The 113,566-nt window shown below is 64.9% G+C and carries 106 protein-coding genes, 1 tRNA gene and 2 pseudogenes (2 of these 109 running past the window's edge); 43 read left to right on the top strand and 66 right to left on the bottom strand.

All coding sequences use genetic code 11. The features are described 5' to 3' along the window. The 7 genes from ACP59X_RS10565 to ACP59X_RS10535 form a co-directional block, all read right to left on the bottom strand. Window positions 1–60, bottom strand: partial view of a hemolysin family protein gene (locus tag ACP59X_RS10565; protein ID WP_428569118.1) — the 5' end (the start) only. It extends 1,005 nt beyond the left edge of the window; the window shows 60 of its 1,065 coding nt (coding positions 1–60); the start codon lies at window positions 58–60; the stop codon falls past the left edge of the window. A gap of 198 nt (window positions 61–258) precedes the next feature. Beyond that, a complete protein-coding gene (locus ACP59X_RS10560) occupies window positions 259–1,467 on the bottom strand; it encodes an alginate O-acetyltransferase AlgX-related protein (protein ID WP_428569115.1) in 1,209 nt (402 codons plus the stop codon). A 17-nt stretch (window positions 1,468–1,484) separates the two neighbouring features. After that, window positions 1,485–2,168: a nicotinate (nicotinamide) nucleotide adenylyltransferase gene (gene nadD / locus ACP59X_RS10555; protein WP_428569112.1), complete on the bottom strand. Its 684-nt coding sequence runs from the start codon at window positions 2,166–2,168 to the stop codon at window positions 1,485–1,487. Window positions 2,169–2,185: 17 nt separating this feature from the next. Beyond that, a complete protein-coding gene (locus tag ACP59X_RS10550; protein WP_428569109.1) occupies window positions 2,186–3,445 on the bottom strand; it encodes a glutamate-5-semialdehyde dehydrogenase in 1,260 nt (419 codons plus the stop codon). A 62-nt stretch (window positions 3,446–3,507) separates the two neighbouring features. Further along, the gene (locus tag ACP59X_RS10545) at window positions 3,508–4,131 is read right to left on the bottom strand and encodes a class I SAM-dependent methyltransferase (RefSeq protein WP_428569853.1); all 624 of its coding nucleotides are present in this window, start codon (window positions 4,129–4,131) and stop codon (window positions 3,508–3,510) included. Between the two features lie 81 nt (window positions 4,132–4,212). After that, window positions 4,213–4,959: an HAD family hydrolase gene (locus tag ACP59X_RS10540; protein WP_428569106.1), complete on the bottom strand. Its 747-nt coding sequence runs from the start codon at window positions 4,957–4,959 to the stop codon at window positions 4,213–4,215. Beyond that, on the bottom strand, window positions 4,956–5,969 hold the full coding sequence (locus ACP59X_RS10535; RefSeq protein WP_428569103.1) for an aminoglycoside phosphotransferase family protein: 1,014 nt from the start codon (window positions 5,967–5,969) through the stop codon (window positions 4,956–4,958). Before ACP59X_RS10535 ends, ACP59X_RS10540 begins: the two co-directional genes overlap by 4 nt. A 214-nt stretch (window positions 5,970–6,183) precedes the next feature. On the opposite strand from ACP59X_RS10535, the gene ACP59X_RS10530 reads away from it, so the two are divergent. Both ACP59X_RS10530 and ACP59X_RS10525 read left to right on the top strand, forming a co-directional pair. Next, a complete protein-coding gene (locus ACP59X_RS10530; RefSeq protein WP_428569099.1) occupies window positions 6,184–6,510 on the top strand; it encodes a cereblon family protein in 327 nt (108 codons plus the stop codon). A 173-nt stretch (window positions 6,511–6,683) separates the two neighbouring features. Next, a complete protein-coding gene (locus tag ACP59X_RS10525; RefSeq protein ID WP_428569096.1) occupies window positions 6,684–7,103 on the top strand; it encodes a cereblon family protein in 420 nt (139 codons plus the stop codon). A gap of 146 nt (window positions 7,104–7,249) precedes the next feature. Here ACP59X_RS10525 and ACP59X_RS10520 read toward each other — a convergent pair whose 3' ends face one another. The 21 genes from ACP59X_RS10520 to ACP59X_RS10420 form a co-directional block, all read right to left on the bottom strand. Further along, window positions 7,250–7,492 (bottom strand): hypothetical protein, encoded by a 243-nt coding sequence (locus ACP59X_RS10520; protein WP_428569093.1) that lies wholly within the window; start codon window positions 7,490–7,492, stop codon window positions 7,250–7,252. A gap of 131 nt (window positions 7,493–7,623) precedes the next feature. Continuing rightward, window positions 7,624–8,598 carry a deoxyhypusine synthase family protein gene (locus ACP59X_RS10515; protein WP_428569090.1) on the bottom strand — a complete coding sequence of 325 codons (975 nt, stop codon included), beginning with the start codon at window positions 8,596–8,598 and terminating at the stop codon, window positions 7,624–7,626. 185 nt (window positions 8,599–8,783) lie between these two features. Beyond that, a complete protein-coding gene (gene dxs, locus ACP59X_RS10510; protein WP_428569088.1) occupies window positions 8,784–10,685 on the bottom strand; it encodes a 1-deoxy-D-xylulose-5-phosphate synthase in 1,902 nt (633 codons plus the stop codon). Window positions 10,686–10,770: 85 nt separating this feature from the next. Beyond that, the gene (locus tag ACP59X_RS10505) at window positions 10,771–11,394 is read right to left on the bottom strand and encodes a nitroreductase family protein (protein WP_428569085.1); all 624 of its coding nucleotides are present in this window, start codon (window positions 11,392–11,394) and stop codon (window positions 10,771–10,773) included. A gap of 31 nt (window positions 11,395–11,425) precedes the next feature. Beyond that, entirely contained in the window at window positions 11,426–12,325 is a 900-nt protein-coding gene (locus tag ACP59X_RS10500) for a polyprenyl synthetase family protein (protein ID WP_428569081.1), read from the bottom strand. Then, window positions 12,322–12,585 (bottom strand): exodeoxyribonuclease VII small subunit, encoded by a 264-nt coding sequence (gene xseB / locus ACP59X_RS10495; protein ID WP_428569078.1) that lies wholly within the window; start codon window positions 12,583–12,585, stop codon window positions 12,322–12,324. The genes ACP59X_RS10500 and xseB overlap by 4 nt, the downstream gene beginning before the upstream one ends. Beyond that, window positions 12,582–13,997 carry an exodeoxyribonuclease VII large subunit gene (gene xseA, locus ACP59X_RS10490; protein WP_428569075.1) on the bottom strand — a complete coding sequence of 472 codons (1,416 nt, stop codon included), beginning with the start codon at window positions 13,995–13,997 and terminating at the stop codon, window positions 12,582–12,584. Before xseA ends, xseB begins: the two co-directional genes overlap by 4 nt. Window positions 13,998–14,393: 396 nt before the next feature. Then, window positions 14,394–16,121: a proline--tRNA ligase gene (locus ACP59X_RS10485; RefSeq protein WP_428569071.1), complete on the bottom strand. Its 1,728-nt coding sequence runs from the start codon at window positions 16,119–16,121 to the stop codon at window positions 14,394–14,396. After that, window positions 16,112–17,215, bottom strand: a complete 1,104-nt coding sequence (gene ispG / locus ACP59X_RS10480) for a flavodoxin-dependent (E)-4-hydroxy-3-methylbut-2-enyl-diphosphate synthase (RefSeq protein ID WP_428569068.1) — start codon at window positions 17,213–17,215, stop codon at window positions 16,112–16,114. Before ispG ends, ACP59X_RS10485 begins: the two co-directional genes overlap by 10 nt. A gap of 34 nt (window positions 17,216–17,249) precedes the next feature. Beyond that, entirely contained in the window at window positions 17,250–17,567 is a 318-nt protein-coding gene (locus ACP59X_RS10475; RefSeq protein WP_428569065.1) for a hypothetical protein, read from the bottom strand. Window positions 17,568–17,570: 3 nt separating this feature from the next. Beyond that, complete coding sequence (locus ACP59X_RS10470; protein ID WP_428569062.1) at window positions 17,571–17,918, bottom strand: hypothetical protein; 348 nt, start codon at window positions 17,916–17,918, stop codon at window positions 17,571–17,573. A gap of 110 nt (window positions 17,919–18,028) precedes the next feature. Further along, window positions 18,029–18,751, bottom strand: a complete 723-nt coding sequence (locus ACP59X_RS10465) for an STAS domain-containing protein (protein WP_428569059.1) — start codon at window positions 18,749–18,751, stop codon at window positions 18,029–18,031. Window positions 18,752–18,803: 52 nt separating this feature from the next. Next, window positions 18,804–20,810 carry an ATP-binding protein gene (locus ACP59X_RS10460; protein WP_428569055.1) on the bottom strand — a complete coding sequence of 669 codons (2,007 nt, stop codon included), beginning with the start codon at window positions 20,808–20,810 and terminating at the stop codon, window positions 18,804–18,806. 3 nt (window positions 20,811–20,813) lie between these two features. Next, window positions 20,814–22,073, bottom strand: a complete 1,260-nt coding sequence (locus tag ACP59X_RS10455; protein WP_428569050.1) for an ABC transporter substrate-binding protein — start codon at window positions 22,071–22,073, stop codon at window positions 20,814–20,816. Window positions 22,074–22,229: 156 nt separating this feature from the next. Continuing rightward, complete coding sequence (locus tag ACP59X_RS10450; protein WP_428569045.1) at window positions 22,230–22,952, bottom strand: 4Fe-4S dicluster domain-containing protein; 723 nt, start codon at window positions 22,950–22,952, stop codon at window positions 22,230–22,232. Between the two features lie 12 nt (window positions 22,953–22,964). Next, window positions 22,965–26,009, bottom strand: coding sequence for a formate dehydrogenase-N subunit alpha (gene fdnG, locus ACP59X_RS10445; RefSeq protein ID WP_428569042.1), 3,045 nt, complete (start codon window positions 26,007–26,009; stop codon window positions 22,965–22,967). Window positions 26,010–26,182: 173 nt separating this feature from the next. Further along, on the bottom strand, window positions 26,183–27,043 hold the full coding sequence (locus ACP59X_RS10440) for a transposase (protein WP_428569039.1): 861 nt from the start codon (window positions 27,041–27,043) through the stop codon (window positions 26,183–26,185). Window positions 27,044–27,055: 12 nt separating this feature from the next. Continuing rightward, a complete protein-coding gene (gene moaA, locus ACP59X_RS10435; RefSeq protein ID WP_428569036.1) occupies window positions 27,056–28,060 on the bottom strand; it encodes a GTP 3',8-cyclase MoaA in 1,005 nt (334 codons plus the stop codon). Next, on the bottom strand, window positions 28,057–28,668 hold the full coding sequence (gene mobA / locus ACP59X_RS10430) for a molybdenum cofactor guanylyltransferase (protein WP_428569031.1): 612 nt from the start codon (window positions 28,666–28,668) through the stop codon (window positions 28,057–28,059). Before mobA ends, moaA begins: the two co-directional genes overlap by 4 nt. Beyond that, window positions 28,665–29,375 carry a formate dehydrogenase accessory sulfurtransferase FdhD gene (locus tag ACP59X_RS10425; RefSeq protein ID WP_428569028.1) on the bottom strand — a complete coding sequence of 237 codons (711 nt, stop codon included), beginning with the start codon at window positions 29,373–29,375 and terminating at the stop codon, window positions 28,665–28,667. The genes mobA and ACP59X_RS10425 overlap by 4 nt, the downstream gene beginning before the upstream one ends. A gap of 1 nt (window position 29,376) precedes the next feature. Further along, the gene (locus ACP59X_RS10420) at window positions 29,377–30,261 is read right to left on the bottom strand and encodes a formate dehydrogenase accessory protein FdhE (protein WP_428569025.1); all 885 of its coding nucleotides are present in this window, start codon (window positions 30,259–30,261) and stop codon (window positions 29,377–29,379) included. Between the two features lie 207 nt (window positions 30,262–30,468). On the opposite strand from ACP59X_RS10420, the gene ACP59X_RS10415 reads away from it, so the two are divergent. Both ACP59X_RS10415 and ACP59X_RS10410 read left to right on the top strand, forming a co-directional pair. Then, window positions 30,469–31,293 carry a M48 family metallopeptidase gene (locus ACP59X_RS10415; RefSeq protein WP_428569021.1) on the top strand — a complete coding sequence of 275 codons (825 nt, stop codon included), beginning with the start codon at window positions 30,469–30,471 and terminating at the stop codon, window positions 31,291–31,293. Between the two features lie 162 nt (window positions 31,294–31,455). Beyond that, window positions 31,456–31,890: a hypothetical protein gene (locus tag ACP59X_RS10410; RefSeq protein ID WP_428569018.1), complete on the top strand. Its 435-nt coding sequence runs from the start codon at window positions 31,456–31,458 to the stop codon at window positions 31,888–31,890. A 74-nt stretch (window positions 31,891–31,964) separates the two neighbouring features. Here ACP59X_RS10410 and ACP59X_RS10405 read toward each other — a convergent pair whose 3' ends face one another. Continuing rightward, window positions 31,965–32,588, bottom strand: a complete 624-nt coding sequence (locus ACP59X_RS10405) for a DUF2238 domain-containing protein (RefSeq protein ID WP_428569850.1) — start codon at window positions 32,586–32,588, stop codon at window positions 31,965–31,967. Between the two features lie 1,233 nt (window positions 32,589–33,821). Further along, window positions 33,822–34,568: pseudogene (locus tag ACP59X_RS10400) on the bottom strand (replicative DNA helicase); the annotation flags it as partial. Here ACP59X_RS10400 and ACP59X_RS10395 point away from each other — a divergent pair. The 3 genes from ACP59X_RS10395 (at window position 34,538) to ACP59X_RS10385 (ending at window position 36,169) form a co-directional block, all read left to right on the top strand. Then, window positions 34,538–34,801 carry a type II toxin-antitoxin system HicA family toxin gene (locus tag ACP59X_RS10395; RefSeq protein WP_428569015.1) on the top strand — a complete coding sequence of 88 codons (264 nt, stop codon included), beginning with the start codon at window positions 34,538–34,540 and terminating at the stop codon, window positions 34,799–34,801. The pseudogene ACP59X_RS10400 and the gene ACP59X_RS10395 overlap by 31 nt on opposite strands. A 9-nt stretch (window positions 34,802–34,810) precedes the next feature. Next, window positions 34,811–35,197 carry a type II toxin-antitoxin system HicB family antitoxin gene (locus tag ACP59X_RS10390; protein ID WP_428569012.1) on the top strand — a complete coding sequence of 129 codons (387 nt, stop codon included), beginning with the start codon at window positions 34,811–34,813 and terminating at the stop codon, window positions 35,195–35,197. A gap of 585 nt (window positions 35,198–35,782) precedes the next feature. Next, window positions 35,783–36,169 (top strand): hypothetical protein, encoded by a 387-nt coding sequence (locus ACP59X_RS10385; RefSeq protein WP_428569009.1) that lies wholly within the window; start codon window positions 35,783–35,785, stop codon window positions 36,167–36,169. A 49-nt stretch (window positions 36,170–36,218) separates the two neighbouring features. Here ACP59X_RS10385 and ACP59X_RS10380 read toward each other — a convergent pair whose 3' ends face one another. Continuing rightward, on the bottom strand, window positions 36,219–36,821 hold the full coding sequence (locus ACP59X_RS10380; protein ID WP_428569006.1) for a PDDEXK family nuclease: 603 nt from the start codon (window positions 36,819–36,821) through the stop codon (window positions 36,219–36,221). A 107-nt stretch (window positions 36,822–36,928) separates the two neighbouring features. Continuing rightward, complete coding sequence (locus tag ACP59X_RS10375) at window positions 36,929–37,513, bottom strand: hypothetical protein (RefSeq protein ID WP_428569002.1); 585 nt, start codon at window positions 37,511–37,513, stop codon at window positions 36,929–36,931. 223 nt (window positions 37,514–37,736) lie between these two features. On the opposite strand from ACP59X_RS10375, the gene ACP59X_RS10370 reads away from it, so the two are divergent. From ACP59X_RS10370 to ACP59X_RS10340, 7 genes are all read left to right on the top strand, one after another. Next, window positions 37,737–38,558, top strand: a complete 822-nt coding sequence (locus ACP59X_RS10370) for a recombinase family protein (protein ID WP_428568999.1) — start codon at window positions 37,737–37,739, stop codon at window positions 38,556–38,558. 365 nt (window positions 38,559–38,923) lie between these two features. Then, window positions 38,924–39,676, top strand: a complete 753-nt coding sequence (locus ACP59X_RS10365; RefSeq protein ID WP_428568995.1) for a hypothetical protein — start codon at window positions 38,924–38,926, stop codon at window positions 39,674–39,676. An 11-nt stretch (window positions 39,677–39,687) separates the two neighbouring features. Then, the gene (locus tag ACP59X_RS10360) at window positions 39,688–39,987 is read left to right on the top strand and encodes a hypothetical protein (protein ID WP_428568992.1); all 300 of its coding nucleotides are present in this window, start codon (window positions 39,688–39,690) and stop codon (window positions 39,985–39,987) included. Further along, window positions 39,971–40,288, top strand: coding sequence for a hypothetical protein (locus ACP59X_RS10355; protein ID WP_428568989.1), 318 nt, complete (start codon window positions 39,971–39,973; stop codon window positions 40,286–40,288). The genes ACP59X_RS10360 and ACP59X_RS10355 overlap by 17 nt, the downstream gene beginning before the upstream one ends. Window positions 40,289–40,368: 80 nt before the next feature. After that, a complete protein-coding gene (locus ACP59X_RS10350) occupies window positions 40,369–41,286 on the top strand; it encodes a hypothetical protein (protein WP_428568986.1) in 918 nt (305 codons plus the stop codon). Window positions 41,287–41,408: 122 nt separating this feature from the next. Further along, entirely contained in the window at window positions 41,409–42,704 is a 1,296-nt protein-coding gene (locus ACP59X_RS10345) for a hypothetical protein (protein ID WP_428568983.1), read from the top strand. Window positions 42,705–42,735: 31 nt separating this feature from the next. Further along, window positions 42,736–42,891 (top strand): hypothetical protein, encoded by a 156-nt coding sequence (locus ACP59X_RS10340; RefSeq protein ID WP_428568980.1) that lies wholly within the window; start codon window positions 42,736–42,738, stop codon window positions 42,889–42,891. 122 nt (window positions 42,892–43,013) lie between these two features. Here the strand turns inward: ACP59X_RS10340 and ACP59X_RS10335 are convergent, their stop codons facing one another. The 3 genes and pseudogenes from ACP59X_RS10335 to ACP59X_RS10325 all read right to left on the bottom strand — a co-directional run bounded on the left by ACP59X_RS10335 (window position 43,014) and on the right by ACP59X_RS10325 (window position 44,988). Next, window positions 43,014–44,594 carry a site-specific integrase gene (locus ACP59X_RS10335; RefSeq protein ID WP_428570033.1) on the bottom strand — a complete coding sequence of 527 codons (1,581 nt, stop codon included), beginning with the start codon at window positions 44,592–44,594 and terminating at the stop codon, window positions 43,014–43,016. Window positions 44,595–44,606: 12 nt separating this feature from the next. Next, window positions 44,607–44,801, bottom strand: a pseudogene (locus ACP59X_RS10330) (DUF6538 domain-containing protein); the annotation flags it as partial. Window positions 44,802–44,901: 100 nt separating this feature from the next. After that, window positions 44,902–44,988: transfer RNA gene (locus ACP59X_RS10325), tRNA-Leu, on the bottom strand. A 112-nt stretch (window positions 44,989–45,100) separates the two neighbouring features. On the opposite strand from ACP59X_RS10325, the gene ACP59X_RS10320 reads away from it, so the two are divergent. The 10 genes from ACP59X_RS10320 (at window position 45,101) to ACP59X_RS10275 (ending at window position 54,711) form a co-directional block, all read left to right on the top strand. Further along, window positions 45,101–45,784 carry a DUF554 domain-containing protein gene (locus tag ACP59X_RS10320; protein ID WP_428568978.1) on the top strand — a complete coding sequence of 228 codons (684 nt, stop codon included), beginning with the start codon at window positions 45,101–45,103 and terminating at the stop codon, window positions 45,782–45,784. Window positions 45,785–45,844: 60 nt separating this feature from the next. Then, window positions 45,845–46,195: a hydrogenase maturation nickel metallochaperone HypA/HybF gene (locus ACP59X_RS10315; protein ID WP_428568973.1), complete on the top strand. Its 351-nt coding sequence runs from the start codon at window positions 45,845–45,847 to the stop codon at window positions 46,193–46,195. Between the two features lie 12 nt (window positions 46,196–46,207). Continuing rightward, window positions 46,208–46,870 carry a hydrogenase nickel incorporation protein HypB gene (hypB, locus tag ACP59X_RS10310; protein ID WP_428568970.1) on the top strand — a complete coding sequence of 221 codons (663 nt, stop codon included), beginning with the start codon at window positions 46,208–46,210 and terminating at the stop codon, window positions 46,868–46,870. Window positions 46,871–47,165: 295 nt separating this feature from the next. Then, window positions 47,166–47,747, top strand: a complete 582-nt coding sequence (locus ACP59X_RS10305; RefSeq protein ID WP_428568967.1) for a hypothetical protein — start codon at window positions 47,166–47,168, stop codon at window positions 47,745–47,747. Window positions 47,748–48,134: 387 nt separating this feature from the next. Further along, window positions 48,135–49,115: a flagellar motor switch protein FliM gene (gene fliM / locus ACP59X_RS10300; protein ID WP_428568963.1), complete on the top strand. Its 981-nt coding sequence runs from the start codon at window positions 48,135–48,137 to the stop codon at window positions 49,113–49,115. A gap of 205 nt (window positions 49,116–49,320) precedes the next feature. Next, a complete protein-coding gene (locus ACP59X_RS10295) occupies window positions 49,321–50,112 on the top strand; it encodes a cysteine peptidase family C39 domain-containing protein (RefSeq protein WP_428568960.1) in 792 nt (263 codons plus the stop codon). Further along, window positions 50,090–51,559 carry a RimK family protein gene (locus ACP59X_RS10290; protein WP_428568957.1) on the top strand — a complete coding sequence of 490 codons (1,470 nt, stop codon included), beginning with the start codon at window positions 50,090–50,092 and terminating at the stop codon, window positions 51,557–51,559. The genes ACP59X_RS10295 and ACP59X_RS10290 overlap by 23 nt, the downstream gene beginning before the upstream one ends. Beyond that, the gene (locus ACP59X_RS10285) at window positions 51,556–52,821 is read left to right on the top strand and encodes a carboxylate-amine ligase (protein ID WP_428568954.1); all 1,266 of its coding nucleotides are present in this window, start codon (window positions 51,556–51,558) and stop codon (window positions 52,819–52,821) included. The genes ACP59X_RS10290 and ACP59X_RS10285 overlap by 4 nt, the downstream gene beginning before the upstream one ends. Next, window positions 52,787–53,584: an N-formylglutamate amidohydrolase gene (locus ACP59X_RS10280; protein ID WP_428568951.1), complete on the top strand. Its 798-nt coding sequence runs from the start codon at window positions 52,787–52,789 to the stop codon at window positions 53,582–53,584. Before ACP59X_RS10285 ends, ACP59X_RS10280 begins: the two co-directional genes overlap by 35 nt. Before the next feature lie 125 nt (window positions 53,585–53,709). Further along, window positions 53,710–54,711 (top strand): hypothetical protein, encoded by a 1,002-nt coding sequence (locus ACP59X_RS10275; RefSeq protein ID WP_428568948.1) that lies wholly within the window; start codon window positions 53,710–53,712, stop codon window positions 54,709–54,711. 95 nt (window positions 54,712–54,806) lie between these two features. Here ACP59X_RS10275 and ACP59X_RS10270 read toward each other — a convergent pair whose 3' ends face one another. The 4 genes from ACP59X_RS10270 to ACP59X_RS10255 form a co-directional block, all read right to left on the bottom strand. Then, entirely contained in the window at window positions 54,807–59,249 is a 4,443-nt protein-coding gene (locus ACP59X_RS10270; RefSeq protein ID WP_428568945.1) for a DEAD/DEAH box helicase, read from the bottom strand. Window positions 59,250–59,911: 662 nt separating this feature from the next. Further along, window positions 59,912–60,199 (bottom strand): hypothetical protein, encoded by a 288-nt coding sequence (locus tag ACP59X_RS10265; RefSeq protein ID WP_428568942.1) that lies wholly within the window; start codon window positions 60,197–60,199, stop codon window positions 59,912–59,914. Between the two features lie 11 nt (window positions 60,200–60,210). Next, complete coding sequence (locus ACP59X_RS10260) at window positions 60,211–61,017, bottom strand: class I SAM-dependent methyltransferase (protein WP_428568940.1); 807 nt, start codon at window positions 61,015–61,017, stop codon at window positions 60,211–60,213. Window positions 61,018–61,716: 699 nt separating this feature from the next. Continuing rightward, window positions 61,717–62,307 (bottom strand): TrmH family RNA methyltransferase, encoded by a 591-nt coding sequence (locus ACP59X_RS10255; protein ID WP_428568937.1) that lies wholly within the window; start codon window positions 62,305–62,307, stop codon window positions 61,717–61,719. Between the two features lie 57 nt (window positions 62,308–62,364). Between ACP59X_RS10255 and panB the strand changes: the two genes are divergently transcribed. The 3 genes from panB to lgt all read left to right on the top strand — a co-directional run bounded on the left by panB (window position 62,365) and on the right by lgt (window position 65,499). Next, window positions 62,365–63,243 (top strand): 3-methyl-2-oxobutanoate hydroxymethyltransferase, encoded by an 879-nt coding sequence (gene panB, locus ACP59X_RS10250; protein ID WP_428568932.1) that lies wholly within the window; start codon window positions 62,365–62,367, stop codon window positions 63,241–63,243. A 45-nt stretch (window positions 63,244–63,288) separates the two neighbouring features. Continuing rightward, window positions 63,289–64,632, top strand: coding sequence for a tetratricopeptide repeat protein (locus tag ACP59X_RS10245; RefSeq protein WP_428568928.1), 1,344 nt, complete (start codon window positions 63,289–63,291; stop codon window positions 64,630–64,632). Between the two features lie 66 nt (window positions 64,633–64,698). Further along, window positions 64,699–65,499 carry a prolipoprotein diacylglyceryl transferase gene (gene lgt / locus ACP59X_RS10240; RefSeq protein WP_428568925.1) on the top strand — a complete coding sequence of 267 codons (801 nt, stop codon included), beginning with the start codon at window positions 64,699–64,701 and terminating at the stop codon, window positions 65,497–65,499. Here lgt and ACP59X_RS10235 read toward each other — a convergent pair. The 8 genes from ACP59X_RS10235 to ACP59X_RS10200 form a co-directional block, all read right to left on the bottom strand. Next, entirely contained in the window at window positions 65,477–65,716 is a 240-nt protein-coding gene (locus tag ACP59X_RS10235) for a hypothetical protein (protein ID WP_428568922.1), read from the bottom strand. The two genes, lgt and ACP59X_RS10235, sit on opposite strands and share 23 nt — an antisense overlap. 13 nt (window positions 65,717–65,729) lie before the next feature. Then, the gene (locus ACP59X_RS10230) at window positions 65,730–66,530 is read right to left on the bottom strand and encodes a glutaminyl-peptide cyclotransferase (protein ID WP_428568918.1); all 801 of its coding nucleotides are present in this window, start codon (window positions 66,528–66,530) and stop codon (window positions 65,730–65,732) included. Further along, window positions 66,514–67,890, bottom strand: coding sequence for a sigma-54 interaction domain-containing protein (locus ACP59X_RS10225; protein WP_428568915.1), 1,377 nt, complete (start codon window positions 67,888–67,890; stop codon window positions 66,514–66,516). Before ACP59X_RS10225 ends, ACP59X_RS10230 begins: the two co-directional genes overlap by 17 nt. 513 nt (window positions 67,891–68,403) lie before the next feature. Next, window positions 68,404–68,967 (bottom strand): hypothetical protein, encoded by a 564-nt coding sequence (locus tag ACP59X_RS10220; RefSeq protein WP_428568911.1) that lies wholly within the window; start codon window positions 68,965–68,967, stop codon window positions 68,404–68,406. A 37-nt stretch (window positions 68,968–69,004) separates the two neighbouring features. Then, a complete protein-coding gene (locus ACP59X_RS10215) occupies window positions 69,005–69,391 on the bottom strand; it encodes a hypothetical protein (protein WP_428568908.1) in 387 nt (128 codons plus the stop codon). Between the two features lie 433 nt (window positions 69,392–69,824). Further along, window positions 69,825–70,175: a hypothetical protein gene (locus ACP59X_RS10210; protein WP_428568906.1), complete on the bottom strand. Its 351-nt coding sequence runs from the start codon at window positions 70,173–70,175 to the stop codon at window positions 69,825–69,827. A gap of 4 nt (window positions 70,176–70,179) precedes the next feature. Beyond that, on the bottom strand, window positions 70,180–70,785 hold the full coding sequence (locus ACP59X_RS10205; protein ID WP_428568903.1) for a DUF8043 domain-containing protein: 606 nt from the start codon (window positions 70,783–70,785) through the stop codon (window positions 70,180–70,182). Between the two features lie 82 nt (window positions 70,786–70,867). Then, the gene (locus tag ACP59X_RS10200) at window positions 70,868–72,421 is read right to left on the bottom strand and encodes a glycosyltransferase family 9 protein (protein ID WP_428568901.1); all 1,554 of its coding nucleotides are present in this window, start codon (window positions 72,419–72,421) and stop codon (window positions 70,868–70,870) included. A gap of 128 nt (window positions 72,422–72,549) precedes the next feature. On the opposite strand from ACP59X_RS10200, the gene ACP59X_RS10195 reads away from it, so the two are divergent. From ACP59X_RS10195 to ACP59X_RS10185, 3 genes are all read left to right on the top strand, one after another. After that, entirely contained in the window at window positions 72,550–73,794 is a 1,245-nt protein-coding gene (locus ACP59X_RS10195) for a diguanylate cyclase domain-containing protein (protein WP_428568896.1), read from the top strand. A 19-nt stretch (window positions 73,795–73,813) separates the two neighbouring features. Then, a complete protein-coding gene (locus ACP59X_RS10190; protein WP_428568892.1) occupies window positions 73,814–75,532 on the top strand; it encodes a glycoside hydrolase family 3 protein in 1,719 nt (572 codons plus the stop codon). Between the two features lie 140 nt (window positions 75,533–75,672). Beyond that, window positions 75,673–77,784, top strand: a complete 2,112-nt coding sequence (locus ACP59X_RS10185) for a methyl-accepting chemotaxis protein (protein ID WP_428568889.1) — start codon at window positions 75,673–75,675, stop codon at window positions 77,782–77,784. Window positions 77,785–77,925: 141 nt separating this feature from the next. On the opposite strand, the gene ACP59X_RS10180 is transcribed toward ACP59X_RS10185, so the two are convergent. The 5 genes from ACP59X_RS10180 to fumC form a co-directional block, all read right to left on the bottom strand. Further along, window positions 77,926–78,798: a DUF1848 domain-containing protein gene (locus ACP59X_RS10180; protein ID WP_428568886.1), complete on the bottom strand. Its 873-nt coding sequence runs from the start codon at window positions 78,796–78,798 to the stop codon at window positions 77,926–77,928. After that, on the bottom strand, window positions 78,795–80,072 hold the full coding sequence (locus tag ACP59X_RS10175; protein WP_428568884.1) for a D-serine ammonia-lyase: 1,278 nt from the start codon (window positions 80,070–80,072) through the stop codon (window positions 78,795–78,797). The genes ACP59X_RS10180 and ACP59X_RS10175 overlap by 4 nt, the downstream gene beginning before the upstream one ends. Before the next feature lie 81 nt (window positions 80,073–80,153). Beyond that, window positions 80,154–80,543, bottom strand: a complete 390-nt coding sequence (locus ACP59X_RS10170; protein WP_428568882.1) for a hypothetical protein — start codon at window positions 80,541–80,543, stop codon at window positions 80,154–80,156. Between the two features lie 155 nt (window positions 80,544–80,698). Continuing rightward, the gene (locus tag ACP59X_RS10165) at window positions 80,699–82,330 is read right to left on the bottom strand and encodes an NAD-dependent malic enzyme (RefSeq protein ID WP_428568879.1); all 1,632 of its coding nucleotides are present in this window, start codon (window positions 82,328–82,330) and stop codon (window positions 80,699–80,701) included. A gap of 42 nt (window positions 82,331–82,372) precedes the next feature. Then, a complete protein-coding gene (gene fumC / locus ACP59X_RS10160) occupies window positions 82,373–83,773 on the bottom strand; it encodes a class II fumarate hydratase (RefSeq protein WP_428568875.1) in 1,401 nt (466 codons plus the stop codon). 225 nt (window positions 83,774–83,998) lie between these two features. Here fumC and miaB point away from each other — a divergent pair, with 225 nt between their 5' ends. The 4 genes from miaB to acs all read left to right on the top strand — a co-directional run bounded on the left by miaB (window position 83,999) and on the right by acs (window position 88,824). After that, on the top strand, window positions 83,999–85,339 hold the full coding sequence (gene miaB / locus ACP59X_RS10155) for a tRNA (N6-isopentenyl adenosine(37)-C2)-methylthiotransferase MiaB (RefSeq protein WP_428568872.1): 1,341 nt from the start codon (window positions 83,999–84,001) through the stop codon (window positions 85,337–85,339). Beyond that, entirely contained in the window at window positions 85,332–85,826 is a 495-nt protein-coding gene (locus ACP59X_RS10150; protein ID WP_428568868.1) for a bifunctional nuclease family protein, read from the top strand. The genes miaB and ACP59X_RS10150 overlap by 8 nt, the downstream gene beginning before the upstream one ends. 4 nt (window positions 85,827–85,830) lie before the next feature. Beyond that, window positions 85,831–86,496 carry a histidinol phosphate phosphatase domain-containing protein gene (locus ACP59X_RS10145; protein ID WP_428568865.1) on the top strand — a complete coding sequence of 222 codons (666 nt, stop codon included), beginning with the start codon at window positions 85,831–85,833 and terminating at the stop codon, window positions 86,494–86,496. 345 nt (window positions 86,497–86,841) lie between these two features. Continuing rightward, window positions 86,842–88,824, top strand: a complete 1,983-nt coding sequence (gene acs / locus ACP59X_RS10140) for an acetate--CoA ligase (protein WP_428568862.1) — start codon at window positions 86,842–86,844, stop codon at window positions 88,822–88,824. A 196-nt stretch (window positions 88,825–89,020) separates the two neighbouring features. Here acs and recQ read toward each other — a convergent pair whose 3' ends face one another. The 3 genes from recQ to ybaK form a co-directional block, all read right to left on the bottom strand. After that, a complete protein-coding gene (gene recQ / locus ACP59X_RS10135) occupies window positions 89,021–91,294 on the bottom strand; it encodes a DNA helicase RecQ (protein WP_428568859.1) in 2,274 nt (757 codons plus the stop codon). A gap of 21 nt (window positions 91,295–91,315) precedes the next feature. After that, a complete protein-coding gene (locus ACP59X_RS10130) occupies window positions 91,316–91,951 on the bottom strand; it encodes a hypothetical protein (RefSeq protein WP_428568856.1) in 636 nt (211 codons plus the stop codon). Between the two features lie 124 nt (window positions 91,952–92,075). Further along, a complete protein-coding gene (gene ybaK, locus ACP59X_RS10125; RefSeq protein ID WP_428568853.1) occupies window positions 92,076–92,549 on the bottom strand; it encodes a Cys-tRNA(Pro) deacylase in 474 nt (157 codons plus the stop codon). Window positions 92,550–92,776: 227 nt separating this feature from the next. Here ybaK and dapA point away from each other — a divergent pair, with 227 nt between their 5' ends. Beyond that, window positions 92,777–93,655, top strand: coding sequence for a 4-hydroxy-tetrahydrodipicolinate synthase (gene dapA / locus ACP59X_RS10120; protein ID WP_428568849.1), 879 nt, complete (start codon window positions 92,777–92,779; stop codon window positions 93,653–93,655). A gap of 62 nt (window positions 93,656–93,717) precedes the next feature. Beyond that, entirely contained in the window at window positions 93,718–95,232 is a 1,515-nt protein-coding gene (locus ACP59X_RS10115) for an ATP-binding cassette domain-containing protein (RefSeq protein WP_428568846.1), read from the top strand. Here ACP59X_RS10115 and ACP59X_RS10110 read toward each other — a convergent pair. The 6 genes from ACP59X_RS10110 to ACP59X_RS10085 form a co-directional block, all read right to left on the bottom strand. Further along, a complete protein-coding gene (locus ACP59X_RS10110) occupies window positions 95,229–96,425 on the bottom strand; it encodes a mechanosensitive ion channel domain-containing protein (protein WP_428568841.1) in 1,197 nt (398 codons plus the stop codon). The two genes, ACP59X_RS10115 and ACP59X_RS10110, sit on opposite strands and share 4 nt — an antisense overlap. 132 nt (window positions 96,426–96,557) lie before the next feature. Further along, window positions 96,558–97,151 (bottom strand): O-methyltransferase, encoded by a 594-nt coding sequence (locus ACP59X_RS10105; RefSeq protein ID WP_428568837.1) that lies wholly within the window; start codon window positions 97,149–97,151, stop codon window positions 96,558–96,560. Window positions 97,152–97,162: 11 nt separating this feature from the next. Further along, window positions 97,163–97,618, bottom strand: a complete 456-nt coding sequence (locus tag ACP59X_RS10100) for a flagellar basal body-associated FliL family protein (protein ID WP_428568834.1) — start codon at window positions 97,616–97,618, stop codon at window positions 97,163–97,165. A 32-nt stretch (window positions 97,619–97,650) separates the two neighbouring features. Continuing rightward, entirely contained in the window at window positions 97,651–99,822 is a 2,172-nt protein-coding gene (locus tag ACP59X_RS10095; RefSeq protein ID WP_428568832.1) for a malate synthase G, read from the bottom strand. A gap of 242 nt (window positions 99,823–100,064) precedes the next feature. After that, window positions 100,065–100,622: a hypothetical protein gene (locus ACP59X_RS10090; RefSeq protein WP_428568829.1), complete on the bottom strand. Its 558-nt coding sequence runs from the start codon at window positions 100,620–100,622 to the stop codon at window positions 100,065–100,067. 289 nt (window positions 100,623–100,911) lie between these two features. After that, window positions 100,912–101,481 carry a hypothetical protein gene (locus tag ACP59X_RS10085; protein ID WP_428568826.1) on the bottom strand — a complete coding sequence of 190 codons (570 nt, stop codon included), beginning with the start codon at window positions 101,479–101,481 and terminating at the stop codon, window positions 100,912–100,914. A gap of 206 nt (window positions 101,482–101,687) precedes the next feature. Between ACP59X_RS10085 and ACP59X_RS10080 the strand changes: the two genes are divergently transcribed. From ACP59X_RS10080 to ACP59X_RS10070, 3 genes are all read left to right on the top strand, one after another. Then, on the top strand, window positions 101,688–103,025 hold the full coding sequence (locus tag ACP59X_RS10080; protein ID WP_428568823.1) for a sigma-54 interaction domain-containing protein: 1,338 nt from the start codon (window positions 101,688–101,690) through the stop codon (window positions 103,023–103,025). Between the two features lie 272 nt (window positions 103,026–103,297). Then, window positions 103,298–103,729: a translesion error-prone DNA polymerase V autoproteolytic subunit gene (umuD, locus tag ACP59X_RS10075; RefSeq protein WP_428568820.1), complete on the top strand. Its 432-nt coding sequence runs from the start codon at window positions 103,298–103,300 to the stop codon at window positions 103,727–103,729. Then, window positions 103,726–105,006, top strand: a complete 1,281-nt coding sequence (locus ACP59X_RS10070; RefSeq protein WP_428568817.1) for a Y-family DNA polymerase — start codon at window positions 103,726–103,728, stop codon at window positions 105,004–105,006. Before umuD ends, ACP59X_RS10070 begins: the two co-directional genes overlap by 4 nt. Window positions 105,007–105,154: 148 nt before the next feature. Here the strand turns inward: ACP59X_RS10070 and ACP59X_RS10065 are convergent, their stop codons facing one another. After that, window positions 105,155–105,982, bottom strand: coding sequence for a class I SAM-dependent methyltransferase (locus ACP59X_RS10065; RefSeq protein WP_428568814.1), 828 nt, complete (start codon window positions 105,980–105,982; stop codon window positions 105,155–105,157). Between the two features lie 103 nt (window positions 105,983–106,085). Between ACP59X_RS10065 and ACP59X_RS10060 the strand changes: the two genes are divergently transcribed. Further along, entirely contained in the window at window positions 106,086–106,226 is a 141-nt protein-coding gene (locus tag ACP59X_RS10060) for a hypothetical protein (protein ID WP_428568811.1), read from the top strand. Then, window positions 106,223–107,371, top strand: coding sequence for a beta/alpha barrel domain-containing protein (locus tag ACP59X_RS10055; protein ID WP_428568808.1), 1,149 nt, complete (start codon window positions 106,223–106,225; stop codon window positions 107,369–107,371). Before ACP59X_RS10060 ends, ACP59X_RS10055 begins: the two co-directional genes overlap by 4 nt. Before the next feature lie 187 nt (window positions 107,372–107,558). Here ACP59X_RS10055 and ACP59X_RS10050 read toward each other — a convergent pair whose 3' ends face one another. The 3 genes from ACP59X_RS10050 to ACP59X_RS10040 all read right to left on the bottom strand — a co-directional run bounded on the left by ACP59X_RS10050 (window position 107,559) and on the right by ACP59X_RS10040 (window position 110,278). After that, window positions 107,559–107,690: a hypothetical protein gene (locus ACP59X_RS10050; protein ID WP_428568805.1), complete on the bottom strand. Its 132-nt coding sequence runs from the start codon at window positions 107,688–107,690 to the stop codon at window positions 107,559–107,561. 174 nt (window positions 107,691–107,864) lie between these two features. After that, a complete protein-coding gene (locus tag ACP59X_RS10045; protein ID WP_428568802.1) occupies window positions 107,865–109,517 on the bottom strand; it encodes an AMP-binding protein in 1,653 nt (550 codons plus the stop codon). 200 nt (window positions 109,518–109,717) lie between these two features. After that, window positions 109,718–110,278: a helix-turn-helix domain-containing protein gene (locus tag ACP59X_RS10040; RefSeq protein WP_428568799.1), complete on the bottom strand. Its 561-nt coding sequence runs from the start codon at window positions 110,276–110,278 to the stop codon at window positions 109,718–109,720. A 204-nt stretch (window positions 110,279–110,482) separates the two neighbouring features. Between ACP59X_RS10040 and ACP59X_RS10035 the strand changes: the two genes are divergently transcribed. Beyond that, on the top strand, window positions 110,483–111,061 hold the full coding sequence (locus ACP59X_RS10035) for a helix-turn-helix domain-containing protein (protein WP_428568795.1): 579 nt from the start codon (window positions 110,483–110,485) through the stop codon (window positions 111,059–111,061). Between the two features lie 15 nt (window positions 111,062–111,076). Beyond that, entirely contained in the window at window positions 111,077–112,750 is a 1,674-nt protein-coding gene (locus ACP59X_RS10030; RefSeq protein ID WP_428568792.1) for an AMP-binding protein, read from the top strand. 35 nt (window positions 112,751–112,785) lie between these two features. Here the strand turns inward: ACP59X_RS10030 and ACP59X_RS10025 are convergent, their stop codons facing one another. After that, window positions 112,786–113,566, bottom strand: partial view of an acyltransferase family protein gene (locus tag ACP59X_RS10025; RefSeq protein WP_428568789.1) — the 3' portion only. The gene runs 467 nt beyond the window's last position; 781 of the gene's 1,248 nt are visible here — the last part of the coding sequence; the start codon falls outside the window, past its right edge; the stop codon is at window positions 112,786–112,788.

Below are 113,566 nucleotides of genomic sequence, written 5' to 3'. Positions count from 1 at the left end.
CATGGAGCAGAAGGCGGACACCAGGATGGCCAGGCTCACGGAGACGATCAGGGTCACCATGGACGCATCCCCCTCGGCGAGGGCCGGCTCAGGACAGACAATTGCGGAGGTTCCGGGGCATCGGCCGGGGACGAGGCAGGCGTATCGTGTTCCATAAAAAGGGGGGGAACTCCTCGCGCGGGGCGCGGCGTAACCGTATTTCCTTTTTCCTTTTACGAATTCCCGAACCGGTTGTAAAGGCGCCGGCCGGTCGCGACACTATTTTCCAGGCGCGGCGGCCACGGCGTTTTTGATCTGGAACCGGCCGCGCAGGGGCGGCAGGATGTAACGCTCGGTGTATTCGTCGATGACGATGTCCGGCTTTTCCCGTTCGACGAGCGCCGTGTCGAAAAAGCGGAACTCGGACTCGCTTTGGGGCCGCAGCCAGACATAGAGGGCCTTGTTGAAGGATTCGGCGACAAAGGGCAGCAGTTCCCACCAAAACGAGTCGTGAAAGACGAGGGCGTTGGGCAGGGAGGCGTTGCCCGTGTAGGAGTACTGCGGCTCCTCGAAGTAATGCGGATCCATGCTGCCGGAATAGGACGCGCCCCGGGCGGTGTACCAGTCCTTGTTGACGTACATGATGCGGTCTTCCTTGAGATGATCGGACAGGCCGATCATGTTGGCCAGATCTCCCGGCAGCCAGTCGAACCGCTCCACTTCGAACTGGGACCGCGTCAGCGGCTTGACCTGCGGGAAATCCTTGACGATGTGCCGGATGATCTCCGTATAGGCCGCGAACGCGCCGTTGGCGTTCCAGTGGCTGTCCGTGATATAGAAGACCTGATCGTGTTTTTTTTGCTCCATGAGCGCCGCCGTCACGTCCACGATGTCGACCTGGGTCGCCTCGCGCACGTAATCGACGAACTGGGACAGGTGGCTTTCCGGCTTGCGCGGCCGCAGGGCGTCGGGCAGTTTTTCCGGATAGACGGTGTTCTTGTTGGGCGCCACGATGACGAGGTAGCGGATGCCCCGGGCGGCCAGCCACTGGCGGCGGCGCTCCATTTCCCGGGCGATCACGTCCACCGAGGGTTCGGGCAAGGGATCGGCGGACCGGGCGTCCTCGATGATGTTGCGCGAGCCGTCCTGGGCCAGGAACAGCCAGTGGTCCTTGCCGGCCACCACCTGGGAATTGGTCGAGGTGGAGGCCAGGACGAAGGTGTCCAAAAAGCTGTTCCAGGTAATGAGCATGGTGCGCAGGTTGTAGTGGCGCTCCAGATAGCCGCGCCGCACGGTATTGAACCACTTGGCCCAGGTGTCGGGGTCGCCGGTCACGGTGACGAGTTTGGCGCCGCCGGCTTCGGCCACGAGGGTGCGCGGGGCGAACTTGAGGAACCGGTCGGCGGTGGGGGCGACGACGAGGGCCACGAAAAGCAGGGCGGACAGCACATAGACGGTGCGCCGAAAAGGGGTCGGGATGGTTTGCAAAATACGTCTTCCCGGGGTCAGGCCGGCACCGGCCGGCTCCAGCCGGCGGTCACCGCCGCGGCATGGGTTTCGAGTTCGTGGCGCACGGCCTCGCCGACGAGGCCATGGATGCGCCGGCCGCACCGCCAGCGGTCCCGGATGTCCGAGGACGACACGTCCAGCCGGGCCACGGGGACGAAGGTCAGGCGGCGCCCGCCGGGCAGTTCCCAGACGGCGGGGTCGGCCGTGGGCGCGGCTTCCATGTCCGCGGCCCGGGCGGCGAGGAAATGACCGAAGTGTTCGAGGCCGAGCCCCTCCCGGGCGTGAACGGCCAGATGGGCCAGCCGGCCCAGGCGCAGGCCGTCCTTCCAGGTCGGCAGGCTGAGCAGGTCGCCCATGCCCAGGATGAAGCAGAAGTCCTCGTCGGGCCGCGCCCGGCCAAGGCTGGCCAGGGTGTCGCGGGTGTAGGACGGCCCGGGCCGGTCGGCTTCCATGGTATTGACGGAAAAGCCCGACAGACCGTCCAGGGCCAGGCGGCAAAGTTTGAGGCGCAGGGGGAAATCGAGGACCGGCTCGCCGTTTTTGTGCGGCGGCCGGGCGGCGGGCACGAATTCCACGGCGGCCAGGGAGAGCGCCTCGGCCACTTCGATGGCGGCGCGCACATGGCCCACGTGCACGGGATTGAACGTGCCGCCGAAAATGCCGATCACCGGACGGGTCATACCCTCGACGCCGGCGCCTAGCCCCGGACCTGCCCCTGGCCCAGGACCACGAACTTGGCGCTGGTCAGTTCCGTCAGCCCCATGGGGCCGTAGGCATGGAGCTTGGAGGTGGAGATGCCGATCTCGGCCCCAAGCCCCAGTTCCCCGCCGTCGTTGAAGCGCGTGGAACAGTTGACCCCGACCATGGAGGCGTCGGCCCGGCGCAGAAATTCCAGGGCCCGGCCGTAGTCCTCGGTCAGGATGACCTCGGTGTGGTTCGAGCCGTGGTTGTGGATGTGATCCAGGGCGTCGTCCATGGAATCCACGACCTTGACCGCCAGGATGAGGGCATGGAACTCCTGGCCGAAATCCTCGGGCGCGGCCGGCTTGGCCAGCGAACCCAGAAGCGCCAGGGCCCGGGGACAGGCCCGCAGCTCCACGCCGGCCTGTGTCAGGGCGGCCGCGACGCGCGGCAAAAAGGTGGGCGCGGCCCGCACATGGACGAGCAGGCATTCCAGGGCGTTGCACACCCCGGGCCGCTGGGCCTTGGCATTGACGATGACCGTCTCGGCCCGGTCCTCGTCGGCCCCGGCGTCGATATAGGCGTGGCACACGCCCTTGAAATGCTTGAGCACCGGCATGGTGGCCTGGGAGACCACGGCCCGGATCAGCCCTTCCCCGCCGCGGGGGATGATGACGTCGATGTAGGGGTCGAGCTTGCACAGGGCGGCCACGGCGGCCCGGTCGGCCGTCGGCACGAGCTGGGCAGCGTCGGCCGGCAGGCCGGCGGAGGCAAGGGCCTCGCGCAGCAGCCCGGCCAGGGCCTTGTTGGATTCGAGCGCCTCGGAGCCGCCTTTTAAGATCACGGCGTTGCCGGCCTTGAGGCACAGGATGGCCGCGTCGATGGTCACGTTGGGCCGCGATTCGTAGATCATGCAAATAACGCCCAGGGGCACGCGCATGCGCCCGACGAGCAGGCCGTTGGGCCGGGGCTTCATGGCCTCGATGGCCCCCACCGGGTCCGGCAGGGCGATGACCTCGCGGCAGGCGCCGGCCATGGCTTTCATGACGGCCGGGGTCAGCGTCAGGCGGTCCAGGCGGGGGGCGTCCATGCCGGCGGCCTTGGCCGCCTCGATGTCGCGGCCGTTGGCGGCCAGGATTTCCTCGCCCCGGGAGGCCAGCAGATCGGCCAGGTTGGCCAGGAAGGCGTCCTTGGCCGCGCCCGGGGCGGCGGCCAGGGCCCGGGAGGCCTCCTTGGCCCGCATTGCCATCCGTTCCATCTCGGTTGCCACGCTCATGGGACAGGCTCCTTTCGGCTGCGGCGAAAAAAGAATTTTGTAACCGCCAGGGACGGCAAAAGTCAATGTTCGGCCAGGGCGGCCACGGCCAGGCCCCTGACCCGGTTGCCCGACCGGGTGGTCACCAGGGGCGTGTCGGCCAAGGCCACGGCGTAGCCGGCCCCGGCCAGCAGGCCCGTCAGTTCCCCCAGGGTGAAATGGTGGGCGAGGTAGAGCACCTCCCCGGCCTGCCGCACGACGAAACTCCCCCGCTCGCCGGTTTCGGCCTGGCCGGCTTCGTAGCGGGCCTTGTACAAGGGCAGGTCCCAGTTCTGGAGGAAATCGGCGATGCACAACAGCCGGCAGCCCAGCCGGCGGGCTTCGGTCAGCACGGCGTGGCGACTTTGGGGCGTGGGCAGCACGGTCAGTACGGCGTGGAGCACGGCGGCGTCGAAACAGCCCGTTCCGAAGGGCAAGGCGGCCGCGTCGGCCCGCACGACGGCAAGCCCCCTGCCCCCGGCCCGAGCGAGGCTGGCCGCATTGCGGTCCGCGCCCACGACGCGAAAGCCCTGGCCGGCCAGCTCCCCCATGATCCGCCCCGCGCCGCAGCCGATATCGAGCACCCGGTCCCCCGGCCGCAAGTACGCGGCAATCCTGGTATCCAACAACAAACTTGAAAGAACACTTGAACTTTCATCCCAGTACATCATTTCTCCCCAGGATGGGGTGGTCCAGGAGGGGCCCCCGGCCCCTCCTGGCCGCCGGAGGCTTTTTCACCTCCCTCTCACCTATCCCTGTTCCTCGAAAAAACGGATGGCGGCGCGCAGCTCGGCGAAGCGGTAGATGTTGTAGTGGGCCTCGACGCCGTCCATGGCCTGCTGGCCCTGGCCGGTGGCGAAAAAGACCGTGCGCAGGCCGGCCTGGCGGGCGCCGTGGATGTCGCGGTACATGTCGTTGCCAACGAAGACCACTTCCTCGGCCGGCAGGTGCATGCGCCGCAGGGCCGTGGCGAAAAGCCGGGGGTCGGGCTTGCGATAGCCGAAATCGCCGGAGACGATGACCGGGAAGAAATAGCCGTCCAGGCCCACCATGCGCATCTCGGGCACGGCCCAGGCCGACTGGGCGTCGCTGACCGTGGCCAGGCGGTAGTCGGGCCGCAGTGCGTCGAGGACCTCCCGCACGTCGGGATAGAGCTCCAGGCGGTTGAGCGAAATGCCGCGGTAGAGTTCGGCCAGGAAATGGGGCAGCACGGCCAGCTTGTTTTTGGGGATGCTCGCCCCCGAGCGGACGGCCCGCGTGGCCACGAACTCCCGCCACACGGCCACGACGTCGAACTCCGGGAACTCCTCGCCGCCGCGCCGGCGCTGGTCCTTCATGATCTGATAATAGCCCTCGCGCACGTCGGTGCGGCTGGTGCGGATGCCGTAGTACTTGAGCAGATGGCTGATGGAGCGGTAGATCTGCTCGTTGCCCTCGTCGGTGTTGATGTCGATGAGCGTGCCGTTGAGGTCGAAAATGATGCCCCGGACCTTCATGCCAGGCCTCCGCTGAGGATTTTCCCGGCCTCGTGGACGAGGCGCTTGCGGTAGGCCTCGTCGAGCCAGGCGTTGCGGGCGATGCGCAGGAGCGTCAGGCCCAGGTAAAAGGGCAGCCGGCTGGTCAGGGCGGCGAAGGTCGGCCCGCGGTCCGGAAAATGGCCGGCGTATTCCCACAGGAAATGGCCGATGAACGGTTCGGCCCGGCCCGGGTCGCCCGTGGCGCGCAGGAAGCAGTGCTTGAGCTCGCCGCACAGCCGCCCCACGTCGTAAACCCGGTCGTCGCGGTGGATGCGCTCCAGGTCGATGACGAAGACATCCTGGGCGCGGCCGAAAAGGAAATTCGAGGGCGTGGCGTCGCCGTGGACCAGTACGCGCACGTCCTGCCAATAGGCCGGTTCGCCGGCGTAGGCGTGGCCGAGGGCGGAGAGCCGGTCGGCGCGCCTGGCCGAGACGGCGCCGTTTGCGGCCAGATAGGCCAGGACCCGGTCGAAATAGGCCTGGGTGGGGGTGAAGTCCACGCGCTCGGGACCGGCCAGGCGGTTGTGCAGCCGGGCCAGGAAACGGGCCAGGCCGCCGAGCTTGCGGTAGAGCCGCTCGAAACGCCCGTCGCGCAGGGCCGTGTCGATGAGCGCGTCCAGGGGTTCGCCCGCCACGAGCTCCGTGACGAGCAGGTCGCCCAGGTCCTCCTTGACGCCGAGCGGCCGGGCGACGTAGTCGGGCGAAGCGTCGAAGCCAAGTCGGCGCAGGTAGGCCAGGGCGTCGTATTCGTGACGGGCCGACTGGGGCGCGTTGCTGCCGTTGAGGCCCCTGGCCCGGGCGTAGAACTTGCCGACCAGCCCGGCGCCGCTCCATTTGTCCTCGTAGAGGTAGACGTCGGTTGCGGCGGCAATACGGAACACCCGGAAGCGCGGCTCGCGCGCGGCCTGGGCGAGTTGTGGCAGGACGGCGTCACGCAGCCAGCCATGCAGGGGATCGTCGACGCTTAAATGACCGATGTATTGACGCATGGAAAACCGTTTGCATAACCGCATCCTTTGGGCCGACGGGACGTCCGCCGGCCGTCTCGCGGCGTGGGCGGCACTCTATAACCAGTGGCGCGCGGATGTAAATCCGGCCGTTGGCCCGAAACGGCAGGCGCGCGGGACCCCAGGCGACCCCGGCCCACCACGGCAGGCCCCCGGCCCAAGCGGGCGCACCCTGGCCAGGGAAACCCCCTCCCCCTTGCGCTGCGCCGCCTGCCTGGCCCCCATCACCGAGGAACGCCAGCGCATCGCCGTGGCCGGCGCCCATGTCCATGTGTTCGCCAATCCCCTGGGCGCGATCTTCGAGATCGGCTGTTTCGCCGCCGCGCCGGGTGTCGGCCTCGTGGGCGAGGCCAGTGCGGCATTCACCTGGTTTGCGGGCACGGCCTGGCAGGTGGCGGTCTGCGCGGCCTGCGGGGAGCATCTCGGCTGGCGCTACGCGCGCCCGGACGGCGGATTTTTTTTCGGCCTGATCCTGGATCGGCTCGTTTCCGGCGCGACGCCATCAACGGCTTCGGATCATTGACGACCCGGCCGCACCAGCACGCGGGCTCGCGGGCGCCCATCCCCTGGTCACGGCCTCCGGCCCGAGGCCGGCGGGTATTTTTCACTTGACGAAACCGATCAACATAGCCTTTTTTTACGGAAATGCAAACGGCAAGAGGACCGGATCGTCCGTACCGGTCCAGGGAGTTTTTCGTGTACGCCTTTCCCGCCTTCCATTCCGCACAAACGGCAGATGACCTGACTCTTGAGCGTAAACCCACCCCCGTCTTCGACAACCCCGAACTGGCCCATGCCGAGCGCATCGCCTGCGCCGCCTGCGACGTGGAAGTGACGCAGGCCATCATGCGCATCGCCGTGGGCGGCCGTCACCGCCACACCTTTCCCGCCACCGGGGGCGTGGCCGGCGTGGCCGAGGAAGTGGGCTGTTACAGCCTGGCCCCGGGCTGCCGCGTCGTCGGCCACTTCCGGCTCGACTACACCGGCGAGGACGACGGCCTGTGGCAGACCGCCTTTTGCGCCACCTGCGGCGCCCATCTGGGTTGGCACTACCAGTCGAGCCGGGACCTGGGATTTTTCGCGCTGATCCTGGCCCAACTCAAAGCGCTGCCCTAGGCTGCCACCCTTCCCAGGCGGCAGGAGCTTGCGGAATAGCGCATCCTCCAGGCGCATGCCCTCTCCGCAGGGATGGGATGACTGCCTGGCTCGAAACAAAAAAGGCCGCAAGCGTCGCTTGCGGCCTTCACTTTCACGGGGCGGCACTATTCCTTGGAAACCGTGACCTTGTCGTCGAATTCGGCGGTCACCTTGAAGCGCTTGCCCCCGGAATCGACAAAGAAGTCGTTGCCCGGGAACAGCTGGATGGTCGGCGTGAAGGCGTCGCCCACGTACAGGTCCTTGGCTTCGGCATTGGTCTCGAAACGGATGGTGGTCCCGTCGTCCAGGGTCACCATCTCCTCGTGGTGGAACGTCACGGGGAGATCGGCTTCAGTGAAGTTGCTCATGGCATCCTCCAACGTTGGCGGTTTCCGGACGGTCGTGGTCAAACCCGCCCAAGCGGGCCGAAAGCCTTTGTGCGCAATTTCACGTTACGCCCAACCCGGTAGCCTGCCAAGCCTTTTTCCCCGCAATCGCCCTACCAGCCCAGCACGTAGGCAAAGATCAACGGCGCCACGATGGAGGCGTCGGAGTTGATCATGAAGCGCGGCGTGTCGATGTCGAGCTTGCCCCAGGTGATCTTCTCGTTGGGCACGGCGCCGGAATAGGAGCCGTAGGAGGTGGTGGAGTCGCCGATCTGGGCGAAGTAGGCCCAAAACGGCGTGTCCTCGAGCTCCAGGTCCTGGATGAGCATGGGCACGACGCAGATGGGGAAATCCGCGGCAATGCCGCCGCCGATCTGGAAAAAGCCCACCGGCACCTTGGCCTTGGCCTGCTCCTGGTACCAGTTGGCCAACAGTTCCATCTGCTCGGTGCCGTGGCGCAGGGCGCCATGGCCCTTGACGTGGCCCATCATGACCTCGGCGCAAAAGATATTGCCCAGCGTGCTGTCCTCGAAGCCGGGGGAGAAGATGGGCAGCCCCTTCTCCTTGGCGGCCAGCACCCAGGAATGCTCGCGCGGAACCTGAAAAAATTCGGCGATGTCGGGCTGGTCGAGGAGCGCGTACATGAATTCGTAGGGGAACTTCGGCGTGCCGGCCTCGGCGGCGGCGGCCCAGAGCTTGGAGATGCGGAGCTGGACCTGGCGCAGGACGCCCTCGGGGATGCAGGTGTCGGTGACGCGGTTGAAACCGGCGTCGTAGAGCTCCTTCTCGGCCTCGGGCGAAAGGTCGCGGTATTCGGGCACCATCTTGTATTCGTTGTGATTGAAGAGGTTGAACAGATCCTCCTCAAGGTTGGCGGCGGTGCAGCTGATGGCCTGGACCTTGTCCTGGCGGATCATCTCGGCCAGGGAAATGCCGAGTTCGCAGGTGCTCATGGCCCCGGCCATGGTGAGAAACATCTTGCCGCCGCGCCCCAGCAGGTCGTTCCAGGCCTTGGCGGCGTCGAGGGTCTCGCGGGCGTTGAAGTGACGGAAATGGGTTTCCATGAAACGGGATATGGCGGACATCATGACTCCTTGGGTTGTGGCGGGCGGTATTTCCCTTGCAAACCCGCTCTTTCACGCGTCGCCCGGACGGTGGCGCGAAGAGGGCCCATGACACGGGCAGTTCCGGGGACGCAAGATAAAAAGCATACCCGCTCTTTGGCGCACCGTCCAGGGGCGCAAGAGGCGTTTCCGATCCGAAACGGCGATTGTTAAAGGCCGAGAAGCGCGCGCAACGCCGCCTTGATCCCATCCTTGTCGATGCCGCACAGCGCCCGCAAGGCCTTTTGCGACCCATGCTCCACAAAGGCGTCGGGCAGCCCCAGGCGGCGGACCGTGAGCCGCGGGAACACGCCGGCATCGGAGAGCATCTCCACCACCGCCGCCCCGAAACCACCCTCCAGCACGTTCTCCTCGGCCGTCAGCCACAGCGGAAACCGGGAGGCCAGCTCCAGGAGCTGCTCCCCGGGCAGGGGCTTGACGAAGCGGGCATTGAACACGGCCACTTCCCGGCCCGTTTCGGCGGCCAGTTCCCGGGCCGCGGCCACGGCCGGCATGACCCGGCTGCCGATGGCCACCACCAGCGCATCGGCGCCTTCCCGGGCCAGTTCGCCGCGGCCGATGGGCAGTGGCTGGGGTTTTTCCGGCACCGGCAGCCCTTCCCCGGCCCCGCGCGGGTAGCGGATGGCCGTGGGGCCGGGATGGGCCAGGGCGGTGGCCAGCATGCCGGGCAGTTCGGCCTCGGTGCCCGGGGCCATGACGACCAGGTTGGGGATATGCCGCAGGTAGGACAGGTCGAAGGCCCCGTGGTGGGTGGCCCCGTCCTCGCCCACGAGCCCGGCCCGGTCCAGGCAGAAGGTCACGGGCAGGTTTTGCAGGCAGACGTCGTGGACGATCTGGTCGTAGGAGCGCTGCAAAAAGGTGGAATAGACGGCCACCACGGGCTTGAAGCCCTCCATGGCCAGCCCGGCGGCGAAGGTCACGGCATGCTGTTCGCAGATGCCCACGTCCACGAAACGCTCGGGCAGTTCGGCGGCGAAATCGGAAAGTCCGGTGCCTTCGGGCATGGCGGCGGTGATGGCCATGACGCGGTCGTCGTCCTTGGCCAGTTGGGCCAGGGCCTGGCCGAACACTTGCGTGTAGCTCGGCGGGCAGGCGCCGGGCTTTTCCACCAGCCCGGTCTCGGGCTCGAAACAGCCCACGCCGTGGAAATAGGTGGGGTTGCTCTCGGCCGGGGCGTAGCCGCGCCCCTTTTGCGTCAGCACATGGACCAGCACCGGCCCGTCGAGCTCCTTGACTTCCTTGAAGACCTCGATGAGCCGGGCCGTGTCGTGGCCGTCGATGGGGCCGAGATAGTTGAAGCGGAAGGCCTCGAAGAGCATGCCGGGCGTGAAAAAGCTTTTAAACGACTCCTCGCCGCGCTTGACGTAGCCCATGAGGTCGCCGCCGTAGGGCAGCGAGCCGATCCAGCCCTCCATGTCCTTTTTAAGCCGCTTGACCCAGCGCTGGTTGAGCTTGCGGCTTAAAAAAAGCGACAAGGCGCCCACGTTTTTGGAGATGGACATCTCGTTGTCGTTTAACACCACAATCAGCCGCCCGCCCCAGCCGCCGGCCTGGTTGAGGCCCTCGTAGGCCAGGCCGGCCGTCATGGAACCGTCGCCGATAATGGCCACGACATCGTGCTTTTCGCCCTTGAGGTCCCGGGCCATGGCCATGCCCAGGGCGGCCGAAATGGAGGTGCTCGAATGGCCCACGCCGAAATGGTCGTAGGGGGACTCGGCCGGGCGCGGGAAGCCGCTGACGCCGCCAAAGGTGCGCAAGGTATGGAACTCCTGCTGGCGGCCGGTGAGAATCTTGTAGGCGTAGGCCTGATGCCCCACGTCCCAGACGAGCTTGTCGCGGCCGGGGTCGAAGACGGACAACAGGGCCGTGGTGAGCTCCACCACGCCCAGGGACGGGGCCAGGTGGCCGCCGTTCATGGAGACCGTGCCGATGATGACTTGCCGGATCTCCTCGGCCAGGATCGTCCGTTCGTCGGGGGTCAGGCCGGCCACGTCGCGGGGTTGCCTGATCCGGGGAAGTATGCGCAGGGCCTGATCCGAAAGTACGGTCATCTGATTGTTTCCTTGTCCGTTGGCGAGGGGTTCCCCGGGGGCGGGAGCGCCGTGGCCGATCCCGTGCCGCCCGAGGCGGCGTGGATCACCATTTTTCGCGGTGCACGCGCTCGGGGCGGTAGCGGTCCTGGGGGGCGGGCTGCTCGGCCGGATGGCCGATGACGAGCAGGGCCATGGGCGTGACGTTTTCGGGCATGGCCAAAAGCGCCCGGAAGGCCTCCACCCGCTCGGGCAGCGGATAGATGCCGGTCCAAACGGCGCCAAGCCCCAGGGCGTGGGCGGCCAGCAGCATGTTCTGGGCGCAGGCGGAGGTGTCCTCGATCCAGTAGCCGCCGCATTTTTCCAGGGACAGGTCGCCGGCCACCAGGATGGCCACCGGGGCGTTTTTGGCATAGGCGGCGTAAGGGTTGATGCCGCCGACCTTGGCCAGGGTTTCCTTGTCGCGCACCACCACGAACTGCCAGGGCTGCTGGTTGCAGGCCGAGGGGGCCTGCATGCCGCACCGCAAAATTTCCTCCACCTGGGCGTCGGTGACCGGATCGGCGGTATAGGCCCGCACGCTGCGGCGGGTCTTGATGGCCGCGATGGCGTCCAGGCCGGCCGGCTTGTCCTGGGCCGCGGCCCGCCCGGCCCAAAGCACCGCCGGCGCCGTGGCGGCCAGAAGCCCAAGCAGGCGCCTTCTGCCCAAAAGCCGCGTTTTGCCGCTCATTTCCGTCCTCCCGGCGCGAGGTCGCGCGCCCCTACTGGACCCGAACCACGATGTAGCGGGCCAGGTCCCGCAGAAAATCCGCCGCCGGCCCCTGGTAGCAGGCAATGGCCCCCAGGGCGGCCTCCACCCGGGCCTCGGCCAGCCGCCGGCTTTCGTCCAGCCCGACCAGGCTCGGGTAGGTGTTCTTGCCCTGCTCCCGGTCGCTGCCCACGGGCTTGCCGAGGGTGGCCGCGTCGCCGATCTCGTCCAAAATGTCGTCCACGATCTGGAAGGCCGCGCCCACGGCCGCACCGTAGTCCCGGGCCCGGGCCACGCCGCCCGCGTCCGCGCCGGCCAGGATGGCGCCGCAGACACAGGAAGCGGTCAAAAGCGCCCCGGTTTTGAGCGCCTGCATGCCGGCCAGCTCGGCCAGCGTCACGCCCGCGCGGGCGGTGTATTCCATGTCGAGCACCTGGCCGCCGACCATGCCGGCCGCGCCGGCCGCCTGGACCGCCTCGGCCAGGGCCGGCAACACCCGCTCGGCCGGGATGGCCGGCCAGGCGCGGCCCATGCAGCCGAAGGCCTCGGTCAAAAGGCCGTCCCCGGCCAGGATGGCCGTGGCCTCGCCGTAGACTTTATGGTTGGAGGGACGGCCCCGGCGCAGGTCGTCGTCGTCCATGGCCGGCAGGTCGTCGTGGATCAGCGAATAGGTGTGGATGATCTCGAACCCGGCGGCAAAGGGCATGACGCTTTCCGGGGAAGCGCCGTGCAGTGCGGCGAACGTCAGGCACAGGCAGGGCCGCAGCCGCTTGCCGCCGGCCAGCAGCGAATATTCCATGGCCGCAAGCAGCCCCTCGGGCACGCCGGTTTCGCGTAAAAACCCGCCGAATCCCTCGCGCAGGTATGCCTCGACCGTGGCCGCCCGGGCGGCCAGACGTTCCTTGACCGTCACGCCCTCTCCTCCCCGGCATCGCCCTGGGCCAGTTGCGAGGCCTCGACGTCGAAGGGCGCAAGCGCCCCGTCCTCGCCAGCCAGCGTTATTTCCAATTTGGCCGCCTCCAGGCGCTTGCGGCACGAGGCCACCAGGCCCATGCCTTCCTTGTACAGGGCCACGCCCTTTTCCAGGGGCACGTCCCCGGCCTCCAGGCGCGCGGCGATGCGCTCCAGGCGTTCCAGGGCCTTTTCAAAGGATTCTTCCTTGACCTGCGTCATGCCGTCTCTCCGCTTGAGGCCGAGCCGTCGTCCGCAACCACCTCGGCCCGGACGCGGCCCTCATACACCATGATGTCGAGCTTGTCGCCCGGCCGGGCATCGCCCGCCCGGCGCAGGAATTTCCCGGTGCGGGCAAGGGTCGTCAGGCTGTAGCCCCGGGCCAGCGGCGCCTTGGGGTCGAGCCCGGTCAGTCGCGCCGCCGCCAAATCCAGCCGGTGCTCCCAGTCGGTGGCGAACATTTTCCAGGCGTTCCCCAGGGCGGCGGCCCGCCGGGACAGGGCCTCGCGGCGCGCCTCCAGGCTCTGCGGCCCGAATTGGCGCGACAGGCGCTCGGCCAGCTTCTCCAGACGGCGGGAACAGTCGCCAAGCCAGCCTTCGCCGGCCCGGGAAAGCCGCTGCGCCGCCCGGGAAAAGCCCTCTTCCAGCCGCTCCAGCCGCCGGGCCGGGGAAAGCCAGGCCAGCCCCCGGGCCAAAACGGCCAGCTCCCGTTCCCGGGCGGCCAGCAGGCGCGACACGGACCGGCCCATGGCCATCTCCACGTCGTCCAGGCGCTGGGCCAGCTGGGCCCGCTCGGGCCACAGCAACTGGGCGGCATGGCTGGGCGTGGCCGCGCGCACGTCGGCCACCATGTCGGCGATGGTCACGTCGACCTCGTGGCCCACGCCCGTCACGACCGGCAGGGGCGAGGCGAAGATGGCCTTGGCCACCTCCACGGTGTTAAAGGCCCACAAGTCCTCCAGCGACCCGCCGCCGCGAATGAGCACCACCACTTCGGCCCAGTCGTCGGCCACCGCCCGCAGCATGGCCCGCACGATGCCAACCGGCGCGGCCTCGCCCTGCACCAGCGTGGGGTAGACGCGCACGGCCGCGCCGTGGCCCCGCTCGCGGCCGATGCGGATGAAATCGCGCACCGCCGCGCCGGTCGGGGCCGTAACCACGGCCACCCGGCTCGGATGGCGCGGTAAGGGCCGCTTGCGCTCCTGGTCGAAATAGCCCTTGGCGGCCAGGTCTTTTTTAAGTGCCTCGAATTCCTGCCACAGCCGCCCTTCCCCGATCTCCTGGACCAGTTCGGCCACCAGCTGATACGTGCCGCGCGGCGCATAGACCGTCAATCGGCCGGCGACCATGACCTCCATGCCGTCGGCCAGGCTCTCGGCCAGGGACGTGTCGTAGACCTCGCCGGTCAGCGGATCGTACCGTCCCCCGCCCGCCAGCGCCTTGCCGCCCTGCGCTCCCCGAAACCAGACCACGGCCAGCGACGCCTCGGCGTCGCGCAACGAAAAATACAGATGCCCCGAGCCCGGCCGCGACAGATTCACCACCTGGCCGCGTACCCAGACAAACGGGAACTCGGACTCGATGACGTCCTTAACCGACCTCGTCAGCTCGCTGACTTCAAACACATGGGGCATAATTGTGGAAGGAGAGAGAGGAATCTGGGGGGAAGGGACCCCTTTTTGAAAAAAGGGGTCCCTTCCCCCCAGACCCCCCATCCTCCCCAAAAACTTTTAAAGGGTTAAAAATGGCACCCTCATCGAAAACGGAGCAGGCTTCTAAAAGCAAAAATTCCAAGACCTCGGCCCGAAGGGCCGACGGCTGGGCGAGGCCGCAATGGCGCCTTTCGAGCCAGGAGCGCAGCGACGGCATCGAAAGGCGCCATTGCGGCCTCGCATCTTCGCGCCGCGTGCGCCCGCCTTCCCGGTGACCGACGCCCTCCCCGCCCGCCAATGCCGTCCGGGGGGGCCGGGGGGCGTGACGCCCCCCGGCGGGTCCAGGGCAGCGCCCTGGTGGGTTTGGGCAAAGCCCAATTACTCCAGGCCCCAGCCTTGGCGCACCTGGTCGCGCCAGGCCATGAACGCCTCCAGAAAACCATCCAGCGGCAGTTCGCCCTTTTCGCCGGTACGGCGGTCTTTCGTTTCGACGATGCCGCGAGCCAGGCCCTTGCCGCCGAGGGTGAGCTGGATGGGGAAGCCCATGAGGTCGGCGTCTTTAAACTTCACGCCCGGGCGTTCGTCGCGGTCGTCGAGGAGCGTTTCCAGGCCGGCCTTGGTCAGGGCGTCGTAGAGTTCGTCGGCCTTGGCGACGGCGGCCGCGTCCTTGGCGTTGAGGTTTAAAAGCGCCACTTCGAAGGGTGCGATGGGCGGCGGGAAGACGATGCCGGCGTCGTCGTTGTTTTGTTCGATGCAGGCGGCCACGATGCGCGAGACGCCGATGCCGTAGCAGCCCATGATCATGAACTGTTCCTTGCCGGCCTCGTCCAGGAAGGTGGCGTTCAGGGCCTTGGAATACTTAAGCCCCAGCTTGAAGACGTGGCCGACCTCGATGCCCTTGGTGAAGGTGAGCGCCGCGCCGCATTTGGGGCAGGGATCGCCGGGCGCGACTTCGCGCAGGTCGGTGAAGGAGGCGACGGTGGCGTCGCGGGCGAGGTCCACGTGGCGCAGGTGGGCGTCGGCGGCGTTGGCCCCGACGATCCAGCCGTTTTCCAGCGCCAGTTCCTGGTCGGCGTAAATCGCGATGCCGGCAAGGCCCACCGGGCCGGCGAAACCGACCGGGGCCTTGGTCGCGGCCACGACCTCCTCGGGGCTGGCCAGGCGGAGGTCCTGGGCGTCGATATGGTTTTTGAGCTTGACTTCGTTGAGCTCGCGGTCGCCGCGCACCAGCGCCGCCACGGGCTTGCCGTCGGCGATGTAGAGAAGCGTCTTGACGATCTTTTGGGCATCGACACCGAGGAAGGCGGCCACCTCTTCGACGGTGTGCTGGCCGGGCGTGGCCACGGATTCGGCCGCCGGGCAGGCGGCGACGTCGCCCCGGGGCGGACAGACCGCCTCGGCCTTTTCCAGGTTGGCGCCGTAGTCGCAGGCCGGGCAGGCGGCGATGGTGTCCTCGCCGGTGTCGGCCAGGACCATGAATTCGTGGGAGAACGAACCGCCGATGGCCCCGGAGTCGGCGGAAACGGCCCGGAACTTGAGCCCCAGGCGCTCGAAGATGCGGGCATAGGCCCTATACATGGCCCAGTAGCTGGCATCGGCCCCGGCATCGTCCTTGTCGAAGGAGTAGGCGTCCTTCATGACGAATTCCCGGCCGCGCATGAGCCCGAAGCGGGGGCGGATCTCGTCGCGGAACTTCGTCTGGATCTGGTAGAGGTTGACCGGCAGCTGGCGGTAGGAACGGATCTCGTGGCGCACAAGGTCCGTGACGACCTCCTCGTGGGTGGGGCCGAGGCAGGACTCGCGCTCGTGGCGGTCGACGAAGCGCAGCAGTTCGCGGCCGTAGAATTCCCAGCGGCCGGACTCCTTCCAGAGATCGGCCGGCTGCACGGCCGGCATGAGGATTTCCAGCGCCCCGGAGCGGTCCATCTCCTCGCGCACGATTTTCGCGACGTTGTTGAGCGCGCGAAGCCCAAGCGGCAGGTAGGTGTAGATGCCGGCGGTGAGCTTGCGGATCATGCCGGCGCGCAGCAGCAGCTTGTGGCTTACGACCTCGGCCTCGGCCGGGGTCTCCTTGAGGGTCGGGGCGTAGTAGCGGCTCAGTCGCATGCGGATTCCTTTTTTTCGGTGAGATAGCGTTCCAGTTCTTCCATGAAGGCGGGAATGAGGTTGGCCCCGCCGCGGACCTTGCCGAGGACTTCGCCCTTGCGGAAGATGATGCCGCAGTCGCGGCCGCCGGCGATGCCGAGGTCGGCCTCGCGGGCCTCGCCGGGGCCATTGACCACGCAGCCCATCACGGCCACGGTGAAGACTTCGGTGACGCCGCGCAGGCGCTCCTCCACGGCCTCGGCCAGGCCGACCAGGTCGATTTCCGTGCGCCCGCAAGTCGGGCAGGAGATGATCTCCGGCCCCCTGGCCCGGATGTCCAGGGCGCGCAAAATCTCGTAGGCCACGCCGATTTCGGTCACCGGATCGCCGGTCAGGGACACACGCAAGGTGTCGCCCAGGCCCTCGGCCAGCAGGATGCCCAGGCCCACGGCGGATTTGACCGCGCCGCGCATGGGTGTGCCGGCTTCGGTCACGCCGATGTGCAGGGGATAGTCCACCTTTTTGGCCAGCAGGCGGTAGGCGGCGATGGTGCGCGGCACGCTCGACGATTTGAGCGAGACCTTGATGTCGGAAAAGCCGCGCTTTTCGAGCAGGGCGATGTGGGTGAGCGCGCTTTCGACCATGGCCTCGGCCGTGGGGCCGCCGTATTTGGCCAAAAGATCCTTTTGGACCGAACCGGAATTGACGCCGATGCGGATCGGCGCGCCGTGGTCTTTCGCGGCGGCGACGACGGTATCCACGGCGGCCTCGGAGCCGATGTTGCCCGGGTTGATACGCAGCGCGTCGATGCCGGCGGCCAGGGCGGCCACGGCCAGGCGGTGGTCGAAGTGGATGTCGGCCACAAGCGGCGCGTCGGAGCCGGCTCGGATGGCGGCAAGGGCCGCCGCCGCGTCGTCGTTGAGCACGGCCAGGCGCACGACCTCGCAGCCGGCCTCGACCAGGGCGCCGATCTGGGCCAGGGTGGCCGGCACATCGCGCGTGTCGGTGTTGGTCATGCTCTGGACGCGCACGGGATGACCGCCGCCGATGCCGACGCCCCGGATGGTCACGGTGCGGGTGGGATGGCGCGCGGGAGCGTTTGGTGTTTCGTGCATGAGGGATGGGGTATTGCGCGGCCGAGGGTTGGGCCTAGCCGCCCTCGGTCACGCGGGTGACGTTGAGTTGGGTTTCGTCGCCGACCTTCTTGGACACCGAACCCTCGATGCGGCAGTCGGCGTCCTTCTTGCCCAGGGCAAAAAGCTGCTCGATGATGTCCTTTGCCGTGACGTCGTCGCAGATCATGTAGGATTTCTTGTCCTTGCCCTCGAAGGACAGGCAGATCGTCTCGGTTTTGGGGTACTGGTAGACGCCCGTGACCCGGCCGGCCAGGTTCACGGCCTCGCCGGCCTGGGCCGCGGCCCCGCAACAGACAAGCGTCAGGGCCATGGCCCGCAGAAAAGCTCGCATCCGTCAAACCTCCGTGACGCGATCCGGCGGCTCGCCGCCGGAAAATCCGTCGCCGCCGCCTCCCCGGCCCGCCATGGCGGCCAGGTGCAACAACCACAGCACCAAGGCAATGGCGGCGACGTGATAAATGACGTCCTGGCGCGACAGCCACGTCAGGATGTCGCGAAGCCGGCCGTCGGGCAAGGCGAAAAGCGCGCGCACCACGGCGTTGGGCAAAACGTCGCCCAAGGGCCAGTCAAGCCACAGCCCATCGCGCCAGGCCACGAACACCTTCATGCCGAGCAGGCAGTACAGCGCCGCCAGGCTGCAATAAAAACAGCCCCGGCCCACGAGGTCGCGTCGGGTTGCCATGAAACCGCCGGTTCCGGTCGTTGTTTCGCGGTGTGCGAGTATAAGGGGGCCGGGCCGGCCTGTAAACGCCCGACAGCGGCCTTTCCGCGCCGCCGGCCGCCCTGGGCGCCCTAAACCGAGGCAAGATAGGCCATGGCCTCGCGGCGGCCGGCGAAACGCGGTGCCCGGCCGGTGACGCCGAGGCGGTCCAGGACCATGGCGAAATTGTCCGACAGGCCGCACAGGGCCACGGGCCGGCCGCCGCCCCGGGAATCCTCGGCCGCCTGGGCCACGAGGTCGAGGCCCGCGCCGTTGATGGAGGCGTCGGGGCTGAAGGCGAACAGAAGCTTGCGGGCCTCGTCGGCCTGGCGCACCGCCCGGTACAGGTAGGGCTCCGAGGCCGCCGTGAGGCTGCCGGCAATGGCGATGACGGCCACGTCGCCGTCGTGTTCCACGGCGATGGCGTCCTTGCCGCCGGTGTCGGCGGCCTGCTCCAGGCGGGCGTTGGCCCGTTCCAGGGCGGCCTCCAGGGCTTCGCGGCGGATGGGCTTGTCGATGAAGTCCGTGGCCCGCAGCCCAAGGGCCGTCAGGGCCAGGTCCACGTCGCCGTGGCCGGTGATGACCACGACTTCGGTTTCGGGGCTGGCTTCCTTGATGGCCCGCAGCACGGCCAGGCCGTCCATGCCGGGCATCTTGATGTCGGTGAGCACGATGGGCGGCCGCGCTTGGGCGAAAAGGGCCAACCCATCCTCGCCGCTGGCAGCCGTCAGGACCATATAGCCATAGGCCCCGAGAAAAAGTTCGAACATCTGGAGGGTGGGCCGTTCGTCGTCAATCACCAAAATCGTACGCATGCCTTGCTCCCGCCTATACCGATGCCCTTGTGGCCGCGACCCGGGGGCGGCGTCAAGCCCCTTGGGGGGCACCGTCGCGCGCGACCGGGAAAGTCAGCCGGAAAACACAGCCGCCCCCAGGGGCGTCGTCGACAAGAATGTCACCACCGTAATCCTTGACAATGCCGTAGGTGATGGCCAGCCCCAGCCCCATGCCCTGACCGGCCTGCTTGGTGGTGAAAAACGGCTCGAAGATCTTGTGGCGCACGTGTTCGGGAATGCCGCAGCCGTTGTCGGCGACGGACGCCGTCACGCGGCCCTCCTCCATGCGCGTGGCGATGGCGATGGCCCGGCCCCTGGCGGCACTGTCGGGACAGGCGGCGCCAAGCAGGGCGTCGCGGGCGTTGACCACCAGATTGAAGAAGACCTGTTCCAACCGGTTGGCGTGGGCCTTTATGGGCGAAAGCGCGCCGAGGTCCAGGCGCACGGCGATGTCCTGAAGGGACAGGTCGTGGCCGATGATGGCGAACACGCCCCGGATGGGATCGTTGAGGTCGACATTTTCCATCTGCGGCTGGGATTTGCGGCCGAAATCGCGCAGATGGGCGATAATGGCCGCCGCCCGGTCGACCTGGGCGCTGATCTGGGCCGTGACGGCGGCCAGGTTGTCGGCCGGGGGGAGCTTGCCGCCCTCGGTGACCAGGCGCAGGTAGTCGCTGCCGAGCTTGATGGCGTTTAAGGGCTGGTTGAGCTCGTGGGCGATGCCGGCGGACATCTCGCCCAGGGTCTTCATCTTGCTCGCCTGGATGAGCTGGGCGTCCTTTTCCACCAGTTCGGTGACGTCGGTGGCCGAGACGATGACCGCGTCGCGCCCCCGGTAGGCGATGCGGCAGGCGTGGAGGTTGACGTAGAGCGGCGCGCCGCCCTTCTTGACATGGCGCAGCTTGGGGAACAGCACCCGGTCAGGGGCGTCGCGGTCGCTCAAATAGGCGGTCACGCCCACCGCCCCCGCCCCCGGCTCCAGGTCGCCGACGGCCCGGCCGAGCAGTTCCTTGCGGGCATAGCCGTAGACGTCCTCGGCCTGGGAGTTGGCGTCCAGGATGCGGCCGTTGGCGGCATCGACCACGAAGACCGGATCGGGGTTGCTGTCGAACAGCGAACGGTATTTCTCCTCGGATTCCCGCAGCCGCCGCCGGTAGAGGCGGATGGACCAGATCATGTTGCCGAACGATTCGGCCAGTTGGGCGACTTCGTCCCCGCCGCCTGCCTTGCGGTAGAAGCGGCATTCCCGGCAGATCGGGACGTTTTGCGGGTTGGCCCCGCCGGCCTCGGTGCGGCTTTGGTCGAAGTGCCAGCACGGCAGGTCGGTGTCGGCGTAGGCCGGGCAGTCCCGGGGCGCGGTGTCGCGAAGCCCCAGCAGCGCGGCCGGCTCCTCCAGGCTGCCGCGGCTGACGGCGTCAGCCGCCTTGGTCAGCCGGGCGACGGGGCCGGCCACGGCGTTGGACAGGCGCAGGACAATGAGGAACATGACCACGGTCACGGCGGCGATAAACCCCAGAAACGTGGTGCGCAACGTCCCCACCAGGGAATCGATGTGGCTTTTGGACAAGCCCACGTGGACCGCGCCCAGAGTGTAGATGCCCTCGCGCACGGGCACGGCGATGTCGATGGCCCGCTTGTCCTCGAAATCCACCAGCTTGATGCTCGAATCGGCGCCGTCGGGCAAGGGGTTGGCCTGGCTGAGCTCGCCGGGAAAGGGCCGGATGAAGGTGTTGGCCAGAATGCGGCCCTCGCCGTCCTCGATGAAGATGTAGGAGACGAGGATGCGCCGCTCGCCGAGCTGGGCGGCGTCGAAGACGAGGCTGACCAGGTTGGCCCGGTCCTTGTCCAGGATGTAGCCGCCGGCCCGTTCGGACAGGCTCTGACCGATGGCCACGCCGCGCTGTTCGAGTTCCCGGTTGAGGCTCGTGACGAGAATCCAGCGGGCCAAAAGGGCAATGACGGCGCTGACCAGCAGCACCACGGCCATGGCGCCACCGAACATCTTGAGCTTGAGGCTGACCCGGCGATGGGCGAACATGGGCTAATTCACCCCGGCTTTGTCGGCCGCGCCGCCAACGGCCCGGCGCAGGTCCGGCCAGTCCGTGACCAGATGGAAGGCGCCCTGCTCCAGGCGGGTGAAATAGACCCGTTCCAGGCCCTGGTGGCGGTCCCGGGCGAAACTCACCGGGCTGGCGATGCCCACGGAAAAGTCCTGGATGGATTCGATAGCGTCCAGGAAGCCCTCGCGCGTGAGCTCCCGGCCGCAGCGGCGCAGCCCCTCCACCAGGACCTTGGCGTTGATGAAGCCTTCCAGGCCGACCAGGTTGGGCCGCTGCTCGGGGAAATACCGGGCCGTGAGCGTCGCGTATTCCACCACGCCCGACAGCGGGGTTTCCGATTCCGGCAGTCCCGGCGGCGGCACCACCTGGGACATCAAAAGCGGCGTGCCGTCGTCCGGCCCCAGGATGCGGGCGATCTCGTCGGCGCCGACAAAGGACACGGCGTAGAAAAGCCCGTCGTAGCCCTTGGCCCGGGCCAACCGGATGGCCTTGGCGCAGGGGCCGGCCGTGCCGATCATGACGATGGCCCGAGGATTGGCCTCGAGGATGCGGGCAATGCCCTCCTCCACGTCCATGGTCCCCCGGATGTACGTCCCTCGGGCCACCGGGGCCAGGCCATGGGATTTGAGGGCCATCTCCGTGCCGCGCAACCCGTCGAAGCCATAGGCGTCGTACTGGTAGAAAACGGCCACCCGGTCGAGGCCCAGGTCCGTGACCATGTGGTTCACGGCCGCGGCGGTCTCCTGGTAATACGAGGGCCGGATGTTGACGATGACGCGCCGAAAGGGCGTGCGCAGGGCGTCGGCGCCGGTGAAGCTGCCCACCAGCGGCACCTTGGCCTCTTCCAGCATGGGGATGATTTTGACCGTGGTCGGCGTGCCGACGTAGCTGAACAGGCAAAACACCCGGTCCTCGACGATGAGGCGCTGGGTGTTGGCCACGCAGCGCGGCGGGTCGTAGCCGTCGTCCAGGGCCAGGACCTTGATCCTGCGCCCGGCCACGCCGCCGGCGTCGTTGACGGCGTTCAAATAGGCCAGGGCCCCGAAAAGCGTCTGCTGGCCCAGGTAGCTGGCATGGCCGGTCAGGGGCAGCGACGAGCCCACCACGACCAGGTCGTCGGCCACGCCCGGCACGTGCGCCGCCTGCTCCTCCCTGGAGGGGGCGCCCGAACAGGCGGAAAGGCCCAGGGCCAGGGCCAGGAAAACGGCCGCGAACCGGGATGGCAAGATGCGTGCTGTCATGGCACAGGGAGATACCAGATCGGGTTATCCGGTCAACCGTAGCCCGGGCCGGCGGCAACCGGCCGGCCCGGGAGGCCGTGGCAGCGGCCTCCCGAGGCGGGCGGCAGGGAACCTCGCGTCGCGGCCCGCGCCCGGGCGCGGGCCGCGACAACCGCGCTAGCCGAAAGCCCGCAACGGCCGCAGGACCTTGGCGAACAGGGCCTTGCGGGTCAGCGGGCGCGGGCCGGCCTCGCCGAACTGGACGTATTTGTAGTAGGCGCTCGGCGGCTGCGGGCACAAAAACACGCAGCGCACCGACTCGGCGTCCACCAGTTCGGCCTTGGGGTGCGCGGGCTTGAGCTTGGCCAAGCGCGCCTTGGCCAGCTCCAGCATTTCCTCGCGGTCACCGAAGTTCATGGTGCCGGTCGGGCAGGTCTTGACGCACGACGGCAGCAGGCCGGCCTGGACCCGGTCGTTGCACATGTCGCATTTGTACATGCGCTTGGTGGCCGCATCGACCCGGGGGATGTCGTAGGGGCAGGCCTCGCGCACGGCCTCGGCGTTGAGCCCCGTGCACTTGTCGGTGAAAACCACCGCCCCGGTCTGCGGATCCTGGACGATGGCGTCTTTGACCTCGGAATCGCCCACCATCTTGCAGGGGGCGTCCAGGCAATGCCGGCACTGGTCCGGGAAGAACAGCCAGTGGAACTTCCCGGCAATAGTGGTTTCGGTGAAGCGCACGACCTTGAGCGTCTGCCAGGACAGGTCGGGCGGGTTCTGGTGGGAGCCGGTGTTCTCGGTTTGCTCCACGGGCTTGTTCTTCCACTGCTTGCAGGCCACCTGGCAGCCGCGGCAGCCGGTGCAGCGCGACAGGTCCACGAAGAAGGTCTTTCCGTTCATGGCATCGCTCCTTTAGGCCTTGCGCACATTGACCATGAAGGCCTTGGTCTCGGGGATGCCCGTGTTGGGATCGCCGACCGAGGGGCACAGGATGTTGGCCGAATCGCCGCCCTGCTTGGGCCAGGTCCAGCCGAAGTGCCAGGGCACGCCCACCTGGTGGATGGTCTGGCCCATGACCGTGAAGGGTTTCACGCGCTCGGTGACGATGGCCTTGGCCCACAGCGAACCGCGCGTGCTTTCGAGGATGACCTTCTCGCCGTTTTTGATGCCGCGCATGGAAGCCAGTTCGGGGCTCATCTCGCAGAACATCTGGGGCTCGGCCTCGAGCAGCCAGGGCGAGTTGCGGGTCATGACGCCCGTCTGCCAGTGCTCGGTCACCCGGTAGGTGGAGCACACGAAGGGATAGCGCGGGTCGCAGGCGGCGTGGACTTCGGTTGGGCCCTCGAACTTCAGGGCCGTGGGGTTGCTCAGCTGCTTGGAGAAGGGATGCTCGCCCACCGGGCATTCCAGGGGCTCGTAGTATTCGGGGAAGGGCCCGTCGTTGCGGCCGGGGCCAAACAGCTGGCCCATGCCTTCGGTTTGCATGATAAACGGGTACTTGCCCAGCTTCGAATCGGCCATGGGCGGCCAGGGGCCGTCGGGCACGTCGCCCACCCATTTGCCGTCCTTCCACTCGATGACGGCCTTTTGCGGCTGGTAGGGCTTGCCCTGGGGATCGACCGAGGCCCGGTTGTAGAGGATGCGCCGGTTGACCGGCCAGGCCCAGCTCCAGCCCGGGTACAGGCCGATATTGGCCTGCATGGGGGTCTGGGTCTTGTCGCGCCGGGCGGCCATGTTCTTGTCGGTGTAGGAGGCGCAGTAGATCCAGTTGCCCGACGAGGTCGAGCCGTCGGTCTGGAGCATGGCGAAGGCCGGCACCGGGTCGCCGGGCTTGAAGGTCTTCTCGGCGTCGCCGACCTTGAGGGTCTTTTCGGTCAAAAAGACGCCGTTGATGCGCTTGGCCACCTTGTGGGGATCGAAGGCGTGACTGGTGGCCACGTCCCAGTCGAGGTTCCTGATGGGATCGGGGAAGGCCCCGTTCTCCTTGGCGTAGAGCTCGCGGATCTTCTCGAAGAGCTCGTAAATGATGTCGCCGTCGGGCTTGGCGTCGCCCAGGGGCTTCTGGGCGGCGTAGCGCCACTGCATCCAGCGCCCGGAGTTGGAGATGGAGCCTTCCTTTTCGAAGGACACGGCGCAGGGCAGGTAGAAGACCTCGGTCTTGACCTTTTTGGGGTCCATGCCCGGGCCCTTCCAGAAGGAGCCGGTCTCGGTCTCGAACATGTTGACCGTGACCATCCAGTCGAGCTTGGTCATGGCCTCGCGGGTCTTGTTGGCGTTGGCGGTGCTGGCGGCCGGGTTCTGGCCCCAGGCGAAAAAGCCCTTAAACGCCCCCTTGTGCATGACGTCGAACAGCGACAGCCAGGAGTAGTCCTTGCCCGGTTCGAGCTTGGGCAGGTAGGCGTAGCCCGTGTCCAGGTCCTGCTTGGGATACATGAACTTGAGGAAGCTGGCCAGGTATTTTGGCCGGTTGCCCCACCAGTTGGCGCTCTGGGGGTCCTTGGTGGCCGGAGTGTTCTTCTCGTTGTATTCGGCCAGGGTCTGCATGGCCGCCGAGGGGGTCGGGATGTAGCCGGGCAGGATGTGGAACAGCAGCCCCTGGTCCGTGGAGCCCTGGACGTTGGCCTCGCCGCGCAGGGCGTTGATGCCGCCGCCGGCCACGCCCATGTTGCCCAAAAGCAGCTGCACGAGGGACATGGCCCGGATGTTCTGCACGCCCACGGTGTGCTGGGTCTGGCCCATGGCGTAGAGCATGGTGCCGGACTTTTCCGGTTTGCCCGTGGCGGCGTAGGTCTGGTAGACGAGCTGGAGGTCGGCCTCGGGGGTGCCGCTGATCTCCGAAACCGCCTTGATGGTGTAACGGTCATAATGCTGGCGCATAAGCTGGAAGACGCAACGGGGATCGCGCAAGGTCGGATCCTTTTTCACGATGCCGTTTTCGTCCTTGTCGAAGCTCCAGCTGGACTTGTCATAGGACCGCTTGGCCGTGTCGTAGCCGGAGAACAGGCCGTCCTTGAATTCGAACTTGTCGCTGACGATAAAGGACGCGTTGGTGTAGTTGACCACGTAGTCCTTGAAATACAAGTTGTTGCTCAGGATATACCGGATGAACCCGCCGAAGAAGGCGATGTCCGAACCCGAGCGCAACCGGGTGAAGATATCGGCGTGGGCCGACGTGCGGGTGTAGCGCGGGTCGACGTGGATGATCTTGGCACCCTTGTCCTTGGCCCGCAGCGCCCACTTGAAGGAAATGGGATGGTTCTCGGCGGCGTTGCTGCCGATGATGAGAATGCAATCCGAATTGGCGAGATCGATCCAGTGGTTCGTCATCGCCCCGCGCCCGAACGACTCTGCCAGAGCCGCTACCGTGGCGCTGTGTCAGATACGGGCCTGATGCTCGATGTAGGCGAGCCCCATGGCCCGGAGCATGGCCTGGTAGATCCAGCATTCCTCGTTGTCCATGGCCGCCGAACCGACCGAGGCGATGCCTTCGCAGCGGTTGACGGTGCGGCCCTTGGCGTCCTTGGTCACGAAGCTGGCGTCGCGCGCCTCCTTGACCTTGCGGGCGATGCGGTCCAGCGCCCAGTCCCAGCTTTTTTCCTCCCAGTTCTCGGCGTAGGGGGCGCGGTAGAGCACCTTGGTGATACGGCGGTCGTTTTTGCCGAGCTGGAAGTGGGAGGCCCCCTTGGGGCACAGCGAGCCCTCGCTGATGGGATGGTCCGGGTCGCCCTCGATGTTGACCACCCGGCCCTCGCCGTTGCCGTCGGTGCTGGCGATCAGGCCGCAGCCCACGGAACAGTAGCAGCACACCGAGGTGGTCTGTTTGGTGAATTTGAGCTTGTCGGCCTGGCCCTGCGCCTGGGCATGCGCCGGCCCGAGGTCGAAGCCGAGCCCGCCGAAGGCGGCCACGGCCGTGGTCGCGCCCGCGATCTTGAGGAACGCTCGCCGGTTCCATTCCATATTTCCGTCTCCTTCGCCGCGAGGCTTGCCGCTTTCCCCGTCGCCACGAACCGGGCTTCGGGTCGGTTCTCTCTTATGCTAATTTTAGCATAAGTTAAAAATAACATAGACTTCCGCAATGAGAGTCACTCATTACCTAAAAAACAGGCCAGTCGCGGTCAAAGAAAAATCGATTAGTCAAGATCTGGCACGAACGCGCAGATATTGGAGAGGAGAATCGGCAGGATATCGCTGTCCTTCTGGTTGTGGCGGAACTCCAGTTCCTTGAGGTACAGCGGAAATTTCCGGGCCGTGACCCCGTGGAATCGGACCAGCCGTTCCCGGGCGTAGGCCCAGAAGCCTTCCTGACGGGGTTCCACGGCCGGCATGCGGCCCGAGACCTCGACCAAACGCCGCGAGAGCACCTCCGAACCGCAGGTCACCAGCGTCTGGTAACTCTGGTAGCGGTCGGAATAAACGATGGCCCCCAGGCGGGACAGCGGCAGGGAAAAGTGGAGGTTGAAGTGGAGGATGTCCTCGGGGGTCATGTCGGGCAGGTAGTCCACGAAGACCATGTCGCCCCGCTCCAGGATGCCGAAGACGGGCACGTCGGCCAGGGGGGCGTCGGCCGGCACCGGGCGCAGGGTCTTGCCGGAAAACCCGAGCTCCCGGCCCAGGCGGCCGCGCAGGATGGCCAGGCCGTCGAAGCTCGCGGCCAAAATGGCCAGGCGCACGATGGTCGCCGCCTTGTAGGCGGTGTTGTAGGCCACGGACAGGGCGGCAGCCATGGCGTGGGAAGTCTCCTTGGCGGCGAACAGTTCCAGCAGCCGCAGCCACTGGCGCGGCGTCAGGCCGGCCAGGCCGGCGAAACGACCGGACAAGGAGTGAAAGGTGTAGCGGCACACGGCGCAGCGCACCCGGCCCTCGGCCAGGGCGTAGACCTTTTGCGCGGCGCAGCGCGGACAGACCGGCCGGCCGCACGGCCAGCACTGCCGCTCGATCAGGCGCCTGGCGCTGGCGTCGGTCCTGGCATGGCGGGCAATGTCCAGGGACATGGCGAAACCACCTCAGCCGCCGATGGCCGACATGTCCCGGGACTCGGGCGCGGCCCCGGGGTCGAGGACTTCGTAGCCCAGCGGCTTGTCGCGAAGGGCCATGGCGATCACCCGGCGCACCATGGGCAACCCGAGCTTGGGGTTGCGCAAAAGCGGCCGCAGCTTGAACTCGCGCTCGGAAAACAGGCAGGTGCGCAGCTTGCCGTCGGCGGTGATGCGCAGCCGGTTGCAGGTGTCGCAGAAGTGCTCGCTTAAGGGCGAGATCACGCCGAAACGGCCCAAGCCGCCGGCAATGCGGTACATCTTGGCCGGCCCGCCCGTGTCGTGCACGTTCTTGTCGGGCACGAGGTCGGCCATGCGCTGGGCCAGGGCCAGCACATCCTTGGCGGTGATGTAGTTTTCGGGCTTCCAGAGGTTGCCGTCGCCCATGGGCATGAATTCGATGAAGCGCACGTCCAGGGGCGCTTCGGCGGCCAGGCGGACGAAATCGGCGATCTCGTCGGTGTTGATGCCGCGCAGGGCCACGGCGTTGACCTTGACCCGCAGCCCGGCGGCCAGGCTTTCGTCGATGGCCCGGCGCACGGCGGCCAGATGGTCGCCGCCGGTGACCCGGGCGTATTTTTCGCGGTCGAGCGTGTCGCAGGAGATGTTGATGGCCGAGACGCCCAGTTCGGCCAGAAGCGCCGGCTTTCCGGCCAGCATGGTGGCGTTGGTGGTGATGCGCAAGTCGAGCTCGGGATAGCGGCCCAGGATGGATTCAATAAACACCATCAGGTCGCGGCGGGCAAACGGCTCGCCGCCGGTCAGGCGCAGCTTGGCGATGCCCAGTTCCCGGCCCAGCGACACGAGGTCGAGCATCTCCTCGTAGCGCAGGATGTTTTTGTGGGGAATAAACGGCACCCGGTCCTTGGGCCGGCAGTACATGCAGGCGAGGTTGCAGCGGTCGGTCACGGAAAGGCGCAGGTAACTGACCTCCCGGCCGCGGCCGTCGCGAAGGCGCGTGGAATTCTCGGTCATGACCCGGTCTCCATGCCCCGGGCCAGCACCAGGTCCGGCGGCGAATTGACGTTGAAAAAGGGCCGCGCCATGTTCTGGTCGGCCCGATTGTAGTCGATGTAGCAGCGAAGCGGCTCGGGAAAGATGCCGGACAGCCGCCGCTCGCCCCGGGCGAGGCACTCGCGCAAAAGCGGCACGCCGGCCGGATCGTAGACGGCGACCAGCGATTCGACGTAGCCGGTCTCGACAATGCGGAACGTCGTCATCAGCGCCCCGTCCGGGCGCTTTCGCCAGGCCGCCACCAGGCGGTGGAGGGTCGCTTCATCCAGAAACGGCAGGTCACAGGACACCACCAGGCAGGACCGGCCCGTGGCTTCGAGCACGGTCACGATGCCGCCGGCCGGGCCGAGCCCTGGCGTTTGGTCGGCCAGCCACGGCGCGTCGATGCCGAAGGCGGCGGGATCGCGCCCCGAGACGAAAAGCTCGCCGACCACGCCACGCACCACGGCCGCCACCCGGCACAGCAGCGGCTGGCCGAAAAAGGACAGCCAGGCCTTGTCCCGGCCCATGCGGCTCGATTTGCCGCCGGCCAGGATCACGCCCAGGGGGGTCGCGCCGGCTGCGCTCACGCCGCCACCCGCCCGGCGGCGTCGGCGAACACGGTAAAGCGCCCTTCGGCGTCCCGGGCAAATCCCACCAGCGTCACATCGGCGGCCAGGGCCGCCTCCACGGCCGCGGCGGTCACGGCCGAGCGGCTCACCACCAGGCGAAACCCGGCCCGAAGCGCCTTTTCCATCATCGAGGCCGTCACCCGGCACGACAGGAACAGGACCAGTTCGGACAGGACGATGCCCTGGCGCACGGCCAGGCCGGCCAGCCGGTCCAGGCAGTTGTGGCGGCCGATGTCCTCGGCTCGGGCCTGGAAATCCCCGGCGGCCGGATCGTAGAGGCCGGCCCGGTGGTAGCAGCCCGTCCCGTCCCACAGCCCCGGCGCGGCGATGAACCGCGTCACCAGCCCCAGCAGCTCGTCGGCGGCCAGGGAACCGGGCAGGGCCGGATCGGCCGGACGCCTGGTGTCGGGCGCCACCCCCAGGTCGACGCAAAGCCCCTCGGCCCGGCGCACCACCGGCACCAGGCCGGGGGGCAGCATGTCCAGGGCGGCGTGGCCGAGGGCCAGGCCCTCGGGATCGATGGGCGCGGCGAAAAGCTCCCGCTCGCCGTACCCTTCCAGGCGCAGGCGGACCCGGGTTTCGATGGCCACGGCATCGGCCGCCCCGGTCAGGACGCCGCCGCGGTAACGCCGGCAGGCCACGGTGCGCGTGAGGGGGGCGCCCATGCTAGAAGCCCCAGGCGGACAGCACCGGCCGATTGTAGCCCTGGTTGCAGGCGGCCAGATCCAGGGTCAGGGATTCCAGGTCATCCAGGACCGGCAGGCTCGGCCGGTCCAGCTCCCGGAAGTCCGTGGTCTTGATGTAGTTGTTGCAGCGCAGGCACACGTGCACGGCATAGCCCGGCTCGTCGGGGGCGGTGAAGACTTCCAGGTAGTTGTGGTCCTCCTCGCCGCAGTAGGGGCACAGCAGCCGCTTGGCCCGGTATTCGAGCTGGCAAAACGAGCAGGTCAGGTGCCGGGCCCCGACCTTGCCCACCAGCCGGGCCATGAGCGGCGGGCTGGCGCAGACCGGGCAGTGGCCGAAGTTCCAGGTCCGGTTTTCCGGAAACCGGGCGTAGACGGCCTCGGCCACGGCGGCCAGGCGCGGCGCGAGGCTGGCCTGGACGAGGAAATTGAACAGCCTCGGGGCGTCGGGGGTTTTCTCGCCAAAAGCGGCGAAATAGGCGTCGTCGCCGTCCAGGTAGCGGCCGAAGGCCCGGGGCAGCTCGATATCGCCGCTGGCGGGCGCCGCGGCGACAGTGGCCATGGCCGCGGCCAGGTGCGGTTCGCTGACCCGGACGAGGTGGGCGAGTTCGCTAAAAAGCGCTTCGCTGCGGGCCACATCCAAGGGAAAGGCGTGCCTGGGCAGCATGGGCGCGCCGCGCAATACGCGCTCGATGTCCGTGAGTTCCACATCGTCCAGGCGCACCCGTTCGGCGGCCCGGGCGGCGAGCTGGGCCCGGGCCGTGCCGGCCACGAGCTCCAGCATGGCTGCCGGCAGCACGGTCTTGCGGGCGATGTCGGCCAGTTTCTTTTCCAGCAGGCGGCTGGCCGCCGCGGCATCAAAGGGCATGGATTCTCCTTGTCGCCCCGGCGCAAAGGGCAGGCGTCGCCGGGGCCACGGTGACAGTATGGTGTCGAGGCCGGGGAAGGCAAGAGGGCGCGGCGAAGCAGACTCGGCCACGGCTGGCGGGTCAGCCCACTTTCGTCGCGGCTTGTCAGCAAAAAACACCGCGGCCCCGGCTGGTGCGCCGGCCTGCTCTCGGCTACAGTCGGCAGCATGCGACACCGCCTCGCCCGCCTGCTCGTCCCGGTTGCCCTGCTGTTCGTTGCGGCCTGCGATTCGGCCCCCTACACCGAGCGCCGCCAGCTCATCGTCATCCCCCAACGCCAGGAACGGGCCATGGGCGAACGGGCCGCCCGGGACATCCTGCGCACGGCCCGCCTGTCGGGCAACGCGGCCCAGAACGCGGCCGTGGCCCGGGTGGGCCGGCGCATCGCCGCGGCGAGCCAGGCACCGGATATGGACTGGGAATTTCACGTCCTCGACGACGACCGCACGGCCAACGCCTTCTGCCTGCCCGGCGGCAAGGTCTTCGTTTATAGCGGCCTGTTCGCCGTGGCCCGCGACGACGACGCCCTGGCCACGGTCCTGGCCCACGAAGTGGCCCACGCCCTGGCCCGCCACGGCGCCGAACGGGCGACCCTGGAGCTCGGGGCCCAGCTTGGCGGGGCCATCCTGCAACTGGCCATGGGCGACGAGGACCCGCGCCTGGCCGCAATCGCCGCGCGCATCTGGGGGTATGGCAGCAACCTCGGTGTGGTCCTCCCGTACGGGCGCAAGCAGGAATACGAAGCCGACGCCATCGGGCTGCGGCTCATGGACAAGGCCGGCTACGACCTGGAGGGCGCGGTCCGCTTCTGGGAGGCCATGCGCCGGGCCGACGCGCCCAAACCCCTATGGGCGTTTGTGTCCACCCACCCGGCCGACGACAGCCGGCTGGAAAAAATCCGCCGCGACATCCGCGAGATACGGGCGGCCAAGCGCCGGCCGCCCGGCGCGGAACTGCCGTCCGCCACGCCTTCCGGCGGCCTTGGTGGTTGATAGGGGCGGCAAAAAGCCTTATATGCATTCTATCCCGTGAAACCAATAACGTTGCGTTGCGTCTCGCGGGAGGGGAAACCACGGCGTTTCCCCGGCCATGCATCCTGATCGTCCTCCGCAGACACCCTTGTAAACGGCCCAGGCCGCCAGGGAGAAACGATCATGCCAGCCGAAGACATCCAGCGCTGCCCCGGTTGCGGCATCGAGTTCAAGGCCTCCGATATCGTCGGCAGGCAGGCCTGCCCGGTTTGCGACCGCCCCTTCGTGGCCGCCTTCAACCCGGTGCGGGCCAACGGCCCCCTCCAGGGGATTTTCACGGCGAGCGCCTTCCAGGAGCCGGAGACCGGCCGTCTGGTGCGCATCAACCTGGCTTGGCTGTGGACGCTTTTGTTCGGCTGCTTCTATTTCGCCGCCAAGGGCGCCCGGGGCCTGGCCTGGGCCAGCTTCTTCGCCACCGTGTTCACGGCCGGCCTGGCCTGGTTCATCTACCCGTTTTTCGCCGCCCGTCTGTTGCGCCGCCACTACCTGCTCGCGGGCTGGCTGCCCGTGTCCACCCCCGCCGCATCCGAGGGCGAACCGGATGCGCTGCCGTCGTGACGGGCCGAGCGGATTGCGCGGCCTTCGTGACGAGGCGGGCCGCACGCGCTGCCGTCGTGACGGGCCGGAAGCGGTCAGGCGGCGGTCGAGGCGCGGCCGGCCGCCTCCCCAGAGGCGAGGCATTGCCTCAGGACGAACACCGCCAGGGCGAACACCGCGCCCAAGGTATCGGCCAGCATGTCCTTCTGGGCGTCCCAGGGATCGCCCTGGCTGCCCAGAAACTCCACCCCGGCCTCCCCGCCCTCGACGACGGCATAGCCCCATTCGATGATCTCGTAAGCGCAGGCCACGGCCATGATGGCGGTCAGCCCGAAAAGGACCACCACGACGGGGTGGGCCAGACGTTTTCGCGTGAGCAGTTCCGCCAGGGCAAAGGCGTAGAACCCCACGGAAAAATGGGCGATGCGGTCGAAGTGGTTGCGCGAGAAACCGAAAAGGTCGGTCACGAAGCCGAAAGGCACGTTGGCGAACGTGTAATGGCCGCCGATGGTGTGTAAAAAAAGCCAGACCGCCATCATGGCATAGGCCAGGTTGGTGTACCGGAACCGATGGAAGGTGGCCACCAGGAGCACGAACATGGCCATGACCGGGATGTTTTCCGCCCACCAGACCGGGCGCGAGGCGGGGCTGACAGCCAGCGCCGTGAAAAAGGCCACGAAGACGCCCCCGAGGACTAAGGGGAAGGACCGGTTGCCCATGCCCCCTTCTACCCTGTCCCGGGTCCCTTGACCAGAGCGGTGCGCCGGGAGGCCGCGCCGGCAGCGATGCCGCTGCCCGCAGGGGGCATCGCCGGCTGCCGGGAAGGACCCGCGACCAATGGGGCGGTCAGGCGCTGATTGGTGACATCTGGTCAGCGCGTCACATTGACGGGGAGCGCGGGGGGACAGGCGAGCGATAGGGTCGGGAAGGAATCTCGCCGGGGCTATACCGGGGCTACACTTGGGAAGAAAATAAACAGCGGGTTTCGCCTCGAGACATTCTCGCGCGTAACCCGCTGGTATTATTCTGGTACCGGGAGCGAGACTCGAACTCGCAAGGCCTTGCGACCGGTGGATTTTGAGTCCGTTCAAGCGCGAAAATGGGTCCGGACGGCCCTGTATGCTTGTGACGTAATTATTTAATATTACTTGATAATCATTAAACAGCATCGCACGGCGGGGCGCGTTGACGGAGTTGCGGGCCGGGACTATACCGGGACCATGCCAGCCAGCCGGAAGTGGTGCAAAACCGCGTATCCCGGGGTCCGCTATCGGGAGCATGGTACCCGAAAAAATGGGGCGTCGCCAGACCGCTACTTCGCCATCCGCACCTATTGCGACGGCAGGGAGCGCGAGGAAGGACTTGGCTGGGCCACCGAAGGCTGGACCGCGAAAAAGGCCGCCTCCCTGCTGGCCGACATCAAACAGGCGCAGACCACCGGCACAGGTCCCCAGTCCCTGGCCGAAGTCCGGGAAGCCAACCGCCAGGGCAGGCTGCGCGCCAAGCAACAACAGCGTATCGACAGCGTCGTCGCCATGCCCTTCTGCCTGGCCGCCTTTGACCACTACCTTCCCTGGGCGCGCCGCCACAAATCGAGCTGGCCCGAAGACCTGTCCCGGCTCGAATACCATTTGCTGCCGCTTCTGGGCGATGTTCCCTTGCGCAAGCTCACACGGGCCCACATCGAAGCCATGGTCGAATCCGTGGCCCGGAAAAACCTTGCCCCGGCCACGGTCATGCAATGCCTCGCCTTGGCCCGGCGCATCTGCAACTTCTGCTCCGGGATCATTCTTCATGGGGAACCCCTCCTCCCCGGGCGCAACCCGTGCGAAGGCGTGAAGGTGCGCCGTCCGGACAACGCCCGCCTGCGGTTTCTGACCTATGCGGAAACCGACCGCCTTACCCGAGGAAAAGATACGGTTGAGCAGCTGATACTTGGCCATCTCCAGGGAGAAGATGCCGGTCGGGTGTCCAAGCCCCACGGCATGCTCGGCAAGGGTCAAGGCCAGCGCCGTCTTGCCGTGGCTCGGCCGGGCACCGATGACGATCATTTCGCCTGGCATGAACGAACGGATCAACGCGTTCAGTTTCCAAAACGGCGTGGCTACCCCACCGCCGCCGGATTCCTCCAGCCGTTCAAGATAGTGGGTGTAGGGGTCCAGGAATTCGGCCGGCGACTCGCCATGGGCATCGAGGCGGTCCTTGAGCACGGCATCGGCGGCCAATTGGGCGATACCCACGAACTCGGATGGATCGCGCTCCGGATCGTAGGCGATATCCATCATGCGCATGGCCATATCCAGCATGGCCCGACGTTTGGCCATGGCCCGCACGATGTCGGCGTAGTGCGGGCTGTTGGCGGGCGAGAGGGTGCTCCCCGCCAGTTCGCCCAGGTAGGCCGGCCCACCAATGGCATCAAGACGACCGGCGGCGGTCAACGCCCCGGCCAGGGTGATCAGGTCCACGGGCTTTGAAGCCCGCCACAGACCCAGCATGGCCTCCCAAATCAGTCGGTGCGCAGGGGAGTAAAAATCAGACGCCCACAGTTCCACGCCCAGCTTGTCGAGCAACGACGTTTTGCGCAGCACACCGCCCAGAATCGCCTGTTCCGCATGTAAATTCTGGGGCGGCAGATTGCGCAGGCGGGCGTCTTCCAGGGAGGCCGGCAATGATTCAAATCGCCGTCCGGGTGCGATCATGGCAATGCCCTCTTGACCATACACACTTCAGTGTGTATTTGTGGCTTATGAATAGCGCGGAACTGATTCGGTTGCTTGAAGAGGCTGGATTCAGGCTTGTGAGCATACGCGGCAGCCACCACAAGTACCGCCACCCCGACGGCCGCGTGACCATCGTTCCGCATCCCAAAAAAGATCTGGGCATAGGCTTGATGCGCAAGATCCTGCGCAAAGATGCTAAGCTCATTGAATAGGAGGCAGCCATGTATTTCCCCGCCGCAGTCTTCATCGAGGAAGGCAAGGCTTACGGCGTGACGCTGCCGGACATTCCCGGCTGCAACACCGCTGGCGACACCCTGGAAGAGGCTCTGGCCAACGTTCAGGAGGCTGTCGAACTCATTCTGGAAGACGTTTCCGCGAAAGCTGTTCCCAGCAGCCTGGAACGCTACAAGGACGATCCAGACTACAAGGATGCCGTCTGGGCCTTGGTGAACGTGGATCTCGGGTTCATGGATGAGCGCACGGTCCGGGTGAACATCACAGTTCCCGCCGGAACGCTTGAAGAAATCGATCGCGCCGCCAAGGGGCGGGGTCTCAACCGCTCTGCTTTTTTGGTCCGCGCAGCGCGGCGGGAAATGGCCTGCCCATAAAGTCGGCTCCAAGGCCGCCCATCCGATGTGGCGGTCTGGCAGGTCAAGGACAGGGTGCCTGCCTCCTCTATTTAGAACGAGGTTTTTGAGGCGCGCGGGCCACAAGCCGGGACAGCCCGAATCGGGCTGAAAAGGGGGGGGTGAAAATTGCTGACCGGGACTATACCGGGACTGGAAGGCGGGATCACAAAAAACAGCGGGTCGCCCTTGCCCCTTCGGACAGTTGCAACCCGCTGGTATTATTCTGGTACCGGGAGCGAGACCCGAACCCGCAAATACTGCAATATGCTTATTTAATTGAATAAACACGTCGATAACACACATAAAAATTTGAACCTTCCCGGTTCCTTGTACCCTCGATTTGTACCCTAACAAACCAATAAAATCAGCATAATAATTAAAGCCCAAGTCAAAGATAGTTTTTTTCACGTCAATTATCAACAAACAAATGGATGTTCAAAAAAATCAAAAATATCAAATTGTTACCACTATAAAGTTTTAAATATATCTCTTGACAATCTCCCGAGCGTGGATAAATGGTCGAAAACATTCGACAATATCACTCAATTCGCCCGGAGAAGCACCATGTGTTCAAAGGATAGCATAAGATTACAGGCTCTTATCAGCATTTCACTCAAAGCTATTGATAAAAAAGATTATAGGTTATGTATAGTAGCTTCAAATCATATTTTAAAAATAAACCCTGTTCACACCCAAGCGCTCACTTTAAAGTGCATCGGATTATACCAGTCAGGAAACTACAGACTATCCCTATCAAACCTAAAATACATGCTAAATAATTTTGACCAAAAAGAAGTAACAACACTTGAAAATACTATGAGACAAAATAATATACTACCAGACACAATTCATATCCAGTTAATGGACGAATTGTCAAAAGAGATTAAACGAAAACAATACGTCAAGAATGCTATAAATTTAGGGGAGCTATTTGCAGTATTGCAATTATAATTTCTGTGTTTCGATATTTATATTCGTGAACAACACCCATGAAATGCTTTTATAAAAGCGAAGCTCTACGCGGTAGTTTTCTTGCCTTTGTATTTGTTTTAAAATCATGCTTTTTAGCCATAGAAAATGCCTTAAGTATTGTTGGTGTTTGTGAAAAGTCAATATCAAGAATTTTTCCTAGAAGCATCATATCGAACTCATCGTCGCTAAAACAACCACATCGAGGAACACCATAGGCTGTAATATCAACTTTTAAGCATCGTAAACATTCACACCAACGCCAAACATCTGCATCCATAATTGGAATTGCGTTTTCGCACCCTATCATACGAATTCCATTGTCGGGCGCTAAATTGTAAAAGAAAACTACATCTCCAGCATCATTTGCCCATGCCGCAGCTTTATTTAATTCTGACTCAACAGGTTTCCTTGGTTTAATTTCAAGAAAAAGCTCTATATCGTTCAAAAAGAAATCTGGCATATAAGCATACTCAAAAAAATTGACAGAAACTATTCCTTGATATTTCTCATACTCATAAGAAACACCTAGTAAATCCATAAAAACAGCCCACCTTGCCTCTAATTTAGATTTAAAATGGTAATCTCCATAGCGTGTTTTAATAGATGGCAAATCATAATTTTTATATCTCATTTTACATCTCCATAAATATCATCAAGGTGCCGTCATAAAAACGATGAAACTAAAGTTCCACCAAGACAATCCTAAAGATGGGCACAAACCAACAATCAGCATCAAAACTACTTGCACCACCGATGATTTTCAACATCAAACAAACGTTTAGTATTTCCAACATATCGGACTGAACCAATGTTCTTAATTTTATTTTTACCATACTTTGAAGTATAATACGAGCAGCGGCCACTGAAAAAAATTTTCCAAAAAGAATTTTCAATCTTTAAAAAACCAACATTTGCACGTTGCGCTATTCGTTCAACAGTCACACGAAATGTCTGCTTTTCAACATTAGTTGACTGAAATATATTCTCTTTAACAAGTTCCAAATTAATAAAATCTTCTATTGGAGGATATAAAAGCACGAACGCAAGATGCTTACCGCCAAATGATGACAAGCTATACGTATGAGCTTGCCAAACTGCATCAATAAACTTTGACTCTGGGTCTTTAGATGATGGAGATTTAACTTCAACACCAATATATATAGGCTCAAAGCCATTTTCTATTAAATGATTTTTAGGGTAGATGATAAAGTCAATAATCACTTTTATATTATCTATAGGAAAGACACCTTCTACTTGTTCATGTATAATAAAATCATTAGCCAAAGAAGATACGATTTGCTGATGATAGAAACTCTCATCCACATCAAACCCCTTTTCATACGCAATAAGCTAAATTTGCATATATATTTGTGAATATACCTCTCCGCTGTGGCAAAATCAACATCCAAGACATGATTCACCTTGGTCATTTTCAACGAAATTATTTCACACTATTTAAGTAGTAAAACATATTTTCAATTGACAATGGTTTTAGGACATTTTAAACGTTCGATTACAATGACTCATAACCATTAAGGAGGGAAATATGCCTGAAAACATTAAAGTTTTTGGATATTGTAGAATTTCCACTGACTTACAATCAAACGAAAATCAACGGCCTGAAATTATGAGGTACGCCGAAAGTAAAAATCTGACTGTTAGTGATTGGATTGAGGTGCAAGCAAGCTCACGGCGAAGCATAGCTGACAGAAGAATTTATGAATTATTAAACACACTTAAGAGAAATGACCATCTCATAATTGTGGAAATAAGCCGATTAGGAAGAAGCATCTTTGAAGGTGTTGATATTATAAAACAGCTTAGGGATAGAGGGGTAACAATACATTCCATTCGCGATGCAATCATTACCAGCGGCCAAAACAGCAATGCTCAAGGCGATTTGATTATATCAATGCAATTATACTTTGCACAAACGGAGCGTGATAGAATTCGGGAAAGAACACTGTCTTCCTTGCAAAGAAAAAAAGAAGAGTTAGCTTTGATTGGTGGAAAGTTAGGGCATCCTGACCTTGACAGCCTTCATCGCCAAAACAAAATAAAGAACCGCGAATTTGTTGAAAAAATGCGCCCAATCTTTAACTATTTTTATTCACTTGGGATGCGTCAAGAGAGGATGGTTAGGACACTTAATGCTAATAATGTCAGAAATATACGTGGCAATGCATTCAACTTGAAGCAGGTGCAACGTATTATAAAGTATATGAGCGAAGAAATTGAGGGTGTTGAACGGAACAATAGTTATCAATTCATGACACCACCTCCTGAAATACAATATGTTTACAAAGGATTTCGTGATGAAGAACGTTTAGTGTCTGTACGGGGAGGAATCGGACGTGAAGAGCTATGAAAATAATACTCCATTCAAAATTTCTTGGGCCGGCCAGGATGCCCCGCTGCATGTCTCAAATACTACGTGGTCGACATGCACCACGATTTGCCCATAATCGCCGGGCGCTCATCATCACGACCGGATGCAAGGCCGTATACTGCCCGTAGACGCGTCCAAATCCCAAAGATGACCTGGACTATCCCTTGCCCATCAAACGGGGCTGATTCCGGCATTCTCCCGGAGCCTCTGCTATACCATTTCATAATTTCCCATCGTTCCGGTATGAAAACAATATACCGTGATACCATTTTGTTTACTTCCAGCAAAAGTGAAAAGTTTATTTCTACGAAAATAACAAGTTATGAAAGTGATAGATTTTGCATATGTCACTTTTAGAAGTAAAAATAAAATATCATACCGGAATAAAACATATTTATTATGATTTTATTTTTGATAAAAATCAAGTTTTTGGAGGTAAAAATATGGTAAGCGAGTCTTGTATGGAAATAGATACAATAGAGACACTAACTAACAACATAGATTTGATTGATACAATGCTACTCAATCAATCACTGACAGCTGGTAAAAATAATATATTGATTGTTGATAGCAGGGATTCAGCATTCCACTTAAAAAAAATTTGTTATGATAGTAGTTTTGCAATTCCTGGATATGTTTTGGATGATAAATTTAAAAATATGATGAGAACTGGAATCAATCGTGTGTATCTTTTAGAACACGATATGATGAGTGATTTAGCACTATATTCTATCAATCACGGCATTTCCGTTTCAATCCTAAAAGATATTGATAACAAATCAATTTTACGAATGTCACGCAAAGAAATTGAAAGGAATATATCAAAGGAATCCATATCATATTACAAATACCAGTATCTTAAATGGTGTACTGAAACTAATTTTATTGATTATCCCCACGTTCTTGAAAATAAAATCCGTGATTTATTTAAATCATTAGATTTTTGTGGAATTGAAAATAATGAAATAGAAAGAACACAATTTGACCGATGGTTGCAAGATATGCTGCAATTAACCAATCAATACTATGAGCTATCAATATATCCGCTAGTTAAGTGGTGTTTTGTGACTCAATTAGCCAACCATACAAATATATAAGAGGTGTAATTATGAACAAAATTAAAATGAAACCAAAACGAATAAACAGGACCAGCGTAAATAATAAATTTGCGTTAACGCCATCCGCGCAAGGCGAAATATCACGAACAGTATTATACAACATAAAGTTGAAAAAATTGATACGATTTTTAACCGACTACGGGGAAAAAAGCGGTATGGACTATGAAAGATTGTGTGCATTAGTTGATGCAATTGAAAAGATTATCAATAAAAATAACGAAATAAAAAAGCAAAATAAGGAAAAGAAAGATATGTTAATTGGAGGATACGGGTATGCCAAAAGCAAATAATGATAAATATCGCTTTGACGTGTATTGTCAACGTGAAAATGGATTGTCCTTGATTGCTTTTTGTAAATCAAACGGCGTTAGTGTTAACTCAATGATTAATCACTTGATTGTTAGCTTTTTATTAAATAAAAATAAATACGCATTTAATTTTGTTGATGGCGATGAACAACCAATAAATAATCAACAAAAAAATACACTTCATGTAGAAAATAACGAAAATGATAATGAGAATTTTCCAGACATAATCAAAGAACTATTAGAAAATAAAGATAATGGAGATAATCTTGATTACTCCTTTTAATAGATAATAAAAAAACCCCGGATACGAATACCCGGGGAAACTAGATAATGAAAATGCAGGAGTAGATAACAATATACACAATGTTTTATTTAGATCTAAAATATAAAAGTAAAAGTGACAAACCAAACAATCCCGGTAAATCCATTCCATTTTCGGGGCATCCCAAAAAAGTCCTTGACCGGAAACCCTTGAGATTTTCAACGGTTTTAAGTTATACGACTGATTTTGTTGATATAAATCTGAAGCCGTTGGTGCCTGTACAACCCTTTGGTGAATCCAAGCCTTGTAAAATACAAGGGTTATTTCCAGGTCAAGCCACCGAAAATACTGGAAATAATCAAAACACCATTCAAAATGATGTGCTTTTGATACCCCCTCAAAGTGATGGTTCCGAAATACCCCCTAAAATAACCATTCGTTTTGATGGTCACTTTGGACCATACCAAAAACCATTAACTTTTGACCATATCAATCGTGCATGTCGTTTTGATATGCTGATTATACTATTTGATTTTACCATACTATCCATACCTAGTAATCGTATATATCCAACGTGCTACTTGTTATTTTTTTTGGACGTGTTAAGATGTCCATTCGAGGCTTGGCCCGCAAGTAAACCATTAAGTTTTGATGATATCAAGGGCATATCATCAAGTAACCATATCCAGATGACATCTGATTTGATGGTATCGAAAAATGATAAAAAAATAATAAACTTAATATATGCACCTACTTTTGATAATATATTTAGCAATTTGTCAATGACTAATCATTCGCTATCAATCATTTTCAGCCACTTTTTAATGTTTGGAAATGACAAATTTTATTTGCATATTTTGAGTATATATACATATATCAAATCAAGTATATGTATATATAATATATGGTTTTATGGATTGATAAGTGCGTTAGCACAAAGAGGGGGTTTAAGGGGGATTCGTCCCCCTTTATGTATATATAATAAATTACGTACATATACATATATATGTACAAAATGATGCAAAATAATATGAAATAGAAAGTGCAATTAAAAATATGATTAAAATAACATTACGAAGTATATAAATAAATTAAGGGTAGTTGACTCGGATATCAACTACCCCGACAAGGAGACAATAAGATGATTAACTTAAGTGATGATATAAATGTTTTATTGGGTATTGTCAATAGTGGGTATGACAAAAACCATTTGATTTTAACTGTAGATAAGTTTTCGTCCGTGATTAAAATGACACGCGATGAAATTATCAACATAATATCGCTGTTACAATCAAAAAAAGATATATTTAATTCATCATATGACGATAGAGATTTAATTGTAAATTTTAGAGATTTATATTCTTATGGATTGAAATTCATTATCTCGCGCCGCAATAATTCCATTACATTTACGTTTAGTTCAAAATTTATCCGCGAATATGGTGAAAACCATTATATTCATATCATTCAAAGATTTTTTAATGAAATTAAATTTGAAATAGATGCACGTGAATTACACCAACGATTGGAAGTGGGCTACATTGAAATAGCATTAGATTTCTTTGGGTTATCAATGCGTAATAAGATTAAAGATTTAAGAACAAAAGTGATATCAAATTATATCAAAGAGCGGTCCCCCGAAAAAAAACGTACCATTATTATCAATCGTAAATACGATGGCAAATATAACCATTTAGTTTCAAATGAAAATGATAAAGATACATTTATCCAGTCTTATCTTGAAGCTAACGAACAATCACATATAAAAATATATGACAAATTAACAAATGCTTTTTATGAACGTACAAATGAAAACCATCATTGGATAAAATACTTTTCAAGCGTATTATATGATTTAAGCGATGAAAATTCCATTAAGTTTATGGATGCATATACTAGATTATCAGGTGAAGAAAAAACCATTGTTTTTAACAAAATGATTGAAACACAATCAATCATTCGTTTGGAATACTCAATAAACAATAAAATAATTGAAACGTATGCCAATTACAAAAATAATCCATTAAATCCTGATTATATATTGATTACAAATGCACTTACTAATAAACACCTAATGCTTAAATATCTAATTGAAAATATCTGGAACATAACGTATAGGGACCGAAGTGGTAAATATAAATTACTACCATTATTTAATATGGCATTAGATTTTATAGATAGTTATGAACCAGAAGAAGATAATGGAATAAATCCAGACACGCAAATTGAATTAAGGAAAAATATAATGAAAAGCACTGATTATGCATCAAGAACCCGTGGCTGCATAAAATCAATCATTGAACAAACTAAATACTACGCTTCTCAAGGTGGGAATGTTGATGAAATCATATCAATCATATCTGAAACAAGTGATATTCTAATATCAGGACTAGACGATATATACAGCATAAAATCACAAATCATTGAAATTGGCTAATTAACAATTAACATTGGCGGAAATAACCGACATGGACAACAAGATAGTATCACTTGATACATTCGCAGCGGCGAAGGCCAATATCACAAAAAATCAAATAAAATCCGTTGAAGATGAAATCAAAGCGATGGTATCTGATATGGATTTAACCATTGACGCGATGCAGGAACAAAACGAAGCTGAATAATATGATAGTTACATGATAGACGCGCAATCATTGGTATATCATTGCGAGGATTTGATTGATAAGATTTACACGCTTAAAAAGCATATACCCGATTGATGATAAAGTATAGTTATTTCGGATAATTATTTAACATTAGGACGGGTCCGCATGACGTGCGAAAAATCAACCATTTCTTCAAAGTTCATTTTAATCATTATATTGTCATATAGAACTCGCGGCGAAAAATCATTAGCATAAACATCAGCGGTTATATCGTTTAGCGTGTGCCCCATAATCCTTTTGTACATGTGCTCGTCTAGGGACAGTTCAACTTTATTTTGCTTACAATAATCTCCAAAATTTTTTCTAAACGAATGAAAATTAACAACTATTTTACTAATATTTCGTGAATTTATGATTTCATCGCGGAAACCAAGCTTTGTTTTTAAACGCCCAAACCATTGACTTGCTACATGATTGTACTTTCCTGTTTTTTCAAGAACTTTTAGTTCCGGGAACAATCTTACAGACCTTAAGCGCGTCAATTTATCAACATAGCCCAAAATATCTAATTGATTTATCAAAAATGGATGAACCGGAACAAGACGCCTTGAAGCTTCATTTTTTATTTGCTTGTCTAAATCATCATTAACGTCAAAGACCCATACTCCTTCCACTTCTTTTATATCAGTTAAGTATAGTTGACATATTTCGTTCACGCGCATTCCACTAAACAGACCAATCACAGGCAACCAGTATCTATATGCATATTCATTCGTATCATCATATGCAGATGATGAAAAAATTTTATTTAATTCTATGCTATCAAAAGGGCGAATTTTTTTATTTACTTTTATTGCTGATATTTTAACACCAAATCCTTTAATTGGATTATCTTCTGCATAACCCATTTTTTCCGCATAACTCCAATAGCTCATTAATGCACATATATAATTCCGACGCGTTTTTTCGGTTATACTGTCTTCCTCTGGAATATCCATATTAATTATTTCGTCGATTGTCTTATCTCTAAAGCGTTTAATTTTATTTTTATTTTTCGGCCATTTGAGTAAAACTTCTCTAAATTTTCGTATGTCACTTTTGTCTACCATTGAAATATCTACATCTCCTGTTATATCTACAAATAATTGGAAAAACTTTTCATACTCCGCTAAAGTATTTGCGCGTTTGTTGTCATTTTTTACTTTATCTTCTTTATATTTTGCCCAAACTTCACTTAGCCTATAAACTTTCTTTTGATTTCTTCCTTTTCTTGAACTATTTATATGCGCCATAGCATTTTCACTCGCATTATCATCTAGTTGCAAAAGATATTTATTGTAAATATTTTCTTCTTCTTGCGATGTTGATTCCCCGCTGTATCGCTTTACCAAATCATCAAAATACTTTTTATATTGTAGAATAAATCCGCGCTTTAGAATTGCGTATTTTTGATGGTCATGGTCTGGTTCAATTTCGCAACTCCTTAAATATCCATCAAGCATACTTTTGGCAAAATCATCAGATTCAAGTTTTAATAATGTTTTTTTGAAATATATCGCTTGCTCTGTTTTTGCCCTAATCAAGCTATCGTACTCTTTTTTATCAAGAACATCATTATCATTAACATCCGCCAACTCTCTAACAGTTCGGATTTCTTCAAAATATTTTCCGAGCAACATTGAAATATCTTCGCCAGACAAATCTTTCAGTTCTTTGTTCATCCTCAATCCTTGGAATAACGCACTTATTTTGTATGAAATGTACTCTGCCTGGATACGGGCCATCTTGATGCCAACGGCACCCAAAGAGTATTTGATTTCGGTTTTTTGGAAAAGAGGACGTAAATCATGCGGAATGAGGCGACGAAAATAAAACCGACCGCCTTTGCAAAGAAGATGATGGGCCGATTTTGGTAAAAAAGAAGGCACCGTCAAAACCCCTCTTTGTACCCAGGTTGAGTACCTGACGGGTTTTGCCGATGCCGTGAAACTGAAAAAGGCAACTGTACGAAATACTTAGAAATATAAATGGTACCGGGAGCGAGACTCGAACTCGCAAGGCCTTGCGACCGGTGGATTTTGAGTCCACTGCGTCTACCAATTCCGCCATCCCGGCAGGAATTGAAATAAATACCCCTATTCGCCTGTTTTCGTCAAGATATTTCACCCTTGTGCCGCCCGGCCGGAACGGATAGACCTCCCCTGCCCCTTTCGGGCGAGGAGTCGCCATGTTCCCCATCGGTCCCCTGGTCAACGGCGCGGCCATCGTCGCCGGCGGCCTGCTCGGCTTGCTGCTCCACGGCCGCTTCCCCGACCGCGTCCGCGCCGGCATGTTCCACGCCCTGGGCCTGTCCATACTGCTCATCGGCCTCAAGATGGCCCTGGCCGGCAACGCCCCCCTGCTCGTGGTCGTCAGCATGCTCTCCGGCGCCATCCTCGGCGAACTCGTCGACATCGAACGCTTCATGGCCCGGGCCGGCGACGCCCTCAAAACCCGGCTGCGCTCGGACAACGCCCTGTTTACCGACGGCCTGGTCAACGCCACGGTCATCTTCTGCACCGGCACCATGGCCATCCTTGGCTCCTTCGACGAAGCCCTGCGCGGCGACCACACCCTACTTTTCGCCAAGTCCGCCCTCGACGGCTCCGTGGCCATGATCCTGGCCACCACCCACGGCGCCGGCGTCATCCTGTCCTGCCTGCCCGTGGCCCTCTACGAAGGCCTGCTCGTGGTCCTCGGCGCGGCCAGCCACGACTTCTTCACCCCCGACCGCCTGACCCAACTGACCGCCGTCGGCGGCCTGCTCATCATCGCCATTGGCCTCAATATGCTGGGGCTTTTGAAAATCCGCGTGGCCAACCTGCTGCCGGCCATGGTCGTGGCCGTCCTGCTCGCGCCCTGGTTCGGCTGACGCCCTTTTTCCTTCCCCTTCCTTTACGCGGCCGCCGTTTTGCCGTAGACCGGGAACCCCATGCACGAACTCTCCATCGCCCAAAGCCTGCTGGCGCTCATCGAAGACGAGATGGCCAAGCACGGCAAGGACACCCTGGTCACGGTCAAGGTCCGCCACGGCCGGCTGTCGGCCATCGTGCCCGAGGCCCTGGACATGGCCTTCACGGCCCTGACCATGGACACCCGCCTGGCCACGGCCAGGCTCGTGCTGGAGGAAAACCCGGTGGTGCTGCGCTGCCGGGCCTGCGGCCGGGAATTTTCCCCGCAAGGGAAATCGGCCTTCGCCCCCTGCCCGGCCTGCGGCGAGGAACTCGGCCACACCGTCCTCAGCGGTCGCGAACTCTACATCGAATACCTCGAACTCGAATAGCGGAGGCTTGCCATGCAGATTCCCGTGGTGCGCAACATCCTGGAGGCCAACGCCCGCATCGCCGCCGACCTCAAGGACTTCTTCGCCCAAAAAGGCATCCTTGTCCTCAATCTCATGAGCTCCCCCGGGGCCGGCAAGACCACCCTCCTGGAACGCACCCTGACCGACCTGGCCCCGCAGTTGCACATGGCCGTGGTCGAGGGCGACCTGCAAACCGACAACGACGCCCGCCGCGTGGCCGCAACCGGCGCCCAGGCCGTGCAGATCAACACCGAGGGCGGCTGCCACCTGACCAGCGCCCAGGTTCAGGAGGCCATCAAGAACCTCGACCTCGACGGCCTGGACATCCTTTTTATTGAAAACGTCGGCAACCTGGTCTGCCCGGCCGAGTTCGACGTGGGCGAGGATTTCAAGGTGACGCTTTTAAGCGTGACCGAGGGCGACGACAAGCCCGAGAAATACCCGCTGATGTTCCACATTTCCGCCGCGCTGGTCTTAAACAAGATCGACCTGCTGCCCTATGTGGACTTCGCCCTGGAACGGGCCACCCGCCACGCCAAGGTCCTCAACGAGTGCATCAGCGTCTTCCCGGTCTCGGCCCGCACCCGCGAGGGCCTGGAGGACTGGTACGACTGGCTGCGCGCCCGCCTGGCCGACAAGCGCGGCGCCGCCTGAGCGTCCCACACCCGGCAACGCGCCAACGGCCCTTGCCCCGACAGCTCGCGGAAGCGGCCGGTGGTCCCATGACCGCCGGCCGCTTCCTATTCGCCCCGCACCCGGACGCCCCGCCCGTTTGAATTTCTGAAAAAATCATACGATCCCGGCCCCCCCCACTGGCCCCACCCGGCGGAGTTTTCCGATTTAGTCACATCATTTCAGTAGATTAGATACAAACCACCGTCACCAGTTCCTGGCACGATTCTTGATTTACCGCAAGCGATCCTCAATCCGTTCGATCAGGGAGATGGAAATGGACGCGATTTTACGCAAACTCCTCGTAGCCCTCGGATTCGCCGGCCTGGTGCTGGCCGCGTCGACAAGCTGGGTCATGGCCCAAACCCTGTCGGCCGGCACGTTCAACTTCGAGCCCCGCTTCAGCGCCTACGGCACCACCAATGACCGGGTCAGCTCGATCTACACCTACGGCGGCGCCCTGACCTACTATGTCTTCGACAACGTGGCCGTGGAGGCCGAAGGCATGGGCGCCTACATCAACCAGAGCAAGAAGTTCGAGACCGACTACGGCTACGGCACCAAGTCCACGCCGGCCAACGGCATCGGCGCGGGCCTAAACGCCCGCTGGCATTTCCTGGCCACCGGGCCGGCCACCATGTTCGTCGGCGCCGGTGTTGGCGGGCTGTGGGCCGACGCCAAGGTCCCCTACAACGGCTTCGAAAACAACGTCACCGAAAACGCCGAACTCGGCGCCACCGTCGGGCTCACCCAGCAGCTCAGCCTCAAGGGCTCGGTCAAATACCTGCACCTCGGCCAGTTCAACAACCAGGGCGTCAACGGCTTCGGCGGCACCCTGGGTCTCAACGTCAGCTTCTAGTGCCGCGTCCTTGAAAAGGGTCTACACTTACGTGGACACAACACATAACTGACTATTTTTCTTAAAAAACTATCGCATGTTTTAAGGGACGCAACTCGCCGCCGCGCGCGGCCAGGCTCTTCCCGCCGGCAACGGCGGATGCGACCGGCCGCGCCACGCGGCCGGTCGTTGTTTGCGGGGGCGAAGGGGAAGCCGGGCAGGGGGAATGCCTGCGGCGGCCAAGGGGCTGCCGCCCTCTGGACTCCCGTGACGAATGCGGCATAATGCCTTTGCTGACGCGGTCCTGTCGGCCTCGTCCGGTTGCGGGAGACGCCTTACGGAAAACGCCCTTTTCAATTCGGCCCGGCATCCCTATACTTTCCTTGCGAAAAGGCCGAAGGTGCGGACATGAGCAAGATTCTCGATCAGGACGAAGTCGATGCGTTGCTGCGCGGGCTTTCCGGCGGCGAGATCGAAGCGGAGACCGACATCCTGGAGGACGACTCCGGGGTGGTGGTCTTCGATCTGTCCAACCAGGACCGCATCATCCGCGGCCGCATGCCGGTTCTGGAGATCATCAACGACCGCTTCGCCCGCCTGGCCTCCAACGCCATGGCCAACGCCATGCGCAAGCGGGCCGACGTCAACCCCATCTCCATCGACATGTCCAAGTTCGGCGACTTCATGCGCTCCCTGCCCGTGCCGACCTCCATCAACATCTTCAAACTCGACCCCCTGCGCGGCAACGCCATCCTGGTGGTGGACTCGCGGCTGGTGTTCGCCATGGTGGAGAGCTTTTTCGGCGGCGCCGGCTCCCAGCCGAAAATCGAAGGCCGCGACTTCACGCCCATCGAGCAGGCCATCATCAACCGCGTGGTACGCATCGCCCTGGAAAACATGGAGGAATCCTGGCAGCCCGTGCACGAGGTCCACATCGAACTCGTGCGCAGCGAGGTCAACCCCCAGTTCGCGGCCATCGTGCCGCCAAGCGACGTGGTGGTGGTGGTCACCTTCGAGGTGGAACTCGAAAACGCCATCGGTTCGCTCATCGTCTGCCTGCCCTACGCCACCATCGAACCCATCCGCTCCAAGCTCTACGCCTCCTTCCAGACCGAGCGCCTGGAAGTGGACCACGCCTGGATCGCCCGGTTCAAGGAGCGGCTCATGGAAACGCCCGTGGAGCTGCTCGTGCGTTTCGGCAAATCGCAAATCACCGGCCGCCAGCTCCTTTCCCTCAAGCCCGGCGACATCATCATGCTCGATAACGACGTGGACGCCCTGCTCGACGCCGAGATCCAGGGCGTGCGCAAGTTCCGGGGCATCCCGGGCCTGGTCAAGTCCAACAAGGCCTTCCAGATCGTCAAGGAAGAGGAAATCCACTTCGAATAGGCCGCCGGCCGCCATGACGCTTTTGCAATGCTTCCGGCGACCGTCGGGCCACCGGGACCACGCTCCCGCTCACCAGGCGGCCAACCGGCCGGTGGGGTGGCGAAAATTGCCGTGCCCGGCGGCGGCCATGTTTTCGTAACGACTTGCCATCACGCGACAAATCCGTAAAATCGAAAAAAACGGCCATGGCCAAGCGAAAAAGGCCGTGGTATCGGCCAAACCCGTGCGCGCACAGCTCGCCATACCCATCGAGGCCCAGCCCGACGACACCACCTGCGGCCCGACCTGCCTGCAAGCCATCTACCGCTATTACGGCGACGACGTGCCGCTGGCCGCCGTCATCGCCCAGACGGCCACCCTGCCCGGCGGCGGCACCCTGGCGGCCCTGCTCGGCTGTCACGCCCTGTCGCGCGGCTACGCCGCCCGGCTCTACACCTTCGACCTGACCGTGTTCGACATGACCTGGTTCACCGACGGCGCCCCCGTGGACCTGGCCGACAAGCTGGCCCGCCAGCGCCGCTACAAAAAAAGCGCCCGCCTGCGGGCCGTCACCGAGGCCACCCTGGAATTTTTGCGCCTGGGCGGCGAGGTGCGGTTCGAGGACCTGACCGCCGGGCTGATCCGGGCCATCCTCAAGCGCGACCGGCCCATCCTGGCCGGGCTGTCCGCCACCTACCTCTACCGCACCGCCCGCGAACGCGACGATGCGGACGGGAAGATGATCTTCGACGACCTGCGCGGCGAGCCCTCCGGGCATTTCGTGGTCATCGGCGGCTACGACCAGGAAAGCCGCACCGCCCACATCGCCGATCCCTTGTTGCCCAACCCCATCAGCGAGAGCCAGTATTACCAGGTGACGCTCAACCACCTGGTGTGCGCCGTGATGCTCGGCATCATCACCCGCGACGCCAACCTGCTGGTGCTCTCCCCCCGCAAAAAAGCCGTCCCCAGGGACGGCAAAGGAGCCTTCGATCGTGTCCGTTCTGGTGGTCATTGAAAATCCCGAGGACTGCTCGCTGGTCTTTTCCGGCGTGGAACCCGTGGCGGCCCGGGCCTATCTGACCGACGAAACCTTCACCGGCCTTCGGGGCGTCAAGATCATCAATATCTGCCGTTCCTACCGTTACCAATCCATGGGCTATTACGTGTCGCTTCTGGCCGAGGCCCGCGGGCACAAGCCCGTGCCCTCCATCACGGCCATCCAGGACATGAAGTCCCTCGGCATCATCCGCCTGGCCTCCGACGAACTGGAGGAGGTCATGGCCCGGGCCCTGGCCGACCGGCCGCCCGAGAAGCTCTCCTTCTCGGCCTATTTCGGCAAGACCCCGGAAAAAGGCCTGGAACAGCTGGCTTCCCGGCTTTTCAAGCTCTTTCCGTCGCCCTTTTTGCGGGCCGACCTCAACTTTAGCGGCGGCTGGCAGCTGCAAAACGTCTCGCCGCTGTCCGTCAAGGACATCCCGGCCGGGGAGCGCGATTTCGCCGAGTCGGTCTCCACCGAATACTTCGCCGGCAAAAAGCTCATCATCCCCAAGCGGCCCGTGTCCCGCTACGACCTGGCCATCCTCCACGACCCGGACGAGCCCCGGCCGCCCTCGGACGCCAAGGCCCTCAAGCGCTTCGTCAAGGCGGCCGAGACGCTCGGCGTCGGCGTGGAACTGATCACCAACGAGGACTCCAACCGCCTGTCGGAATTCGACGCGCTTTTCATCCGCGAAACCACCAACGTCGACCACCACACCTACCGCATGGCCCGCAAGGCCGTGGCCGAGGGGCTGGTGGTCATCGACGACCCCCAGTCGATCCTGCGCTGCTCCAACAAGGTCTACCTGGCCGAGCTGCTCGCCCGCCACAAGATCCCGGCCCCGCGCACGGTCATCGCCCACGCCAAGGGCATCGACCACATCCGCGAGGAGCTGTCGCTTCCCTGCGTGCTCAAGCAGCCCGACAGCGCCTTTTCCCAGGGCGTGGTGCTGGTGCGCGAATCCGACACCCTCGTCAGCGAGGCCCGGCGGCTGCTGGCCAAGTCCGACCTGGTCATCGCCCAGGAATACCTGCCCTCGGATTTCGACTGGCGCATCGGCATCCTTGACCGGCGGCCGCTTTTCGCCTGCAAGTACTACATGGCCGCCGGCCACTGGCAGATCCTGCGCAAGGGCGAGTCCGGCAAGGACATCTACGGCCGGGTCGAAACGTTGCCCGTGGGCAAGGTCCCCAAAAAAGTCATCGCCGCCGCCCAGAAGGCCGCCGACGCCATCGGCGACGGCCTCTACGGCGTGGACCTCAAGCAGGTGGGCAACAAGGTCTACGTCATCGAGGTCAACGACAATCCCAATATCGACGCGGGCTTCGAGGACGAGGTCCTGCAGGACGAACTGTATTTGCGCGTGGTGGAAGTCTTTCTCAAACGCATCGAACGCCGCAAAACCGGGAGCCTCAACATATGAGCCGGGCCAGACCCCTTTTCTCCGCCTATGGCGTGGAAATCGAATACATGATCGTCAACCGGGAGACGCTCGCCGTGCTGCCCGTGGCCGACAAGCTGCTGGCCGCCGCCGCCCAAAAAAACGGCGCGGCCGACGTTCCCATGGGCGCGCTAACCTGGTCCAACGAACTGGTCAATCACGTGCTGGAGATGAAGGTCAGCCAGCCGGCCAAAAGCCTCAACGGCCTGGCCGGCCTTTTCGCCGAGCACGTGGCCATGGCCGACACCCTGCTCGCCCCCCTGGGCGGGCGGCTCATGCCCACGGGCGCCCATCCCTTCATGGACCCCCTGGCCGAGACCGTGCTGTGGCCCAACGAACACGGCGAGATCTACAAGGCCTTCGACGCCATCTTCGATTGCAAGGGCCATGGCTGGTCCAACCTGCAAAGCATGCACCTCAACCTGCCCTTTCGGGGCGACGACGAGTTCGGCCGCCTCCATGCCGCCATCCGCGTCCTCTTGCCCATCATGCCGGCCCTGGCCGCCTCCTCGCCCCTGCTCGACGGCCGCTTCACGGGCTTCCTCGACACGCGTATGGAGCAGTATTCCAAAAACGCCGCGCGTGTCCCTTCAGTCATGGCCGCCGTCATCCCCGAGGCGGTTTTCTCCGAACAGGAATACCGCGACCACATCCTGGCCCCCATGTACCGCGACATCGCCCCCCTGGACCCGGCCGGCCTGCTCCAGGACGAATTTTTAAACGCCCGGGGGGCCATCGCCCGCTTCGACCGCTCCACCATCGAAATACGGGTCCTGGACACCCAGGAATGCCCGGCCGCCGACCTGGCCCTGGCCGGCGTGGTCGTGGCGGCCCTGAAGGGCCTGGTGGAGGAACGCTGGTCCACCTACGAGGAACAAAAAGCCTGGGACACGCGGGAGCTGGCCACCGTCTTCACCAAGACCATCGCCAACGCCGGCCGCACGGTGGTGCCCCAGGCCTACGCCCGGCTCTTCGGCGTCTACGCGCCCTCGGACATCCCGGCCCGGGTCATCTGGCGGCGGCTGGTCCACAGCCTGCTTCCGACCATGGACTACGACCCGGCCTGGGACAAGCCGCTGCCCGTGCTGGTGGACCAGTCGAGCCTGGCCCGGCGCATCCTGGCCGCCCTGGACGGCGACTACCGGCCGCGCAACATCCTGTCCGTCTACGGCCAGTTGTGCGACTGCCTGGAAAAAAACGAGTCGTTCAATGTCGGCCTGCTTGGCGCCGCTTATTACCTGTGAGCACGCCGTAAACGTCGTGCCGCCCGCCTATGGGCCGCTTTTGCGGGGCTTCGAGGACCTGCTGGCCTCCCATCGCGGCTACGACCGCGGCGCCCTGGAAACGGCCCGGCGGCTGGCCGAGGCGGTCGGCGCCCCGGTTTTGGCCACCGCCGTCACCCGGCTTCTGATCGACTGCAACCGCAGCGAAGGCCACCCGGGGCTCTACTCCGAAGTCACCAAACCCCTGCCCGCCAAGGCCCGCCAGGCCATCCGCGACGCCCATCACCGCCCCCATTGGCAGGCCGTGGCCGCAACCGTCACGCGCTTGCTGGCCGAGGCCGACACCGTCGCGCACATCGCCAGCCACAGCTTCGTGCCCCGCCTGGGCGGCCTGACCCGCCGCTGCGACGTGGGTTTTCTCTACGATCCGGCCCGGCCGGCCGAAAAACGCTTCTGCCTGGCCTGGCGCGACGCCCTGGCCGCCCTGGACGCGGGGCTTGTCCTTCGCCGCAACTATCCTTATCGGGGTGTCGCCGACGGCCTGGTCACGGCCTTTCGCCGCCGTTTCGGCCAGCGCTACCTCGGGGTGGAACTGGAAGTGAACCAGCGCTTCGCCCGGGCCGGCGGCGAAGCCTTTGACCGGATCAACCGGTTGCTGGCCGCATCCCTGGCCGCCGCCCTCGGCCGCGACGATGGCGGTGGGGCTGCGCCGGAGCTGGCCGCCAACGACCCCTACAATCCGGCCGCCCTCGGCCGCGACGATGGCGGTGGGGCTGCGCCGTAGGCCCGGCACTCGCCTGCCCTTGGCAACACCGCTTCCCGGCCCTTGCCAAAAAGGCTGCCGCCCTCTAAGGCAATGCTAGGGAATTGGCCCAAGGACGGTGTTCACCAACGCGCGGAGCAGTGTGTATGTCGTATCGTTTGTTTTCCCCTTTCGGCCGGGGAGGCTTGTGGCTGGTGTTGGCAGGGTTTTTGTTCGTGGCGGCAACAGCGGCGGCCGGCCTGGCCCAACAGGCCGGGGCACCGAACACGCCCGGAAGCACTGCGGGCACCTGCAACTATCCCGGACCCTACACCTCGCCCTACACCTTGACCTTCACCTGCAACACGGCAAGTCTGTCCATCGGCTTCGACCAGTCGCCACGCAACGACACCACCCTGGAATCCACCATGCCCTATGCCGATTGGTATAACCAGTCGGCCTACAACCAGGGTGACATCACCTGGGGGCCGCCACCGACCCAGTACTCGGCCATATCCGTGCCGACCAACGCCGGCTGTTCGCCGCTGCAATGGAAACGAGAGCGGGTTGTCTACACGGCCTCCCAATACATCGGCCGCTACTACCAGCACCACCACATCCCGGACTGGGACCCGCCCGCGGACTGGCCCTACAGCGACACGCTCATCGGCTGCCAGACGCCGGGCATCGACTGCTCGGATTTCTCGTCGTGGTATTACAACTACGGCCTGGGCATCAAACTCGTCACCGCCGTGGCCGTGCAGGCCCTGCCCACCACGCCCATCCCCGGCCCGGGGGGCGTGGGCAACATCACGCCCAAGGTCGTGGCCGCTTCCGTGGACAATGTCCCGCCCGATTTCGCCACGCTCTGCGGCCTGCTGCAAACCGGCGACCTGCTCTACATCAAGGGGTCGCCCACCGGCCCGGTCACCCACGTCATCATGTGGGTCGGCTCCCTGGGCTCAGGCCCGGACCCGCTGGTCCTCGACAGCCACGACAACAGCCCCGTGGTCTACGATTCCAACAACGTGGCCATTCCCCTGGGCGTCCACTTGCGGCCGTTTCGCTCCACGGCCTGGTATTACACGAGCTTCAGCCACGCCCTGCGCATTCTGCCGACCGGGGAGTCGACCAGCGCGACCAACAGCCTGTTGCTCGGCGACCAGTAGCCCTCGTGTTGCTACCCTTAAAGAATAATTATTTTAGTTGGTTGTTTCCATATAAGCACCTCTCCTTTTCAGGGACGCGACACGAGCGGCCACCGTCAAGGGGCAAGGGGCGCGGCCCCGGGAACAGGGCCGCGCCCCTTGAACAGCACCAGCCCTCGGGGTTCGCGCACAGCTTCGAAGAGTAAGCGGAAAATGGCCAGGTAGGGGCTGGCGCCGGCCGGCTGTCCGTTGACGCTGGCCACGGCCAGCCGGGGCTCGGGCGTCACGCGCCGCGAAAGCAGGTTGTCCAAGGGAGCCAAGGCGGCCGGCAGCCTGGGGTCGTCGGGGGCAAGGGCCGTTTCGAGGCGCGCTCCCCCGGCCGCCAGCGTCAACACCGGCCGCGCGCCGACAAAGGCGACGGCGCAACCGGCCGCGCGCCGCGGCAGCGCCAGGCCCTGTCCGGCTGCGCCCAGGCCCCAGACGGCGGCCGGATCGCGCCCGACGCACCACCAGGGCTCCTCGCCGCCAAGGCCGCTCGCGACCAGGCGCACGGCCCGGCCCGTGGCGAATTGCGGCCCGGCCAAACCGGCGAAAAATTCCCCGGAAACCACCTCGCCCGAAAGCTCCATGCGCCGCAAGGCCCGGAAAACGCCCGGCCAGGCGAAAGCCGACGCTTCCCTGGCCAGCATGTCGCGGCACACAATGCCGTAGCGGGCCAGCAGCAGCCTGGCCCGGTCCATGGCCAGTTCCTCGCGGGCCAGGGCGTCCTCGGGCGGGGCCGGGGCGCGCAGCCGCCGCCAGGTGCCGGCGGCCGGGAGGCTCGCGGCGAACCGGGCCGGGGCGGTGCGACGCACGGTCCGGCGTCCGCCGCGCCCGGTTGCGTAGGCGACGGCCTCGGGCGTGAAATCCGTGGCCACGCCCCGGCGCAACACGGCCAGGCTGTCACAGGACGCCACGCCCTGCCAGGCCGCCTCCCACAGCCGAGCGGCCAAGGCCGACGGCGACAGGCCCGTGATCTCCAGCAGCGCGGAAAAATCGTAGGCAGCCCGGGGATCGGGGAAAAGTCCGTCGTCTGCGCGCGGCGGCCCGAAGCCGGCCAGGTCGAGGTCCTCGGGACGGGCGAAGAGGACCTTTTTGAGGCCCGCGCCGAACCAGGCCAAACCCGTCTCGGCCAGGGCGGCGTCGAGCAGGGCCGGATCGTAGGCCCGGCAACGGGCCGGCAAGATGTCCGTTTCCCACAGCGCGGCGGGAAGGGGAAGCCCGGCCAGGCGCTCCAGGCGCTCGGCCAGCCCGGCGGCATCCCCGGCCGGCCGGGCCAAGCCCTGCCACACGGCCAGGAAATACGGCAACCGATCGGCCGGCAAGGCCGTCACCGCCGGCCGCCGGGCCGCCCGGGCCAGACGCAGCAGGGTTTCGAAATTGGCCGCATCGCACCACAGCGTCCCGGCCCGCCCCGTCACCAGCTCCCCGGACACCCAGCGCCCGGCCTCGGCCATGTCCCGGGCCGCCTCGGCCAGCCCGGCTTCCGGCAGGCCAAGCCGATCGGCCATGTCCGAAAGGGCCAGCGGGCCATGGTAGGACAGCCACTGGGCCAGCAGCGCCTCGCGCCGGGCGGCCGCTTCCTCGGCGGATGCGGCGGCGCTTTTGCCGGCCCGCGCCCCCGGGGCCAGGGGCACGGCCAGGGAGGCCTCGCCGTAGAGGGCCAGGGCCACGTCCGCCGCCAGTTCCAGGGCGGCCAGGCGCTCGCCGCCGCCGTGCGGGGCGCGCACCCGGGCCAGGTGCGACGCCAAGGCTTCAGTCAACACCTCGGCCGGCTCGCCGTGGTCGCGCGCGACAGCGGCCAGCAGCTCCCGCCACTCGCTTTCCGTCACGATCACCCGGTCCTTGAGCCATTCGAGGACTTCCGTGGCGCCCGAGGGGGCGTAGCCGGGAAACAGGCGCTGGCGCCTGGCCACGAAGGTGCGCACCACGCCCTGCGGCACGGCCGGCCGCGACGGCCCGCGCGCCACCTCGGCCACCAGGTCGGGCCGGGCGCCCGTCGGCCCTGCGGCCGTGCCGGCGTCGGTCAGGTACATGTATTCCGTGACATGCCGCCAGACGATATCCGCCGCGAACGGGCTTTGCACGCGCGTGCGCACGAAGCTCACGGACACGTCCCCGGCGCGCACGGCCGCCAGGAAACCCCGGGCGGCCTCGACGTCGAACAGGTCGGCCAGGCAGGTGCGCCAGGCTTCGAGCACCATGGGGAAATCACCGTAGCCGGCCACGGCGGCGAGCAGCTTTCGGGCCCGAAGCCTGGTGATCCACAAGGGCTGGCGCTTGCCGAAGCCGTCGCGGGGGAGCAGCAGCGCCCGGCCGGCCGCCTCGCGAAAAGCCGCGCCAAAGGAGCCCGAACCTTCCAGGCGGCGGCGCAGGAACTCCCCCAGGCGCTCGGGCGGCAAGGCGTCGAGGATGGCGGCGGCATCGCGGTCGCCGGGCAGGGTCACGGCCAGGCAGTCGTTGCCGGCATAGACCGGCGCGGCTTCATCGAACACCTCGGCCAGAGCCGCTTCCAGAGCCAAACCCAGGGGGGCGGTCGCGGCCAGTCCCAGGGGCAGGTGGAGGATGACCTGGCTGCCGGGCGCGCCGCCGGGGCCGGTGGCCGTGGTCTCGACGACCAGGTGGCGCCCGTGGGGCAGGCCGGCCCCGGTCGCCTCGCGCTGGCGGCGCAGATACGCGAGGAGGGCCGCGGCCGCCTCGGGCTCCAGGAAATAGTCCTGTCGCAGTTCTTCCGCGAAGTCGGGATCGTCCAGGCGGGTGTCGGCCTGTTCGAGAAAATCGGCCAAAAGCGCCGAAAAATGGCGGTCGCGCGCCCGGGGATCGCCCAGCCAGAACGGCGCCGGCACCGAGCCGGCCGGAGCCGGGGAGACGAAGACGTCGGCGTCGGTGATGCGCTCGATGCGCCAGTTCTGGGCGCCGAAGGCGAACACCTGGCCGAGCCGGGCTTCCCAGACGAAAACCTCGTCGAGTTCGCCCAGGCGCGTGGCCCCCTCGACCCGGCGCAGGGCGTAGTAGCCCCGGTCGGCGATGACCCCGCCCGAGGCGTACAGCCGCAGGAGCGCGCCCTTGCGGGCCGAAACCACGCCGCTTAGGCCGTCCACGGCCAGAAGCGGCGCCAGTTCCCGGATGCGCGTGGCGCCGTAGCGCCCGGCCAACATGCCGAGGGTCAGGTCGAAGGCGGCCCGGGACAGGTCGCGGTAGGGCCAGGCCCGGCGCACGGCCCGGTAGAGCGCGTCCTCGGGCCAGGCCTCGACGCCGCACATGGCCACCAGCGTCTGGGCCAGGACATCGAGGGGCGCCACCACCGGCCGCAGCGCCTCGATTTCGCGGGCGTTCGCCGCCTTGGCCATGACCGCCGCCTCCAGCAGGTCCTTGTCCGAAGTGGGCAGGAAAACCGCCCGGCTCACCTCCCCCACCTTGTGGCCGCTGCGGCCGATGCGCTGCACGGCGGCCGAAACCGTGGGCGGGCATTCGACGAGCAGCACCTCGTCCACGGCGCCGATGTCGATGCCCAGCTCCAGGGAGTGGGTGGCCACCACCGCCTTGAGCTCCCCGGCCCGCAGCCGCGTTTCCACGGACTGGCGCAACTCCCGCGAAAGCGACCCGTGGTGGGCGTAGGCGATGGTCGCGTCGGCGCCGTCGTTGATCAGCCGGGCCAGCTTTTCGCACAGCTTGCGGTTGTTGACGAAGACGAGCGTGGTCCGGTTGCCGCGGATGCGCTCCCGGATGTCGGCGGCCACGGCCTTGACATAGCCGCCGTCGCGGTCGCCCCCGGGCCAGGGGACCTGGCGCACCCGTACGTCCATGTCCTTGCGGGCCGCACTGGAAACGACAGCCACCGGACGCGGTACAAGCGTGGCGGGATCGCCCGGTGAGGGCATCATCCCGCCGACCATGGCCGCGACCGTGCCCAGGGGCGAGACCGTGGCCGACAGGGCCACCCGCTGGAACTCCCCGGCCAAAAGGGCCAGCCGCTCCACGGCCGCAAGCAGGAACACGCCCCGCTTGGTCCCGGCCACGGCGTGGATCTCGTCGAGGATGACCAGGCGCACGTCGCCGAGCAGGCCCCGGCCGCCCTGGGAACTGAGCAGCAGGTTCAAGGATTCCGGCGTAGTGACCAGGATTTCCGGCGGTTTTCGCAGCATGCGCCGCCGGGCTTCGGCCGGGGTGTCGCCGCTTCGCGCCTCGACCCGAATGGGCGGCAGGGGCGTGCCCGCCGCTTCGAAGGCCCGGCGAATCCCGGCCAGGGGGGTCAGCAGGTTGGCCCGCACGTCCGTGCCCAGGGCCCTCAGCGGCGAGACGTAAACCACCGACACCCGGCCCGTGGGCCAAACCCCGGTGGCCAGGCGGTCGATGGCGCACAAAAACGCGGTCAGGGTCTTGCCCGAGCCCGTGGGGGCCACGGCCAGGACGTGCTCGCCGGCGGCGATGCGGGGCCAGGCGCGCTGCTGGATGTCGGTCGGCGCGCCGACGTGGGCGGCGAACCAGGAGGCGAGGCGCGGATCGAAGGGCAGCGTCATGGCGCCAAGGTATGTCCGATCCGGGGGCTTTGGCAAAGGCCTTGGCCCATTTGGAAACAATTCCTTGCTTTTCAGCTTATTAATGTCTTTGCGCACAGAGAAGCGACAGCCTCGCCGCCGTTAGGAACACCCCGGCGACAGGAAACGAACCGTTTGTCACGGGAAAGGCACTGCGAACCGGTGGGAAGCGACAGGCAACGAACAGGCTGGCGACAGACCAGGAACACGGCGCTCATCGCCCCCTCTCCCCATGCAGCGGCACAGGCAACGCACAGGTTGGCGACACGCCGGGAACACGAAAGGAACAAAACGAGGGAACCGAAGGCCAGCCCGGCCGGGTGGCGGCCAAGCCTGCCCCCCCGGCCGAGGCCGGCAGCAGAAAAAAATATCCCCACGATGACAGCATGTTCGTGCCGTTATGCGCACCAAAGGCACACGGAAAGCGACACTACCAGGAGCAGGATTGGAAATAACCAATGATGACAGAAAGTTGCTTGTGTTATGCACCGTAAAGGCACACGGAAGGCGACATCACTGCCGGCAGCTGGACTAAAAACAATCCATGATCACAGGATGTTGCTTGCTTTACGCACAGCAAGGGCACAGGCAAGGCGCCGTTGTGAACAGCCGACGAACACCCAAGCGACAGGCCGGGAACAGCCTCAGTCCACTTGCCCCGCGTCCCCGAACGCCCGGCGCACGCACACGGTAAGGCCCCGGCCGGAAAGATAGGCCCCGTACGCCTCGGCCTGCTCCAGCCGGGCGAATGTCCGCAACACGAGCTGCGCCCGGTCGGTCTCGTCCCAGACCCAGACGTATTCCTCGGGCACGATGGCCTTAAGCAGCAGTTCCTGGCGCAGCCGCACCCTGGCCAGTTCCCGGCGCTCGAAATCCCCGGGATCGTAGGGGCCGCCCACGGCCAGCACCCAATACGCCTCGTCCGCCGCCATCCGGCCTCCGGTCACTTGACGCCCAGGCGCACCGTATAGCTCCAGTGAAAGGGGAATTCCTCCTCCCCCATGGCCGCGATCTCCCGGCGGACGACATCCAGGCCGAAAGCCGCCTCCGATACGCCATTTTTGAGCAACGTGGCCACGCCGCCAAAAGACAAGGCCAGGGCCAGCAGGCGTTGGCCGCTGCCCGGCTCCACCTGGTGCATCGTGACCTGGCGCGTGAACCGGAACCGGCCCGAAGCGGCCATGCGGCCCAGGTGCCCGTCCTTGTCCCAGCGTTTCACCGCCGTCAGGCGCAGCTTCTCTTCCAGAGCCCGCGCCCGCCGGCGCATGGCGCTGAAGGCCTCCTCGGCCGGCGTGCCAAAAGACGGCGTCATGTCGGCGTCCACGGCCGCGAACACGCCCTCCTCGCGCAGGATGCGGGCCACCTCGTCGAAGGTCGGCTGCGGGTCCATCCAGTGCAGGCACTGGCAGCAGGTGACGATGTCGGCGCAACCGGGCCGCAACCCGGTCTCGTCACCATACCCCCGGCGGTAGAGCACGTCCGCGCCACCGGGCAGGTCCGCCGTCGCGGCCATGGCCAGCCGGCGCATGTCGTCGGCGGGCTCGATGCCGATAATGGTGCGGGCCCGGCCGACCCACAGGCGCGTGGCCAGGCCGGTGCCGCTGCCCAGGTCGACGACCATCTCCGGCCGCTCGACGCCGGCATAACGGCACAGCAAATCCACCAGCACGGCCGGCGGCCGCGGCCGGCTGGATTCATACACCGTGGCCAAGCCATCGAAACGCGCCGCATTCGCTTCCAAATCCATCATGACGGGCACTCCTCGGCGTCGTGTAACGGTTCCCCCGGCCGGATGCCAGTTACAGGATTGACGGATGGCGGGAAGGCCCCGGACCATCCACCGGGGCGCCGCCCCGCCCCGGCCAGGGCGCCGCCCCAATGGTCGCCAGGGCGCCGCCCTGGACCCGCTGGAGAGGCGCTGCCTCTCCAGACCTCTCCGCTGGGGGGCGTGACGCCCCCCAGGCCCCCCCACCGGCGTCGGCGGGCGGCGGGGGCTGCGGTCACCGGGAGGCTTGGCCTGTGCGGCCCGAAGATGCGAGGCCGGAATTTCCCTGTCGCTGCCGCCGCTTCGCGGCAGGCTCGACAGGGAAATTCCGGCCTCGCCCAGCCGTCGGCCCTTCGGGCCGAGGGGGGTGGAATTTTTTGCTTTGGAAGCCTCAATGAAAAGGAATTTGTCTCTTCACATGCGGCGCTTCGCCGCTGGCGCCCGTGGTCGCGGAAAGGGGCCTGCCGTGCTGGCCGGCTTTGCGGCCAGTGTCGGCTGGCCCCTTTCCGCGACCACCACGACCAACGCCCCGCCGCCCGACATTCCCGACCATGCCCCCACCCGCCCCCGTCGGGGAGGTCCAGGAGGGGATCATCCCCTCCTGGCGGGCCCAGGGCAGCGCCCTGGCAGGGTCCGGGACAGCGTCCCGGCCGCCGGAGGCATGCTTGCCTCCCCTGCCCCGTGCTACTTCTGCGCCCACAGTTGCGTCAGCCGGTCCAGTTCCTCGGCCGGCAGGCAGGGCGCGTCGTAGCAGCCGGCGGCGAAGCGCTGGCGGAAGCCTTCGTAGAGGATGACGGCGGCGGCGACGGAGACATTGAGGCTTTGCACCATGCCCTGCATGGGAATATAAAGCGCTCCGTCGATGAAGGGGGCCAGGTCCTCGTCCACGCCCCGGTGTTCGTTGCCGAGGATGATGGCGACTTTCCCGGTCAGGTCCCAGGCCGGCAGCGGCCGGGCCGATTCGGAGAAGCTGGTGGCCACGAGGGAAAAGCCTTGGCCCTTGAGGTGGTCGGCCAGGGCGGCAGCGCTTTGGTGGCGCCTGGTTTCGACCCATTTCTTGGCCGAACCCGAGGATTTTTTTCCCAGGGCGGGAAAGGCCGTTTCGGTGTACAGCAGATGGACGCGGTGGATACCGAAGGCGTCGCAGCTTCGTAATATGGCCGAAACGTTGTGCGGATCGTGGATGTTGTTTATGACGAGCGTCAGATCGGTCTGCCGCCTGGACAGCACGTCGCGGATGCGGTCGAGCCGACGTTCGGTGATGCAGATGCGCATGGCCGTGGCACATAGGCCAAAGACCGGCCGGGCGCAAGGCCGAAGGAGTGGTGGAACATGACGAAGATGACCGCCCCGGCGGTGCTGGCCGCCAAGGGCACGCGCAAGCTGGCCATGCTGACGGCCTATGATTTCGCGGCGGCGCGCCTGGCCGAGGCCGCCGGCCTGGACATGCTGCTGGTCGGGGACTCCCTGGCCATGGTGGTGCTGGGCCACGAGGACACCCTGTCCGTGACCATGGACGAGATGCTCCACCACACCAAGGCGGTGTCGCGCGGGGCGCAGCGGGCCCTGGTCGTGGCCGACATGCCTTTTCTGTCCTACCAGGTTTCGGTGCCCCAGGCCGTGGCCAATGCCGGGCGGTTCCTGAAGGAGGGCCGGGCCGGCGCGGTCAAGCTGGAGGGCGGGCGCGAGGTGCTGCCGCAGGTGCGGGCCATCGTGGCCGCCGGCATACCGGTGATCGGCCATGTGGGGCTCACCCCGCAGCATGTGGCCGCCCTGGGGGGGTTCAAGGTCCAGTCCAAGACGGCCGAGGCGGCGGCGAAGCTGCTGGGCGACGCCTTGGCCCTGGCCGAGGCGGGCTGTTTCGCCATTGTGCTGGAGTGCATTCCGGCGCCGGTCGCGGCCGAGGTGACCAGGCGGCTGCCCGTGCCGACCATCGGCATCGGCGCCGGCCCGGACTGCGACGGCCAGGTGCTGGTTTTTCATGACGTGCTGGGGCTTTACGACCGGTTCTTGCCAAAGTTCGTCAAGCGTTACGCCAATCTGGGAGAACAGGTCGTGGAGGCGTTGACGCAGTGGGGGGATGCGGTTAGAACCGGCGCTTTTCCGGGACCGGAACATGTTTTTTCCATGGCACCCGACGCCCAGGCCGCCTTCCTCTCCCACATCGCTTCCGGCCCGTCGACGGATTCGTCGGATGACGGCAACACCTGATCCGGCCGGCGGACGCGCGTCGCGGCCCGCGCCCATGAGTCTGGCATGAAGAACAAACAATATGACGATGATGTCCGGGAATTCGTCGCGTTGCAAAACGGCGTCTTCCTGGTGGTCAGCACGGATTCGCTTTTCAACAAGAACCTGCGGTCCACCCTGCTGCGCCACCTGACCATCAAGGACGAGTGCGTCCACAACGTAGCGACCATCGAGGGCTTGCACAAAGACATCAAGTTGTTTCGTTCGAAGTCCCACAAATTGCTCATTTTCATCGAACGGGAACTCAACGGGCGCAACACGGCCGACCTCATCCGTTACCTCAAGTCCGACTACACCAACGGCCTCTACGTCATCGTGTTGACCACCGAGGTCGAACGCGACAAGCTGGTGCTGCTCCACGAGCTTGGCGCGGACAACATCATCACCAAGCCCATCTCCCCGGATACGCTCATCGAAAAGATCGCCTTCACGGTCAAGCCGCGCGGCCAGATCGGCGAAATCATGGACAAGGGCCGCCAGAGCCTGGACATGGGCAACCCCCTAGAAGCGGCCAAGGCGGCCAAGCAGGTGCTGGAGATCAAGCCCAACAGCCCCTCGGGCCTGCTGCTGATGGGCGACGCCCTGCGGGCCATTGGCAAGCGCGACGATGCGCTGCGGGCCTACACCCAGGCCGAGAAAGGGGCCAAGCTCTTCCTCGACCCGCTCAAAAAAATCGCCGCCCTGCACCACGACGAAGGCAACACCACCGAGGAACTCCGCTTCCTGGAGCGCCTGGACAAGCTCTCGCCGCTCAACGTCGACCGCAAGGTGGACATCGGCACGGGCTACATCAAGCTCGGCGACGCCGACAAGGCCAAGGCCGCCTTCGACCAGGCCGTGCGCATCGCCACCAAGGAAGCCCTGGATGCGGTCAGCCGCGTCACCCAGGCCATCGCGGCGAGGTGCATGGACATCGCGCCGGAACTGTCCGAGCAGTACCTGCGCCAGGCGCTCAGCACGCGCAAGAACATGCTCGACCGCTCGGACATCGAGACCTTCAACCGGCTGGGCCTGATGCTGCGCCGCCAGGGCAAATGGCAGGAAGCCATCATCGAGTACCGCAAGGCCCTCAAGATCTCCCCCGAGGACGGCGGGCTTTTCTACAACATCTCCATGGCCTTCACCGAGGGGCGCCAGTATATCGAGGCCTACCAGTACCTGGACCGGGCGCTCACCCTCAATCCCGACCTGTGGCGCACAAGCGAGGCCATCTGCTTCAACATCGCCACCGTCTACCGGCGCTACGGCAAGAAGGACCAGGCCGTGGACTACCTCAAGCGCGCCCTGGAGCTCAATCCCGACTACGCCAAGGCCAAGGCCCTGCTCGAGGAAATAAACGAAGGGGCCTGAGCCCCTTTCGCTTCCGCCCGTCGGCCGCAGCCACGGACGCCAACCGGCTACACGCCAGGATGCCCCATGCTCGCCTACCCGAATTTCGACCCCGTGGCCGTAAGCCTCGGCCCCCTGCACGTGCGCTGGTATGGCCTGATGTACCTCATCGGCTTCTGTTCGGCCTGGCTGCTTGGCCGCTACCGGGCCGGCCGGCCCGGCTCGGGCTGGACCAAGGAGGAGGTCGACGACCTCGTCACCTATTCCGTACTCGGCGTGGTGGTGGGCGGCCGGGTCGGCTACGAGCTTTTCTACGACCTACCCGGGCTTGTGGCCGACCCCCTGTCCTTTTTCAAGGTCTGGCAGGGCGGCATGTCCTTCCACGGCGGCATCCTGGGCATGTCGGTGGTGACGTGGCTTCTGGGCAAGAAAACCGGCAAGGGCTTCTGGGGGATCGCCGATTTCATGGTGCCGCTGGTGCCGCTGGGCATCCTGGCCGGGCGCGTGGGCAATTTCATCAACGGCGAGCTGTGGGGCAAGCCCGGGACGGTGCCCTGGGCCGTGGTCTTCCCCGACCCCAGGGCCGGCGGGGTGCCGCGCCACCCGTCCCAACTCTACGAGGCCGGGCTGGAAGGGGCGGCGCTGTTTGCGATCCTGTGGCTGTATTCGGCCAAAAAGCGCAAATACGGCGCCGTATCCGGCGCGTTTTGCCTGTGGTACGGCATCTTCCGCTTCGTGGTGGAATTCGTGCGCGTGCCCGACCCCCAGCTCGGCTACCTGGCCTTCGGCTGGCTGACCATGGGCCAGCTGCTGAGCCTGCCGGTCATCGCCCTGGGGGCCTGGCTGCTGTGGCTGCGCCCGGCGCCTACTCCCGGTGCAGGGGAATGAGCACGAAGTCGCCGCACAGATCGTCGGCCTGGGTTTCCGGCCACACGGCCACGTAGGTCTTGCCCCGGACCTGCTCCACCGGCACGGTGGCCGGGGCCGGGGCGTGGCGCTTGCAAAAGCCCCAGTCGCCGGAGACCATCTCCTCGGGCGGGCAATAGCGGTGCTCGGCCGGAATGGGGCCCTTCCAGTACCGGCACATCCTGCACTTCTGCTTCATGGAAACCTTCCGTCTACCGGCCCTTCCCCTGGGGAAGGCCGGGCACCTGGATTTCGTGGATGGCGGGCCAGTTCTTGCCCGTGACCCAGATCCGGCCCGTGGCCGGGTCATGGGCGATACCATTTAAGACGCGTTCGGGGTCCCCCGCGGTTACAGGCCGGGCCAGGGCCGCGCAGTCCACCCAGGCGACCACCCGCCCCGAGGCCGGGTCGATGACCGCGATGCGCGGGCTGTGCCAGACATTGGCCCAGAGCAGCCCGCCAACGGCCTCCAGCTCGTTGAGGTCGGCCACGGGCGCGCCGTCCTCGGTCACGTCGATGGTGCCCACGGGCGCCATGGCCTTGGGCTCGTAGAAGGTCAACCGGTCGCTGCCGTCGCTGACCACCAGCGCCCCGTCAAGGACCGTGAGGCCCCAGCCTTCGGTCGGCAGCGGCAGTTCGCCCAGGGGGCGCAGGCTGGCCGGGTCGGCCAGGAGCACCCGGCCCTCGCGCCAGGTCAGCTGGTAGAGCCGCCCCTCGGCCAGGGCCAGGCCCTCGCCGAAATAGCGCGCGGGCAGGGCCCGCTTGTCCAGCACCTTGCCCGTGGCCGCCTCCAGGCGCCGCAGCGAGGACTGGCCGTACAGGCCGGTGCTCTCGTAGAGGGCGCCGTCCAGGAACAAAAGCCCCTGGGTGAAGGCGGCCCGGTCATGGGGAAGCGTGGCCACCACCCGGGGCACGATCACCGGCGCCCCGGCCAGGGCCGGGCTGGCCGCCAGCCACAGCCCCAGGCAACAGGCCGGCAAGACGTGGGCGAACAACTTAAAAAGCGAGGACATGTCGGGAATCCACCCCGTATTTGCGCATGCGGTTGAGGATGGTGCCGCGGCTGACGCCAAGCAGCCTGGCCGCCTCGGAGCGGTTGCCGCCGGCCCGGCGCAGGGCTTCGACCAACTGGCGGCGTTCGTCGCCGTCGACCGTTCCCGGCGGCGTCCGGGGCGGGCAGGCGGCGGCCACTTCCCGACGGGACAATCCCGGCGGCAGGTGACGCGGCTCGAGGGGGCCGGCGTCCGTGACCACGAAGGCGTATTCCAGGGCGCTTTTGAGCTCCCGGACATTGCCCGGCCAGTCGTGGGCCACGAGCATGGCCATGGCCTCGGGGGTGACGGCCGGCACGGCACGGCCGGCATGGCCGGCCAGGCGCCGCAGGAAATGCTCGGCCAGGGCCGGCAGGTCCTCCAGCCGCTCCCGCAGGGGCGGCAGGCGGATGGGGATGACGTTGACCCGGAAAAAGAGGTCCTCCCGGAAGCGGCCCTCGGCCACCAGCCGACCCAGGTCGCGGTTGGTCGCCGCCACCACCCGCACGTCCACGCGCACCGACCGGCTCTCGCCCACCCGCTCGAAGGATTTGGTTTCGAGCACCCGCAGCAGTTTCACCTGGATGGCCGGGGGCGCGTCGCCGATCTCGTCGAGAAAGAGGTCGCCGCCGTCGGCGGCCTCGAACCGGCCCTGGCGATGGCGGTGGGCGCCGGTGAAGGCCCCCTTGGCATGGCCGAAGAGCTCGCTTTCCAGCAGGCTCTCGGACAGCGCCGCGCAGTTGAGCTGGACAAACGGCCCGCCCCGGCGCCGGCCCAGGTCGTGGATGGCCCGGGCGGCCAGCTCCTTGCCCGTGCCGGACTCGCCCGTGAGCAGCACCGGCGCGTCGCTGCCGGCCGCCCGCTCGATGAGGTCGAACACCCGACGCAAGGCGGCCGAGCCGCCGACCATGCCGTGAAAACCCTCCTCGGCGCACAGCAGCCGGGACAGTTCCTCGACCTTGCGGTCCAGCCCCTCCAGTTCGGACAGGTCGGTCAGGGTCTCCACAGCGAAAAGGCCCGCGCCCGAGGCGTCGCGCAACAGCGACTGCTTCTTGAGCACCGGCAGGTAGGAGCCGTCCTTGCGGCGGATCATGCAGCGCTTGGCCTGGGTCGATTTCTCGGCGAAAAGCCGGCACCAGGCCCCCTCGCCCATGCCGCGCTCCCGCTCGCACACATCGCAGTCGAGCACCCGGCAGGAGCGGCCCACCAGCTCCTCGGCCGCGAACCCGGCCATGCGGGCCAGGGATTCGTTGACCATGACGATGCCGCCGTCGGCGGCCACGAGCAACAGCCCCTCGCTCATGGTGTCGACGATTTCCCGCAGATGCCGTTCGAATTCCACGCCGCCTCCGTCCGCCACCCCGCCGGCCTCCGGTCGCCGTGGCGGCTCACGCTGCCGGCAGCATGGCATGGCGCCCCGGCCAAGGCAAGGCGCCGGGAGCCGCTGGACCCCGGGGTGCCATTGCCGCCACGGGCGACGCACGCCCCGATGCCCGGCAAGGGGGACGGCAAGGCCGCCCAGGCCTGCCGACAGGGCCGCCGGCAGGCCTGGGCGGCCTTGCCGGATTTTCCGGTCCCGCCGGGCCGGCCGATACGGCGCCGTGGCGCAGCCGGCCGGTTATTTTTCGCCGGGATGGCCGGCAGCCCTTTACGGGCCGGGCCAAAGGCGATATGGTTCACACCATGAACGACACCCTGCTCTTTCTCGGCGTCATCGTCGCCTGGTTCCTCATCGTACGATTCGTCTTTCCCAAGCTCGGCATCCGGGGCTGAGGCATCGACACGGGGTGCGGTTCGCGCCCCGCCAGGCCCGCCGAGCCCGAAAACCCGGGTAAAACCCCGGATCGCCCCGGGCCTAGAAACTGATCTTGAGGCCCACGTTGCCGCCCAGGCTGTCCAGGCCCTTGTCGGAAAGCGAGCCCAGGTGTTGGTAACGGCCGGACACGCGCAGGCTGACGTTCTTGCCCAGCGCCACCGTCCCGCCGAGGTCGGCCTGGCCCATGCCGCTTTGCTTCTGGCCGTTGTAGGGCAGTTCCTTTTCGGCAAACACGCCGCCGCCGCCCGCGCCCACGAACATGGTGCCCTTGGGCGTGCGCACGAAATTCCACTTGGCCATGCCGGCCACGCCCACGGCATTGTTGGTTTCGGTCGTGGTGGACTCGCCCACTGCCGTCGTGCGCTTGACCTTCTGGTCCACGGCATAGCCCAGGCCTTCGGCCTCCACGGCCACGCCGTCCATGACGTAGTGGCCGGCCGCGCCGCCGTAGGTGCCGACCACGTTCACGGTGGGATTGGTGGTGGCGTAGACGCCGCCGCGCGGCTCGATGTAGGACGTGCCCTTGGTGTATTCCTGGGCCGAGGCGCCACCGCTGCCGGCGAGCAGGGCGCAGGCGGCGCAGGTTATGGCGAGGCGCTTCATGGCGCTCCTCCTTGTCGTGGCCGGCTCCGGGGCCGGATCAATGCATGAGGGATTTGACGCCCACGGTTTTGCGCGTGGCCTGGGCCGAGGTCTCGCGCTCCAGGATCACGGCCGTGCCGTAGCAGGAAAAATAGCGGGAGCCGTCGGGATGGAAGGCCACGTTTTCCTGGTAGCCGACGATGGCATCGGCGCCGATGTCCAGGGCGCTGGCCGTGAGCCCATAGAAGGCGCATTCGGAATCGAAGCCGCGCCCGCTGACCAGCCCCAGCACCTTGCGGATCTTGCGCCCTTCCAGCCCCGGCGTGGTCACCACCGGGAACTTGCCGGAAAAAAAGAGCTCCTTGGCGTTTTTGAGCCGCGCGCCCTTCTTGAGTTCCTCGTGCCGCCCCCGGGCCTTCTTGTCGCCGCCGAAGAATGAAAGCATGCCGTCCTCCTTTGCGTCCGCCGGGGCACCGTGCCCCGGTCACCCGTGCGGGCTGCCTTGGACAAAGCAAAGAGCCTGCCAAATATATATTCAAATAAAATCAACATAATAAATACACGCGCTTTCGGCTCCGTCAAAATCCCGTCAACCCGACGGCAGTTTTTTCCCGTTCCCCGACGCCAGGGGCATCGCCGTGGCGGCCCGGGTCCATGGCGGCACGTCCCTGGCATCGCTCCAGCATCACCCCGGCAACCAGCCCGGCCGGCCCAACCAGCCCGGCCAGCCCGACCAGCCCGACCGGTTCGGCCAGCGCGACCAGCCCGACCGGCTCGGCCAGTTCGGCCAGCGCGGCCGGCGCGGCGCGGGCGCAAAAAAAAGCCGGACCCGAGGGCCCGGCGTGGGAATCGATGCCTTCAAAGGGGGCGCGCGCGTACTAGCCGGTCTTGTCGAGGTAGCGCCGCACGGCGGGATTGGGCCGCACGCTCGTGCGGTAGCCGGACAGGCGCTGGTTTTCCTGCTTGGCCCGCTGCAGGTCGGACTTGAGGTCGGCGTGCAGCCGCCTGGCTTCGGTGGTGAGCTGGCCTTGCAGGTTCTTGAGCTTCAAAAGCTTGTCCCGAAGCAGGCCGATGCTCTCCGGATCGGCGGATTGCCAGGCCATTTCCAGCAGCCGGCCGCGATCCTTGGCCAGCAGTTCGGCCTCCTCGATCTCGCCCGCAAGCAGGCAGTGCAGTTCGCGTTCGCCGGCAACCAGGGCCGCCTCGAGATATTCAAGCTTGTCGGACATGGCGTTATTCCTTGTCAGTGGCTGCGAAGCTCGCCTTGAGCTCGGCGATGACACCCTTCCACCGGGCGATGGCCGGGATGAACTCGTATTCGAGCAGGTCGGCGAGCAGGATCCAGTCCTCGTTTTCCAGCACTTCCATCATTTCGGAGAACAGCGTGGAAACCTCGTCGGCCGCGGCGTCGAAGGAGGCGAAGTCGCGGGTCAGGCTTTCGCCGCGCAGTACCCCGATCATGTTGAGGAAATCGCGGGTGACGTCCATGAGGTCCTGGTAGACTTCCAGGGCCTCGGCGTCCTCGGCCGAACGGAACAGGTCGGCCACGCGCCGGGCGCCGTGCTCCATGAGCAAGATGACCTTGCCGAGCTCGTCGGCGATGTCCTGGGCCATGTCGGCCACGGGCACGCTTTTGACCTCGACGGACTTGATCTCGTCGGTTTCGATGTCCTCGGCCTGGTGCGGATAAATCTCGGAGAAGCTCTCGTTGTTGACGAAGACGTCGGTGACGACACGGCCTTCGAGCTCGCCGCCGTCCATGATCTTGAGCAGGATTTCCTCGAGATTGTGAAAATGCTTGATGTCCATGCCGGTTTCCCGGCCGTCCACGCTTATCATGTCGCGCCTCCCTCAGAGGTTGTTGTCGGGAGGAAAGGATTTCCGTTCCCGCCCTCCTTCTTACAACAACCGTGCCAAGGGCTCAGCGCCGGGTCAGCCGATCGGCAAAGGCGGCGACAAGGGCGGCGTAGCGTTCGATGCGGGCAATCAGGGACGGCAGGTCGGGCTCGGCCCGCTGGGCGTCCCGCTGCCACAGCCGGCCCACGGCCCCGAGTTGCGGCGAGGCCGTCCACAGGCCGCGGATGCGCTCCCAGGTGGCCAGGAAGCGGTCCTTCATGGCCGGATTGCGGCCGGCCAACCCGGCATGGCCGGCGAGCAGCCGCAGCAGGTCGGCCGACTGGGCCAGCTGTTCGGCCAGGGGGTCGTGGACTGCGGCCGGCAAGGCGAAACGCTCCTGTCCGGCCGGCGCGAGGGGCTCCTCGTCAAGGAATTGACGAAGCACCCGGCGCGACAGCCGCAACCAGACCGCCCGGGCCGTCTCGCCGTGGCCGGACAGGGAGGTCATGTCCATGAACCCGGCCCGGTCGAACCCCGACAGCCAGGCCCGGGCCCCGGGATAGCCGCCGGCCGGAAAGCCGCCACCGGCAAGGAAGGTCGTCGCCGCCCCAAGGACCGTGTCCGGCCCGATGGCCCGGCGGCAGGCGTGGCCGATGGGGCACGGCAGGCCGAAAGGGCAGGGATGGCAGGGCATGTCCGGTTCCAGGCACAGGCAGCCCTCGCGGTAGGGGCCGGTGTCGAAGGGCTGGGCCGTGGCCAGGAAGATGGAGAGGGAGGGCAGGCCGAGGCCGGCGGCCAGGTGCAGGGTGCCGGTGTCGTTGGTCACGAGCAGCTTGAGGTGACACAGGGTGGCGGCCAGGGCCGGCAGGTCGGTTGCGCCGACGAGGTCCGCACTGGGGGCGCGGCAGGTTTCGCGGTAGGCGGCGGCCAGGGCCTTTTCGCCGGGGCCGCCGAGCAGCACCGGCAGGACGCCAAGCCCCTGCCACAGCCCCTCGCCCAGGCGGGCGAAGGCGTCCGGCGGCCATTGGCGCGCCGTGGCGCTGGCCCCGAGCTGGAAGCCGACATAGCCGGCCGCGCCCTCGGGCGCCCGGTCGGCCAGGGCCAGGCGGGCCGCTTCCAGGGCCGGCGCCTCGGGGCGGCGCAGGGCGAAACGGCCCGGCCCCAGGCCCACCCCGGCGGCCTTGCGGAACAGGTCCACGACGTTGAAGGGGCTCAGTCCCCTGGCCGCCGACGAGGCCTCCAGAAAGGCGGCCCACAGCGAGGATTCGTGGCGAAACCCGTGGGCGTCCAGGGAAAAGCCCCGCACGGCCTCGCCGCACAGCCGCCTAGCCAGCAGGCGCGCCGCCAGGGCCGGGGTCAGGTTGACGGCCGCGTCCGGGTCGAACACCTCCTTGACGTGCCGGACATACCCGTCCATGGCGGCCAGGGCCTGGCGCCAGTCACCGTCCAGCCCGGCCAGGAACCGCGACCCGGGCAGGGGCAGGATCACCTCGGCCTCGGGCAGCAGTGCCGCCGCGCCGGCAAAATTTTCCAGGCAGGCCACGGCGACCCGGTGCCCCTGGCCGGCCAGTTCGGCCAGGGCCGGCTGGGATTGGAGCAGGTCGCCGAACCGCGTGAGATTGTGTAACAAAATCTTCATGTCCGCTCCATGGCCCCGGGCCTTTTTCCGGTCAAATTTCCCAATGATCCGGCGGGTTGTTGGCCCGACGGGAAGCTGGTAGAACAACAGGACGGCACGCGTTCCCCGCAGCCGTCGTCGAGGTCCCCATGGATGGTCCGTCAGACACGCACGACCTGGCTGCCAAGGCCCGGGAATTGGAGCGCTTTTTGCCCGAAGGCAGACAGCCGGCATTCCGGGCGCTGTGGACCGGGCTGCTGACGGACCGGCAAGCCGCCGACAAGGCCTTGGCCGCGGCCGCCGGCCGCCTGGGCCGGCTGGAAGGCGAAAACGACCGCCTGCGCGACCGGCTGCGCCGCCTGGGGGGCAACATGGAACGCCTCCAGGAGATCTTTCGCATAAACGACCAGGTCTTCCTCACCTTCCGCTCGGCCCTGACCCTGTCGCGCCGGCTGCGCCAGCTGGCCGAGTTGCCGCAGGTCATGGACGCCCTGGCCGGGGCCATGGGCGTGCCGGTCCTGGCCTGCCAGCTGTCCCGGGAGGAATTCGAAACCTGCGTGCCCCCAGGCTTCCCCTGCCCCACCGCCCGGGAACTGGCCGAGGCCCTGGCCTCCCTGCCGCCCGGGGACAGCCCGGGCCGGGCCTATGTCGGGCCGGTTTCCGCCCTGCCCCGGCCGGAGCTGTTCTGGCCCCGGGAGATCCTGGACCGGCAGCCCCAGCTCGCCTCGGGCTCGTGCTTCATCGCCGCCCTGGCCGACAAATACCGCCCGGACCGCACCATCGGCAGCCTGGCCCTGGGCGATCCGGACCCCGAGCGCTACACGCCGCGCAAGAGCACCGATTTTCTGGAGCATTTCTGCGAAGTTTTGGCCGGGGATCTGCTCCACGTCAAGATCCACGAGGAACTGGCCCGCCAGCGCGACCGCGACGAACTGACGGGCATCCCCAACCGGGCCTACCTGCGCCGCCACGGGCCGGCCCTGCTGCACCTGGCCGAGCGCAAGGGCTCGGCGGCGGCCCTGCTTTTTTGCGACCTCGACCGCTTCAAGATCGTCAACGACCGCTTCGGCCACGAAACCGGCGACGCCGTCCTTTGCGACGTGGCCCGGGCCATGGCCGGCCGGGTGCGGGCCTACGACCTGCTGGCCAGGCTTGGCGGCGACGAGTTCGTGGTGCTCATGCCCGATGCCGGCGAAACCGAGGCCGCGGTCATGGCCAAGCGGCTGCGGGCCTGCGTGGCCCAGGTCGCCCGCGACCGCCAACTGTCCGGCTCGCCCGGCCTGTCCCTGTCCATCGGCATCGCCCTGCACGTTCCCGGCCAAACCATCGACGACCTGACCCGCCTGGCCGACGCGGCCATGTACGCGGACAAACGCGCCGAACCCAGGCCCTGACCCTTCCCCCGGAGCCCCCATGCCGACACCATCCCTCGTGCGCTGCGCCGCGCTTTGCGCTTTCGCCCTGACCATGTTCCACAGCACCCCCGCCCCGGCCGCCTCCCGGGCCAAGGCGTTGCTTGCCGCCATGACCCTGGAGGAAAAAGTCGGCCAGCTGTTTATGGTCTGGTTCGAAGGGCCGACCGTTTCCCCGGACACGGCCGCGCTGATCCGGGAGCGCCACCTCGGCGGCGTGATCCTGTATTCCGTTCCCGGCAACGTGGTCTCCCCCGGCCAACTGGCCGCGCTCACCACCGCCTTGCAGGCCGAGGCCGCGACCACGCGCAATGGCCTGGGGCTGCTTGTCGGCGTGGACCAGGAAGGCGGCCCCGTGGCCCGGCTGCGCGACGGGTTCACCGTTTTTCCCAGCCAGATGGCCCAGGCCGCCGCCGGCCGCCCCGACCTGGTGCGCCAGGCCGCCCTGGCCACGGGCCGGGAACTGGCCGCCGTGGGCATCAACGTCGATTTCGCCCCCGTGGCCGATGTCAACGCCAACCCGGCCAACCCGATCATCGGCATCCGTTCCTTCGGCGAGCGCCCGGCCGATGTGGCCCGGCTCACGGCCGCCGCCACCTCTGGCTACGAAAGCGCCGGCGTCGTGTGCACGCCCAAGCACTTTCCCGGCCACGGTGACACGGCCGTGGATTCCCACGTGGGCCTGCCCCGGGTGGACCACGACGCGGCCACCCTCGACCGGGTGGATTTTCCGCCTTTCCGGGCCGCCTTCGCCGCCGGCGCGCCGGCGGTCATGACGGCCCACGTGCTCTCCCCGGCCCTGGAACCGGACGGCCGGCCGGCCACCCTGTCCCGGCGCGTCCTGCGCGACGTGCTGCGCGGCCGGCTGGGCTTTTCCGGGGCCATCTTCACCGATTCCCTGGGCATGGGCGCCGTGGCCGCGACCTACGGCACGGCCGAGGCGGCCGTCCTGTCGCTGTTGGCCGGGGCCGACATCCTGCTTGTGGGCGCCGATGCCGGCCGGCCGGCGTCGGAGCGCCTGGAAGCCATGGACCGGGTACTCGCGGCGGCGCGGGCGGGCCGCGTGCCCGCCGCCCGCCTGGATGCGGCCGCCCTGGCCGTCCTGCGCCTCAAGGAACGCTTCGGCCTGCTGGACGCCGCCGCCCTGGCCAGGCCCAAAACCGATGCCGCGCCCGCACCGGCAAGCCCGGCCCATGCCGCCCTGGCCCGGCAGATCGCCGAACGCGCCGTGACGGCATTCGGCCCCACCGCCCCGCTGCTGCCCGCCGGCCGCGACGCAACCACCCTGGTGGTGCGGCCGCGCCTGGGCCGGCCGGCCGTGGACGCCGCGGCTGAAGCCGGCCTGAACGCCTGGTACGGCCCGCGAAGCCTTTCCCTGGAAGCCGATCCTGACGAGGCGGTGATCGCGGCGGCGGTCGAAGCGGCCGGCCCGGCCGCGCGGGTGGTGCTGCTGGTCACCGACGCCCGGCGAAACCCCGGCCAACACCGCCTGGCCGAGGCGCTTTTCCGCCAGGCCCCCGACCGGCTGGTCCTGGTGGCGGCCCAATCCCCCTACGACCTGGCCCTGTTGCCCAGGGCGCAAGTCCGGCTGGCCACTTACGGCGAGACGCCGGCCGGAATGGAGGCCCTTGGCCGGGCGCTGTTCACGGCCTTTCGGCCAAGCGGCCACTGCCCTGTCACGGTGGGCGCGCCGGCAACGGAAATATCGCCACAGCAATAACAACGCGCGCAAACGATATGGACGCGCCGATCCCACAGCCCCAACGCGGGGATTGACCTTTCAGGGCCTTTGTTATTTGGTCGAGCAAACAACAGCGGAGCTTCCCCATGCAAGAACGTTCGAATGGCCTGTCACCCGGTTTGCCCGTTATACTTCTCGGCCTGGCCCTGGGCTGTTGCATCGTCGGGGCCACCCTTGCCGGCAATATCGTCATTTCCATCGTCCTGGCCCTGGCCGGCCTGGCCGCCGCCGTTTTCATCGGCAACCGCATCACCGCCCCGCAACGAACCCTGCAGGCCGGTCTGCAAAAAATCATCGACAACCCCAGGACGGTTTTCATCGACGAAGTGGAGCAGTGGAAGGATTTCGGCCCACTAGGCGCCTTGGCCGGCATGGTCCTGGCCTTAAACATGCGACGGCGCGAATACTATCGGGCCGCCATCCTGCATGTGGGCATGCCGTTTTTGATCTGCAACAAGGACGGGTTCATCACCCATGCCAGCCGAACCCTGACCACCCTGCTGCGCAAGGATGCCAGGGACGTGATCGGCAAGACCGTCAGCCAGGCCTTTTACAATAAGGACGGCATGTCGGTGACGGAACAAGTCCTCCGCACTGGCGTGGGACAATCCGCCGAACGGGACCTGACCCTGTGGGACGGCCGGCTGCTGTCCTGCCATTTCACGGTGGAATGCTGCCGCGACGACAAGGGCAACCTCCTCGGCGCCGTGACCTGCCTGACCGACCTGACCAAGCTTCGGGAAAAGCAGGCCGAACTGGAACACACCCAGTCCGATCTGCGCCACCTCGGCGGGGATATCAACGAACTATCCCAGCGGGTGGCCTCGGCTTCGGAGGAACTGTCCGCCTCGGCCGACGAGCAGGCCCGGGGCGCCCAGCAGCAGAAAGCCCAGTCCGACGCCGTGGCCACGGCCATGGAGGAGATGACGGCCACGGTCATCGAGGTGGCCAAAAATGCGGCCAAGACCTCCGAGGCGGCCGACGCGGCCAACGACGCCGCCGAAACCGGCGCGGTGGAGGTCCGCGAGGCCGTGACCGGCATCCAGGCCGTGGCCGAATCCGCGGGCAAGCTGGGCCAGGTCCTCACCGCCCTGGACGGCCAGGCGGCGGAGATCGGCCGCATCATCGGCGTGATCAACGACATCGCCGACCAGACCAACCTCCTGGCGCTTAATGCCGCCATCGAGGCGGCCCGGGCCGGCGAGGCCGGGCGGGGCTTCGCCGTGGTCGCCGATGAGGTCCGAAAGCTGGCCGAAAAGACCATGACCGCCACCAAGGAAGTGGAAAACTCCATCCACCAGATCCAGGACGGTTCCCGCCATGCCGTGGCCTCCATGCAGGAGACCGAAACCCGCGTGGCCGGCAGCACCGAAGCCACCCACAAGGCCGGCGAGGCCCTTTCGCGCATCATGACGCGCATCCGCGAGGTGACGGGGCAGGTGGCTCAAATTGCCACGGCCGCCGAGCAGCAATCCACCGCCGCCGAGGAGATCAACCGTAACATCGAGGTCATCGCCCACGTGGCTGCCGAGGCCGACGAAGGGGCGAACCAGACCGCCCAGGCCACCCGGGAACTGGCCGAACTGGCCCAGGCATTGCTGGGGCTCGCCGGCGCCTTCGCCGACCGCCACGAAAAGGACGTGAAGCTGCGCGCTTCGTCCGGCAACATGAAGGGCATCCTGCCCAAGCTCATGCAGGATTTCATCCGCGACCAGTACGGCCAGGCCGTCTATGACGCCATGCAGGAGGACATGGGCCATCCCACCTTCCTGCCCACCCAGAACTATCCCGATCAGGTCCTGCGGCAGATGGCCGAACTGGCTGCCGCCAAGGCCGGCAAAAACATGGCCGACGTTTTCCTGACGCTCGGGCGCTACACCATCAAGGGCTTCCACCGCCACTACCCGCGCTACTTCAAGGCGTCCAACCTCAGGGACTTCTACCTGACCATGAACGACACCCACGCCCGGCTGACCAAGGACATGCCGGGCCTGGAGCCGCCCAGGTTCACCTATGAGGACAGGGGCGACACGCTGGTGATGACCTACCATTCCCGGCGCGGCTATCCCGAGTATTTCGAAGGCATCCTGCGCGGCGCGGCCGAGTTTTTCAAAGAATCCCCGCGCATCACCGTCACGCCCGGAGCCGACGGCAAAACCGCCCGGGCCGAGATCACCTTCCGGCCGGCGGCCCTCGGCGGGGCGCCCAAACCCAAGGCCCTGGGCCGCTAACGCCGCCAGCCCGAGGTTGGGCGCAAGCGCCTGGGAAGGCGCCCCGGCAGCCATAGGCTGCCGTCCCCCGGGCTCCCCGGACAACATCCACACGGACGGTCGAGGCAACCTCGGCCGTCCGTTTTTTTGGCCGTGGCCCGCCTAGAGGCTCGGGGCGTCGGGATCGTGGCGGGCGTAGTGCTCCCGGGCCCGGGTTTCGCTTGCCGTCGCGTAGCAGTAGCGGCAGCCGAACAGGCAGCGGTCGTAGGCGCCGATGTCCTTGCTGGGGGCACAGCCGCAGCCCGGCCGCTGATGCGGGTCCTTGCCGCCGGGAAGTGCCGCGCCGATACCGGCCTCGATCCAGTCCGGGTCGATGCACCGGGCCGCGGCAATGCCGGCCGCCTGGAAGACCTCCGGCTGGCAGCAGGTGGCCAGGGTCAGGCCGCGCGCGGCGGCTATGTCGCGCAAATCGAGCAGCAACTCCACGGCCGCCCCGTCGGCCAAGGGGACGAGGGGATACCCGGCGGCGGCCAATTCCCGCATGCGGCCGGCAATCTTGCGGTAGGGTTCGACAAAGCTGACGACCACCCGGTCCGTCAGGCCGGCAAGAGCCCGGCACAGCCGGGCAAACGTGACGCGGTGCCAATCCGGCGGCGTTTTTTCCGTGATCACCAGCGGATCGTAGCGCCAGGTCACCCGGCCGGGCAGGGCCTCGGCCAGGGCGGCGAAAGCTGGCACGGACACCTCAGGGCCGGGGCATTTGGGATCGAGCGCCCGGGGATTGTCCATCAGCGTAAACAGGAAAAACGGTTCGTGCCCCAGGGACAACATCTCCGGCAGGTGCGGCACAAGCGGCCTGGGGTCGCGGGTCCACAGGACGATGGCCTCGGTGTCGGCCGGGTCGAGGGAGACCCGGCTGACCTGGTTGGCATTGAAGGGGTTTTTCACCTCGCAAAATCCGGCCCGCAACCGGCCCATGAGCCATTTGGCGTAGAAGGCCGGGATGTCTGTGCGCCGGCTGGCGCTGACGATCATGCGCCCTCCCCGGCCAGGGCCAGCACCGCGGCGAAATCGTCATCGGGCAGGCTGCCGCCGCCCGTGGCCCAAACGATGTGGCAGGCGGGCTGGCCGGCCAGGGCGGGCAGGCCGGCGCCCCGAACCCGGGCCGGCCCGGCCAGGGCGGCGGCGGCCGAAGGCTCCAGGCGAAGCCCCGCTTCGCGCCAGGCCCGGGCCACCAGGCGCGGCAGATCGGCCTCGGCCACGGTGAGCACGCCGTCGCACACGCCCTCCATGAGTCGCCCCACCAGCCGCGACGGCCGGGGCACGGCCAGCCCGTCGGCAAGCGTTCGCCCATTGAGCCCCAGTTCAACGATATGCGCCCCGTCGTGGCGGCCCGTGGCCAGCCCGTAGAGCATGCACGGCGCCCGGGCCGGCTCGACGAAAAAGGCCAAGGCCGCGTCGCCAAGGGCCAACCGAGCCCCCAGGGCGATGCCGCCCGGCGCCCCGCCCACGCCGCAGGGCAGGTATAGGCACAACGGCGCTTCCGGGGAGACGGCGATACCCCGGGCGGCCAGTTGCCCCGGCAGGCGCAGCCCGGCCACGGCGTAGCCCAGAAACAGGTCCAGGGAATTCTCGTCGTCGATGAAATGGATGGTCCGGGAAACCGCGGCTTCCCGCCTGGCCACGGCGCAGGCGGCGGCGTAGTCGCCGGCGTGCTCGACGACCGTGGCCCCGACGGCGCGCAGCCGGGCTTTCTTCCAGGCCTTGGCCTCGGCCGACATGTGGACCGTGACAGCGAACCCGAGCGCCCGGCCCATAATGCCGATGGACAGGCCCAGGTTGCCGGTGGAGCCCACGGACAGGGTCTGGCCGGCGAAAAAGGCCCTGGCCTCGGGCGTCGCCAGGGCCGTGACCGCACCGGCCGGCCCGTCGAGCAAGCCTGCCTCCAGGGCCAGGGTTTCCGCCAGGTGCAGGACGGCGTGAAAGCCGCCGCGGGCCTTGACCGAGCCGGCCACGGGCAGCGTATGGTCGGCCTTGAGCCAGACGGTGTCGCCGGCCGGCAGCCCGTTGGCCGCCCAAGGGCCGAGAGGAACCAGGTCGGATTCGACGATGCCGCCGGCCTGGGCCAATTCCTGCGGGAAAAGCCCGGCCAACAGCGGCGCGAATCGGTCCAGGCGGTCGCTGGCGCTTCGCATGTCGGCCAGGCCGACGGACAGGCCCGGGCGGGCCGCCTCCAGGCTCAGGCGGCCCGGGTTGGGCCAGAAAACAGGAATTTCCGCGCGAAGCGCTTCTTCCAGTGCGGCGTCCATGGCGGGCAAGAATACCGGAAAGCCCTGCCAAGTAAACACGTTGCCGCCAAGCGAGGGCACCTCACTCCGAACACACTGATTTTATTTCGAATTCGCTTCGGAAGCGGCTTTCAACGCTTTCAGGGCCGACCCCGGTGGAAAGACGCCTTTATAATCACCGAAATGCAAATCAATAATATTATAATCTTCATCCAACTTGGTAATAACTTGAAGCCAGAGAGGGCCACCATTCCAAAAACTCTTTGCGTTGATTTTTATAACGACTTCCTTTTGTCCATTTGACAACGGCCTAACACGTTCAAATTCCCAATCTTTATATTTGGCTGTCGGCCAGGCCACTTTCAAAATGACATATGCCGCGACATCGAATAGGGAAGTTATGCCCGAATCATCGGTCTGTTGGGCAAAACCGTGCATCGGTACGACAAGGAGACAGATCGCAAGCAGAGACGACACAATCCATTTGCGCATTGCACACCACCCCACGAGTAATATGTTTTTCAATTATACTACTATATATTTATATATATTTCAAGATATTCTCAGCCACAACCCTCCCTTGTCACAAAAAAAGCGCTCCCCGGCTTCCGCCGAAGGAGCGCTTAAAGACATGCGCCTTGTCGCTCTCAATGCGAATACGCCGGCACGTAGACCTGCGACCGGATGAAGGCCTCGATATCCCCCGGCCGGTCGATGCCGGCCAGGCCGTCGTCGAAGACCAGTTCGGCCACGCTGGCCGCCGTCTTGATCTCGGTCTCCAGGATATCGGCCTGAAGCGGATACAACAGCCCATGCGCCAACTGGTCCGACGTCACCCGCGCGGCCACGGCCCTGGCGGCGCGGATGAACATCCGGTCCGTGACCCGGCGGGCCTTGGTGGCCACGATGGCCATGCCCACGGCCGGGAAGATGTAGAAGTTGTTGGCCTGGCCCGGCAGGTAGGTCCTGCCGTCATAGGTCACGGGGTCGAACTGGACGCCGGCGGCGAAAAGCGCCCGGCCCCCGCTCCAGGCATAGGCATCACCGGGCGTGCATTCGGCCTTCTCCGTGGGGTTGGACAGGGCCATGATGACCGGCCGCGCGTTGACTTTGGCCATGGCTTCCACGACTTCCCTGTCGAAGGCGCCGCCGGTGGTGCTGACGCCAATAAGCGTGGTGGGCTGAAACTCCAGCACGGCCTTGGCCAGGTCGGCCCGGGCCATGGGCGCGTGGGGGTGGGCGTAGGGCTTCTGGAAATCGACCAGGTCCGTGCGCGAGGCCTCGAGCAGGCCGACCACGTCGAACATATGCACCTTGGCCCGGGCGGCCTCGAGGGTCAGGCCCTCCTCGACCAGGGCCGCGCACAGCAGGTCGGCCAGGCCGATGCCGGCCGAGCCCGCGCCGAGAAAGAGGAACGACTCGTCGCGCAGTTTCGTGCCCTTGGCCCGGCAGGCGTTGAGCATGCCGGCCAGCGTGATGCCGGCCGTGCCCTGGACGTCGTCGTTGTAGCAGCAGACCTTGTCGCGGTAGCGGGCGAGCAGATGCACGGCGTCCACGCCGGTCCAGTCCTCGAAGTGGATGCAGCAGCCCGGAAAGACCTCCTGCACGGCTTCGACGAACTCGTCCACGAAGGCATAGAGCTCCTTGGTGGGCGGGCGCTTGCGCCGCAGGCCCAGGTAGAGCGGGTCGTTTAGCAGTTCCTCGTTGTTGGTGCCGGCGTCGAGGAGCATGGGGAGCAGCCCGCGCGGCGACACGCCGGCCGCGGCGGTGTAGAGCTGGAGCTTGCCGATGGGGATGCCCATGCCGTTGGCGCCCAGGTCACCGAGGCCGAGGATGCGGCCGCCGTTGGTGACGCACAGCACCCGCACGTCCTTTTCCGGCCAGTTGCGCAGCACCTCGCGCACCTTGCCCCGGCGCTCGATGGAGAGGTACAGGCCGCGCGGCTGGCGGTAGATGTGGCCGAATTTCAGGCAGGCTTCGCCGATGGTCGGATCGTAGACGATGGGCAGAAACCGCGTGGGGTCGGACATGATGACCTTGAAAAAAAGCGTCTCGTTGTGATCGAGCAGGTTCGTCAGGTAGATGTAGCGTTCGAGGTCCGAGGACTTGTGGTCCAGGTGCGACAGCACGCGCGTCAGTTGCAGTTCCAGCGTCTCGACCGCGTCGGGCACGAGACCGGTGAGCGCCAGGGCCTCTTTCTGGGACTCGGTAAAACCCGTGGAACGGTTCAGCGACGGATCGAGCAGCACATCCCGGCCGGTTTTCATCCAATGCGTCATGATAAGCCACCCTTGCGTTTTTTCGGGAAGCGGTCTCCCGGCTCAGTCCTTGGCCACGAACGGCGCGGTCATCTTCGCCGGCACCACGATGCGGTCGTATTCCTCGGCCGTCACATAGCCCAGGTCCAGGGCCGCCTCGCGCAGGGTCAGGTCGTTGTCCATGGCGTGATGGGCGATGGTCGAGGCCTTGTCGTAGCCGATGACCGGGGACAGGGCCGTGACGAGCATGAGCGAGCGGCCGACGAATTCGGCGATGCGCTTTCTATTGGGCTCCAGGCCCTCGACCAGGAAGACGCGGAAGTTGTGCATGGCATCGGTCAACAGCCGGATCGACTGCATGATGTTGTGGATGATAAGCGGCTTGTAGACGTTCATCTCCAGGATGCCGCCGGCGCCGCCAAAGCCCACGGCCACGTCGCAGGCCATGACTTGGGCCGCCACCATGGTCAGCGCCTCGCACTGGGTCGGGTTGACCTTGCCGGGCATGATGGAGGAGCCGGGCTCGTTGGACGGGATGATGAGCTCGTAAAACCCGGCCCGCGGGCCGCAGGCCAGCAGCCGGATGTCGCAGGCGATCTTAAAAAGCGACACGGCCAGGGTCCTCAGCGTGCCGGAAAGCTGGACCAGGGCGTCGTGGGAGCCTTGCACCGTGAACTTGTTCGGCGCCGGGGCAAAGGGCAGGCCCGAGAGCCGGGCGATGGCGGCGATGGCCGCCTCGGCGAAGCCCGGCGCGGCGTTGATGCCCGTGCCCACGGCCGTGCCGCCAAGGGGCAGCTTGTAGACGTCGCCCAGGGCCTCGCGCAACCGCACGGCGTTTTCGGCGAGCAGCCCGGCGTAGCCGGAAAATTCCTGGCCCAGCGTCAAGGGCACGGCATCCTGGAGGTGGGTGCGGCCGATCTTGACGATGTCCTTCCAGGCCTCGGCCTTGGCGGCCAGGGCGCCGTGCAGCGTGGTCAGCGACGGCAGCAGGTCGCGGACCACGCCCATGGCCGCGGCCATGTACATGGCCGAGGGGAAGTTGTCGTTGGACGACTGGGACATGTTGACGTGGTCGTTGGGGTGGACGGGCTTTTTGGAGCCAAGGGGCGTGCCGGCAAGCTGGCAGCAGCGGTTGGAGACGACCTCGTTGACGTTCATGTTGAACTGGGTGCCGCTGCCGGTCATCCAGACGTGGAGCGGAAACATGTCGTCATGCTTGCCGTCGAGGATTTCGTCGCACACGCCGGTGATCAGGTCGGCCAGTTCCCCGGGGAGCCTCCCCTGATCGGCGTTGGCCTCGGCGGCGCCCTTTTTGAGCAGGGCGTAGGCGCCGATCATCTCCCGGGGCATGAGGTCGTCGCCGATGCTGAAGTGTTCCAAGGAACGTTGGGTTTGCGCGCCCCAGAGTTTGTCGGCCGGGACTTTCACCTCGCCCAGGCTGTCCGATTCGATGCGCTGCTCCATGACGCCGGTCTCCTTGGGGCGGGGTGTGCCGCCGCCACGTGGGGAAGGTTGTGGACGGATCAAGGAAAGACCGGACACGGTCCGGGCCTTACGGGTGCAGTAGCAGCAGATGCGCCTTGCGGGCAAGGTGAAAAGAAATCGTGGCAGTGGACGCGGGCTCGCGCCATACCCGGCCCCGCCCCGCCCTTTACCGCCGCCGCATCGTGCATTATCCTCGGCGCAGCCATGAAATTTCACGTCACAGCCATGGGCTGCCAGATGAACGTCGGCGACGGCGACTGGCTGACCCGCGCCCTTGTGTCCCGGGGATTCACGCCGGCTCGCGAAGACCAGGCGGAACTGTTCATCCTTTTCACCTGCTCGGTGCGCGAAAAACCCGAGCAGAAAGTGGCCAGCGAACTGGGCCGCATCGCCGACCGCCACGGCGCCAACCCGCGCGCCTTCGTGGCCGTGGGCGGCTGCGTGGCCCAGCAGTGCGGCACGGCCCTGTGGCGACGCTTTCCCATGGTGCGCCTGGTCTTCGGCACCGACGGCCTGGCCGGCGCGCCGGCCGCCCTGGCCCGCCTGGCCGACGAACCCGGCCTGCGCCTGTCGCTGCTCGATTTCACCGAAACCTACCCCGAGCGCGACCAGGCCTGGCCCGACGACAGGCTGCCGCCGAAAGCCTTCGTCTCCATCATGCAGGGCTGCGACAACTTCTGCGCCTACTGCATCGTGCCCTTCGTGCGCGGGAGGCAGAAATCCCGCGGCCTGCCGGCCGTTCTCGCCGAGGTCGAGGCCCTGGCCGCGCGCGGCGTGCGCGAGGTGACGCTGCTTGGCCAAAACGTCAACAGCTACGGCCTGGACAGGGCCGGCGACGGTACGAGCTTCGCCCGGCTCCTCGACGCCGTGGCCGCCGTGCCCGGCATCGCCCGCATCCGCTTCACCACCTCCCATCCCAAGGATTTGAGCGACGACGTCATCGCCCGCTTCGCCGCGCTGCCCGAGCTGTGCCCGGCCCTGCACCTGCCGGTCCAGTCCGGTTCCGACGCGGTCCTTGCCCGCATGGGGCGCGGCTACGACCGGGCCGCCTACAGGCGCCTGGTGGACAAGCTGCGCCAGGCCCGGCCCGACATCGCGCTCACCACGGACCTCATCGTCGGCTTTCCGGGAGAGACGGAGGCCGACTTCCGCTTGACCCTCGATCTGGTCCGTGATGTAGGATTTGATAGCGGTTTCTCCTTCATGTACGGTGACAGGCCGGCAACGGCGTCCGAACGCATGGAGCCGAAAATCGCCCAGGACGTGAAATCGGCCCGTCTGGCCGAATTGCAAGCGCTTTTGGACGAACGGCTGGCCGCGTCCCTGGCCGCCCAGGTCGGCCGGACGACCGAGGTCCTCATCGAGGGCCAAAGCCGCAGGGAAGGCCCCGACGGCCCATCCTGGCGCGGGCGCGACCCCGGGGGGCGCATCGTCAACATCGCCCTGCCCGGCCCGGGCGACGTCGTCGGGCGCTTCGTGCGGGCGCGCATCCGCCAAGCCAAAAAGCACTCCCTCATCGGGGAGGCGGAGGCCGATCATGATTGAAATGAAGGTATTCGGACTGGCCCTGGACGAGGAATCCCAGGTGCCGGTGCTCATTCTCAAGGACATGCAGGAAAAGGCCGTGCTGCCCATCTGGATCGGCGCCATGGAGGCCATGGCCATTTCCCTGGCCTTAAACGACGTGGTGCTGCCCCGCCCCATGACCCACGACCTGCTGCTCAACATGATCCACAAGCTCGACGGCCACGTGGTGGCCATCAACGTCACGGAACTGACCGAGGGCACCTACTACGCCGACATCGAGGTCGAGGTCGAAGGCGGCATCCGCCGCATCGACAGCCGGCCGTCCGACGCCATCGCCCTGGCGCTGCGGGCCAAGTCCCCCATCCTCGTGGAGGAGAAGGTCATCGAACAGGTGGCCAACGAAGCCAAGGACACCAGCGTCGTGGCCTTTTCCAGCGACGATTCGGACAAATGGACCGAGCTGCTCGAACAGTTCGACTTAAACGACGCCAAATACAAGATGTAGGGCCATGATCGACCTGCACACCCACACCACCTTCTCCGACGGGGAGCTCATCCCCTCGGAGCTGGCCCGGCGCGCGGCCAAGGCCGGGTACCGGGCCATGGCCATGACCGACCACGCCGATTTCTCCAACCTCGGGCTCATCCTCGACAACATTGGCCGGTTCGTGGCCGAGTCCGGGCCCTTTCTCGGCGTGACCGTGGTGTGCGGCGTGGAGATCACCCACGTGCCGCCGCCGCTGATCCCCCATATGGTGGCCATGGCCCGGGAACGCGGGGCGCAGCTCGTGGTGGTGCACGGCGAAACCATCGTCGAACCCGTGGAGGTCGGCACCAACCTGGCCGCCATCGAGGCCGGGGTGGACATCCTGGCCCATCCCGGGCTCATTACCCCCGAGGAGGCGGAACTGGCCGCCGAACGGGGCGTGTGCCTGGAGATCACCACCCGCAAAGGGCATAGCCTGACCAACGGCCACGTGGCCGCCCTGGCCCGCCGCTTCGGGGCGAAACTCGTCATCGACAACGACGCCCACACCCCCGACGACCTGGTTTCCCAGGAACGGCGCAAGAAAGTGGCGCTCGGCGCCGGGCTCACCCACGAGGAATACCTGCGCGCCGAAGCCAATTCCCGCGACATCGTCTCCCGCATCCTCGGCCCCGGCCGGTTGGATTAACGGGAAGATGCCTCCGGCGGCCAGGGGCGTTGCCCCTGGACCCCACCAGGGCGCTGCCCTGGACCTGCCGGGGGGCATGATGCCCCCCGGGCCCCCTCGAGGGGGGGAGTGATGGCAGGCGCGCTCCAGGGGGCCGTGCCCCTGTGCGCTGCTGTCGAGGCACCACCGCCGCGCGCGGCGCTTTCGATGAACGGCGCGAAATCCTCGACAAACGGCCTTTGCGATCCCTCCCGATGGGTTTATGGATTTCGGGCCGCCATTTACCGAAAACAACTGGCCGGGCCGGCCCGATTTCCGGCATGGTCCGCCTGGAACCGACCACCAATCCCAACCCCGGGGGAAATCATGACCGCTGACAACATCGAAAGCCTCATGCACGAAAACCGCCGCTACGAACCGCCCAGCGAAGGCCGCGACCGCGCCCATATCAAGAGCATCGAAGAATACGAAGCCATCTACAAGCGCTCCATCGAAGACCCGGACGGCTATTGGGCGCAGCGCGCCTGCGAGCTGCTCACCTGGTTTAAGCCCTGGGACACGGTGCTGGAATACGATTTCGACAAGCCGGAAATCAAATGGTTCGCCGGCGGTAAGCTCAACGCCACCTACAACTGCCTGGACCGCCACCTGACCGACGGCCGGCGCAACAAGGCGGCGATTATTTGGCAGGGCGAGGACGACTCCCAGGTGCGCACCTACACCTACCAGATGCTCCACGACGAGGTCTGCCGCTTCGCCAACGTGCTCAAGAAAATGGGCGTCAAAAAAGGCGACCGGGTCAGCCTCTACCTGCCCATGATCCCGGAACTGGCCATCGCCATGCTGGCCTGCGCCCGCATCGGCGCGCCCCACAGCATCGTTTTCGCCGGCTTTTCGGCCAACAGCCTGCGCGACCGCATCAACGACTGCGGCTCCAAAGTGCTCGTGTGCAGCGACGCCGTCATCCGTTCGGGCAAGACCATCGCGCTCAAGCCCAACGCCGACGAGGCCCTCAAGGAATGCGCCTGCGTGGAAAAAGTCGTGGTGGTGCGCCATGCCGGCAACGAGGTGGAGATGCAGCCCGGCCGGGACCTCTGGTGGCACGACGTCACAAGCGACCACGACGTCCAGGGCTGCTGCGAGCCCGAGCCCATGGACGCCGAGGACGTGCTGTTTATCCTCTACACCTCCGGCTCCACCGGCAAGCCCAAGGGCGTCTACCACACCACCGGCGGCTACCTGACCTACGCCGCCCACACCAGCCAGCTCGTCTTCGACCTTAACGACAACGACATCCACTGGTGCACGGCCGACATCGGCTGGATCACCGGCCACTCCTACATCGTCTACGGCCCGTTGGCCCTTGGCGCCACCTCGCTGATGTTCGAAAGCGTGCCCACCTACCCGGCCCCGGACCGCTTCTGGCAGATCTGCGAAAAATTCAAGGTCAACATCTTCTACACCGCGCCCACGGTCATCCGCTCGCTCATGCGCTCGGGGCCGGCCTGGACGCAGAAGCACGACCTCAGCTCGCTTCGCATCCTCGGTTCGGTCGGTGAGCCGATCAACCCCGAGGCCTGGATGTGGTACCACGAGCACATCGGCCACGGGAAACTGCCCATCGTGGACACCTGGTGGCAGACCGAGACCGGTGGCCTCATGATCTCCCCCCTGCCTTACGCCACGACCTTAAAGCCCGGCTCGGCCTCCCTGCCCCTGCCCGGCATCGACCCCATCATCGTGGACAAGGACAACCAGGAAGTCCCGGCCAACCAGGGCGGTTTCCTGGTCATCCGCAAACCCTGGCCGGGGATGCTGCGCGGCATCTGGGGCGCGCCCGAGCGCTTCAAGCAGCAGTATTTCGCCGGCTTCAAGGGGCGCTACGAGTCCGGCGATGGCGCCCGGCGCGACGCGGACGGCTATTTCTGGATCATGGGCCGCGTCGACGACGTCATAAACGTCTCCGGCCACCGCATGGGCACGGCCGAGATCGAATCGGCCCTGGTTTCCCACCCGACCGTGGCCGAGGCAGCCGTGGTCGGCATGCCCCACGAGATCAAGGGCCAGAGCATCTACGCCTACGTGACCTTGAAGGCCGGCTACGAGGAGACCGAGGACCTGCTCAAGGGGCTCAAAATGCACGTGCGCAAGGAGATCGGCCCCATCGCCGCGCCCGAGGTCATCCAGTTCGCGCCCGGGCTGCCCAAGACGCGAAGCGGCAAGATCATGCGGCGCATCCTGCGCAAGATCGCCTCCAACGAGGTGGAGAGCCTGGGCGATACCTCGACGCTCGCCGATCCGAGCGTGGTGACGGAGCTGATCGAAGGCAAGAAGAAGCTCTTCGGCTAGCCGCCGTCGCGAGGCATCGCACGAACGCCAAAGCCGGCCAGGACGCCATGTCCGGGCCGGCTTCGGTTCTGTTGGGGGGGGAGAAGCCTCCGGCGGCCAAAGGGCTGGCGCCCTCTGGACTCCCCTCTCGGGTATGGCGGCGTGCGGCACTGGCCTGGAGGTACTTTGGGGGATTGCGGCGTCGTGGGAATGCCCGTTATTCCGTCGGCCCGCCCGGCCCCAGGCGGCCGTTTGCCCACAGGCCGGCCAGCAGGTGACGCAGGGCCTCGTAGGAAACCTCCCCGTCCAGGGCGTCGAACACGGGGGTAAGCCAAATCGAGCCGGCCCGGCGCGCCTCCAGGATGGCTGCCTCGGCGCGCTCCGTGGTGGCCGCGTCGAGCCCGGCCGCCGCGCGGGCGTCGAGTTCCCCCCGGCGCACGAAGGTGAGCAGATGGCCGTGGACCGTCGCCGGGGTCAGCCCGCGACGCTCGGCCACGGCCCCGGCCGTGCCCAGTTCCCGAAAAAGCGACAGGCTCAGGGCAGCCGTTTCGCTCGGCCCCTTGGCCTTGGCTTCGCGCCGGGCGACGGCCTCGGCCGGTTCGGCCGGTTCGACCGGTTCGGGCGCGGCGGGAGCGACCTGCCGGCCGTTTACGGCGCAGTGCTCGTCGAGCATGGCCAGCAGTTCCAGGCCGAATTTTTCGAGCTTGGCCCGGCCCATGCCCGGCACCTCGGCCAAGACGGCCAAATTCCCGGGTTTTCGGGCCGCCACTTCCACCAGTGTGCGGTCGTGGAAGACGACATAGGGCGGCACGCCGGCCTTTGCGGCCGTTTGCGCCCGCCAGGCCCGCAGCCGCTCCCACAAGGCGTCGTCACCGGGCATGGTCAGGTGCTCCCGGATCCAGTCCTGGCGCGGCCTGTCCCCCTGCTCCCGCTTCCGCTTGCGCCCGCCGCCCGGCTCCCTTGGGGCTTCGGCCGGCAGGCGCATGGAAAACTCCCGCCGCCCCTTGAGGATGTCCCAGGCCGCCGGGGTCAGCACCAGCCCGCCATGGCCCTCGGGATGGGGGGACAGCGCCCCCATGGCGGCCAGCCGGCGCACAAGGGCCTTCCACTGGTCCTTGGTCAGTTCCGTGCCGATGCCGAAGGTGGAAAGCTCGGTGTGGCCGCACTGCACGGCCCGGGTCGTGGGCTTTCCCAGCAGCACGTCGATGACGTGGGCGGCCCCGAAGCGCTGGCCGGTGCGATAGACGCACGACAGGGCTTTCTGGGCCGGGACGGTGGCGTCCACCGGGGGCCTGGGGTCGAGGCAGGCATCGCAGTTGCCGCAGGGTTCGGGCAGGTCCTCGCCGAAATAGCCGAGCACCGTCTGGCGGCGGCAGGCGTCGGATTCGCAGTAGCCGGCCATGGCCTCGAGCTTGGCCAGCTCCACCCGGCGCCGGCCCTCGCCCGTGCCCTCGGGGTCGATCAGCCGGCGCAGCGCCCCGAAATCGGCCGGCGCATGGAGCAGCAACGCCTCGGCCGGCTCGCCGTCGCGCCCGGCCCGGCCGGTCTCCTGATGGTAGGCCTCCAGGCTCTTGGGCGGGTCGAGGTGGGCCACGAAACGCACGTCGGGCTTGTCCACGCCCATGCCGAAGGCGACGGTGGCCACCATGACGATGCCCTCCTCGCGCATGAAGCGGTCCTGGCGGGCGTCGCGCTCGGCCGCCGGCAGCCCGGCATGATAGGCCAGGGCCGAAACCCCGTTGTCTGCCAGCCACTGCGCCAGGTCCTCGACCTTCTGGCGCGAAAGCCGGTAGACGATGCCCGACTGGCCGGGGTGTTCGTCGCGGATAAAGCGCAAAAGCCGCCGCCGGGGATCGTCCTTGGCTTCCACCCGGTAGCGGATGTTGGGCCGGTCGAAACCGGTGGCGAAGACCCGGGCCTGGCGCAGTTCCAGGCGCTCGAGGATGTCGGCCCGGGTCGGCCGGTCGGCCGTGGCCGTCAGCGCCAGGCGCGGCGTGCCGGGATAGCGGCCGGCCAGCTCGGCCAGTTGCAGGTACTCCGGCCGGAATTCGTGGCCCCACTGGGACACGCAGTGGGCCTCGTCAATGGCGAAAAGGGCCAGGGGGATATTGGCGAGAAGGGCACCGAACGACGGGCTAAGCGCCCGTTCCGGGGCGACGTAGAGGATATCCAGCCTCCCGGCGGTCAACGCGGCCATGGTTTCCCGGGCCGCCGCCGGGGTCAGGCCCGAATGAAGCGCCCCGGCGGCCACGCCCAGGGCGGTCAGGGCGCTGACCTGGTCGCGCATGAGCGCAATAAGCGGCGAGACGACCACGGCCAGGCCCCGGCGCAGCAAGGCCGGGACCTGGTAGCACAGCGACTTGCCGCCGCCGGTCGGCATGAGGACCAAGGCGTCGCCGCCGGCGCAGACATGGTCGATGACCGCCTCCTGCGGCCCCCGGAAGCGGTCGTAGCCAAAGACGGACTTGAGGACGGCGCGTGGGGTGTTCATGGGGGGGATGCGGCCAACGCCCTAGGGAGCAGCTTCCACGCCGACAAGGCGCGGCCCGTGGTAGCGCCCGTCCGGGCCGAAATCGAGGGACACGACGGCCTGCCCGAGCACCTCGCAGGCGTGGCAGCCGTTGAGGAGCGCATAGCCGAAGACGAAGCCCTGGCCGCCGTCGGGGAGGGTTTCGACGCTGCGCGGCCCCTCGCCCACGGGCCAGAACAGGACCTCGGGATAGGCCTTTTTCAGGGCCGCGTACCGGGCGTTGCCGGCCAGGGGCAGCGCGTCCTCGTCGAGTTCGCTGCTCACGAGCCTGGGCTGGCCGTTGACCAGGTAGGCCACCTCGTTGGAGTTGGCCCGCAGGGGAAAAACGACCGTGGCCACATCCACCCGGCCCGTGTCGCGAAAGGCCTGCAGGTAGCCCTCGCCGTCCAGGCGCTTGGTGACGTCCAGTGCCTCGGGCGACGCCCCGGTTTCGGCCATGACCCGGACGAGGCAGCCGGCGGGCTCGGCGCTTTGGCCCAGGCAGGCGGTAAGAGCCTCTCCCGACGGCTGCCAGACGGCCCCGGGGCCGATGGGGGCGTCGGTTTGGGCCGAAACGGCCAGCGGCCACAAGGCCAGGCAACAGGCGACAAGCAGTGAAAAAACCGGGCGGCGCGACATGGCAGGCTCCTTGGCGGTTGCGGTGCGCCGCTGGCCGCAATGGCCTCGCAGCGAAGCGTGGCGGTCGTGCGCGGCGACACCCGCAAAAATAGTGTTTGCCCGCAACCGAGGCAAACACGCGCCCCTAGGCCAGAAGCGGCGCGGTGACGGCCCGCAGCACGCGCACGGCCTCGGCCGGGGACAGGCGCACCATGACGCCGCGCTGGCCGGCATTGATGATGACGTAGGGCTCGGCCAGGGCCGCTTCCTCCAGGGCCGTGGGCACGGCCTTGCGCTGGCCGAAGGGGCTGATGCCGCCGACGTGGTAGCCGGTGGCCTTTTCGGCCTCGGCCGGGGGCAGCATGGCCGCCGCCTTGCCCTTTAGCGCGGCGGCCAGGCGCTTCATGGACAGCTCGCCGCCCGACGGGATCACGGCGCAGGCGACCTTGCCGTCGACGCGCACCATGAGCGTCTTGAGCACCCGGGCGGGCGGCTCGCCGATGGCCTGGGCGGCGTGCAGCCCGATATGGCCCGCGTCGGCATCGTAGGCGTATTCGAGGACGGTAAAGGCGACACCGGCCTTGGCAAGGGCCTGGGTCGCCCGGGTGGTCTTGGCCATGAGGCGTTCCTTTTGGCGGGGCAAGCCGTCGCCGGTGACCGATGCGCGACCGGCGGAGGCGGAGAGGTTAGCCTATCGCGCGGCACCGGGCAAGGGCGCGCCAGGGCGGCAATCGGCGCAAACCACTTTGCCCTATTGAATTTTTTGGTTTTAATGCCCGTCGCACTTGCCTGGAAGGCAAAAACATTCTAGGGAATGACGGGGTTTATTCTTCCAAGGAGGTCCTTATGGAGTTTCGAGGCGCAATCACGGCACTGGTGACGCCCTTTCGAAACGGCGAGGTGGATGAGGAAGCCTACCGCGCCCTCATCGAATGGCAGATCGAGCAGGGCATCCACGGGCTTGTCCCCTGCGGCACCACGGGCGAATCGGCCACGCTCTCCCACGACGAGCACAAACGGGTCATTCGCATCTGCGTGGACCAGGTCAAAGGCCGTGTCCCCGTCCTGGCCGGAGCCGGCTCGAACAACACCCGCGAGGCCATCGACCTCACCCAGGACGCCAAGGACGCCAAGGCCGACGGCGCGCTCCTGATCACCCCCTACTACAACAAACCGACCCAGGCCGGCCTGGTCGCCCATTTCAAGGCCATCGGCGAACGGGTGGACATGCCGTTTATCGTCTACAACGTGCCGAGCCGCACGGCCGTCAACCTCCTGCCCGAGACCCTGGCCATTTTGAAAAAGGAAATCCCGCAGGTCATCGGCGTCAAGGAGGCCACGGGCGACCTCAACCAGGTTTCGCGCGTGCTGGAATTTTGCGGCGAGGACTTCCAGGTGCTTTCCGGCGACGACTTCACGGCCCTGCCCACCATCACCATCGGCGGGCGCGGCGTGATTTCGGTGGTCTCCAACTTCGTGCCGGACAAGATGTCGGCCATGTGCGAGGCGGCCCTGGCCGGTGACCTCGCCAAGGCCAAGGCGCTGCACTATTTCATGAGCCCGCTGTACCGGGCGGCGTTCCTGGAAACCAACCCGGCCCCGGCCAAGGAAGCGCTGGCCATGATGGGCCGCTTCCCCTTCGAGGTCAGGCTGCCCATGGTGCCGCTGTCGCCGGCCAACCGGGAAAAACTCAAGGCCGCCCTGACCGAGGCCGGCCTGCTCTAGGGCCACAACCTTGCGGACATCCCACGGGCCTTCCTCGGAGGGCCCGTTTTGCGTTTATTGCCATGCAGCCAACCACCCTTCGCATCACGCTCTCCCATGCCGGCGTCAGCCTCGGCGGCCGGCCGGTTTTGTCCGACATCTCCCTGACCGTCGCCCCGGGCGAGGCCTGGCTCGTGCTTGGCGGCAACGGCTCGGGCAAGTCCACGCTCCTGCGCCTTTTGCGCGGCGACATCTGGCCCGACGACGACGGCCGGGGCGAGCGCCTCTACCGGTGCGGCGACGGGCCGGGCCGGGCCTCGCCCATCGGCGTGCGGCAGCGCTTCGGCATCGTCTCCCCGGAAGCCCAGCGGGCGACCAAGCGGCTGTGCGCCCACCTGCCGGCCCGCACGGTGATCCTGGCCGGCATGCGCGACGCCGTCTACGTCCAGGGCGGGCCCAAACCGGCGGAACTGGCCCGGCTGGAGGCGGTGGCCGCCCGGCTCGCCATCGGCCATCTGCTGGACACGCCCGTGGCCGCCCTGTCCAACGGCCAGTTGCGGGCGGTGCTTCTGGCCCGGGCCCTGGCCACCCGGCCGCTGGTGCTGTTTCTGGACGAATTCCTCGACGGCCTGGACGAAGCCGCCCGGGAAACGGCCGGCCAGGCCGTGGCCCAGGCGGCGGCCGACGGCGCGGCCATCGTGCTCACCAGCCACCAGGGCGCCACGCCGCCACCCGGGCCGGCCAGGGGCCTCACGCTGGCCGGCGGCCGTATCATCGACAGCGGCCCGGCGCCCGACGTGCTTGACCGCTACCGCCGGGCCATGGACGGCCCGTCGCGGGAGCTGCCCGCCGTCCCGTCCCGGGCCATGGCCGAAGGGGAGCACACAGCGCCGGCTGCGGAAGCGGACGGCCTTCCCCTGGTGGTGTTGGAGGCGGCCACGGTCTACCTGGAGCGCCGGGCCATCCTGACGGACATCGACCTGACCGTGCGCCCGGGCGGGCACCTGGCGGTTTTCGGGGCCAACGGCGCGGGCAAATCGACGCTGTTAAAGCTCATCGCCGGGGAGCTCCATCCGGCCCTGGGCGGCCGGGCCTGGCGCCCGGGGCTGGCCGCGCCGGAAGGCTTCACCGACCTGCGCGACATCCGCCGGCGCATCGGCCTGGTCTCCTTCGAACTGGAGGCCGACTACGACAAGGAGCTGTCCGCCCTGGAGCTGGTGACCTCGGGCATCGCGGCCACCATCGGCATCTACGCGGAACCGTCGGAAAGGGACCTGGCGGCGGCCCGGCGCTGGATGGACTTTTTCGGCGTGGCCGACCTGGCCGGGCGCAGGCTCGGCCGGCTGTCGGCCGGCCAGACGCGGCGGCTGTTCCTGGCCCGGGCCATGGTCGGCGAGCCCCGGCTGCTGCTGCTCGACGAGCCCTTTTCCGGCCTCGACGGCCCGTCGCGCCGCCGGGCCATGGCCGCCGTGTCGGCGGCGGCCCGCAGCGGGGTCACGGTCATTGCCGCCGTGCACCGCCCGGGCGACGTCATCCCGGAAATCCAGACCGTCTACCGGTTACAGGGAGGCCGCCTTACCCCCGTGGAAGGCGTTTAGCGCCCCCTGGCCTTGGGCGGCGGCGCCTTGGCCGGGCTGACCACGATGACGTTGCCGACGATTTTGGCATTGGGCACGATGACCGTGTCGCCGGCTTCGGACTCGATGACGGTGTTGAAGATGTCGATGGCCACGACCTGGCCGGCCGCGCCGGCCGTCCCCGGGACGCTCACCGTGTCGCCCACGCGGAAATAGCGAAACAGCAGCAGCATCACGCCCGAGGCGAAATTGGACAGCGTGTCCTTGAGCGCCAGGCTCACGGCCAGGCCGGCCGCGCCGAAAAGGGCCAAAAGCGAACTGATATTGAAGCCGAGCTGCCCCAGGGCGGCGATGAGCACGACCAGCGCCAGTCCCCAGCGGGCCAGGCTGGCCACGAAGGAGACGATCTCCGGGGCGATGTCGCGGCCGCGCATGATCCGGGCGAGCACCGCCGTCAGCCGGCCGACGACCCAGATGCCGACAACAAACAGCACCAGCCCCGAAAACAGCCGGCTGCCCAGGGACAAGGCCCAGGGCACGATCTGGTCGGCGAAAAACGCCTGGCCGCCCACGGAAAACCGCGTGCGGTCCCCTACCTTCTCCACGGCCACGGGAGCGGCCGCATGCTCCGTCAGTGGCGCGGCCACCTTGCCCGGGAGGGCATCGGCGGCGGGGCTGTCCGGCTTTGGCGCCCCGGCCGTGGCCGGGGCAACCGCGGCGGCAGCCGTTCGGGCCGGCACGGGCAGCGAAGCCGGCGCCGGGGCGGCTGACGGCGATTTGGCCGCCGGCTCGGCCAGGTCATGTTCCTTGAGCCCGCCGCCTGGGGCCGGGGTGGCCTGGGGCGCTTTTTCGGGCCGCAGTTCGATGCCTTGGGGCTTGGCCGGGCTCGCGGCCGCCGGTGCGGCGGGTTCCTCGGGCGCGGCCGGCGCGGCCTGGCCGGGCGCGGGGATGACGATGGCCTTGCCGATCTGCAGGGAGCCGGGATTAAGCCCCGGGTTGGCCCGCAGGATGGCCGCCGCCGGCACCTTGAAGCGCTGGGCCAGGACATTGATGGTGTCCCCGGACTTGATCACGTATTTGGTCGGGGCCGCGGCCAGCACGATGACCGGGGCAGGCTCGTTCGTGCGGGAAAAGCACGGGCCGGCGTCGGCAATGAACATGCCAAGGACAAGCAATAGCACGATCGTGCCCAGTCTCGCCGCATCGCCACGCATCACCACCTCCCCGTTGCCGCGAATGTTACACCAACACCCCTGCCCGGATCACATTCGCCCAAAGGCTAGCATACGGGCCGGCGCATCGCCAAGCCCTCGGTTGCGTGAAGCTTTCGTGTCGCCGGGCCAGGCCTAGGCGCGGCGCCTGGCCAGCAGCACGCCCGAACCGATGGGCACGACCACGCCGTCGAGGCGGGGATCGCCCAGGATCGCCTCCACCACGCCGGGGATCTCGTGGGCGTGGCTGATGACGTTGTCGGCCGTCAGTATCCCGCCGGGCACGAGCCGGTCCGTGACGCACCGCGCGCAGGCCAGCAGCACGTCGCGGTTGGCGTCGATGAAGGCGAAGGCCAGGGAGTCCATGGCGGCCAGGGCTTCCAGGGCGTCGCCGCGCACCAGGCGCACCACGTCGGCGGTGCCGGTGCGGCGCAGGGTCTCCTCGGCCAAGGCCATCTTGTCCGGGTCGCGGTCGATGGTGGCGAGCTCGCCGCCCCGGGCTCGGCAGGCCAGCGACAGCCACAAGGCGGAATAGCCGGCGCTGGTACCGACCTCGACCAGCTTGCCGGCCGGGGCGGCGGCGGCCAGGATGGCCAGGAAACGCCCGGTGTCCGGGGAGACCTGGCGCAGGCGCTTGGCATGGGGCGTGCCGTCGCCGCGGTCAGCGGCGTCGATGGCTTCCAGTTCGCGCATGCGCGCGGCCATGGCCTCGGAAATACCTGCGAACACGACGACCTCCGTTATTGAAAGACGAATTCCTGAAAATAGATGTTTTTCACCTTGCCCTGGCCGGCGTACTTGCCAAACAGGTCGATGAGCTCCTGGCGCAGGGCCATCTTGCCGGCATTGGACAAGAGGTCCTCGGCCAGTTTGGTCGACAGCGTGAAGACGAGGTCCTGGCGCGCGTCGGGCAGGGTGATCCGCTCGGCCGCGGCGTTGTCCTCGCATTCGACGCGCATGGCCAGGCGCAAATAGCGGTAGCCCTTGTTGCTGAGCACGTTGACGGTCAGCGGCCCGATGACGATGGCCCCGTTTTCGGGTTTGCCGGCGTCCTTCTTGTCGCCCTTCTTCTCGCTTTTTTTTGCATCGCCACCGTGGCCGCCTTCCGAGGAGGCCAATCCGGACGGCGGATGCGGCGTGGCCAGCAGGAAGGCCAGGAGCATGAGGCCGATCTTCACCCAATGCGCGGCAAGCATGGCGGCAAAACCTCCGTGAGCGGCCCGGGACCTTATTTCCCGGCCTTGGCCAGGCGGCGCCGGGCGTGCAGGATGGGCTCGGTGTAGCCGCTGGGTTGTTCGCGGCCCCGCACAATCAGGTCGCGGGCGGCGGCGAAGGCCTGGCTGGCCTCGAAATCCGGGGCCATGGGCCGGTAGGCCGGGTCCAGGGCGTTTTGGCGGTCGACCACGGCGGCCATACGCCGCAGGACGTCGAGGACCTGCTCCTCGTCGCACAGGCCGTGGCGCAGCCAGTTGGCGATGTGCTGGCTGGAGATGCGCAGGGTCGCCCGGTCCTCCATGAGGCCGACGTCGGTCAAATCCGGCACCTTGGAGCAGCCGATGCCCTGGTCCACCCAGCGCGAGACGTAGCCGAGGATGCTCTGGGCGTTGGTTTCCAGTTCCCGGGTCACCTCCTCGGCCGTGGGGCGTTTTTCCCCCAAAAGCGGCAGGGTCAGCAGGGTGTCGCGGTCGGCGGGCTTGCGGGCAGCCAGTTCGCGCTGGCGGTCGAAGACGTCCACGGCGTGGTAGTGCATGGCGTGCAGGGTCGCGGCCGTGGGCGACGGCACCCAGGCGCAGTTGGCCCCGGCCCGGGGATGTTCGATCTTGGTGGCCACCATCTCGGCCATCCTGTCCGGCTTGGCCCACATGCCCTTGCCGATCTGCGCCCGGCCGCAAAAGCCGCAGGCCAAGCCCACGTCGACGTTGCCGTCCTCGTAGGCGGCCATCCAGGGTTCGGCGCGCATGGCGCCCTTGGGCACCACCGGCCCGGCCTCCATGACGGTGTGGATCTCGTCGCCGGTGCGGTCGAGAAAGCCGGTGTTGATGAAGACGATGCGCGATTTGGCGGCGCGCACGCATTCCTTGAGGTTGAGCGAGGTGCGCCGCTCCTCGTCCATGACGCCGATCTTGAGCGTGTCGCGGGCCAGGCCCAGGGCGTCCTCGACACGGTCGAACAGCGCGCAGGCAAAGGCGACCTCGCCTGGGCCGTGCATCTTGGGCTTGACGATGTAGATGCTGCCGGCCCGGCTGTTGCGCAGCGGCCCCTTGCCGGTCAGGTCGTGGAGGCCCGCGGCGGCCGTGGCCAGGGCGTCGAGCATGCCCTCGGGGATTTCCTCGCCCGCGCTGTCGCGGACGGCGTCGGTGGTCATGAGGTGCCCGACGTTGCGCACGAACAGGAGGCTGCGCCCGGGCAGGACCAGTTCGCCGCCGCCGGGCGCGGCGTACCAGCGGTCCGGGGCCAGCCCCCGCTCCACGGCCTTGCCGCCCTTTTGGAAGGAGGCGCGTAGGTCGCCGCGAAATAGCCCCAGCAGGTTGCGGTAGGCCAGCGCCTTGTCCGGGCCGTCCACCACGGCCACGGAATCCTCGCAGTCGAGGATGGTGGTCACGGCGGCCTCGAGCAGCACGTCTTTGAGGCCCGAGGGGCTGGCCGCGCCCACGGGGTGCTTGCGGTCGAAGACGAGTTCGAGGTGCAGGCCGTTTTGGCGCAGCAGCACGGAAGCGGGCGCCTCGGCCGGGCCGGTGTGGCCGGCGAAATGTTCCGGCCGGGCCAGGCCGGTGGCCTGGCCGCCGGCGAAGGTGACGGCCAGGGCGCCGTCGACGACGCTGTAGGCGGCCACGTCGGCATGGCGGCCGTAGGCCAGCGGCACGGCCATGTCCAGAAAGCTCGCGGCATAGGCCACCACGGCGGCGCCCCGGGCCGGGTTGTAGCCGGGCAGTTTGACCGCCTCGCCGGTCTCGGGGATGACGTCGGTGCCGTAGAGGGCGTCGTAGAGGCTGCCGAAGCGGGCGTTGGCGGCGTTTATGGCGTAGCGGGCGTTGGTTATGGGCACGACGAGCTGGGGGCCGGGGATGGCGGCGATTTCCGGGTCCACGCCGTCGGTTTCGATGGCGAAATCCGGGCCTTCGGGCAGCAGGTAGCCGATGCCGGCCAGGAAGCAGCGGTAGGCATCGGGGTCGTGGGGCTGGCCGGCCCTCTGGCTGTGCCAGACGTCGATGGCGGCCTGCATGGCGTCGCGTTTGGCGAGGAGTTCACGGTTTTTGGGGCCAAGTTCGGCGACGATGGCGGCAAGCGCGGCGAAGAAGGCTTCGGGTGTTATGCCGGTTTCGGGGAGGATTTCGTCGGCGAGGACGCCGTAGAGGGTTTTTTCGACGGACAGGCCGGAAATACTGATGCGGTCGGACATGGCGGCGCTCCTTGCTGCTGCGGCCGGTGGCATGGCCCCAAGGGGGCTCTGGGGCGGCAGTGTACGGGATTTGGCGGCAGGCGCAAAGGGGCAAGCGTGAGCGTCGCTCATGGATCGGGTTTCGGCCCGAGTCAAGGGCTGTTCGGATTGGGCCGGGAACTGCCAAGGCAACGGAACAGGTCACGGCAGTACCGGCGACCGCCCTGGGAAAAGGAGGTTGGCGTGGGGACTTCAGCGCTGCATCAGGTCACGGCATCCTGTTGCGCCAGTTGCTGCGCCAAAAACGCGGCGTGCGCCTTTTGAAGCTGTTCAATCTCCGCATATCGCGGATCCCTTCGCATCGCTTCATAATCGATTGTCACTTTTGGTTGAGGCACAGCATCAAAAGCACTCTGCGACATCGCTGTTTGAGCCATGACAATCGAACCATTGACGGACTCGGCAATATGTTCCGCCCGCGCTTGCGCGAGCAGGGGGCCGCTCGACACACCGGCGCTCATGTCAGCTTTGCTGATAGCGTCCGAGCAAGACCCGGCTATGGAATTCGATGCCGTGACAAATCCATGATTGTCAATTTCAGCGACCACCTTTCCATTCACGACGATGCTGGCGTACTTCGCGTACGTTGGATTAGTGAAAGTGGCCGGCAATTGGGAATAGTCATTTTCAAGCATCGTTTTCTTCGCCGTCATGATCTGTTCAAAGAGATCATCTGACGCTTCGGCGAGGGGCACCGCTTTGAGCGTAGCGGAAACGGACCGGACGGAAGCAAGGTCGACGCGAGAGGCGAACTCAGGCATGGGCAAAAAACTCCTTTCCCATTGTTGCTCTGGAAAGCAAGCAAAATTCGCACCATGCAATTCCCCACGCCCAGGCGTGATGATGACCGATCGGCCTTGCCATTCCCGCGAACACAAAACGGCCCCGCCGGGGCCCCCTCGGTTGCGGTTGTCCTCGGGGTGGCCGGTGGGGCCGGGAGATCGCAAAGGGCGGCCGCGTCCGGATTGGCGCTGGGCGAGGATCGCGAAGGCGACCGCCGGCTACGGGCGCGGGAGGGGTCAGGTCCCGCTGTCCCTGTGCATACGTCGTTTAGGCGGCCCGGCGCTCGGCCGCGCCAAGCTCGTCGCGTACCACGTCCATGGGCACCACCAGGGGCTCGCGGAAGCTGAATCCCTGGCTCTCGCCCCAGGCCGCGCCGTCCGCCGGACGGCCGTCATACAGCACGTCGGCCAGGACCAGGTAATCCGTCTCGCCTAAAATCCGGTCCCAGCGCTGCACCAGAAACGAAAACTTCTCCGGGCTGCACTCCGTCACGCCGTGCCAGGACCAGGTCCGGGAACAGGCCTCGTCGTCGTAGCCGAGCAGGCAGACCTGGCCTTCGGGGCTGTCCAGCAACTCGCGCTGGGTCAGCTCCACGGCGGAGGTGGCGATGCGCGCCGCATCGAGATGCACCGGCAGGCCGCCCAGCGCCGCCTCGAGGCGCGAATCCCGGGTCAGGCGCATGGCGCAGGTGTTGTTGCCGTTGGCCCGCCACCACTCCAGCGAATTGGTCTTGTAGAGGTTCTCGCCCAGCATGCAGACGCGGGCGGCATTCTCTTCGCTGACGGGATGCAGGGCCAGATCGCAGCAGACGCCGGTCAGGGTGAGGGTCAGGTCCATATCGTTTCTCCTTGGAGCGGATGCTCGTGTTTGCTTGCGAAAAAAAGCACTTTTCGTGCCTAATTGAATATTTTTTTATTTCAAGATGTTATACCTTTCCATTTGCCGACACCCTGTGCTAAGGACGACTTTTGCTTCCGCCCCTGTTGACCTCGCCCCCACGGGAACGCACACTGGCGGCGCAGCACCACCTTGTCGGAGAAGGCATGAAGCGACCCCTCGATACCTTTCCCGGAGACGATACCTGCGCCTTTGCCCTGGAAAACGTGGCCGACGCCGTGTTCGCCGTGGATCGCGACTTCATCGTGCGCTACTGCAATCTGGCCGCCGGCGAGATCGCCCGCATGGACCCGGCCGAGGCCGTGGGCCGCACCTGCCGGGAAGTCTTCGGCGTCACCAACTGCCGCACGGTCTGCGTGCTGCGCCAGTGCATGGAAGAGGCCCGGCCCATCGCCAACCGCATCGTGACCCTGCGGCGCACCGGCTGCCCGGACGTGCCGGTGTGCGTGAGCGTGGCCCCCATCTGGGCCACGGGCGGCATGGTCGTCGGCGGGGTGCAGGTCTTCCGCGACCTGTCCGGCGGCGGCTTCGTCAGCCGGCTGGCCGGGTTGCAGCCCCTGGACGACTTCGGCACGCGCGACGCGCAGCTGTCCGAAATCGTGCGCATGCTGCCCCAGATCGCCCAGAGCGACTCCACGGTGCTGCTGCTTGGCGAATCGGGCACGGGCAAGGAGGTCTTCGCCCGGGCCATCCACAAGCTGTCCCAGCGCGGCGGCGGCCCGTTCGTGGCCGTCAACTGCGGCGCCCTGCCGGAACAGCTCATGGAATCGGAGCTTTTCGGCTACAAGTCCGGGGCGTTCACCGACGCCCGCAAGGACAAGCCCGGCCGCTTCGCCCTGGCCGACTCCGGCACCCTGCTCCTGGACGAAATCGGCGACCTGCCCTACGCCATGCAGGCGAAAATCCTGCGCGCCCTCCAGGAACGCTCCTACGAACCCCTGGGCGGCGTGGAGACCGTGCCGGCCGACGTGCGGGTCATCGCCGCCACCAACCGCGACCTCGGCCGCATGGTGGCCGAGGGCAAGTTCCGCCAGGACCTCTACTACCGCCTCAGCGTCGTGGTCATCCGCATCCCGCCCCTGCGTGAACGCCCAGGCGACGTGCCGCTGCTCGTCGAGCGGGTGCTCGGCCGCTGCCGCATGGCCGTGGCCAAAAACATCGCCTCCGTCAGCCCCGAGGCCATGGAACGGCTCATGGGCCACGACTACCCGGGCAACATCCGCGAGCTGGAAAACATCATCGAATACGCGGCCATCCTGTGCCAGGGCCGGGTGATCGAGCCCTGCCACCTGCCCGAGCACCTGCGCGGCCTCCCGGCCGGCCAGGCCTGCCCCAAAGTCCGCACCATGGCGGAGATCCGCTTCCAGGCCGCCCAGGAAGCCGTGTCCCGCCACGGCGGCAACCGCAACGCCGCCTGCCGCGAACTGGGCATTTCCAAGGACACCCTGCGCCGCATCCTGGGACGCCGGGACGAGGACGCATAACACGTCTTTTCGGCATTTTTCGGACGCAAAACACGTCCTGCCGTCCCTGGCGCCCGGCAACGGCAGGCCCGGACGGATCGGCAACACCCGGCGCACCCACGCCTGCGGGGTGCCGCGCCCCCGGCGACGCCAGGCCCGGATCGGGCTTGGCAACACCCCCGACCCTGGTTAGGCTGGGCTCATAAGGGGAGTCCGCGCGACCTGACGCCCGGGGCCGGCGGACACCCCGGCCAGGCCCAAAAGCCTGGCCCCGACCGCCAAAGGCACGACCCATGAAACTGGAAATATTCGGATTCGAACGGCGCGCCGCCCTCGGGCTGCCGCTATACCTGGCCACCGTGCCGGCGGGCTTTCCCTCGCCGGCCGAGGATTACATCGACAAGAAGCTCGACTTAAACGAGCACCTGGTGCGCCACCCGGCCGCCACCTTCTTCGTGCGCGTTTCCGGCGACTCCATGCGCGACGCCGGCATCGCCTCGGGCGACATCCTGGTGGTGGACCGGGCCATGGAGGCCCGCGACGGCCACATCGTCATCGCCGCCCTGGACGGGGAACTCACGGTCAAGCGCCTGCGCCGCAAAAACGGCCGCCTGTTCCTGACCCCGGACAACCCCGACTACGCCCCGGTGGAAGTCGGCCCCGAAGCCTCCTTCGAGGTCTGGGGCGTGGTCACCTACATCATCCACGACGCCTGCCGGCCATGAGCCAGACCACCTTCGCCCTGGTCGACTGCAACAACTTCTACGCCTCGTGCGAACGCGTCTTCGCCCCGCACCTGGCAGGCAAGCCCGTGGTGGTGCTGTCCAACAACGACGGCTGCGTCATCGCCCGCTCGGCCGAGGCCAAGGCCGTGGGCGTGCCCATGGGCGCGCCGGCTTTCCAGTGCCGGGAACTGTTCCGGCGCCACGGCGTGGCCGTTTTTTCCTCCAACTACGCGCTCTACGGCGACATGTCGGCCCGGGTCATGAGCGTGCTGTCCCGGCTGGCCCCGCGCCTGGAGGTCTATTCCATCGACGAGGCCTTCCTGGACCTCACCGGCCTGCCCGGCGGGGCCGAAGCCCAGGCCCGGCGCATCCGGGAGATGGTCGGCCGCTGGACGGGCATCCCAGTCTCCATCGGCATCGCCCCCACCAAGACCCTGGCCAAGCTGGCCAACCGGGCCGCCAAGAAGGACCCGCGCACCGGCGGCGTGCTCGACCTGGCCGCCCATCCCGACCCGGACGGCCTGCTGGAGGGGCTGCCGGCCGAGGAAGTCTGGGGCATCGGCCGCCGCCACGCCGCCATGCTGGCCCGCCACGGCATCGCCACCGCCCGGCAGTTCCGCGACCTGCCCCGGGAGTTCGTCCAAAAGCGCATGACCGTGCGCGGTGTGCACACCTTGCTCGAATTGCGCGGTTTTTCCTGCATCGACCTGGAGGCGGCCCCGCCGGCCCCCAAGACCATCATGACCTCGCGCTCCTTCGGCCAGGCGGTCACCCGCCGGGAGCCCCTGGCCGAGGCCGTGACCGACTACGTCTCCCGGGCGGCGGCCAAGCTGCGGGCCAAGGGGCTGGTCGCCGGCGGCGTGCAGGTTTTCGTCCAGACCTATGCCGACGCCACGGGCCGCCCGCCCTACGCCGGCATGGGCGTGGCCGCGCCCACGGCCCCCACGGCCCACACCCCGACCCTGATCCACCTCGCCCAGGCCGCCCTGGCCGACCTCTTCCGGCCCGGCCACCGCTACAAGAAGGCCGGGGTGATCCTCACCGGCCTGGAACGCGAAGTCGGCCGCCAGCTGTCCCTGCTCGACGCGCCAGGGCCGCAAGCCGGCCGCGAAAAACGGCTCATGGCCGCCCTGGACGCGGTCAACGCCAAATGGGGCCGCGACACGCTCTACAGCGCCGCCCGCAGCATCGACCGGCCCTGGGCCATGCGCCAGGCCAGACGTTCGCCGCGCTACACCACGGCCTGGGCCGAGCTGCCCGTGGTCGTGGCCGGCTGACCGGCCGCCGCCCGGTTGCCCCGGCCTTGCCCCGGTCGGGCGGCGACGGCCCGCGACACCAACCGACGACGCCAGCGCACGACGCCTGCGGACCTGGCCGCCCGGCCTTGCCGACATCGCCCCCAGGCGGCAGTGGCCGCCACCGGCCTCAGCTTTTTTCCAGCAGGCAGAAAAAGATCGGCAACCTGGCCGCGCGGTCGGCCAGAAGGCGGCCATTTGTCCAGCGCGCCTCGACGGCGGCGATGTCCGTGGCCTCCAGCAGCCGGAAACCGGGCAGCCCGGCCACGTAGGCCGCGTCGAACAGGTCGTAGGCCGGGACGGCCCAGCCGAAGCGGTTTTGCAGGTAGGCGTTGAGCCGCACGAAGACCGGGTAGGTGGCGGCATCGGGCGGCCAGTGTTCGAAGGCCAGGCGCGAGCCGGTCGGCAGGTTTGCGGCCAACAGCCCGAACAGCCACTCCAGGACCAGGCGGGGCAGATAGTAGGTGACGCCCTCCAGCATGACCAGGGCCGGCCGGCCGCCGATCCAGCCGGGCAGTTCCCGGCCCAGGTTCTCCACGCCCCGCACCAGGTCGGCCCCGAAATACAGGACGTCGCGCCGGGGCAGGCGCCCTTCGGCCTCCCAGGCGGCGGTCCGCTCTGCCTTGGCCTCGACGATGCCGGGAGAGTCGGTTTCCACGCAGCGCCACTGCGGCCCCAGGAGGTAGGCGTAGTCGGAGAAGCCGGCGGCGAGGTTGACGGACACGGGCTGGGAATGGTTTGCGGCGAAGGCCCGGTGCTGTTCCAGGTAGAAGCGGTTGCGCAACGACGAGGACACGTCGTCGCTCGGGTAGACCTCCCGGGCCAACTCGTCCCACAGGGCCTCGGCCTCGGGCGTCACCCACAAGCCGGCGTAGCGGTCCAGGCTTATGTCCTGGCGTTTGGCCCGGGAGACGTTTATGACGGGAGCGGTTGCGGAAATGTCGTGGTGGGCCAGCATGACTCCCTCCGACAGTCTGGGGCGTGCCTGCCTGGCCCATAGCATGGAACGAGCGCGCCCGATAGCCCCCGCGGCCGGCGGCGCGATACGTCGCGGAGAAGGCATGGAACGATCTGATCTGCTGCGACTGCTCTCGCTTATCCTTGTACTGGTCGTCGTGGTGGCCGTGGGCCGGTGGCCCGGCCTCAACTACCGCAAATACGACTGGCGGCTGTTCAAGTCCTCCGGGAAAAAGAAGAAATGAGCCTGATCCCCTTGAGCGCCGCGCCGGCCGGTGCTACCAACGGCCCCATGCCCAAGCTCCCCGACACCCTGCGCGGCTATGTGGACAAATACTTCCTGCGCTCGCGCCATATCCTGGCGGCCGAGGGCCTCGATCCCGTCGTGACCATGCAGGTGTTTTTCCGCGACGGGCCGGGGGTCCTTGCCGGCGTGGACGAGGCCGTGGCGCTTTTGCGCGAGGCCTCGGACCTGGCGGCCCACGGCGGGAGCCTCTACGCCCTGCCCGAGGGCGCGGCCTACACCCCGCTTGAGCCGGTCATGCACATCACCGGGCGCTTGCAGGATTTCATCGAGCTGGAAACGCTCTACCTCGGCATCATCAGCGCGGCCACCTCCCTGGCCGCCGGGTTGCCCGAGCCCCGGCCCGAGGACGTGGAGCAAAAAGCGGCGGCCGTCCGGGCGCTTTTGCCGGAAAAAAACCTCATGTATTTCGGGGCCAGGCACTGGCATCCGCGCTGCGAGGAGGCCTTCTGCCGGGCGGCGGTGGCCGGCGGCTTCGACGCCTGCGCCACGGACGCGGGGGCGCGCGCGGCTGGGCTGCCCGCCGGGGTGGGCACCATTCCCCACGCCCTGGTGCTGGCCTTTGCCGGCCAGGTCGGGCGGGAGCGGGCCACCTGCGCGGCGGCGGCGGCTTTCGACCGCCACATCGAGGCGAGCTGTCCCCGGGTGGCCCTGGTGGATACGTTCAACCACGAGGTCGACGACGCCCTGGCCACGGCCAAGGCCCTTGGCCAGAAACTCGCCGCCGTGCGCCTGGACACGGCCGGGGAACTGATCGGCCAGGGCGGGGAGCCTTTCGACGGGCGGCCCTACTGGACCGGCACCGGGGTGACCGTGGCCGGCACGCTGGCCGTGCGTCGGGCGCTGGACGCGGCCGGCTTTGCCCATGTCGGTATCGTGCTGTCCAGCGGCTTCGGCAACCTGGAAAAGATCAAGGCCTTCGTCCAGGCCGAAAACGAATACGGCCGGCTGTTCGAATCCCTGGGCATCGGCGGGCTGTTCCGTTCGTACGCGGCCACGGCGGACATCGTGCGCCTGGGCGGCGCGGACCTGGCCAAGACCGGCCGGGCCTACCGCGAAAATCCCCGCCTGGTGCGGTTTATCTGAAGCAGACTGTCGCGGCCGGAGGTCTTGGGCTCGGGAAACCCGCCCGACGCGCCGCGTGAGGCAGCGAAGGAGCCGCCCGGAAAAGGCCTACTTGCAATCGTTGTGCTGGCCGGGCTTGTCGGGCGGGAGAAGAAAAAAAAGCACAGTCAGGATGACACCGACGCCGGCGACCACGAGCCAAAGCAAATCAGTTTTGCTCATTTTCAAGCCTCCTGGTCATGTAGAGCGTCGCGGCAAGGAAGGCGATGTCGATGACGACACCAATCGCCTTGTCCTGGAAAATGCCCACAGCCAAGCTCGCCACGGACATTTTCTCCATCCAATCGGCTATCCTCTTCCTCATGCCTTTGATTTGCCCACGCCACGATGCAAGTCAAGAGGTATGGGATCGGAAAAAAATAGAAAGATCCCCTCATCTCCCCCTTGCGGGAGGTCCAGGAGGGGCCGTCGCCCCTCCTGGCCGCCGGAGGCATCTTCCCTCTTCGTCTCTTCTTTATATTTCCCTATTCGCGTCCTTGGCGCGGATCTCGGCCCGTTTGATCTTGCCGCTGATGGTCTTGGGCAGTTCCGCCACGAAGTCGATGATGCGCGGATACTTGTAGGGCGCGGTTTCCTTTTTCACGTGGGCCTGCAGTTCCTTGACCAGCTCGTCGGAGCCTTCGAAGCCCGGGGCCAGGACCACGGTCGCCTTGACCGCCTGGCCGCGCACCGGGTCGGGCACGCCGGTCACGGCCGCCTCGACCACGGCCTTGTGGGTTATAAGCGCGCTTTCCACCTCGAAGGGCCCGATGCGGTAGCCGCTGGACTTGATGAGGTCGTCGGTGCGGCCCAGGAACCAGTAGTAGCCGTCCTCGTCCATCCAGGCCTTGTCGCCGGTGTGGTAGTAGCCGTCGACGATGACCGAGGCGGTTTTGGCCGGTTCGAGCAGGTAACCGGTAAACAGTCCGATGTTCTTGCCCTCTTCCAGCTTGAGGCAGATCTCGCCCTCCACGCCCGGCGGGCAGACGGCGCCCTCCTCGTCGAGGATGGTCACGTTCCAGCCCGGGGCCGGCCGGCCGATGGAACCGGGCTTGGGCGTCATGCAGGGAAAGGTGGCGATCTGCAGGCAGGTCTCGGTCTGGCCGTAGCCTTCGTGGATGGACAGGCCCGTCAATTCCTTCCAGGCCGTAAACACGCTGTCGTTTAAGAGTTCGCCGGCCGTGGTGCAGTAGCGCAGGGCCGACAGGTCGTACTTGGTCAGGTCCTCGCGGATGAGGAAGCGGTAGACGGTGGGCGGAGCGCAAAAGCTCGTGACGCCGTGCTTGGCCATGACGTCCAGGAGTTCCGCCGGCACGAACTTGCCCCGGAAGTCCCAGGTGAAAACCGTGGCCCCGGCCATCCACTGGCCGTAGAACTTGCCCCACACGGCCTTGCCCCAGCCGGTGTCGGCCACGGTCAGGTGCACGTCGCCGGGCTCCAGGTTGTGCCAGTAGACCCCCGTAGCCAGGTGCCCCAGGGCGTAGCCGTGGTCGTGCTCGACCATCTTCGGCATGCCGGTCGTGCCCGAGGAGAAGAAGATGAGCAGCGTGTCCTTGCCGCCCGGTGCGTCGCAGTCCCGGGGGAAGGCGTCGGAAGCGGCGGCCCGGATGGTCTCGTAGTCGAGCCAGCCGGCCGGCAGGGGGGCCTCGCCCACCTGGATGCGCACGGTCAGCGTCGGGCAGGTGGGCCGGGCGGCCTCCACGCGCGATATCACCGAGTCCTCGGCGATCACGCCCTTGATGCCGGCGTAGTTGACCCGGAAATCGATGTCGTGGGGAGTGAGCAGGTTGGGCGAGGGCACGGGCACGGCCCCGAGCTTGTGCAGGGCGAGCATGGTCACCCACCACTCCACCCGGCGGTAGAGGATGACCATGACCTTGTCGCCCTTGGACAGGCCGGCGGCCTTGAAGGCGCCCGCCAGGCGGGCCGATTCCTTGCTGAAAAAGGCCAGGTCGAAGTCGCGGCGGATGCCATCCGGGCCGATATGGATCATGGCCGGCCGGGTCGGGTCCACGGCGGCCTCGGCGTCGAGGAAATCGAAGGCGAAATTGTATTTTTCCGGCACGGAGACGGCAATCGTCTCCAGCATCTCGCGGTAGGTTTGGGGTCGCAGTTTGGCGACGGGCATGGTCGTAAGCTCCCTTCGGCAAAACGGTTGTGGTCGCTTGGAGGCACTCCGGCCTTAGGCCGCGCTGGCCGGACACCGCGCCAAGCGGCGGCCGGCTCGTGTCGCGTTCTCGAAATCCATGCATATGAATCTCGAGAATAACATACGTAACTGATTATTTTTTCTAAAAAATATGAACATATTTTTTAGCGGACGCCACATTAGATAATCACGTCGAGGAACTCGGCCTCGGCCCCGTCCAGCCCGCGCATGGCGTGGGGCGTGCGGGAAGAGATGTAGAGGGAATCATGGGGCTCCAGGGTCAGGACGTCGTCGCCCAGGCGCACTTCCATGCGGCCCCGCAGCATGTAGATGAATTCCTCGCCCAGATGGCGGTTGAACTCCATCTCGGCTTCGTCCTTGGGCGGCACGGTAACCAGGAACGGTTCCATGGACGGCTTGTGGAAGCGGTAGGCCAGGGCCTGGTACTTGTAGGCCTTGCGCCGGTCCACGGACAGGCCGCAGCCGGCGCGCACCAGCGAATAGGCGTGCAGATGGGCCTCGCCGCCGGTGAGTAAGGCCGTGAGGTCCACGCCGGCCGCCTTGGCCACCTCGTAGAGGTAACTGACGGGAATCTCCTCCTCGCCGGTCTCGTACAACAGGACCTGGTCGGCCGTGACGCCCGTGGCCTCGGCCAGCTCCTCCAGGGAAAAGCCCGCCACCTCGCGGATGCCGCGAAGCCGCTGGGCGATTTCCCGCACCGGTCCGATTTCCTTGCTCATAAGGTTCCCCCTCGCCTGGCATGTTGGAGTGTGCGATCGTTTCCCCCTCATTTCGCACGACCAAGCGTCTTGTCAATTCGTTTCCCGAGCCGGAAGGTCGCAAAAACGGCTGGAATTTCGCCGCGTCCTGGGATATGGGAATTCTTTCACGGGGCCGTGCCGTCTTCCCGCCCCATTCCATCATATCCTACCAACGAGGGTACCATGAGCGACAAGAAGCTTGGTGATCGTATCCGCCTGTATCGCGAGGGCCAGGAAATGACCCGGGAGGAGCTGTCCCGGCGCACCGGCCTGTCCGTGGAGTTCCTTTCCGCCCTGGAAGAAGAGGACGTCACCCCGTCGCTCGGGCCCCTGCTCAAGATTTCCCTGGCCCTTGGCCAGCGGCTGGGCACCTTCATGGACGACTGCGTGGACGGCGACGTCTGCGTGACCTGCCGGGCGGACCTGGCCGAGGACGATGCCGTGCTGCGCAAGGCCCGGGGCAAGCGGGCCTCCTTCCGCTACCATTCGCTGGGCAAGGCCAAGACCGACCGGCACATGGAGCCCTTTTTCATCGAGGTCTACCCCGACGAGGACCCGGCCGCCGAAAAGCCCCTGTCCTCCCACGAGGGCGAGGAATTCATCGTCGTCATGGCCGGCGAGCTGGAGGTCATCGTGGGCCCGGACCGCCACATCCTCGGCCCCGGCGATTCCATCTACTACAATTCCGTGGTGCCCCACTACGTCGGCTGCGGCAACGCGCCCAAAACCGACATCTACGCCGTGCTCTACATCCCGCAGTAGCCAAAGGAGCCGCCCATGACCTTCGTGCCGCCTCCCCTGCACCAGCCGCCGCTTTTCGACCTGACGCTGGGCCAATTGCTGCATCAGACGGCGCAGAAATACCCGGACCAGGACGCCGTGGTCTACGTGGACCGGGATTACCGGCTCACCTGGCGCCAGTTCGACGAGTTGACCGACGAACTGGCCAAGGGGCTCATGGCCCTTGGCATCGTCAAGGGCGAGAAGGTGGCCGTGTGGGCCACCAACGTCCCCTTCTGGGTGGCCATGATGTTCGCCACGGCCAAGATGGGTGCCGTGCTGCTGACGGTCAACACCGCCTACAAGCGCAACGAACTCAAGTACCTGATGACCAACTCCGAGGCGGAAAACATCTTCATCATCAACGGCTTCCGCGATTCGGACTACATCGAGATCCTCTACAGCCTGGCCCCGGAACTGCGCACCATGCAGCGCGGGGCCGTGCGCAGCGAAACCTTCCCGCACTTAAAGCGCGTCTGTTTCCTCGGCGTCGAAAAGCACCGGGGCATGTACTCCATCCCCGAGATCCTGGGCCTGGCCCGCACCGTCACCGACGCGGAGCTGCGCGAGCGGCAGGCGACGTTTGCCTGCGACGACGTGGTCAACATGCAGTACACCTCGGGAACGACCGGCTTTCCCAAGGGCGTCATGCTCAGCCACCGCAACATCGTCAACAACGGCTACTCCATCGGCCAGCGCCAGCGCTTCACCGACAAGGACAAGCTGTGCGTCCAGGTGCCGCTGTTCCACTGCTTCGGCTGCGTGCTCGGGGTCATGGCCTGCGTCAACCACGGCACGACCATGGTCTTTACCGAGGTCTTCAACCCGGTGCACACGATGATGAGCATCGAACAGGAGAAGTGCACGGCCCTCTATGGCGTGCCCACCATGTTCATCGCCATCCTGGAGCACAAGCTCTTCTCGAAATTCGACTTCTCGTCGCTGCGCACCGGCATCATGGCCGGCGCCGTCTGCCCTATCCAAACCATGCGTCAAGTGACCGAAAAGATGTACATGAAAGAGGTCACCAGCGTGTACGGGCTGACGGAAAGCTCGCCCGGCATGACCCAGACCGACGTGACCGACCCCTTCCACTACCGGGTCGAGGGCGTGGGCCGGGCCTTCCCCCACGTGGAGGTCAAGGTGGCCGACCCGGAAACGGGCGTGGAGGTGGAGCGCGGCAAGCAGGGCGAACTGTGCTGCCGGGGCTACAATTCCATGAAGGGCTACTACAACAATCCCGAGGCCACGGCCAAGTGCATCGACGCCGACGGCTGGCTCCATTCCGGCGACCTCGGCGTCATGGACGAATACGGCTACGTGACCATCACCGGCCGCATCAAGGACATGATCATAAGGGGCGGCGAGAACATCTATCCGCGCGAGATCGAGGAATACCTCTACACCATGCCCGGCATCGCCGACGTCCAGGTGGCCGGCGTGCCCAGCCGCAAGTACGGCGAGGAAGTCGGGGCATTCATCATCCTCAAAAAGGATGTCACCATGGAGGCCGAGGAGGTCAAGGACTTCTGCCGGGGCCAGATCGCCTGGCACAAGATCCCCAAATACATCGCCTTCGTGGAGGAGTTTCCCTTGACCACCAGCGGCAAGGTCCAGAAGTACAAGCTGCGGGAACTGGCGGCCAAACTCTTTCCCGAGGCCATGCGCTAAGCCCGGCGCAACATCCGCGTCGCCGTCACGCGCCGTCAGGAAACCTCCTGGCGGCGCTTTTTCGTTTCGAGCACCAGGGGCTTGGCGAAGGCCCGGCGCAGCGGCCCGGAGACGAAGCGGTCGAAGGCCGTCTGGTAGGCCACGCCGCCGGCCAGAAGCCCGCCGTAGAGCAGCAGGCAGCCCAGCGTGAAATGCGCCCGGACCACGGCCGGCAGCACGGACACGGCGGCCAGGACGGCCTGGTGGACGCCCGGGGCGTGGCGGTAGAGCTGGAAGAGCAGGTAGTGGTAGAGGTAGACGGCGAAGGTGCCCCGGGCGGCCAGGCGCAGGGCGCCGCCGAGCCGGGGGCCGCCGGGGACGAGCAGCCCCAGGGACAGCAGCAGCAAAAACGCCGCCGTGCCGATGGCGTGGGTGTCGTAGGCCACGCCCCCGGCGGCCAGGTGATCGGCATAGCCCAGGGCGTACAGCCGGACCAGGCAGGCGGCGGCGACGGCGGCCGCCAGGGCCGTCAGCAGCCATTGGCCCAAGCGCCCCCGCAGCCGGTCGCCAAGGAGATGGACGAGGTCGGCCGCGAGGATGCCCAGCAGGAAGAAAGAGAAGGCCGTGGGCAGAAAGCTCAGGCCCGCCAGCAGCCCGCGCAGCCGCAGCCAGGTGAAAAGCGCCCACAGCCCAAGCAGGCCCCACAGCCGCAGAGAGCGGTAGCACAGCACAACGACGGGGAACACCAGATAGAGAACGAACAGGACGGTGAGAAACCACAGCGTGTCGTTGTAGGCCATGGTTTCCCTGGCCCGGGCCACGCCCAGAAGCAGGAAA

The organism is Solidesulfovibrio sp. DCME (assembly GCF_049995385.1).
Lineage (GTDB): Bacteria > Desulfobacterota > Desulfovibrionia > Desulfovibrionales > Desulfovibrionaceae > Solidesulfovibrio.
Note: the sequence above shows the minus strand (reverse complement) of the source record. Positions and strands in the feature narration are given on the sequence as shown.

Coding starts and splice junctions, on each gene's coding strand:
- ACP59X_RS10440 (WP_428569039.1), bottom strand. CDS start 27,043: ATGTCCCTGGACATTGCCCGCCATGCCAGGACCGACGCCAGCGCCAGG.
- ACP59X_RS10315 (WP_428568973.1), top strand. CDS start 45,845: ATGCACGAACTCTCCATCGCCCAAAGCCTGCTGGCGCTCATCGAAGAC.
- ACP59X_RS10080 (WP_428568823.1), top strand. CDS start 101,688: ATGAAGCGACCCCTCGATACCTTTCCCGGAGACGATACCTGCGCCTTT.
- miaB (WP_428568872.1), top strand. CDS start 83,999: ATGAAATTTCACGTCACAGCCATGGGCTGCCAGATGAACGTCGGCGAC.
- ACP59X_RS10115 (WP_428568846.1), top strand. CDS start 93,718: ATGCAGCCAACCACCCTTCGCATCACGCTCTCCCATGCCGGCGTCAGC.
- ybaK (WP_428568853.1), bottom strand. CDS start 92,549: ATGGCCAAGACCACCCGGGCGACCCAGGCCCTTGCCAAGGCCGGTGTC.
- ACP59X_RS10085 (WP_428568826.1), bottom strand. CDS start 101,481: ATGGACCTGACCCTCACCCTGACCGGCGTCTGCTGCGATCTGGCCCTG.
- ACP59X_RS10515 (WP_428569090.1), bottom strand. CDS start 8,598: ATGATGTCCGCCATATCCCGTTTCATGGAAACCCATTTCCGTCACTTC.
- dxs (WP_428569088.1), bottom strand. CDS start 10,685: ATGACCGTACTTTCGGATCAGGCCCTGCGCATACTTCCCCGGATCAGG.
- ACP59X_RS10230 (WP_428568918.1), bottom strand. CDS start 66,530: ATGTCCTCGCTTTTTAAGTTGTTCGCCCACGTCTTGCCGGCCTGTTGC.
- ACP59X_RS10285 (WP_428568954.1), top strand. CDS start 51,556: ATGAGCCGGGCCAGACCCCTTTTCTCCGCCTATGGCGTGGAAATCGAA.
- lgt (WP_428568925.1), top strand. CDS start 64,699: ATGCTCGCCTACCCGAATTTCGACCCCGTGGCCGTAAGCCTCGGCCCC.
- ACP59X_RS10405 (WP_428569850.1), bottom strand. CDS start 32,588: ATGGGCAACCGGTCCTTCCCCTTAGTCCTCGGGGGCGTCTTCGTGGCC.
- ACP59X_RS10470 (WP_428569062.1), bottom strand. CDS start 17,918: ATGGCAACCCGACGCGACCTCGTGGGCCGGGGCTGTTTTTATTGCAGC.
- ACP59X_RS10090 (WP_428568829.1), bottom strand. CDS start 100,622: ATGCCTGAGTTCGCCTCTCGCGTCGACCTTGCTTCCGTCCGGTCCGTT.
- fliM (WP_428568963.1), top strand. CDS start 48,135: ATGAGCAAGATTCTCGATCAGGACGAAGTCGATGCGTTGCTGCGCGGG.
- ACP59X_RS10395 (WP_428569015.1), top strand. CDS start 34,538: ATGATTCAAATCGCCGTCCGGGTGCGATCATGGCAATGCCCTCTTGAC.
- ACP59X_RS10040 (WP_428568799.1), bottom strand. CDS start 110,278: ATGAGCAAGGAAATCGGACCGGTGCGGGAAATCGCCCAGCGGCTTCGC.
- ACP59X_RS10095 (WP_428568832.1), bottom strand. CDS start 99,822: ATGTCCGACCGCATCAGTATTTCCGGCCTGTCCGTCGAAAAAACCCTC.
- ACP59X_RS10270 (WP_428568945.1), bottom strand. CDS start 59,249: ATGACGCTGCCCTTCGATCCGCGCCTCGCCTCCTGGTTCGCCGCCCAC.
- ACP59X_RS10455 (WP_428569050.1), bottom strand. CDS start 22,073: ATGACAGCACGCATCTTGCCATCCCGGTTCGCGGCCGTTTTCCTGGCC.
- ACP59X_RS10545 (WP_428569853.1), bottom strand. CDS start 4,131: ATGTACTGGGATGAAAGTTCAAGTGTTCTTTCAAGTTTGTTGTTGGAT.
- ACP59X_RS10465 (WP_428569059.1), bottom strand. CDS start 18,751: ATGCGTACGATTTTGGTGATTGACGACGAACGGCCCACCCTCCAGATG.
- ACP59X_RS10335 (WP_428570033.1), bottom strand. CDS start 44,594: ATGAACAAAGAACTGAAAGATTTGTCTGGCGAAGATATTTCAATGTTG.
- ACP59X_RS10340 (WP_428568980.1), top strand. CDS start 42,736: ATGGACAACAAGATAGTATCACTTGATACATTCGCAGCGGCGAAGGCC.
- ACP59X_RS10260 (WP_428568940.1), bottom strand. CDS start 61,017: ATGATGGATTTGGAAGCGAATGCGGCGCGTTTCGATGGCTTGGCCACG.
- ACP59X_RS10460 (WP_428569055.1), bottom strand. CDS start 20,810: ATGTTCGCCCATCGCCGGGTCAGCCTCAAGCTCAAGATGTTCGGTGGC.
- ACP59X_RS10210 (WP_428568906.1), bottom strand. CDS start 70,175: ATGTCCGACAAGCTTGAATATCTCGAGGCGGCCCTGGTTGCCGGCGAA.
- ACP59X_RS10245 (WP_428568928.1), top strand. CDS start 63,289: ATGAAGAACAAACAATATGACGATGATGTCCGGGAATTCGTCGCGTTG.
- ACP59X_RS10385 (WP_428569009.1), top strand. CDS start 35,783: ATGTGTTCAAAGGATAGCATAAGATTACAGGCTCTTATCAGCATTTCA.
- ACP59X_RS10355 (WP_428568989.1), top strand. CDS start 39,971: ATGCCAAAAGCAAATAATGATAAATATCGCTTTGACGTGTATTGTCAA.
- ACP59X_RS10535 (WP_428569103.1), bottom strand. CDS start 5,969: ATGCGTCAATACATCGGTCATTTAAGCGTCGACGATCCCCTGCATGGC.
- ACP59X_RS10145 (WP_428568865.1), top strand. CDS start 85,831: ATGATCGACCTGCACACCCACACCACCTTCTCCGACGGGGAGCTCATC.
- ACP59X_RS10070 (WP_428568817.1), top strand. CDS start 103,726: ATGAGCCAGACCACCTTCGCCCTGGTCGACTGCAACAACTTCTACGCC.
- ACP59X_RS10065 (WP_428568814.1), bottom strand. CDS start 105,982: ATGCTGGCCCACCACGACATTTCCGCAACCGCTCCCGTCATAAACGTC.
- ACP59X_RS10370 (WP_428568999.1), top strand. CDS start 37,737: ATGCCTGAAAACATTAAAGTTTTTGGATATTGTAGAATTTCCACTGAC.
- ACP59X_RS10505 (WP_428569085.1), bottom strand. CDS start 11,394: ATGAGCGGCAAAACGCGGCTTTTGGGCAGAAGGCGCCTGCTTGGGCTT.
- ACP59X_RS10045 (WP_428568802.1), bottom strand. CDS start 109,517: ATGCCCGTCGCCAAACTGCGACCCCAAACCTACCGCGAGATGCTGGAG.
- ACP59X_RS10475 (WP_428569065.1), bottom strand. CDS start 17,567: ATGCGAGCTTTTCTGCGGGCCATGGCCCTGACGCTTGTCTGTTGCGGG.
- ACP59X_RS10180 (WP_428568886.1), bottom strand. CDS start 78,798: ATGATCGTCAGCGCCAGCCGGCGCACAGACATCCCGGCCTTCTACGCC.
- ACP59X_RS10540 (WP_428569106.1), bottom strand. CDS start 4,959: ATGAAGGTCCGGGGCATCATTTTCGACCTCAACGGCACGCTCATCGAC.
- ACP59X_RS10055 (WP_428568808.1), top strand. CDS start 106,223: ATGAGCCTGATCCCCTTGAGCGCCGCGCCGGCCGGTGCTACCAACGGC.
- ACP59X_RS10235 (WP_428568922.1), bottom strand. CDS start 65,716: ATGAAGCAGAAGTGCAGGATGTGCCGGTACTGGAAGGGCCCCATTCCG.
- ACP59X_RS10100 (WP_428568834.1), bottom strand. CDS start 97,618: ATGCTTGCCGCGCATTGGGTGAAGATCGGCCTCATGCTCCTGGCCTTC.
- ACP59X_RS10030 (WP_428568792.1), top strand. CDS start 111,077: ATGACCTTCGTGCCGCCTCCCCTGCACCAGCCGCCGCTTTTCGACCTG.
- ACP59X_RS10220 (WP_428568911.1), bottom strand. CDS start 68,967: ATGAAGCGCCTCGCCATAACCTGCGCCGCCTGCGCCCTGCTCGCCGGC.
- ACP59X_RS10130 (WP_428568856.1), bottom strand. CDS start 91,951: ATGTCGCGCCGCCCGGTTTTTTCACTGCTTGTCGCCTGTTGCCTGGCC.
- ACP59X_RS10170 (WP_428568882.1), bottom strand. CDS start 80,543: ATGCGCAAATGGATTGTGTCGTCTCTGCTTGCGATCTGTCTCCTTGTC.
- ACP59X_RS10200 (WP_428568901.1), bottom strand. CDS start 72,421: ATGAAGATTTTGTTACACAATCTCACGCGGTTCGGCGACCTGCTCCAA.
- ACP59X_RS10060 (WP_428568811.1), top strand. CDS start 106,086: ATGGAACGATCTGATCTGCTGCGACTGCTCTCGCTTATCCTTGTACTG.
- ACP59X_RS10415 (WP_428569021.1), top strand. CDS start 30,469: ATGCGACACCGCCTCGCCCGCCTGCTCGTCCCGGTTGCCCTGCTGTTC.
- ACP59X_RS10350 (WP_428568986.1), top strand. CDS start 40,369: ATGTTTTATTTAGATCTAAAATATAAAAGTAAAAGTGACAAACCAAAC.
- ACP59X_RS10345 (WP_428568983.1), top strand. CDS start 41,409: ATGATTAACTTAAGTGATGATATAAATGTTTTATTGGGTATTGTCAAT.
- nadD (WP_428569112.1), bottom strand. CDS start 2,168: ATGACCCGTCCGGTGATCGGCATTTTCGGCGGCACGTTCAATCCCGTG.
- ACP59X_RS10450 (WP_428569045.1), bottom strand. CDS start 22,952: ATGAACGGAAAGACCTTCTTCGTGGACCTGTCGCGCTGCACCGGCTGC.
- xseB (WP_428569078.1), bottom strand. CDS start 12,585: ATGACGCAGGTCAAGGAAGAATCCTTTGAAAAGGCCCTGGAACGCCTG.
- ACP59X_RS10175 (WP_428568884.1), bottom strand. CDS start 80,072: ATGGACGCCGCACTGGAAGAAGCGCTTCGCGCGGAAATTCCTGTTTTC.
- ACP59X_RS10520 (WP_428569093.1), bottom strand. CDS start 7,492: ATGAGCAACTTCACTGAAGCCGATCTCCCCGTGACGTTCCACCACGAG.
- ACP59X_RS10305 (WP_428568967.1), top strand. CDS start 47,166: ATGGACGCGATTTTACGCAAACTCCTCGTAGCCCTCGGATTCGCCGGC.
- ACP59X_RS10365 (WP_428568995.1), top strand. CDS start 38,924: ATGTCACTTTTAGAAGTAAAAATAAAATATCATACCGGAATAAAACAT.
- hypB (WP_428568970.1), top strand. CDS start 46,208: ATGCAGATTCCCGTGGTGCGCAACATCCTGGAGGCCAACGCCCGCATC.
- ACP59X_RS10280 (WP_428568951.1), top strand. CDS start 52,787: ATGTCGGCCTGCTTGGCGCCGCTTATTACCTGTGAGCACGCCGTAAAC.
- ACP59X_RS10420 (WP_428569025.1), bottom strand. CDS start 30,261: ATGCCCTTTGATGCCGCGGCGGCCAGCCGCCTGCTGGAAAAGAAACTG.
- ACP59X_RS10110 (WP_428568841.1), bottom strand. CDS start 96,425: ATGCGTGGCGATGCGGCGAGACTGGGCACGATCGTGCTATTGCTTGTC.
- ACP59X_RS10205 (WP_428568903.1), bottom strand. CDS start 70,785: ATGATAAGCGTGGACGGCCGGGAAACCGGCATGGACATCAAGCATTTT.
- ACP59X_RS10195 (WP_428568896.1), top strand. CDS start 72,550: ATGGATGGTCCGTCAGACACGCACGACCTGGCTGCCAAGGCCCGGGAA.
- ACP59X_RS10035 (WP_428568795.1), top strand. CDS start 110,483: ATGAGCGACAAGAAGCTTGGTGATCGTATCCGCCTGTATCGCGAGGGC.
- ACP59X_RS10255 (WP_428568937.1), bottom strand. CDS start 62,307: ATGCGCATCTGCATCACCGAACGTCGGCTCGACCGCATCCGCGACGTG.
- xseA (WP_428569075.1), bottom strand. CDS start 13,997: ATGCCCCATGTGTTTGAAGTCAGCGAGCTGACGAGGTCGGTTAAGGAC.
- fumC (WP_428568875.1), bottom strand. CDS start 83,773: ATGGAGCAGCGCATCGAATCGGACAGCCTGGGCGAGGTGAAAGTCCCG.
- ACP59X_RS10050 (WP_428568805.1), bottom strand. CDS start 107,690: ATGGAGAAAATGTCCGTGGCGAGCTTGGCTGTGGGCATTTTCCAGGAC.
- umuD (WP_428568820.1), top strand. CDS start 103,298: ATGAAACTGGAAATATTCGGATTCGAACGGCGCGCCGCCCTCGGGCTG.
- dapA (WP_428568849.1), top strand. CDS start 92,777: ATGGAGTTTCGAGGCGCAATCACGGCACTGGTGACGCCCTTTCGAAAC.
- ACP59X_RS10190 (WP_428568892.1), top strand. CDS start 73,814: ATGCCGACACCATCCCTCGTGCGCTGCGCCGCGCTTTGCGCTTTCGCC.
- ACP59X_RS10425 (WP_428569028.1), bottom strand. CDS start 29,375: ATGGGCGCCCCCCTCACGCGCACCGTGGCCTGCCGGCGTTACCGCGGC.
- ACP59X_RS10550 (WP_428569109.1), bottom strand. CDS start 3,445: ATGAGCGTGGCAACCGAGATGGAACGGATGGCAATGCGGGCCAAGGAG.
- ispG (WP_428569068.1), bottom strand. CDS start 17,215: ATGCACGAAACACCAAACGCTCCCGCGCGCCATCCCACCCGCACCGTG.
- ACP59X_RS10275 (WP_428568948.1), top strand. CDS start 53,710: ATGTCGTATCGTTTGTTTTCCCCTTTCGGCCGGGGAGGCTTGTGGCTG.
- ACP59X_RS10390 (WP_428569012.1), top strand. CDS start 34,811: ATGTATTTCCCCGCCGCAGTCTTCATCGAGGAAGGCAAGGCTTACGGC.
- recQ (WP_428568859.1), bottom strand. CDS start 91,294: ATGAACACCCCACGCGCCGTCCTCAAGTCCGTCTTTGGCTACGACCGC.
- panB (WP_428568932.1), top strand. CDS start 62,365: ATGACGAAGATGACCGCCCCGGCGGTGCTGGCCGCCAAGGGCACGCGC.
- ACP59X_RS10410 (WP_428569018.1), top strand. CDS start 31,456: ATGCCAGCCGAAGACATCCAGCGCTGCCCCGGTTGCGGCATCGAGTTC.
- ACP59X_RS10360 (WP_428568992.1), top strand. CDS start 39,688: ATGAACAAAATTAAAATGAAACCAAAACGAATAAACAGGACCAGCGTA.
- ACP59X_RS10380 (WP_428569006.1), bottom strand. CDS start 36,821: ATGAGATATAAAAATTATGATTTGCCATCTATTAAAACACGCTATGGA.
- ACP59X_RS10215 (WP_428568908.1), bottom strand. CDS start 69,391: ATGCTTTCATTCTTCGGCGGCGACAAGAAGGCCCGGGGGCGGCACGAG.
- acs (WP_428568862.1), top strand. CDS start 86,842: ATGACCGCTGACAACATCGAAAGCCTCATGCACGAAAACCGCCGCTAC.
- ACP59X_RS10485 (WP_428569071.1), bottom strand. CDS start 16,121: ATGCGACTGAGCCGCTACTACGCCCCGACCCTCAAGGAGACCCCGGCC.
- moaA (WP_428569036.1), bottom strand. CDS start 28,060: ATGACCGAGAATTCCACGCGCCTTCGCGACGGCCGCGGCCGGGAGGTC.
- ACP59X_RS10320 (WP_428568978.1), top strand. CDS start 45,101: ATGTTCCCCATCGGTCCCCTGGTCAACGGCGCGGCCATCGTCGCCGGC.
- ACP59X_RS10150 (WP_428568868.1), top strand. CDS start 85,332: ATGATTGAAATGAAGGTATTCGGACTGGCCCTGGACGAGGAATCCCAG.
- ACP59X_RS10165 (WP_428568879.1), bottom strand. CDS start 82,330: ATGACGCATTGGATGAAAACCGGCCGGGATGTGCTGCTCGATCCGTCG.
- ACP59X_RS10265 (WP_428568942.1), bottom strand. CDS start 60,199: ATGGCGGCGGACGAGGCGTATTGGGTGCTGGCCGTGGGCGGCCCCTAC.